A 115,343-nucleotide genomic window follows, 5' to 3' on the forward strand; every position below is an offset into this window, starting at 1 on the left:
AAATAACTTCGAACCAATGTTAAATCATCTGTATTTATTCGCATGGCAAAATATAAAATTTTGTCAACGAATTAGTTAACCTTTACAGAAGTGACACCTTTTAAGTTTAATAATACTTACTTCAAATTCATATTAAGTATTTTCATATGAAAAAGGTTTGGATCTCGACTCCGCTCGATCTGACAAGTTAAACCATCATTAATCAAAAAATCCCGCAGCATAGCTACGGGATTTTTTATATGATTCTTGATGCTAAAAATCTTTATCGATTTTCTAGTATCTATAGTGTTCTGGTTTGAATGGTCCTTCAACAGTTACTCCAATATACTCAGCTTGATCTTGACGTAACTCAGTTAACTCAACTCCAATTTTAGCTAAGTGTAATTTTGCTACTTTCTCATCTAAGTGCTTAGGAAGCATATATACTTCGTTCTTGTAAGCTTCAGAATTGTTCCATAACTCAAGTTGTGCTAACGTTTGATTTGTAAATGAGTTAGACATTACAAAACTTGGGTGTCCAGTTGCACAACCTAAGTTTACTAAACGTCCTTCTGCCAATACAATAATATCATTACCATCGATAGTATACTTGTCTACCTGTGGCTTGATTTCAACCTTCGTATTTCCATGGTTTCCGTTTAACCATGCCATATCGATTTCATTATCAAAGTGTCCGATATTACAAACAATCGTTTTATCTTTCATTGCTTCGAAGTGCTCAGAACGAACGATGTCTTTGTTTCCTGTAGTTGTAATTACGATATCAGCATTTCCAACAACAGTTTCTAATTTCTTTACTTCAAAACCATCCATAGCTGCTTGTAACGCACAAATTGGATCGATTTCAGTAACTGTTACAATACTACCTGCACCTCTAAAAGAAGCAGCGGTTCCTTTACCTACATCTCCGTAACCACAAACAACTACTCTTTTACCAGCTAACATTAAATCTGTAGCTCTTCTGATCGCATCAACAGCCGATTCTTTACATCCGTATTTGTTATCGAATTTAGATTTTGTTACAGAATCGTTTACGTTGATTGCTGGCATTGGTAAGGTACCGTTTTTCATACGCTCGTATAAACGGTGAACACCAGTAGTAGTTTCTTCAGATAAACCTTTAATTCCATCAACTAATTGAGGATATTTATCTAAAACCATATTGGTTAAATCTCCACCATCATCTAAAATCATGTTTAATGGCTTCTTATCTTCTCCAAAAAATAATGTTTGCTCAATACACCAATCAAACTCCTCTTCATTCATTCCTTTCCAAGCATATACCGACGTTCCAGCAGCAGCAATCGCAGCAGCAGCTTGATCTTGAGTAGAAAAGATATTACAAGAACTCCAAGTAACCTCAGCTCCTAGAGCCTGTAAAGTTTCAATTAAAACTGCCGTTTGAATAGTCATGTGTAAACATCCTGCAATTCTAGCACCTTTTAAAGGTTGCTCATCTTTATACTCTTCACGTAAGCTCATTAACCCTGGCATTTCAGCTTCTGCCAATTCTATTTCTTTTCTTCCCCAGTCAGCTAAAGAAATATCCTTAACTTTGTATGGAACGTATGTAGCTGTATTTGTGCTCATATTTTTTTGTATATTTTATATCAAACTTTCGAGCTACAAAGTTACGGAATAACTTTTTAACTTATGCCACTCTACAAAACTGTAAATGTTAATAATAACACTAAAGTGTTAATTTGGAAAATAGAAGAGTCTTTCAATGATTTATCTTCTGAAATTAACTTAACCGATGCTAGTCAAAATAGAGTTAATGGAATGAAATCTGACTTACATCAAAGAGGCTTTTTAAGCATACGGCATTTATTAAAACTTGTTGGGTATACTGATAATGATCTTGTTTATGATGAGTTTGGAAAACCTCATTTAAAAGATGGTAAGTACATTTCTATTACACATTCTTTTACTTTCACTGGAATTATTGTTTCATCGGACACTCCTGTAGGAATTGATATTGAAAAAAGACGCGATAAGATTGTAAAAATCGCACATAAGTTTACTCCAATTGAAGAATATAAATCAATTGCCAATCATGATGCTTTGGTGAGTAAATTAACTATTGTATGGGGAGCTAAGGAAAGCCTGTATAAAATATATGGTAAAAAGAAACTCTTGTTTTTAAACCATATGTATATTGAAGATTTTTCATTCGAAACCAACCAAACCACTGGTAAAATATTGTATGAAGGGCAAACTTCGGAGTATGATATTAAGTTTTTAGAAATTGAAGACTTTACTTGTGTGTATGCGTATTAAACAAAAAGGAATTTAGACTCCATAGAATGTCACCCTGAACTGGTTTCAGGGTCGCATAACTTTATATTAATTCTCTTTTTAAACTTAATTCATTAGTTATAGGTGTTTTCAAAAGCACGCACTAAATAATTTATCATTTCCATAATTTCTGGTACGAGTTTTGTTGACTTCATATTTCATCAAAATTAATTACTATGAAATTCTATTACTTTTTATTGCTAATCGTTTCTATTGCTTTTATAAACTGTAAAAAAGAACCGATTGCACCCTTTGTTCCTAAAAATGAACTTGCTGACTTTATCACTGAAAAACCACAAATTATTGATTTAGACACTTTAGTGTATAAGGAGATTAAAGGGAAGCACGGTACTGAAATTCATTATGATAGAAATGATTTCGAACTGAGTGAAAATGACAAGGTTCAACTTGAATTAATAGAACTTTACGATTTTAAAGAAATATTGTATCGAAATATACAAACATTAACTACCGACAATAAACTCTTAGAAACCTCAGGTGTCTTAAAAATAGTGTTTACCTCTAATGGAAAAGAAATAAAACTTAAAAAAGGAGCTAAAATTATTGTTTACCCACCAAAAGGAAGGTTAAAAGACAATGATATTTTTCTTTCGAAAGAAGATTCACTTGGAAATATTTCCTGGGATATTACCAATCAGAATTTTACGAGAGCAATTGTTCGTTTTAATGGAGGAATTACAAAAGAGATAATAATAAGTAACGATTCAATCTCAAATTACAATGAAAATACTGGTAATGACTTGTTAGGAATATACTCGAACTCTTCGAGTAATTTAAATAACTACGATTTTTTTGTAATAAAAGAAAACTCTTGGAATTGGATTAATATTGATCGTTTCATCAACAACACAAAACCTGTAAGCTTCAAACTAAAAGATGATAGCAATAACTTTTCTGGATTTCAGGTTTACATTAAATACGATAGTATTCGCTCTTTCCTCTCATATCCAAGATTAAGAGATAACTTAGATTTCTCTAACATTCCTATTTTGGGTAAAACAAGTGCTATTATTATTAGCGAATTAAAAAACCAAAAATATTATGATATAATTGAACTTTCAGAAAACATGCAAGCTGAAATTGATTTAAACATGAAAAAAACAACCAAAAAGCAGTTAAAAAGCCTATTCGATAAATAGGCTTATCTTTGTTATTCAATTTTTTATGAATGAACATCTCAGTAGAACTTACTTTATCTCCACTTCAAAATGAATTTGAAGAACCAATAATTGACTTTATTAAAAAACTTAGAACTTCAGGATTAACCATTTTGGAGAATCCATTGAGCACTCAGGTTTATGGAGATTATGACAAAGTAATGCAGTTGTTAAACTCGGAAATAAAAAATGTTTTTGAACTAATAGACAATGGGCTTATATTTATAAAGATTGTTAAATCTGATAGAAGTGATTATGAGCCAAGTTTTTGATTTTCTTTTCGGTCAATATACCACATATAACTCCATAGACATCGCATTAGAAATTACAGCCGTTATTTTCGGTTTTTTATCTGTTTGGTTTTCCAAAAACAACAATATTTGGGTGTTTCCAACTGGAATGATTAGTACGGCTATTTTCGTATACTTACTCTTAAAATGGGAACTATTGGGAGACATGATGATTAATGCTTATTACTTTATTATGAGTGTTTATGGTTGGTATATTTGGACACGTAAAGTGGATGATAGTAGTGTAACTCCAATATCCAGAACCTCATCAATGGAAAAACAAATTAGTGTGATGATTTTTATCGCAACACTTGGATTTGTTTATTTAGTATATACAATTTTTGATAAATGGAATGATTGGACTGCTTTTGCCGATACCATTACGACTGCCATATTTTTTGTAGGGATGTGGTTAATGGCACGACGAAAAATAGAGAATTGGATTTACTGGATTATTGGTAATATTATTTCGGTCCCGCTCTATTTTTATAAGGGATTTACCTTTACAAGTTTCCAGTATTTCGTATTTACATTTATTGCAATCTTAGGATATAAAGCATGGAAAAAAAATATAAACAGCAACCTATTAATCTAGTTAAAGTCGTTTTATTCGGTCCTGAAAGTACGGGAAAAACGACACTTTCTGGTCAATTAGCTAGACATTACAATACCGTTTGGGCTCCTGAATACGCAAGAGAATATTTGCAAGACAAATGGAACAACGAGCGTAAAACTTGCGAAGAAAGCGATTTATTACCTATTGCTGAAGGACAAATGAAATTGGAAAATGAACTAGCAAAAAAGGCTGATAAGGTATTGATCTGTGATACCGATTTGCTAGAAACAAAGGTGTATTCTGAAGAATATTATGGAGGTTTTGTAGATCCAATTCTTGATGAAGCTGCTATTTCTAATTCTTATGATATTTACTTTTTAACCTATATTGACACTCCTTGGGAAGCTGATGATTTAAGAGACCGACCTGAGCAACGATTGGAAATGTTTAACGCTTTTGAAAATGCACTTAAAAAGTACAATCGACCGTATGTTTTATTAAAAGGAGATAAGGAAACCCGATTAAAAAAAGCGGTGGAAGTAATTGATAAACTACTTGCTGGCAAAGAAAATTTGTACTCTTTTTCAAAAACGCTCACTGATTTGGACATGCACTTTATGCATCAAGATAATTCAATGACTCCTGATCTTTTCTAAAATGCAAAAAGACCAGATTTTAAAAGAGCTAAGCTTTAAGGCAATTCGTAGTTCTGGTAGTGGTGGACAGCATGTAAATAAAGTCTCTTCTAAAGTAGAACTTCATTTTTCTATTGCTACTTCTGAAGGACTTTCAGACAATGAAAAAGAAAGGCTTTTAAAAAAGCTATCTGGTAAATTGTCAAAAGATGGGATTATCATATTGACCTCTCAGGAAAGTCGTTCGCAACACAGGAATAAAGAATTGGTGATTGAACGTTTTTTAAATCTGATTCAACAAGCACTAATTGTTCCTAAAGTTAGAAAGAAAACAAAGCCTAGTAAAGCATCAAAAAGGAAACGTTTAGATGCGAAAAAACAGCATTCTGAGAAAAAAGAAAATCGTAAGAAGTTTCGGTTTTAGGGCACTTTTTATACCGCTATTGATATTCATTCTATTCTAAATTGTCTATCAAATTGTTGTAAAATGTTCTTAGCTATGAGTAGTCGAGGATTTCTAATCACAAACCTTTTCGTTTTGCACCTACCTTTATTTTATGTTTATACATTCGTTTTAATACTTAAATCGTTATTAATTACACACAAAGTTGTGTTTTCGCACTTTATTTTCATTCTATTTGTTGCGCTAACAAAAGATATACCTTTTTATAATTTTATGCATGGTTCTTAGCATTCGCTTACCCGTTTAATTTTTCAATTTATTAATTAAATCTTTTACTATTCTAAAATTAGAATCTTCCTTATTAATCCAATTAGAAACAAATTGAAGAACTGTAGATTCGTACTGATCACTATCACCGTAGCATTCAATGCAAAAATTGAATAGTAACTCTTTAGAATTCGATGAAGTCTTCTTAATAAGAGAAAAGTCTTTTTCTGGTTTCATTAGCTTTAGCAACTTCTTTGCAAATTTTTTATCCCAGATAATATCTTCAGGAATAGAAAGTGGTAAATAGAAGACATTTCTTTTATAAAATTCTAGATATTTTTTTGCCAGTTTTAGACTTTCCTTTTCTTTCAATTCTTTAGACTGATCCCCTCCGTTCAAATAAAACTTTACATCGCAACCAGTTTGAGATTTTATTAATTCTTTTAATTTTTTACTAGTATCTTGTTGATTGGGTGGCATTAAGTTCAAATCAACTGGTTTTTGAAGTTTCTTCTGGTCTCCATCAAATACTACATATGTATCATCGGTAATTTCCATAATTGTAGTAAGTCTTTGGTTTATATCATCAGCACCACCAGGAAGATATTTTGTTACAAAAATGTCCTGTGTAGCTTTTCCTAATTTTTCAATGGTTTTGTCAATTAGGATTTGAGCCGTTTTGTCCTCTACTAGAATAATTTTTTTATTGGTGTTTTCTATTTCTAATTCATGGAAAGCTTCTCTATAATTTCTATCATTATCAATTACGAATTTACCAGTAGTATTGAGAGTAGAAAACACTTTAATTGATTCATTAGGCATATTCTCAATTAGAAAAGGTGAATGAGTAGAAATAACTACTTGATGTTTTTTCTTTATACATTCTTTTATTAAAAACGACATCAATCTTTTTTGAGCACCGCTATGTAGAGATGTTTCTGGTTCATCTAATAATATTAAACTTTCGTTTGAGGCACTAAATATTTTATGAACAAGAATAACTATCGCCGTTTCACCACTTCCAGCAAATGCTTCTGAATAATTAATGTTTTTTTGTTTTAATCGAATTGAAGTTCCCCAATCTTTAAACAGATTGTGTTCAATAATTTCAATAGATTCAAACTCTTTTCTCAAGATTTCTGAAACTATCTTAGTTTCAGCTTTTGTCAAAATTACTTTCGGTTTATTTCTGTTTGGCGTATAATAAGATATAATTTTATTAGTATCAAATGCCTCTTTAAGCTTATTGGTATAGAAACGAAGAAAATCTTGTTTAGATTTATGTGTATTAGAATAAAATTTCAAAAAATGAAAGAATTTGTCAAAGGCACTCAGTTCTGTTCTGAAATCTAGATAAACTACATCTTTTTCAATTGGAGAAAACCTTTGAGAGTTTGACATACCGTAACGCTTAATTGGCTTAGCAGTTTCCCAATAATCAGGGTTTTTATCTCGGTGAATTCTTTGTTTTATCACTTCATTAACTGAACCATTATTCTTATGTCCATAAATAAAACAATTTCTATTTTTGTCAAATTCTTTAATTGGATCCAACTCAGTAGTAAACCAATAATCTCCAAGGCTATACCCTTTTGGACAACCATAAAGAGACTGTAATGTTGAACTTTTACCACTTCCATTTTTCCCTACAAGAAATGTAACAGGAAAATCAAATGTAATTTTGGAATCTGGTGCTAAGTTTCTAAAGTAAGGATATCTTATATATTCGATGTATTTTTTATAAACATTATTGTCCTTTAGCTGTTGAAGTATTTTTATATTTTTTATAAATTCATTAATCATATAAATCTAATTTGTAAGTTCAGCTTGAAGTATAGATTTCCATTTTCTGTATATATCTGCCCAAATTCGTGTCTAGAACTACTTGCAGTGTCAAGCTTTGTATTCGTGAAAAGGTAATCTTCAAATTCGTTTCTATTGTAGATATGATAACAAAGTACTTCACCATTTTCTTTAACAATCAGGTATCCACCAGTTGCATCATATTTACCACTCCATACTTTAGAAGGCATCATTCCTAACGCTACATCTGTTAAGAAGCGTTTTACTTTATATTCATAAAACTTATGTTCGTTCTCTGTATCAAAGTTTAATGGGTTTTTGACTGAAACTTTATTAACTAAATCTGTCAAGAGCGAAAATTTACTTGAATAAAAGTCAAAAACTATTTGAGATAGTAATTGTGGTAATAAGCTGTCTATTAAAACAAGATTGTTTGAAAAAATTTGTTTTTCTGTTTTTGAGAATTCCAATGAACCTCCTTTTGCTTTAATTTGAGCAATCCTATCCATTATTTTACTTCTCGAAGTAATTGAATTAATTTGTTCAATTTCACTTTTCGTTAAATTTAAATCAGCAATTTTATAGATAAAATTTGTTGTTTTACCTGCATTTAATAGAGTGGAAGGACTTCCAAGTTGAGATTTTATGCTAAATCCCAATGTTGGTTGTTGATTTGTTCTTTGATCGTGAACAACAATTGTAATATCAGTTTTTGCAGAAGAGCTAGCTTTCAATGAAATACAATTTATGCTATGCATAAACTCTTCAATTTCTGGAACAGAAAAAGTCCTTTTCTTATTTTCTCTAATTGATTTTAAGAGAAAAAGAGCTCTGTCTTTAAATTCTGAAATTGGGATTTTCAAAACTTTTTCACTTCCCGAAACCAAAATAATCTCATCTTGAATAGAATACTCAAAATTACCGTTGTTTTCGGTTCGAAGTATTTTGATAATAGGATAAACTAAACCTTTTAACTTTTCAATGTCTTTGTTTCCAAGAAATAATTGTTTGTCACCTAGTAATTTAAAGAGAACATAAATTTCGCTCCATTCTCCTTTATTTCCAGTAATCATTCGCCGTTAAGTTTTTCTATTATTTTTTCGGCAGTTGCTTGAATAGCAGGAACGGCAACTGAATTTCCGAATTGTTTGTACGCTTGTGCATCTGAAACTATAATTTTAAAATTGTCTGGAAATCCTTGCAACCTTGCCCATTCTCGAGGTGTCATTTTTCTAATCCCTTCTCGGTTTACTTCTCCGGAAATATTAGTTACTGGTTTGAAATTTGTTAATCTATCATCAAATACTAAATTTCTTTCTCTTCCCATTCCTCCACAAACAACAGCGTTCGCAGTTCCATCATTTGGTATTATTTCATAACCAAATCCATTTCCTTTGCTTTCATGTCTTGCTTTATGTTTCCTTAAAGTATCTATGTAAGTAGTTGAAAGATAATACTTAACCGAAACTTCATTTTCCTCTAAAATATCTTCTAAAACTATTTCTTTATTAACTGGTTTTGGATATTTAAAGTCGGTAATTCCAGTATCTTGATGGAAGCCTACAATAAAAATACGCTCACGATTTTGTGGCACACCAAACTCTTTGGCGTTGATAATTTGTGGTTCAGGCACATAGTAGCCCAAATCCTCTCGAAGCACGTTTAAAATTGTTTCTAATGTTTTTCCTTTATCGTGATTTTTCAAACCTTTTACGTTTTCGAGAAAAATTGCTTTTGGTTGTTTATTTTTTATAATTTCAGCAACATCAAAAAACAGTGTTCCCCTTGTATCTTCAAATCCACCACGTCTTCCTGCAATTGAAAACGCTTGGCAAGGAAAACCAGCACAAAGGACATCAAAATTATCTGGAATATATTTTTTTGTTTCAGGTTTAGTTATATCTCCAAATGGAATTTCTCCAAAATTGGCTTTATAAGTTTGTTTTGAATATTTGTCCCATTCGCTTGTAAAAACACATTTTCCTTGCAGGTTTTGAAATGCCAATCGAAATCCTCCGATTCCCGCAAAAAGGTCAATAAATTTGAATTTTGGTTTTTCAGGTGCTGGAAATGGAACAGATTTATTGAGGTCAAAAATTAAATATTGTAAAGCTTCTTCCGCTACTTTATTTGTGACTTTTTCTGTTGGATATTCTTTTTCAAGAGTCTCTTTTACATAAGAAATAGCATCTTTTTTGTAAAACTGAGAAACTCCATTCTTGTGGTTGTGTAAATAATGGGTAAAAGAAGCTGGTTTAGGATTATCTCTATCAATCGCCTTTACTTCAAATAGCTGAAAATCAATTTTCTCTATATCAATCCTTTTATTAATCATTATTCTTTATTTAACCCTACAATTTAATAAAGTTCACTGTTCTGGTAAGTCAGTTTTCATTTTTTTTATTCACAATCTTTTCACTACATTTTCCAAGGCAAAGGTAAGAAAAAGCTCTTTTTGGTTTTCAACATTGACATATGTGTTACTAAAACCAAATTTACTACTTGTACCACTGGATTCATCTTGTAGACAACCAGTATATCCCTACAAACACACCAGTTATCTCTAATATATTTTCGAATAAACGAACCTTTTAGGCTCTTGCTATCCATTCAATTAACTATTAAAAAAGCAGTATTAAAAAAGGAAAAAATTACTTAAGAAAAGAAATATTGAAGTATGTGGTTAAAACATAGATAGTTCTTTAGAATTTGTAGTATTTCGTTAATTTTTTAGTCTTGCTTTTTCTTTACGAGGCCAAGCTATAAAAAACAGTTGAAATTTCCTTGCGGGTTCCCGTAAACACCTTGTTTTTAATTGTAAATGTTGAATTTTGAATTATGAGTACGAGTCATTTCGACTTTAGGAAAAATCTAAACTAACATCGGTACTAAAAATAGTAATAAGATTTCTCAGTCGATGCCTTCTTCGAAATGACACTGCTTTAATTTTGAGTTTTGAATTATTATTTTATTCTTTAACCATGATAAAAAGACAAGACTGAATCTAGCCAGATACTGGGTAAACCTAATTGCCCGAAGTGTCCAACGCCTTTCATAATGGTGAGTTGTGCGTTCGGACAAACCTTCTCCTTTAAATAATAAGCTATTTCAACTTTTGCTACTTCATCTTTGTCTCCCCAACAAATATGTACAGGAATTTCTGTATTTTTTAATGCAGGTAACCAACGTTTTGCTTCGTATTTTCTTCTATCAAAAATGTATTTTATGGTAAGATAGGTCACTCGTTTTCCTTTGTTATAGGTGGTCATATCCCATAATCGCTTAATTTCTTTTTCATCGAGTGGGCTATCACCATGTGCGCTTCTTACTTGATGTCGGAAAATCCATTTAGTAGAGATTTTAGCTAGGTATTTCCCGAGTTTTGTTAACAATAACTTCTGCATTATCCTTAAATCTGCTAACTCAAGAACAACACTTCCATTGGTAAACGTATAGCTCTTAAATCCGTCAGAGAATGTATTTGGAAGGCTTTTTTCAACTTCTCTAGCCACTAGTTCAGTTGCCACACTATTTCCCATATCATGCGCCAATAAATGCCCTCCAACAATACCGAAATGCTTCCAGACCTCCAAGGCTATATCCGCTTGTTCTAATAATGAATACGAATATCCTTTTATGGGCTTATCGCTAAAACCATAGCCTGGGAAATCAAATAAAACAATACGTTCGAAATGCTTTAACAATCCATTTAACACCAAATGATAGGAAAAGGAACTCTCAGGAAAGCCATGCAATAATAATAGTGTCTTGTCAGAAGAGGCTGAAGAAATCCCTACTTCTTTTGCAAATATTTTTAGTCCGTTCCCCTTATTCGAGTTGATATAAACTCCAGATGCTTCCCAATCTTTTAATTCTTTATCCTTAATCATTTGAATCTGTTGTTTGTTTTAAAATCCACTTAATCATTTCTTCTTTATCAATAGCATTCCATGTGGCTTGGGTGTTCTTCTTTTTCGATGGATTGTCGTCAGGTTGCAAAATGATTAATTCGGTATTTTCATTTCCTCGAAGATTAAGTTCCGCCAAAAAGCCGACGATATCCGTTACGTTGTTCTCGTAGAGAGTTCTAAAATACCTTTTTAATCTGTAGTTAATTGCAGGTTCAGCATAAGCTCTAATCGCATAGTCTTTATATAGATCAACATTATTGTTTTCAGGATTGGAATAACTATATGAAGAGAAATCATGATAGTGACGCGAGGCAGTTTCAGGTGTGCCTTTTAAATGAGTTTCTAGCATATAGTTCATAAACTTCGGTTCCCAAAGATTGATTTTGTTAATACGAATATCACGTTCATGCTGATGCCATTTTCTAGTAAAATCTAAAGTAAAATTGCACATTACAATTCCTTTGATGTTGAGTTGAAAATCAGCAGGAGATTCCTTCATATATTTAATATATCTCATGGCTCTATGCCCAACTAAACTTGCACCTAAAAAGAATACGTTCTCATTAGGTAAATTATGTTTAAAAAAAGCCTCTTTAATTAACTCTTCAGCAGAAAGCATGGATGATTTATCAAAATAAAAGTCAAGAGGAATTTCTGTTGACACAGACAATATGGCAAAGCTGTTTTTATCTGCTTGTTGATACATTTGCTTGGCACTCCTGTTCTTTTTATCATACTCTGAATCTTCTAGAAAAATAAGAACTCCTTTCACTGCCTTCGCTTTTGGAAGCATTAGTGTATATCCACTTTTGATAAAAGGCAAGAAGTCTTTATCTCCTTTTCCAATTCTTATGCTATCATTCTTTAAAGGCTTGTACTGCTCAACAATTTTCTGAGAGAAAGCTTCATAACAAGAAATAAATAGGATGATTAAAAAGATTAACTTAAAGTTCGTTTTCATTGTAGCTGTTTTAACACCTGAGGAACTAAAGTTAGGGTTTTATTTTAGATTGATTATAATTCCAAAGAAACATAGAACCCATTTAAGGATCTATGTTCCTTTAGAAAACAAATGCAACTCTCTTATGCTACATGAGTAAATACTTTATTCACAATTTTCCAATGATTATCGATTTTCGCCAATGACAGATAATCATAATAATTATACCCTAACATTGGCACATGTAATTTAGCCATAGCAATGTTACCCATTACTTCAACTCCAATAATTTTCATCATTAACGTTTCATTCAACTCAGATGGGCTCTTTCTATTCTTGACTCCATCGATATAATCGCTGACTTTTTTCAAATAGGCCTCACCTTTTATGTCGCCATGAATTAACGTATTTTCATAAAAACAGTTTTCTAATTTCTTAACTTCTCCATAAAAAATTCCTTCGAAATAGTTTTCTATTAAACTTTCAATTTCTCTAATGTTTTCCTTGTACATAATTACCTGTTTATAGTGAATGCCCAATGGTATGCCCTCCAGCTACGTTAATAGTTTCTCCTGTAATAAAACCAGAATTAGCTAAATAATATGCTGCTTCAGCTACTTCATGTGCTTCTCCTATTCTTTTTAACAAATGCAATCCAGCTAAACTATCGGCATTTTCAACTCCTATTTTTCCTTGCAAAGGACTTCTAATAATTCCTGGAGCTATTGTATTAACTTTAATGTTGTTTTTACCAAATTCAGTAGCCAATTGTCTAGTCAACGAATGAATAGCTCCTTTACTTGTAAGGGGAGCTGAGGCAGGAAACCCTTCAATTGCATGATCGACTAAAACCGTACCTAAATTTATTATTGAGCCATTGTTTTGTTTGATCATTTCAGGAATTACTGCCTGCGAAGCGAAATAGGTTCCTTTTAAATTAATATTCCAATAAAACTCTAAGTCTTTTTCTTCAACTTCCAAAAAGGGTTTGGGAGAAAATACTCCTGCATTATTGATTAATACATCAATGGATTTAAATTTTTTCAAAGCCAAACGTACCAGTTTTTCGCTTGTTACTTTTTTACTAATATCTCCAGCGAGGTAAACTGCATTCGAAGGGGCGCCTAATTCTTCATAACTCTTTCTTAAATTTTCTTCATTTGAAGAGTTCATAACCACGTTACTCCTTCTTTCTATGAAATATTTGGCTATTTCTTTACCAATTCCAGATGATGCTCCCGTTATTATTACTGTTTTATTTTCCATTTCAATTATTTTTTAGTTCCTAAATATTGTTTTCCATTAACCCCCCAATTTTCGACAGGAATCTCTTCAATTACCACATGAGTTGTTTCTGGATTTTTATTAAGAACCTCAACCATTAATGAGGTGGCCCCAGCTATCAATCTACGTTTTTGTTCTGTTGTTACCTGTTCGTCGGTAACTTTAATGTTAATGTATGGCATAACTTTTTATTAAATTAATTGTTATACAAAATTGAGGAGAAGTTAGAACGATAGAAAGGAGGTTTATCACGTATTTAGTGTGATGTATATCACATTAATACCAAATCAACCTTAAAATATGACTTGAATACTTGTTCATACTCCCCTTTCTCTTCATTGAAAAACAATTCCATAGCTATGGCTATGCAACCATTTTACAGCTTTGAAAAATGAAAAAAGCAGCAGTGTATTTTTTGTTTCACTTTAAAGCTTATTTGGTAAAAATTAAACCAGAAAAGAAATATTATGAATTCAATCTACTTAGAGTTTCTCTAGAAACTCCTAAATAGGCGGCTATCATTTTTTTGGGAACACGCTGAAAAAGTTTTGGGTATTGCTCGAGAAGAAGTTCATAGCGTTCTTTGGTTGAATTTCTTAATAAGGATAGCACTCTATTCTGAAGGGCTATTCGCCCTAACTTGCTTTTTTTTGCCCAAAAGCGCTCCATCTTATGCATTTGAGCGGTTAGTTTTTCTCTGTTTTCAAAGGATATATATAATAACTCGCTATCCTCAATACAATCAATATAAATTTTAGAGTTCTTTTGTTTCACGAAAGACTCATAATCTGTAATCCACCAATTTTCCATTCCGAATTGAAGAATATGCTCCTTACCTGAATCATCAACAAAGTAACTTTTTAAGCATCCTTTTATTATCCAAAATTCTTTCGATACAACTTCTCCTTCCTGAACAATATACTGGTGCTTACGTTTTTTAACATAGGCAAAATGGTTTAAAACAAAATCGAACTCTTCATCAGTTAGACTTACAATTTCTTCAATATGTTTTCGTAGTGGGTGCATTTTCAAAGCTCTTAGTTATTTCTGTTTTATTGTAAAGCGAAATCAAAGTTTACCACGCTCTTATCTTCCCTTGATGCCAAAAATAACCGCTTTCGATATTTTGGGCTAACAAATTTCTCACATCAACAGCAACATCTTGAGGTTTTCTGGATGCTTCGTTTCCTCCCATATCAGTTTGCGTCCATCCTGGATCTAAAGAAGAAACCGTTATGTTTTGATTTTCTAATCTCTTCGCTAGAAGTTTGGTATACATATTCAACGCCGTTTTTGACATTTTATAATGTGGTTGAAATTCATCAAAATTCTTTTCACTGAACGAACCCCAGTCAGACGTAACATTAATTATTTGTCCATTCTTTTGAAAAGCGGGAAGCAAAGTCTCTGTTAACTCGATTGTACCAAAAAAATTTACATTAAACGTTTGTTTTAATTGCTCTAGATTGATGGTAGACTCATTCCAGTTTTCTAATAAAATCCCTGCATTATTAACTAGAAAATCGATTTTAAGGTCTTTTATCTTGCTCGTAAAGTTTTGAATAGATTCACTATCTCCAAGATTTAACTGATATCCTTCAAAGTTTGAGCTTTCGATGGAGTGTTTTCCAGAAGTTGAAGTCCCAATAATTTTAATGCCTTCGTCTTTGGTTAAAAGTTCAGTAATAGCAAAACCGATTCCTCTGCTACATCCTGTTATGATTCCTGTTTTCATTTATTCTTAATTCTTTTCCCATTTTTATATTCGGTTATCGTTTCTTTTCCTTTTTTACACACACAATATTCTTTCCCATTCTTCTTTCCATCAATATAGATTGCTCTACGAACAAGTTTTTCTCCTTCTTCATCATATTCCAACTCTATTCCGTGCTTCTTTTTTCCTTTGTATTGACAACTATATGTTAACTTTCCTTTATTAAAAATCTGAACAAAAATTTTCTTTCCATCTTCATCATAAGTTATGGTTCTGAAAAGAGACTTATCCAATCTATAATCATTTTCTTTCGAAACAACATTAGGTTTCCTCGAATTATAAATTGTTTCATTTGAAACTCTTACTTCTTTTCCATTAAAATACTGTTTACTCGATAAGATAACTCCGTTATCATAAGTTTCTTCGTAAACCAAATGACCATTCTTTCTTTTCTTCTGTGCCATTCCAGAGAATAGCATATCATTTACATTTTTATACACCAATTCATCATAAACATATATTTCTTTAAAATCGACTATTTCCTGAGAGAATAAATATTGATTAAAGAAACCTATTGTAAGTATTAATAGCATTTTTTTCATTTTCTGATTTTTAACGCAATATCATATTCAAGATTCTTGACGGGGAGTCGTTTTCTCAATTTCTTACTTAAGCACCTCAAGCAAATGCTCCCAGCCCATAGCTTCTGCATATTCCAAAGCTGTTTTTCCAGCAGTAGATTTTACGGTTTTATCAGCTCCCAGTTCTAATAAGATTTCGATAGTAGTCCGATTTCCTGCGATGGCTTCTTTATGCAAAAGAGACAATCCATTTTCATCAATAATGGTTAGTTCTTCAGGATTTTCTTTTAAAAACTCGCGCATTTTTTCGACCATATTCTTACTCATTGGATGCTCTACAAGATTCTCTGGATTTTCCTTTTGCTTATGAACAAGTAAAACCTCGTTATAATCACCGAAATCCAGTCCCCATGTGTTATCATGATGTTCTCTTTCCTGATCATTCATACCAGAACGCATTACTTGAATGGTAAATCCTCCATAAGTTTTTCCTTGAATTGAAATCATCCAATCACCAATCTCATCGATTTTACGAGTAATAATATCTCCTTTATCAACATTGGTCAATCTGTTAGGTTGATTCACTAATTCTCCAGTAATCACTTCACCATCAAAGGCAATATTATTTACCCACATATGCTCTACAAGCGGTTCTCTTTCTCTTGGAAACTTTTGTTGAAACGGAACTTTAACCATGGCAAAGTCATGTCCAGGAACGATTCTTCTATATTCCCAATACAATTCCCTCCAAAAATACTTGAAGTTCTTTTGAGCATCGAGTGATGCTTGTTTCATTAAATCATCTTGTTGTGCATAAAAGACATTCTTATTTCTCCCTTGAATCTTCTTTTTACCAAATAAATTCGAAAATAACCCCATTCCTCCTTATTTAAAAAAGCAATTTTTGCTTTGTGTTAGTTGATTAATTTTCATCAAAATTGCACAAAAAAGCCCAATAATCATCGTTATTGAGCTTTTTTTATGTTATTTGTTTATGCATTATCGTATGAAATCCTATAAATAACGATTACACCACAGATTTACGATTAGTAGACAACTTATAGTAACCTTGGTTCATTAGCTTTTCTGCAATTTCAATTCTTCCTTTGGCTCCATTCTCCATGATAAAATCTAGTTCCTTCTTAGTCAAAATCGACACATTAACTAGAGATACCTCTTCAATACTTAATTGTATTTTACTGGAAACCTCATTTGTTTTCAATCCTAATAAAACACCAACTTCTCCATTGTCGCCTAAGAATTGATTTGGTAAGTCAATCCCGTTTACTACCGAGGAAATGTAGGTATAGTCATTTAAGGTATACGATATGTTCGGATTTGCTGCCGCCATACCACTTACCTGCCTTAATATTTTAAACTCCCAAGAATCAATAATTTCTTGGATATTTTGATATTTATTATCTGTAATTGTATAAAGTTCAATACCGACACCGTTGTAATCTTTGTTATCAGCATTGGTGTCGTAATCATCATAAGGATCACTCAACCCATCAGAAGCGATAATGGTTCCGTTTTCTAATTGAATTCCGATATGTGCTTGTCTTAACGATGGCCATCTTGGACCTCCCATAAAAGAAGGATTTATCATATTTCCAACAACGTCTGAAAATAACTCTCCAACAGATTTCCAGTAATGCTCTCTCTTTTCACATGAAATTTTAAAATGTTCTTCGTAGTTCATAGTGTTTGTTTTTTCTTATGATTCTTTATATTGTTATTTGATGCTTTAAAATTACTCTTTCTCAATTAAAAATCATTGATTCGTTTTACCTATTCATTCAGTATTTTTCGAATTTCTTTTTGTATTTCTTTTTGAGTAGTTATTAATTCAATAATCATTATTCTTAGCATCATTTTTTCTTTTTTACCCGTTTCGGTCAAATTAGAATACACAAAATCAAGGAGTTTGTTTGTCTTATATTTTAAAAGTTCATTGCCTTTTTCTATATCCGCCAAAATGGAAAGTCTATTGTATTCAAGCAATTCTATTTTGGAATTTGATAATGCCTTCCAATAATTCAGTTTAATATTTGGTCCATTTACTCCATTAGCCTTTTCAACAACTTCCAATAATGAAATAGTCTCATCATTCTTATAAACTTCCAAAGTATCGAGTAATACCTTTTGATAAGGCAATTTCTTTGTTATTTCTTCATCAGTATCACGAAATTCTTTTTTTAGAGATAAGTAGAAGTTATTTATGTATTTTCTATCCTTTCTATTTTCATTCCAGTTGTTTATCCATAAAGCAAGTAATACCCCCAATAAAACAGGAATCATCTCTTTGATAAGTCCTTTTAAATAGTTTTTCATTTGTTTATAGTTTTAGTTTTTCCATTGTATAACTGACAGTTACAGTTTAAATATACGTTAATTTAGGTAGCTTGCTATAAGCTTTGAAGAATTGAATGTAGTTTATTTTTCAGTTTTTGTTCAATTAAACTACGCCTATATCTTAAAACTTTAGCAAAGCTGTAAAATTAGTAGTTCATGTTGAACAGCTTTGGTTTTCTGATATATACAGCAAATATGGTCGCTATTAAAATTAGAATAACAATTTCGGAAGGTTTTTCTTTGTACGTGTGAATGAGCACGATAAAACTCATATATAAAACTAACATTGATGTTCCAATAAGTATTGTTTTGTTAAATAGGAAAAAAGCTATTCCAATTAAGATAAAAAGACCTGCCGTAATCATAACAGCACTGCTCTCCACAATTTTTCCAGTTTGATCGTGATTAATAATTTTATCCAAAGCATTTGGAATGTAAAATAGTATTATTGCCAAGGTAGGCATCCATTTTAATATTCTACTCAGTATGTTATTTAAGGTTTCTTTTTCACTCATAATTTATAGTTTTTTGTTTTCTATTTCAACAACTTGACGCTCCAGCCATTTTAGAGCAATATTTTTCGTTTTATTCCTGTAGAACTCTGTCCATTTTGATTTAAAATTCTCTTCTTCAATTCCATTTGTAAGATATTCCATGTCTACACCAACCTTGATTCCTTTTCGATGGAATTCTATACCATAATTCTTTGTCGAATCAACTAAAGTTTGGTAATTAACTTCAAGTCTTTCCTTGAATTTTTCTGTAGAACTTATGAAATCAGCTATCATTTCAAACCTTTCCTCTTTTGTTAATCTTGGAATAAAAATATGAGTATCGTACCCTTTTTCATTTGCAATAATAGCTTCCTTTATATCCCTCTCTTCCTTCTTTGTCAATCCCGAATTATACTCTGCCTTACATTCCGAAATCAACGAATAATCAAAAATGTGACCCCCTATTACCTTAAGATCTCTTTTTCTTAAATAGAAACTTTGATTCAAAGAAGCAAAAGAATAAGTAAAAGCTGTGATTAAGAATTCTATATCTGTTTTTGTCTCTTTCATTTTTTATTTAATATGGTATTAATAGCTCTTTTTAAGTAGTTGTTTTTTCAATCAATAAGCCCTTCGTCCTTCATTATTTTAAGAGCTTTTTTAGTTTCTCGATCACCTCCTGTCATCGATCCAGGAAGCATGATCAAACGTTTTTTTATTTTTCCTTTTTCATCTTCAAATAACACTTCAAATCTTGATCGACTAAGTCCTTTAAATGCCTTTTTGAATCGTATTTCTTTAATTTTTTGTCGATTGATTATTGGTGTAGCCGAATTGTTAATACTAGTAAAAATACCATAAACTAGATAAGTCCCTAGTAGAACAAATAATATGGGCTCCAACATCTTTCCATTTCGAAATCCTTCAATAGCAACATATAAAAGCCCTATCGTTATAACTCCATAAAGAATTAAAATCCTTGTTATGCTCTTACCAACTGTTACATTTGCAACATTACCAATAATTCCATCTCTTGATAAAACTATCTTATCCGGGAGTACATGACAAAATCCTGTCTTTGTTTTAAATGTATTTTCTTGTTTCATTTTTTCCCAATATTGATATGATGGATTTTTAGATATTTTTATTTCAGCTTCACCCTGTAATTCAACACCCAACTTTCATCTTTCTTAATTAAATCAAATAATTCCACTTGATTTTGGGTTTCTATTTTATAATTCCAATGATTTCTAAATTCGAATTTATCTTTTAACTCTGGAAATAGATTTTCAGTAAACCAAGTTTCCATCTTATCAAGAATCAAGGGATCATAAACTTGAAATCCCCAACACCCACTAACATTAAAAATTCTGTTAGATTTTCCTTCTGCGGAAAAATAAACCATTGCAGTTACATATGAATACTTTCCAATCTTGTAAAGTGAAAGTTTATCCTCAGTAATAAGATAGTCTCTAATTAATGGAAAATAATCTTGGTAATCTGAATTTGGATCAATTCTGTAGGTTAAAGTAGAATCTACCTCTTTCAACTTCTCTCCAATTGAAAAAATTGGTTTTCCGTTAAAATTTAAACTTAACGGTTCATATATTCTATTTGTGTCGAATTTTTCTGCTTGATAAATAGAATCTAAAATATATTTCTCTTTATTGATAGCGTCTCCAACAAGTATTTTATTAGGTCTTTTACCTATAAAAACCCATATAAATAAAAAGAGTAAACTCCCAATTCCTAATAAACTTAATATTACTTTTTTCAAACCCAATGCAACTTATTCTTTACTCACAAATATAACTTTTCCTCAATACATTCTTATACTAATATACTTATACAACAAAAAAACTGCCCTAAATTAATAAGGCAGTTTTTAAATATTATTTATACAACATTCTTACAACGGAATGTTTCCATGCTTTCTTTTCGGTTGCTCTACCTTTTTACCTTCCAACATAGCAAAAGCCTTGATCAACTTTCTTCTTGTTTCTTCAGGTAAAATTACCTCATCCACAAAACCACGTTCTGCTGCACGATAAGGATTCGCAAACTTATCTGCATATTCCGCTTCTTTTTCGGCTAATTTAGCCTCGTGGTCATCGGCTTCCGCGATTTCTTTTTTAAAGATGATTTCACTCGCTCCTTTAGCTCCCATTACGGCAATCTCTGCTGAAGGCCAAGCAAAATTCATGTCTGCACCGATATGTTTCGAGTTCATTACATCATAAGCACCACCATAAGCCTTTCTTGTAATCACACTTATTCTTGGCACCGTTGCCTCACTTAAGGCGTATAACAACTTCGCTCCATTGGTAATAATGGCATTCCACTCTTGATCCGTTCCTGGTAAGAACCCTGGAACATCTACCAATACTAACAACGGAATATTAAAGCAATCGCAAAAACGAGTAAATCTAGCGGCTTTTTTCGAACTATTTACGTCCAAGCAACCTGCTAAACTCATAGGTTGATTTGCTACAATCCCGATACTTCTTCCTCCTAAACGTGCAAAACCAACCACGATATTGTCCGCATAATCCTTATGAATTTCAAAAAATGAATTCGAGTCAGCAATACCATCAATCACCGCCCGCATATCGTAAGGCTTGTTGGCATTATCAGGAACAATATTGTTCAATTCCTCTCTAATTTCCGTTCCTAATTCAAAAGGTAATTTCTGAGTGGTTTCTTGATTGTTTTGTGGCATATAGCTCAACAATGTTTTAATATCTTCTAGACATTGTACATCATTTTCCGAAGTTAAATGAGTTACCCCAGATTTGGTTGAATGCGCACTTGCTCCTCCCAATTCTTCCGAAGTTACCTCTTCATTCGTTACTGTTTTTACCACATTCGGTCCAGTAACAAACATATAACTCGTATTTTCAACCATGATGGTAAAATCCGTCATTGCCGGAGAGTACACCGCTCCACCAGCACAAGGTCCCATAATTGCCGAAATTTGAGGAATTACTCCCGATGCCTGAACGTTTCTGTAGAAAATATCCGCATAACCACCTAGCGAGCGAACTCCTTCTTGAATACGCGCTCCTCCAGAGTCGTTTAATCCAATTAATGGCGCTCCAACCTTCACTGCCAAGTCCATAATTTTACAGATTTTTTCCGCGTGAGTTTCTGACAACGAACCTCCAAACACAGTAAAATCTTGCGCAAATACGTAAACTAGTCTTCCATTTACAGTTCCATATCCAGTTACCACACCATCACCATAAAATTTCTGATTTTCCATCCCGAAATCTGTAGTTCGGTGGGTTACCAAAATTCCTACTTCCTCAAACGATCCTTCATCTAATAAATAATCAATTCGTTCACGCGCGGTTAGCTTTCCTTTGCTATGATGTCGGTCAATTCTTTTTTGACCACCTCCTACTTTTGCTTCCGCTATTTTATCTTGTAATTGTTCTATTTTAGTATTCATGTTTTTTCTTGTTTTGGGCGTTCCCCAAGGGTCGGGCTTTTCGCTATATCTTTTGCTGGTTTTCGCAAACTCAAACCAATAAAAGGATGCCGCTGCAATCCCTAACGCAACTACACCTATTTTATCGTTTTAGCAGGTTCTTAAAACTTGTTGTTCTTTTAAATATGCTTGTAAAGCAAGTTTCGCTGCAATCTCTGCTTCGCGTTTATATTCCAACTCTAATTGCTCAGGTGTATAATACTTTTTCACAAAGTGCGTGTCAAAATCTCCTGAAGTAAAGGCTTCATGCTCACAAACAAACTTTCCAAACGATAAGGTGGTTTCAATTCCTTTAATATGATAGTCGTTAATTGCTTGTTTCATAAGTTCAATTGCCTCCTCACGACTCTTCCCGTGGGTTATTAATTTGGCAATCATCGGATCGTAATAAATCGGAACTTCCATACCTTCTTCAAAACCATCATCCACTCTTACATGAGCTCCTTGCGGAGTTTTATAAGTTTCCAGCACTCCAATACTTGGCGCAAAATTGTTTAACGGATCTTCGGCATATACTCTTAATTCCAAAGCATGACCATTGATATTTAAATCTTCTTGAGCAAATGCTAACTTTTCCCCACGAGCAATTTTAATTTGTTGCTCTACCAAATCAATTCCCGTAATCATTTCTGTTACCGGATGCTCTACCTGTAAACGCGTATTCATCTCAAGGAAATAAAAGTTCTTATTTTCATCCAATAAAAACTCTACAGTACCCGCTCCTAAGTAATCGCAAGCTTGTGCTACCTTTACGGCTGCTTCTCCCATTTGTTGACGAATTTCAGGAGTCAATACACTTGAAGGTGCTTCTTCAACCACCTTTTGATGCCTTCTTTGTACAGAACATTCTCTTTCAAATAAATGAACTACATTTCCATGTCCATCAGCCAAAACTTGGATTTCAATATGTCGTGGTGATCCTACATATTTCTCTATAAAAACTGATCCATCTCCAAAGGCAGACTCTGCTTCTGAAATGGCTCTGTTCATCTGTTCTTCAATATCCTCTGCCTTATGAACAACACGCATTCCTTTTCCTCCACCTCCAGCAGACGCTTTTATTAAAATTGGATATCCAATTTCGTCGGCAACTTTGGCGGCATAGTTTACGTCGGTTACGGCCTCATCAATTCCTGGAACCATTGGAATATCATAAGCTTTTACAGCATCCTTTGCTGCCAACTTACTTCCCATGACTTCAATTGCTTTTGCTTTCGGACCAATAAATGTAATTCCGTTTTTGGCTACAGCTTCACTAAATGCAGCATTTTCACTCAAAAATCCGTATCCTGGGTGAATTCCATCAACATTAAGTTGCTTCGCTACTTCAATAATCTTATCTCCTAATAAATACGATTGATTCGAAGGTGCTGGTCCAATACAAACTGCTTCATCGGCAAAAGCCACATGCGGTGAATTTCTATCGGCTTCAGAATATACTGCCACCGTTTTAATACCCATATTTTTTGCCGTACGCATCACACGCAAAGCTATTTCTCCTCTATTTGCTACTAAAATTTTCTTCATTCTTACTCCATTTCAATTAACACTGCATTCTTTTCAACCTTGGCACTTGCTTCTACTAAAACAGATTTCACTACACCATCTCTTGGAGCTAGCAATGTATTTTCCATTTTCATGGCTTCTAATACCAAAATACCTTCACCTTCTTTCACCTCTTGGCCAACTTCAACATCAACCGAAACAATTAATCCTGGCATTGGGGCTTTGATGTCGTTTTCCTTTTTAACCGAACTCGCCTCCAATCCTAATTCGCTAATTAAAATATCTAACGAATCCGATAATTTCACGTCATATCTATTTCCATTGATCTCAACGGTATAGGTTTTATCGTTAAAATTTTGCGCTACTATTTTTGCTTGAAAAGAGGTTTCATTATCTAAAACATGAAAGCTTCCATCGGATTTAAATACCGAATCTAGTTTTTCAATTTGCTGGGCGGTAAAATCAAAATTATAGTTATTATTGACTTTTGCCTTGAATGGTTTGCTCATATATTCACTATTTGTCCGCACTAAAATATTAAAATTTTACGAAATATTTTAACAGAAAAATAAACGAAAACGTTGTTTTAATATAAATACTGCAAAAAAACCACACATTTCAGCCATTTCTTTACATATTTTAAACTTATCTTAAGTTACACCTTGTTATTTAAACTTTCTGCTTTAATTTTGCCATGTTCTCAAAAGGGGTGCCTTTTATTATTTTGAATTTTAAGTTGTTAATTGCTTTAAATACTTTTAAAGTACGAGAAAAACCAAAAATTTTAAATCTGCAAAAGGCTGAGATCATACCCATTGAACCTAGAACAGGTAATGCTGTTTAGGGAAACATTAGAAAGTTAGACACTTTCGTTTTAAGACAACACTGATTAATTATTGAATAATCACCTCTTTTTATTCGTTTTATTTATATAAAATGACATTTCACTCATTAGTTAAAAAAGTGAACCTAGTAGCTTTTTTAGCAATTATGCTTACTACGTTAAATGCTAATGCACAAAGCATAATTTTAACTGGTAAAGTTATCAATCAAAATCAACAACCACTAGAAGGTGCTTCTGTTATTATTCCTTCATTACAAAAAGGAACTATTACGGATACGGAAGGAGAGTTTAAACTTAAGCTTTCTAAAGGTATTTATGAAGTAGAAGTATCTTTCGTTGGTTTCAAAACTCTAAAAAAACAGATTGATACAAACAACTCTCAAGAACTCATTTTCCAATTAAAAACAGATACTATTCTCGATGAAGTATTAGTATCGGCTGTTCGCGTAAAAGCAGATGCGCCTGTAACTCACTCTAACTTATCGAAAAAGGAGATTGCCAAACGTAATTTAGGGCAAGACATCCCTGTATTATTAAACTACCTACCTTCTGTTACTTCTTCATCAGATGCAGGGGCGGGAATTGGATATACGTATATCCGTGTTCGTGGTTCGGATGCTTCTCGTGTAAATGTTACCATTAACGGAATTCCTTATAACGATGCTGAAAGCCAAGGAACTTTTTGGGTAAATATGGGAGATTTTGCTTCATCAACTGAAAACTTACAGTTACAACGCGGTGTTGGAACCTCAACCAATGGTTCTGGTGCTTTTGGAGCTAGTTTAAATATCTTAACGGATGCTGTTTCTGAGGAAGCTGGAGGAGAAATTTCAAACTCGTTTGGTTCTTTTGGTACGAGAAAACATACCGTGAAGTTTACTACTGGAAAAATTAATGAAAATTTCGAATTAGCAGGACGTCTTTCGAATATCTATTCTGATGGTTATGTAGATCGTGCTTTTACTGATTTAAAATCATATTTTCTTCAAGGAAGTTATACAGATGAAAACACTTTGATTAAAGCGCTTGCTTTTGGTGGACAAGAAAAAACTTACCAAGCATGGTTCGGTTTAACCAAAGAACAACTCGAAGAAAACCGTCGTCAAAATCCATATACTTATGACAACGAAACTGATAATTACTGGCAAGATCATTATCAATTACATTGGAATGAGAGATTATCTGATGAATGGTCAACCAACATTGGTTTGAACTACACCAGAGGTAAAGGATATTTCGAGCAATTTAAAGATGGTGAAGATGCTGTTGATTACAACAACTTAATCGTTGATGGCAGTGATGTAATTGTAAGAAGATGGTTAGACAATCATTTTTATGTGGCTAATGGAACTGCTACCTATAACAATGAAGGTATTGAAGTAATTTCAGGTGTTTCTTATAGTACATATAACAACGAACATTATGGTGAAATAATCTGGGGAAGTGATTTAGCTGCAAACACTAATTGGGGAGACCGATACTACTTCAGTGATTCTAAGAAAACGGATTGGAGTGTTTTTTCTAAAGTTAGTTTTAACATCACAAACTCGTTAAAAGCGTTTGTTGATCTTCAAGGGCGTTTTGTAAACTATACAACAAAAGGATTGACCTCAGATAGGGATCCAATTGATGTTGATAAACAATTTAATTTCTTCAATCCAAAATTAGGGTTAACACATAGATTTGATGAAAACCATAGTATTTATGCCTCTTATGCAAGAGCAAATAGAGAGCCTAATCGAAATGACTTTGAAGGTGGAAACTCACAACATGAAAGTCTGGATGACTATGAGTTAGGATGGAGATTCTCTAATAAAAAAGTAAAGTTAAATACAAACATATACTATATGGATTATCAAAACCAGTTGATTTTAACGGGTGCTATTGATCCAAATTCAGGGGAACCTCTGAGATCTTCAAGTGGTAATAGCTATCGATTAGGTATTGAAATTGATGCCGATATTCAACTGGATAAAACTTTATGGATTCGTCCGAACATAGCATTCAGTGAAAATGTAAACCAAGATTATTATGCTGAAATTGATGGTGTATTAACCAATTTAGGAGATACGCCTATTACTTTTTCTCCTGATATTATTTTTGGTAACGCATTAGTTTATCAGCCAATATCAAACCTTCAATTGGCATTTTTATCGAAATATGTAGGGAAACAATTTATGAGTAATTTGAATAGTACTGTATCCGATTTAGACGTTTTAAAAGGATTCTTTACAAGTGATTTCAACTTTACATACGAACTTAAAACCAAGAAGATATTCAAGTCAATTGTATTCACGGGAATTGTAAACAACATCTTCAATAAAGAATATGTCGACAGAGGTTATTATTATACTTTCGATGATACTTGGTCAAATCCTGGTACTACAACAACTGTTGATGGTGCTGGTTTTTATCCACAAGCTACGCGTAACTTCTTGTTAGGAGCAACTTTAAAGTTTTAATAATAGCCTAACAATAAATCTTTAGATATTTTTAATTCAACCTACTTCGAATAAAGTATTTAAAACTAAATTTAGATTTCGTTTATAAAAAAGACCGAGCTAATGCTCGGTCTTTTTGTTTATTCAGGTTTTCCCAACCTCATCATTGTTTCAATGATTTCTTTCAGTTCTTCTGGAGGATTTCCATGATCGAACACAGAAGATTTATATTCTTGTCCATTAACTTTAACAATTAACTCAGCTTGCATCGCCCTATCTGAAGCTCTATCATTTGATACTGCTTTAAAATGACTCATATCCGAAAGCTTGGTATTATTAATAAACTTAATCAGTTTCTTTTTATCTACTTTAGAAACTTTGAGTTCTTTCTCATGATTTCTATCTTTATAGAAAAGCTTATCTGATGTTATCTTCAAAACCAAAGAACTACCTCTAGTTCTTGCTTCATAAATTATTTCATCGAAATCCTTAATTCCTTCTTGACAAAAAGATAAACTCCCCGCCCAGAAAAAGAATAATATGATTAGTTTTAAATACTTCATTATAAATAGGGTTTAATGCTTTTGGTTTAAAATTACATCTTTTTTATTGTAACTAGTGCTTACTATTATCATCTTGATAAGTATTAATGTCCTTTAACCTTTTATACCCAACAAAGTAAGCCTATTGAAGAAGCACTGAAGAAACGCAATATTTACTTTACACACACCTTGTTCAATAACAAGTAAAAACACTAAAAATCAAACAAAAAGTACATAACACACTATAAAAAGTCTAATCCATGAAGTGCTTTGTTAAAATTTAACAAAAAACAGTATTTTTGTTGAGTGATTAACAAACTGAATTTTAAAAAGTAACGTTTTATTTAATTATTTTCACGAGCGAAATTAATAACCATTAAAAATTAGCCAATAAACAATTTAAAGTTAACCATTCGTTAACGCTTTTAACACAATCAACCTATAGTTTTACCCAATCTCAAACCTTCCTCCAAACGAGATAAAATTATAAACTACAAAAAACTTTACAAATGAAAAAAAGTACTCTTCTACTTAATATAGCAGTGATGCTTATTATTTTATGTGGATATTCTGGCTTTGCCCAAGTTCCACCTTATTATGACGGTGTCAATGTGAATCAGACCGGGGAATCCTTAAAGGACGATCTTTCCGTTTTGATCACAAATACGCATACTACTTTTCTGAGCTATACGCCGGGAGTTTGGGATGCTCTAAGACAAACCGATTTAGATCCAACCAGTCCAAACAATGTATTACTTATTTACGGATATGATGATTCTGATAACAACCATGTTACGGATCGTACACGTTCCAAGGATAGTAATGGAGGAAACACTGGTGATTGGAACAGGGAGCATACATTCCCTCGCTCATTAGGAAGCCCGAACTTGGGGAGTTCAGGTCCTGGAGCCGATGCACATCATTTAAGGTCAAGTGATGTTAATATGAACTCTAACAGAGGAAACTCTCGCTTTGCGGATGGAAGCGGAAATGCAGGAAATGTTTCTGGGGGATGGTATCCAGGTGACGAATGGAAAGGTGACGTTGCCAGAATGATGATGTACATGTACTTACGTTATGGATCGCAGTGTTTACCAAGTGCTGTGGGAACAGGAACACAGAATTACAATGCTGATATGATGGATATTTTCCTAGAGTGGAATGCGGAAGATCCTGTTTCTGCCTATGAAATTAACAGAAATGTTCTTTTAGAAAGTATCCAAGGAAATAGAAACCCGTTTATTGATAATCCAGCTTTTGCTACTTCAATTTGGGGAGGACCTCAAGCGGAGGATCGTTTTAATTCTGGAGGAGGAGATACAGAAGCTCCTACGGCTCCATCTAGCTTAAGCGCTCAAAACACTACACAAACAACTACTGATTTATCATGGACTGCTTCAACGGATAATGTTGGCGTAATTGCTTATCAAATATTCAATGGAAGTACACAAATCACAGCGACATCAAATACAAATTTTACGGTTACTAACCTAACTCCAAATACATCTTATACATTCTCTGTAAGAGCTATTGACGCTGCTGGAAATGTTTCGCCTAATAGTAATATAGTAAATGTAACAACTCTTGAAGACACAACTCCACCGACAGGGTCGGCAATTGTTTTTCAAGGATTTGAAGGAACATCAAATGATACTTGGAACTATACCAACTCTCCTGTAAATTGTACAAACGGATCGGACGTTTGGGATATCGTAACAAGCGTTGGCTCTATTAGTTCAGCAAATACAGACAGTAACTTTTTCGGAGTTCAAGATCTAGATGGTAACTGTGGTTCTGCTGATGGAGGTACCATAGCTTTCGAAAGTGTAGATATTTCAAATTATACGGACGTAACCTTATCGTTTGCCATTAATGTTGTTGGTTATGATGTTGCCAATGGTGATGTAATTAGCTATGAAGTTTTTCAAGATGGAACCTCTCAAGGTGTTGTTACTATAACAGATGCAAGTCCATACAGCACAAACGGTTGGGTAAACATTGAAGAAACCATTCCTGATACTGTAAATTCAGTTAGTTTTACAATAAGTGTTAAACAAAACGGAGGTAGTGATTATGCTGGTTTCGATGATGTTCAATTACAGGGAAATGAAACAGCAACTACTCCTGATATTATCATTAATGAAGTAGATGCCGATACTCCTGGTACCGATACTCAAGAATTTGTTGAGTTATACGATGGTGGTGCTGGAAATACTAGTTTAGATGGTTTTGTATTAGTTTTTTATAACGGTTCAAACAATCAAAGCTATGCTGCTTACGATTTAGACGGACAAACTACAAATGCCGAAGGATACTTTGTTATTGGAAATCCTGATGTACCAAACGTTTCTTCAATTACATTCAATAGTAATGGATTACAAAATGGTGCCGATGCAGTTGCTTTATATTTAGGTGATGCTACTGATTTCCCAAATAATTCAACAATCAGCACAGATAATTTAGTAGATGCTTTTGTGTATGACACCAATGACGGCGATGATGCTGACTTGTTAGTATTATTAAATGCTGGTCAAGAACAAATTAATGAAGGTGGTGCTGGTAATAAAGATGAGCATTCTTCTCAAAGAACCCCTAACGGTTCTGGTGGAGCAAGAAATACAAGTTCATACGCACAACTTGCGCCTACTCCAGGAGCAAAAAATGAAGAAGCTACAACTCCTGTAAATATCGTTATTAACGAAGTTGATGCAGATACTCCGGGTACTGATACGCAAGAATTCGTAGAGTTGTATGATGGAGGTGTTGGAAATAGTAGTTTAGACGGTTACGTATTAGTTTTTTATAACGGTTCAAACAACCAAAGCTATGCTGCTTATGATTTAGATGGGCAATCGACGAATGCGAACGGATATTTCGTGATTGGAAACCCTGATGTCCCTAACGTTTCTTCAATTACATTCAACAGTAATGGATTACAAAATGGTGCGGATGCAGTGGCTTTATACCAAGGTGATGCTACCGATTTTCCAAATAATGCAGCGATTACAACAGACAATTTAGTAGACGCTTTTGTATATGATACAAACGATGGTGATGATGCTGAATTACTAGCATTATTAAATGCTGGTCAAGAACAAATTAACGAAGGTGGTGCTGGTAACAAAGATGAGCATTCTTCTCAAAGAATCCCTAATGGTTCTGGTGGAGCAAGAAATACAAATACTTATGCTCAATTGATTCCTACTCCAGGTGAAGAAAACATGGCGCCTGTAGCTCCTTCAAATATTGTTATTAACGAAGTTGATGCGGATACACCAGGTACTGACACTCAAGAATTCGTAGAATTATATGATGGCGGTGCTGGTAACACTAGCTTAGATGGTTATGTATTAGTTTTCTACAACGGTTCAAACAATCAAAGCTATGCCGCTTATGATTTAGATGGACAAACTACAAGTGCAGATGGTTATTTCGTAATCGGAAATCCTGACGTGCCAAATGTTTCTTCTATTACTTTTAACAGCAATGGATTACAAAATGGTGCGGATGCAGTGGCTTTATACCAAGGAAACGCCACTGACTTCCCAAATAACTCAGCAATTTCAACAGATAACTTAGTTGATGCTTTTGTATATGACACTAACGATGGTGATGACACAGAATTATTAGTACTACTAAATAGCGGTCAAGCTCAAATTAATGAAGGTGGTGCTGGCGATAAAGACAATCACTCTTCTCAGCGTTTTGCAAATGGTACTGGTGGAGCGAGAAATACAGATACTTACGTACAAGCTTTACCAACTCCAGGGGCGGTAAATAGTAATGCTACTGAAGAAATCAATTTAATTATTAACGAAATTGATGCGGATACAGCTGGTTCAGATACCTTAGAGTTTATCGAATTATATGATGGAGGAACTGGTAATACTAGCTTAGACGGTTTTACCATTGTATTATATAACGGTTCCATTGATCAAAGTTATGCTGCTTATGATTTAGATGGACAAACAACAAATGCAGAAGGGTACTTCGTTTTAGGAAATACTGATGTTGCGAATGTAAACATGATTTTACCAAATAATGGTTTACAAAACGGAGCAGATGCAGTAGCTTTATACCAAGGTAATGCAACTGATTTTCCAAACAATTCTGCTATTACGACCAATAATCTGATTGATGCATTGGTTTACGATACGAACGATAGCGATGATGCAGAGCTTTTAGTTTTATTAAATACTGGTCAAGCTCAAATCAACGAGGGTGAATTAGGAAATAAAGACGGTCACTCTATACAACGTATTCCAAACGGGCAAGGTGGAGCGAGAAATACAAGTACCTATACTCAGGCAGATCCTACACCTGGTACAGAAAACGGAGCTGAACCTCCTACACCCGATGTAATTGTGATTAGCGAAGCTAGAGCAAAAGCAGACGGAGAAACAGTTACTGTTTCAGGTGTATTGACGGTATCAGATCAATTCTCTGGATCAGCATATATTCAAGATAATACAGGTGGAATTGCCATTTTTGATGAGTTAGTTCATGGTGATGGTGTTTTCATGATTGGAGATTCAATTACAGTAACAGGAACTAGAAGTAGTTTTAACGATCAAATCCAAATTAGTCCAGTAACTGAGGTAACCAATAACGGAACTCCTTCGAATCCAATTACTCCGCAAACAATTACATTAAGTCAATTATCGGAGTATCCTGGTCAATTAGTTCGTATTGCTAATCCAGCATTCCCAGCTCCAGGAGATATTTTGTTTGGAAATTCAAACTATACACTTACGGATACAAGTGGAATGGGAGAAATTAGAATCGATATTGATGTTGAAAGTATCGTTGGCTTAGGGCAGCCTGAATCTTGTAACGAAGTTGTAGGGGTTATCGGAAGATTCCGAGACACGTATCAAATCTTACCAAGAATTAGAGAAGATCTTGCTTGCGCAAGTGCGTACGAAGTACCAGACATTTTCGTAGAAGTTGATAAATCGAAAGCATTAGATATTGTTACTTGGAATATCGAGTGGTTTGGAGATGAGGAAAATTCACCTTCAGCAGGAGATCCAAATTCAGATGCAATTCAAAAAGAAAGAGTAAAAAGCACCATTCAGGCATTGAATGCTGATATTATTGCTGTACAGGAAGTTGTTGATGTTCCTTTATTTACAGAAATGGTTAATGAATTACCTAACTATGAATTCATTCTTTCTGATGCGACATCATATCCTAACGATACAGCAGGAGCTAAACAACGAATAGGTTTTATTTACAATAGTGCAACAGTGAATATTACAAGTTCAAAAGTATTATTAGAATCTATTCACCCATATTACAACGGAGGAGACGATTCAGCACTTTCAAATTATCCTGTTGCTGATAAAACAAGATTCTATGCTAGTGGTAGATTACCGTTTATGATTACTGCAAACGTTACTGTAAATGGAAATACTCAAGAATTCAATGTAGTTAATCTTCATGCAAGAGCTAATAGCGGTAATGGTGCTCAAGATCGTTACAACATGAGAAAGTTCGACGTTGAAGTATTAAAAGACACTTTAGACACATCTTACTCAGACAAAAACATCATTCTTCTTGGAGATTATAATGATGATGTTGATGAAACTGTTGCTGATGTTACAACAACTACCTCTACGTATGATGCATTTGTTCAAGATACAGATAATTATAGTATTGTTTCTTCTTCTTTAAGTGATTTAGGATTTAGATCTTTCGTATTTAGAGAAAATATGATCGATCATATTACACTTTCTAATGAATTAACAGAAGAACATATTGCAACATCTGAGCGTGTACATTATGAGTTTTATAACGCTACTTATACAAGTACTGCTTCGGATCACTTCCCTGTATCAACTCAGTTATTACTAAAAACACTTACTGTTGATAGTTTAACTACAACAAATGCTACCTGTAATGGAAATCAAGATGGTACGGTAACTGTAAATGTTTCTGGAGGATGTGCTCCTTATGTTTACACTTGGAGTAGTGGAGCATCAACTGAGGAAAATACTATTTCTGATCTTGCTGCAGGGACTTATACAGTAACTATTACAGATGCTTTGGGAATTACAGTAACGGAAACTTTTATCATTACAGAAAACGAGCCTTTAACAGCTGTTTTATCTGGAGAACAAACTATTTATTTCGGATATGAAGATAATTCTTGTGCTACTATTAATGTTGTAGAAGTTCAAGGAGGTACTGCTCCTTATACATATCAATGGAGCAACGGAGTTACTACAGCGAATAATACTGTTTGCCCTACAGAAACCACTACTTATTCAGTTGAAATTACGGACGCCAACGGATGTTCTGTAACTGCTGAAACGACAGTAAATGTAATCGATGTAAGATGTGGTAAAAAATTGAATCGTGTTGAAATGTGTTTCGGAGGAAGAACTATTTGTGTTCCTAAATACTTCGTAAACTTCTACTTATGCTACGGAGCAACATTAGGTAGTTGCGATCCAAATACAAATGAGTTTTACTTTACTCAATTCAGAGTATTCCCAAATCCTTTTGCTAGAAACAGTTATGTTAAGATGAGAGGTACTGCTGATCAAACAGTAAAACTAATCGTTTACAATTTCAGAGGTACAAAAGTATTTGAAAAAGATGTTGACCTAGTAAATGGTAGGGCTAGAGCAACTCTTAAATTATCTCATTTAAAAAGAGGACTTTATTATTTACAGGCAGTTGTAGATGGCGAAGTTAAAAAGAGAAAAACATTATTTAAATATAGATAGAAGAGCAACCTCTTTATATTAAAATTACCAATATGCATTCCGGTACTCCCTCAAAAGGTACTGGAATGTTCTTTTTTACACCAAATATGAGACTTTAAAAGCCAATCAAAGCGTAATTGAACAAGATAAAGCTAGCAAGCAATAAAAAGTTTCTCTATATCTCCTCTAACACCAGTTAAACAATAAACTTTTTATACCAAAAAGCTCAAAGCAAGTTTAATAACAATCAATTCAGACTCTTTTTAAAACTCTGAATCAAATAAATTTCTCCGGGACAAGCCTATGAAGTATTCTATTAGAATATGTTCTTACCCCAAAAAGGGTTGACTAGCCTAGGGAGTATTAACATATAAAGAATAAAAAAGGAGCCTAGTTAGGCTCCTTTTATAAATCTAATCAAGATACATTCTGAAATATTCATTCATATTTTAAGGATCAAGAATGATTCAGGTTTTTTGATATTTTGTTTAATTCAACATTGATGCTCTAGCACCACCTGGTTGAAAAATTGCTCTCATTCTGTTACGTTGACCATCTGTAAACATATACATACAAGCATCATCCACATAATCCATATAATTCATAGTCATATCAGGAGACTTACAGTTTACTGTTGGATAAGAAGGACATCCATAATTAGGTCCATCAGAAGAAGGAGTATCCGCCACGAAATCATCTTGACGACATCTTCCGTCACCCCAAATATGACGTAAATTTAAATAGTGCCCTACTTCATGAGTCATTGTACGACCTTTATTAAATGGAGCCGATACATAACCCGTGGTTCCAAAATATTGAGGAGAACATACTACTCCATCAGTAGATAAATTTCCTCCTGGGAACTGCGCATACCCTAAAATTCCTCCCCCAATATTACACACCCAAATATTTAAGTGAGTTTCAGGAGTTACAGGAGGATAAGCTGATTTTACAGCATTATTAGTTCCCCAAGAAGTTCTTGAATCGGCATGTCTGAAAGTTCCAGCCAATGTAAATGAAAACTCTGCATCCGTAACATCATTTTCAAAAGTAGTTCCTGAAGGAAGGTTTAAATCATTATTAGCTGCTCTAAAATCATCATTCAAAACTCTCATTTGTGAAGTAATCTGAGCATCGCTAATATTTTCATTAGAATTACTATAAACTACATGAACATAAACTGGAATATTGATAATTCCTAATCCATCAGCAATTGGAGCCACATCAACATCGCCGCTTCCGCCGCCGTTGTTTCCTCCACCACCATTTCCTCCACCTGGTTTTCCTTTACCAGCCAAAAACTTACGGGTAGCAAATTCTATGTCATACATTTTTTGATATAACTTAGGATTCTTTTCAAGCTGTGCATTTAAAACTCTCATAGAATGACACTTGTGATCTCTACCTCTATCGTGACTTTCTTCAGTTTTCACATAAAAATCACTCATGTCAATGGTTTGCTGATCATCTAAAGGTAAGTTGTTTTTAGATTCATCTTGACATCCTACGAACATAGCAGATACCACTGCTACCGTGAACAATAATTTTTTCATCTTGTAATAATTTAATTTAATGTTTTTTAAAAAACCTTCATTGATTTCCCCAAATCAAAACAAGAAGTTAATTTTTTACTTTTTTCGTAAAAAACAGAAGGGTTTTTTAATGGATCTCAATATATAACTTTCTTTCATTATCAAAAATTCTTTTTTTTATTAAATAAAAAACTTCATATCCCTTTATTTATCGCTTGTGAGGGAAAATTCACAAAATACTGAAAATCAAAAAACAACAAATAAAAACTCAAAAAAACGTCAGATTAACAAAACAAAACCACAAAAATTAAACAAAAACCAACCTTTTTGTTTATTAATTAACAAAAACAAAATATTGAATTCTAACCATTACTCCCAAAATCAATTTTTATAGATATATTTACCAAAAAATATAATTTATTATGGAAAATTTACACAACACTAAAGTCTTAGTGGCTCAAGTATCTCAAACCGAAAGAATTGCTTTTTACAAGAAAACATATGCTCATGTAGCTGGGGGAGTTCTTCTTTTTTTAGTTTTTGAATTTTTATTCTTACAAAGTGCAACGCTTGTAGAATTTGCACTTTCTATGTTAGACGGATATAAGTGGTTAATTTTATTAGGAGGTTTTATGCTAATTACAAATTATGCTGAAAGTACCGCAATGAGAACCTCGGACAAAAATGTTCAGTATTTGGCCTATGCCGTCTACATTTTTGCTGAAGCCTTTATTTTTATTCCACTTATCTACATTGCTATTAGTGCTGTCAATAGCTTCGAAATTTTAAATCAAGCAGCCATTGTAACTCTTGGTTTATTCGCAGGAATTTCTTCAATTGTTTTTATTACGAAAAAAGATTTTTCTTTTATTAGGGCTGGTTTAGCGGTAGGATTTTTTATCGCTATCGGATTAATTATTGCTGGAGCGCTTTTTGGTTTCAACCTAGGATTATGGTTCTCAGTAGGGATGTGTGTATTAGCAGGAGGTTCTATTTTATACCAAACTTCAAATATGGTTCATAAGTATTCTACAGATGATTATATTCCTGCAGCCTTAGGATTATTTGCTTCTTTAATGTTATTATTCTGGTATGTAATCCAAATTTTCTTATCTAGAGACTAATAAATAAAACTTATAAAAAACACAAAAGCATCTCAAAATCTCGAAGGGTTTTAAGATGCTTTTTTTCTTATTAAGGGGAAATTAATAATTTTCGATACAACTACTTAGTCGTAACTAAAACTTCACCTTACAAAAAAATATTATTTTTTTACACCAACATCATTTGAGCCTTTTTTACAGCCCCTACAAGTTGATCTATTTCTTCCTTTGTATTATAAAAAGCAAAAGACGCTCTAATAGTTCCTGGAATACAAAAGAAATCCATGATTGGTTGTGCACAGTGATGACCAGTTCTTACGGCAATTCCTAATTTATCTAAAATAGTTCCTACGTCATAAGGATGAACACCTTCAATATTGAAAGATATTACCGATGTTTTATGACTTGTTCCATAAATCTTCAACCCCTCAATTTTCTCAAGCTCTTGCGTTCCATATTCCAATAACTCATTTTCTTGCTTTGCAATCGCGTCAAAACCAATTGAGTTCATATAATCTATAGCTACTCCAAAAGCAATACCTCCACAAATATTTGGAGTTCCTGCTTCAAATTTATGAGGTAACCCTGCATAAGTTGTTTTTTCAAAAGTTACGGTTTCAATCATTTCTCCACCACCTTGGTAAGGAGGCAATTCATTTAGTAACTCTTCTTTCCCATATAACAATCCTACCCCCGTTGGTCCACACATTTTATGAGCAGAAGCTACATAATAATCGACATCCAACTCCTGAACATCAGGTTTAATATGAGGACAAGCCTGAGCTCCATCAATCAAAACTTTAGCCCCTACCTTATGAGCTGCATCAATAATTTCTTTGATAGGGTTAATTGTTCCTAACGCGTTAGAAACATGATTACAAAATACAAGCTTAGTGTTTGAATTTAAAAGCTCATGAAAAGCATCCATTTTTAACGCACCATCATTATCCATCGGAATTACCTTTAATACAGCTCCTACTTTTTCACATAACATTTGCCAAGGTACTATATTCGAATGATGTTCCAACGCCGACACCAAAACCTCATCTCCTTCCTTTAAAATTGATGCATAACCAGATGCTACAATATTTATGCTATGAGTGGTACCTGCTGTTAAAATTATTTCGTAAGAATTCTTTGCATTAAAATGCTTTTGAACCTTTATTCTTGCTTCTTCATATTTATCAGTGGCCTCTTGGCTTAAGGTATGAACTCCTCTATGAATGTTGGCATTATAGTTCGAGTAATAATCCACAATAGCATCAATCACCACTTGAGGTGTTTGAGAAGTAGCTCCATTATCAAAATAAACCAATGGTTTGCCGTGCACTTCTCTCTTTAAAATAGGAAAATCTTCTCTAATTTTTTCTATGTTGAACATCTGCTAACTTATTTAAAACAAAGGTACGGCTTGCAATTTAAAAATGATAATGTTCAAATAAATTATTCTAATAGAGCTATAAAAACCCTATATATTAAAAGGATTCCAAATTGATATTCTAGTAAAGAATATTAGAACAAACCATGTTAGATAAAGCTTATGATTTTATTTACTTTCTATTTAAAAAAATCATGTATTTTTGAGAAAAACATTGATAATGAAATTATTAAAAAAGTTCCTTTTACTTCTACTTGCTATTGTTGCTATTGCTTTCTATTTTAACTATCCTCGATTAAATATTCTAGCTGGTTATTCTGCTAAAAATACAGCTTCATCCGTTTTTGTTGCGAATAGAACACTTGCTTTTACGGATAGTACTGACAATAATTTTTCACCTATTCATTTAACCACTGACAAAATTAATTCTACGGAAAAATCAGCATCAGGTTCAGCTTTTGGCTTACTCACTCGAAAAGCAGTGTATCGTGAAGGTCTGGGTTGTGTGCTCGTTAGTGATGATTTTGACACTTCTAAATCATTTCCAATACCAAACAGATCACAGGGTGATTTAATAACTCCTTATCCTTACGGAAATGGACCTCAAAAAGACACCATTTTTGCTAATATCGATTATGACATATTGAATACATCTGTGGAATCAATGTTCAATAATGTTAATAAAACAAGAGCGGTTGTTGTTATTTACAAAGACCAAATTATTGCAGAGAAATATGATACTGGTTTTAATAAGGACTCTAAGATTTTAGGTTGGTCTATGACTAAAAGTATTACTGGAACCTTGTTTGGTATTTTACAATGCCAAGGAAAACTAAATGTATTTGATAAAGCTCCTATTTCAGAATGGCAAAATGATGATCGAAAAAACATTACAATTCATAATTTGTTACAAATGAATTCTGGACTGGAATGGGATGAAGATTACAATACTATTTCTGACGTAACGAAAATGCTTTTCTTAGAAAAAGACATGACCAAAACTCAAATTGACAAACCTTTTGTTGGAAAACCCAATGAAACTTGGAATTATTCTTCGGGAACCACCAACTTACTATCAGGTATTTTGAGACAACAATTCGATTCTCATCAAGAGTATTTAGATTTCTGGTATAAGGCCTTAATTGACAGAATAGGCATGAATTCTATGATTGTAGAAGCTGACATGAGTGGAAATTATGTTGGATCATCGTATGCTTGGGCAACACCAAGAGATTGGGCTAAATTTGGGCTTTTATATTTGCACAACGGAAACTGGAATGGAGATCATTTATTTGATAAAGATTGGGTTGATTATGCAACCACTCCTACACCGACTTCTGATGGCTGGTATGGTGCTCAAATATGGCTAAATGCTGGAAGTAGATATCCTGACGCTCCAAAAAACATGTTATCATTCAATGGTTATCAAGGGCAAAATGTTTTTATTTTACCTGATCAAGATATGGTGATTGTTCGTATGGGATTAACAAAAAATGCAGATATTAATGTATTTTTGAAAACTGTAATCTCATCCATAAAACATTAAAGAATGAATCCCTATTACTACGTGTTATCAATTAATGGTTTACTATTTGTTTTTAGCATTATTTTTTATCTATTCCCTCCAAAAAAGATCAATTCTATTTATGGGTATAGAACTCCAAAAACAATGAAAAACGAGACCATTTGGAATTTTGCGAACGCTTTTTTCGTGAAACAGTTTGTTATTTATTCGGCAATCTCGCTTGCAATGGCACTCTTATTCGTTTTTTTAGCAAAAGAAGTAAGTTGGCAACCAATGGCTATAATGTTACTTTCTTTAGCTGTTTCTGTCATTAAAACAGAACAAGAAATTAGTAAGAATTTTGACGATGATGGGAAGAAAAAGTAACTCGCTCAGAAGAGGGCTATGAAACAATATTTATAATAACCTTGTAATAGGTGGTTACCTACAAGGAATACTATTTTTTATACATAATTACAAGCATCTTCGAAACCACTATGCTTATTGCAAAATATTCTCCATAAAAAGAGCGTAGATAGTCCTGTACAATCTATTTTCAAAAGCTCAAAATTGAAAATCGTCAACAAAAACTAAGGGTAATCCCTAGTTTTAATTTCAGGGAAACTAGGTATTGTTTTCCTAATAAGTTGTTTATATTTTTAGGAGTAACAAAAAATTGCCCCCCTGCTTATATTTTAATTTAAAACAATTCTTGTACGAAGAGAAAAAATTATTCCTATGAAAACAACAAGTTTATTTAAAATTGCTGCATTGCTATGTACCCTAACATTTTTATTGTTTAATTGCCAAAACGATGATAATGGAATTTTATCTGAGAATATCCAGCGTAAAAACAAATTTGAAAAGTTGTTTAATACTAAACTAGTGAGTAAACAACTCAACTTAGGAGAAGATAATATTTATGTTAATTGGAATCAACCAAATATTTTAGAATTAAGTAAAGATGAAAAAAGTGGTACGTATCAGTATTCAATCGAATTAAAAGAGTCAATCATTAATAGTTCGGATTTATTTGTGGAAAAACTCATCTTTAAACTTATTGTTTCAGAAAAAGAGGATCAGGTTGATTTTACCATACTAAGATATGAGCCTTTTAAAAATTCATTAAACATTAATCCGAGTGAAATTAATTTAAACAGGTTTAGCGGAATGAAGTTTATCTTTAACAAGTTAGGAGTAATTCAAGATATTTACACTTACCAAAATGGAGATAAAATAGCTTCGTTTAATGAAAATAAAGATAAAAGAAAAGGAAAATATACCGATATATTATTTTCACGAACAGCATCTAGCGAAGATTTTGATGATTGCACCGATTTAAACGGAAACCCTATAGAAAACTGTACTGGCTCAAATGACGGAAGCGGATCAGGCTCCGGTGCTGGAGGAGGCGGTGGTTATGTTTTAGAAACTACCAGAAATTATACCGATTGGTACAATATGTGCAATACCTGTAATAGTAGTGATGGAACCATTTATTATCATACTGATGGAAACAAATACATTTATATAAAAACAGTTTACGATGGTTCAAACTCACGATGGGTTTGGGTATCAGGTGGAGGTAATAGGTATATAGATTTCTTTGACTCAAGAACTGGAGGAGGTTCTAGAGGGCCTAATTTTAATGCTAACGACCAAAGAAATTACTCTGGCAGCAGTAATAATGAAACAGGAGATCAACTACCCTGTCCAATTGGATATCAAAAAATTGGGCATGATTGTGTAAAAATTGTTGATGAGGAAGAGCAACTTAATAATGAACTTACGAATGATTGTGCAAAAAACATCTTTAATTTATTAAAAAATGAAACCCCTCTTGGCCCTAGCAATACACCACAAATTACAACTTCATTTACATTATCAGGTGAAATTTTAAGTTTATTTGATAATGCTAATCATATTAATTACACCGTAAGAAATGATAATATTGGAGGTATAGCCGCTGTCACTAACCGAAATTATCCAAATGTTATCACAACTTTTTCAAACAATTATTTAAATAATGCAACAACATTGTCTATTGCTCGAACAATGATTCATGAAAGCGTACATGCTTATATATTACACCAAACGACACCTCCAAATATTGACGGCGATTTTATTTCTGCCATTACAGAATACGCAAAGAAATATGGTTTTGATAACCCAAATAGATTTCACCATGAATTTATGGCGCAATATATTAATGCTATGGCATATTCTTTGTACACATGGGATAGAAATAATGGAGGTGGAAATTTAGGCTGGGAATATTATAAAGCAATGGCATATGGAGGGTTATTTTATGAAGATGAGAATGGAAATCAAAGAGAAACAGATTCTTTTATCATTTTAGAACCATTGCAAATAACAAGAGATAATATCAAAAGAATAATTGAAAACGAACAAAATGGAAATCAACATGCCAAAGGTAAAAAATGCAATTAATATTTTCATTGTCTTTATTACATTCAATGTCTTTTCCCAAATTAATCTGGAGGGGACTTTTTGCAAAAAATCTAAGCATAAAGACTTTGCTACTTGTTATAAGTTTAGTGAAAATAACTTCAAATATGAACATATTGGAGATATTGGTATTATCGAATATGGCGAAGGAAATTTTCTAATAAAAAATGATTCTTTGATATTAATTTATAACAAGACAGAATTAAATAATAAATCAAACTATAAAATAGTTAACACTAGCACCTCAAAAAGTGATTCTATCAAATTAAGATTCATTATTAAGAATAGTTATCATATGTTAGATTATCCATTAAATGGAGCTATAAAAATTAATGATGGTCCCTATATTAATCTAAATAAAGATGGCGAAATAGCTGTTAAAAAAACCTACGATTCGATAAAATTAAAAACAGGAGTTCTACATCAAGACAATTTAGAATTTAAAATAAAAGCGGATAAAAATTATCTATTGGAAGTGTTTTTAAGCGAATCTAGTGGAAAACCAATTGTAAATAGGATAGAAAAATTTAAAATTAATAAAATTTTAAAAGACTCTATTCTTTTATATGAAAATGGGAAAAAGACGAAGCTGTTATTAAAAAATACTCCAAATTAATAAAACCATAACATTGTAAGATAAATAGCAGTTTAAGCGCAAATCTAAAAGTTTGAAAACAATAATAAACCTTATTATAACATATGGCTAAATACTGGAGGTAGATATCCTGATGCTCCAAAAAACATATTATCATTCAATGGTTACCAAGTTTAAAATGTTTTTATCTTACCTAATCAAGTAATCAAGATATGGTGATTGTTCGTATGGGATTAACAAAAATGCCGGTATTAAGGTATTTTGGAATTTTGCGAATGCTTTTTTCGTGAAACAGTTTGTTATTTATTCGGCAATCTCACTTGTAATTGTTGTGTTATTAAATAAAAAATATAAATCAAGAGCAATATTGCATGAACTATAATCTTAACTCCAATAATTGTACTGACTTCGCTATTCAAGTCGCAACCTTATGCGGTATAAATTTACCTGACCCACAAGGTTCATGGTCAGGAGGTTCTGGAAGTACCCCTGGAGCTTTCGGTGAAGCAATAAGACAAATGAACCTTTCAAGTGGAATGGTCCGAAATACGAATGGAGGACAAGCAATATCTAATAATAGAAACTGTAATTAAAATGAATAAAACAATTAATCTTCTCACCATCATAACATCACTTTTTCTTATTTCCTGTGAATCTAATAATATCATAAAAACTCGAGCAGATCTCACATTCAAATCTATATCTTTTATGAGTGCTTATGGAGCATCAGAGGAAGAATATGAAAAGTTAAATAGACAAATCGATTCTTTAGTGTTGAATAAAAATTCACTAACTGAAGAACAAAAGCTTTTTATCTATTTTAAAAAACTCCGAAATTTGAAATTATTGAATAAACCTTATATTTTTATAAGACTTGACCAAGATTCAATTTTACCAGTTTATTTATCATATACAGAATATGATAAAGTAAAAAGTTTTAGGCATGTAGAACTGTTCGATGAAAACAAAAAAGTTGAGTTAGAGCTGGATTTAATTAAAAAAAGCGATAATATTTATTATTCAGAAAATATTACCTCCATAAAAAAAGTAGACGGTACATCTCATTCTAATGGAAACTAAAAAAGGAGCTTTTTAAGCTCCTTTTTCTTTTTACTTATTCGCTATATTCCTGTTTTAGCGTTGAAATATCATCAATGATTTTTTGCATTTCTTCTTTTTTTGTTCCATCATAAATACCTCTTATTCGACGCTCCTTATCAATTAGAACAAAATTTTCAGTATGAATAAAATCATTTTCATCTCCAGTACCTTCATCCAAAACGGCAAAATAACTTTTACGAGCTAAATCGTATATATGTTTTTTATCTCCGGTAACCACGTTCCATTTACCATCAATTACGCCTTTTCTATCAGCATAAGCTCGCAGTATAGGTATACTATCCATTGTTGGCGTTACGGAGTGCGATAAAAAGGCTACCTCATCGTCATCTTTGTAATGCTCTTGTAAATCAGTCATATTACTTGCCATGATTATACAAATGGTTTGACAACGTGTAAAAAAGAAATCCGTTACGTAAATTTTCCCTTCGTAATCTTTCTGAGTAATAATATCACCATTCTGGTTAATTAATTTAAAATCTGCCACCCTATGATTCTTTGATTTACTTCTCAATGAACTATCAACAAGTTTCGGATTGATCTCATTTGGGTTGTAAATAGGCAATTTTTTATCAACTTTTACCAAATGATAATACACAGGTAAACCAACCGCCATAAAAACTAAAAAAAATATAAGAGTACTTTTTGATTTTTTAAAGAACTGTAAATCCATTAGTAGGTAATTATTTACCACAAAAATACGACTTAAAATATCGTTTTTTTCCTGTGAATTTAAAAAGTTTGTTAAAAGAAAAGGTTGATTAGATAACAAACTTTTAGAACTCTTTTTAAAAACGTACATTTGTCAGATTTTAAAATCTAGAAATAACACCTTTTATGGAAATTTTAATAAAAGCATCTCAATTTATTTTAAGCTTATCATTACTGATTGTTCTTCATGAATTGGGGCATTTTATCCCTGCTAAGCTATTCAAAACCAAGGTTGAAAAATTTTACCTATTCTTTGATTATAAGTTTTCTTTATTTAAAAAGAAGATTGGTGAAACTGTATACGGTATCGGTTGGATTCCATTAGGAGGTTATGTTAAAATTGCCGGTATGATCGATGAAAGTATGGATAAGGAACAAATGAAGCAAGAACCAAAACCATGGGAATTTAGATCGAAACCAGCTTGGCAACGATTAATAATCATGTTAGGAGGTGTTACCGTAAACTTTATTCTGGGAATTCTAATCTATATATGTTTATTATGGGGGTATGGTGAAAATTTCTTACCTAATTCTAATGTAAAAGACGGAATTTGGGCGCAAGATTCATTAGCTCTAGATTTAGGATTAAAAACTGGAGATAAAATTTTAAGTATTGATGGTCAGAAAATAGAGAAGTTTGGACAACTGCCTATTGAGTTTATCAACGGAAATAACTTTACCATCGAAAGAAAGGGTGAAACGATTAAAAAGGAAATTCCAACGGATTTTATTTCTAAATTAATCGATAGAGGTAAAAGCGCCGGAGCTTTTATTATGCCTAGATATCCTTTTACCATAGCCAAAGTTCAGAAGGATTCTCTTAATGCAAATTCAGAATTACAACCTAAAGATATTGTTACGGCCATTAACGGAACAAGCATTACCTATTATGATGAAGCAAAACCTTTACTTCAAAATTTAAAAGGTCAAGAAATAACATTAACTGTAAAAAGAGATAATGCCAGTAAGGATGTAGCCGTAAAAGTTTCTGAAAGAGGAAACTTAGGAGTTGTTTGGACAGCTCTAAGTTTTAGTGATTTAGAAAAGTTAGGATATTATTCTCTAGCAAATAAATCATATTCTTTCACTGAAGCAATTCCTGCAGGAACTACAAAAGCATGGACTACATTAACCAATTACATAAAACAACTAAAGAAAATTGTAAATCCTAGTACGGGAGCGTATAAAGGGCTTGGAGGTTTTATTTCAATTGGAAGTATTTTCCCTTCTGAGTGGAGCTGGTATGCTTTCTGGAATATTACTGCTTTCTTATCTATTATGTTAGGGTTTATGAATCTATTGCCTATTCCTGCTTTAGATGGAGGTCATGTGGTATTTACTCTTTGGGAAATGATAACTGGTAAAAAACCAAGTGATAAATTCTTAGAATATGCCCAAGTTGCTGGATTTATTCTATTATTGGCATTACTACTATTTGCCAATGGAAATGATATATTTAGAGCTTTTAAATAGAAAAGCTCTTTGTTAAAATAAAAAACTCCCGAAAAATTATCTCGGGAGTTTTTTATTTTTACTAAATGGAACTCCAGCCACCTTTTAAAAAAATAATTCATGTTGACATGGATGCTTTCTATGCTTCCGTTGAACAACTAGATAATCCCGAACTAATTGGGAAACCCGTAGCCGTTGGAGGTAGTGAGGTTAGAGGTGTAGTTTCAGCGGCAAGTTATGAAGCCAGAAAATTTGGAGTTCGATCTGCTATGAGCGGAGTTTTAGCAAGACAAAAATGCCCTCATTTAATTTTTGTAAAACCTCGCTTTGCTCGCTATAAAGAAATTTCTTCTAAAATTAGAGCTATATTTTATGAGTACACGGATTTAGTTGAACCTTTATCTTTAGACGAAGCGTATTTAGATGTTACAGAAAATAAAAAAGGAAACCCTTCAGCAAGTTTAATAGCCCAGGAAATACGTGAAAAGATATGGACTGAACTACAATTAAGAGCTTCCGCAGGAATTTCTATTAATAAATTCCTAGCTAAAGTAGCATCAGATATCAACAAGCCTAATGGGCAAAAGACCATTAACCCCGATGAAGTTCTTAATTTCCTCGAAGAGTTACCCATTAACAAATTTTATGGCATTGGTAAAGTTACTACGGTCAAAATGCGTAATCTTGGAATTTTTTATGGCTCCGATTTAAAACAAAAATCTCTTGAAGAATTAACAAGATTGTTTGGAAAATCTGGCAATCATTACTACCATATTGTTAGAGGTATTCAAAATAGTGAGGTAAAACCAGATAGAACCCGAAAATCAATTGCTGCTGAAAGAACATTTACAGATAATATTTCTTCTGAAATATATATGTTAGAACGATTGAGTAGTATAGGAGATGAACTGGAGAAGAGAATGACAAATTCTAAGACAAAGGGAAAAACAATCACATTGAAGATCAAATACAGCGATTTTACGCAACAAACGCGTAGTAAAACACTCAACAGCTTTATTTCTGATAAAAAAGACTTCTTTCCTATCATTAAAGAGCTTCTTTATCAAGAAACATTAAGAGAGTCAGTAAGACTTTTAGGAATTTCAATTAGTAATTTAAACACTGAGAAAAAATCCCCGGTTTGGGTCCAGTTATCCTTTGATTTTTAACGTAAAGGGATTTTTAACGTAACTCTTGTACCTTTGGGTTCACCTTTCTTATTCACGAGGTCGGTATACACTAATGAATAGTTGTTTTGAAAACCATCTGCAAAGTTCCTCAATCGTTGCTTTGTAAGCTCAATCCCAATAGACTTTCTCTTTAGGGATTTACTAGTTTTTATTTTTAATGCCTGGTCCCTACCAACTCCATTATCCTCAATATCAATTTGATAATAATCTTCAGAGTGTTTCTTTACCTTTAAAGTTACCAGCTTTTCTCCTTTTTTTGAAGATAATCCATGCCATATAGCGTTTTCCAAAAAAGGCTGAAGAATTAATGGAGGTATTTTCACTTTCTCTGTATTCATTCCCTCATCAACACTTTCTTCATAATCTATTTCATTAGAAAAACGAATATTTTCAATACTCATGTACAATGTCATAGTTTTTAACTCTTCACTTAAACTTACCTCCTTTGTTTTTGAAGACTCAAGAATACTCCTAATAAGTTTCGAAAATTTATTCAGATAATAAACAGCATTTTTCTGCTCGTTTTTAATGATGTATAGTTTAATTGAATTCAAAGCATTAAAAACAAAATGCGGATTCATTTGACTCTGTAAAGCCTCTTGTTCTAACATCAGTATTTTCTTTTCATCATTCAGCAATCGCTGCCCATAAATAGCATATAATAATACTCCAAACAACGCAATAGAAACCAAAGCAATAATTAATACATTTCTATTACGAGTTAATTTTAGCTTGGTAATTTCATTTTCCTTTGCCAAGCCTTTAATTTTGTTATTCTTAACTTCGTTATCGTACTTATTTATTAGGTTGTTTACATACAGTACATTTCTATCATTGAAAGTCTTTCGTTCACCTTCAATAGCTTTCTTATAAAAAATATAAGCATGTTTATAATCTTCCTCAAGTTTATAAATCTCCGACAAATACTCATATGATTTGTTAACGTGTGCAGGAATTCCATATTTTAAACCAGTAAATAATGCTTTTTTTATGTTAACCTGCGCTTCTTTTAATCGTAAAAGTTTTACTTGACAATATCCTAATGTATTATACACTGCTGAAACATAGTAATTGTTTCCTAAAACGTCAACTAACGGTTTTACCTGATTAATAGTCTCATAAGCTTTTAAATACTCACCTTTTATGAGTAACACGTTACTTATACTATTGTGGCAAATGACACGGCCCAAATTAGAATCTGTTTCTTCATTATATTTCAAAGACAGATTGTAATTTTCCAAAGCATTATCAAGATCTCCTAAATTTTGAAAGGCCGTTCCCATATTTTGATAGTTAATAGCCAATCCTCTTTTATCATTTAATTCTTTTTGTGTTACAATAGCAACCTCAAATTTTTCAAGAGCAAGTTTATATTGTTTCAGAGTTAAGTATATATTCCCGATACTATTTTCAGAAATACTCTTACTACGCATTATATCCTCTGGATTTCCTTCATATTTATTTGATAATTCGAGTGCATACTGATGGTAATTTAAAGCACTTCTAATTTTATCTTGCCTTCTATAAACAACCCCAATTAAGTTTAGAGAGATAATTTCAGCAGGAACTTCCTTTATGGCTCGCGAGATTTCAAGAGCTCTAATATGATTCTCAATAGACTCTTTATATAGAGTTTTATTTCTACTCTCTCTACCAATAGAATTATAGGCATATATCTTCCCATAATTATTTTTGTTCTTTATACTTTGCTCCAGCAAATAATGGCGATCTTCACTTGTTAGTTTCTTTTTCCTAAAGAATTTTTGGACTTCAAAAAAAGAATTAAAATCTTTTTCTAAGAAACTATTTATAAGGCTATCATTTCTAACCAGTTCTTTCTGACTAAAAGTAGCTACGGTATTAAAAAATAAATAAAAAAATATAAATCCCAGTTTATACATTGGTCTTAAAATTTATCAAGAAAATCAGATTTCTTTTGTCTTGACACAGGTATTTTATGACCTCCTTCTAAAATAACATATCCATCTGCTTTTAAAAACTCTTTAATTTTATTTAAGTTAATAATATAGGAATTGTGTATTCTAAAAAAATGATCCTCTGGTAATAGTAAGTTGACTTCTTTTAGCTTTTTTGTTACAACAATTTTTTTATTGAGCGTGGTATAAATAGAGCTGTAATTTCCATCAGATTCCACATAAACAATTTCGGATTCATCTAAAAAGATAAGTTTTCCATCAGTACTGATAGTTATCTTTCTTCTATTAAATCGTTCATTGAAACTCGTTAATATTTTTTCAAATTTATTAGAACTATCTGTTTTTGTATGATAGCTCTTTATTCGATTTAGGGTTTCCTCTAAATCATCAGAATCAATTGGTTTCATTAAGTAATCAATTGCCTGATTTTTTAATGCTTTAATAGCATATTCATTATATGCAGTTGTAATTACAACCGCAAAATCTCTCCTTTTTAGTTTTTCCAATAGTTGGAAACCATCCATAGTTGGCATTTCTATATCTAGAAAAAGACAGTCTAAACTATTGGTATTTATGTATTCAATGGCTTTCTTTTCGTCTGAAAATGTTTTAACAACCTCAATATCATCACTAAAATTAGATAGCTCCCAAGTAAGCCCTTGAATGGCCTTTGGTTCATCATCAACAATAACAGCTTTTAACATATGGTACTTTTCTACCAAATGTACCTCATAAAAAGTTAAAAATAAAATGAATAATACATTAAATATTCAAAAAAAAGACAAAACTTAAACCTACTATAACATTAATATTACCATTTATACACAGGCTTTCACAAATTATACATTATGGTTTCACTAAATTATATTTTCGTCAGATATTTGCAGTGTAATATACAAGGGGAATCATTTTGATAATTGGGGGATTAATCAATAATGATAATTAAATTGGGGAGCATTGCATTAGCAATGCTTTTCTTTTTGCACTTAATTTTCTTATTCATTCACATTTATCACTAAACAAAAGCACAAAAAAAAGCCATCCAAATGGACAGCTTTCTAAGTCATATAATCGTACTGATTCTTAAGCTTCAAAAGGAACTATAGAAACATATGATTTATTATCTCTTTTCTTTTGGAATTTAACAACACCATCAACTCTAGCGTGTAATGTATGGTCTTTACCCATATATACATTTTCACCTGGATTGTGTTGAGTTCCTCTTTGACGAACAATAATGTTACCAGCGATTGCTGCTTGTCCTCCAAAGATTTTTACACCTAAACGTTTCGATTCCGATTCACGACCGTTCTTCGAACTACCGACACCTTTCTTATGAGCCATCTTTGTAAGTTTTTAACGTTAATTATTTACTTAATACTTCAATTAATTCAGCTTTCTTTAAAGAAGTGTACCCGCTGATACCTCTTTCTTTAGCTAAAGCCTTTAATTCAGAAACAGTTTTAGAGCTTAAATCGTTAGACTCAGCCTTTTCTTCTGTTTTAGGAGCTTCAGTTTTAGGAGCTGCTTTCTTAGCTGCTGCTTTTTTAACTCCAGACGCTGCAATACCTTCTATTTGAATCTCAGTTAAGTATTGTCTGTGTCCGTTTTTCTTTTTGTAACCTTTTCTTCTTTTCTTCTTAAAAACGATTACTTTATCACCTTTTAAGTGACCTAATACTTTGGCAGTAACACCTGCTCCTTCTATAGCTGGGGCGCCAATAGTTACATTTCCATTATCTTCAATAAGCATTACTTTATCAAAAGTTACTTCTGATCCTTCAGCTTCTTGTAAACGGTGAACGTATACTTTTTGGTCTTTTGCTACTTTAAATTGCTGCCCTGCTATCTCTACGATTGCGTACATACTTTTTATTTTGCGTTTATACATTAATACACAACTCCTTACGGAAATTGCGGCTGCAAATATACATGTTATTTATTTAAGAAACAATCTATCAACCACAAAATTAATACTTTAACCAGCTTTTCAAATTTAATTATAAAATAATTATGAAATGCTGTAACGCATCAAGCCAAAATACGTCCTATTTTTGACAAAAAATAAAGAACAAACTAAAAAGTAATCGATGAAAAAAAATGTTTTCACTCTTGCAGCCATTGTTGCATTTGTCTTCTCGGCAAGTGCTCAAAAGGTTGAATTTGAGGAGTACGACTTAGACAATGGAATGCATGTAATTCTACATCAAGACAATACAGCACCAGTTGTTACGACATCTGTGATGTACCATGTTGGGGCAAAAGATGAGCAACCAAACCGTACAGGGATGGCTCACTTTTTTGAACATTTGCTATTTGAAGGAACGAAAAACATAAAAAAAGGTGAATGGTTTAAAATTGTTTCATCTAATGGAGGAACCAATAACGCCAACACCACCGACGACCGAACTTATTATTACGAAGTTTTTCCTTCGAATAATCTTGAGTTAGGCTTATGGATGGAATCTGAAAGATTACTACACCCTATCATTAAACAAGAAGGAGTAGACACTCAAAACGAAGTTGTAAAGGAAGAAAAAAGAATGAGAGTAGACAATCAACCTTATTCTCGTTTCTTAGAAAATGTGAAAAAACACATGTTTAAGAAACACCCTTATAAAGGAACTACCATTGGAAAAATGGAACATCTAGATGCTGCCACATTGGAAGAATTTTTAGCTTTTAACAAGAAATTTTATGTACCAAATAACGCAACCTTAGTTGTAGCTGGTGACATTAATATTGCTGAAACAAAAAAATTAGTAAAATCTTACTTCGGATCAATTCCAAAGGGTAAGGATATTGTTAGAAACTTCCCAAAAGAAGATCCTATTACCAAAGAATTTACAGCAAAAGCTTATGATCCTAACATACAAATTCCTGCTATTGTTGCTGCTTATAGAACACCTTCTATGAAAACAAGAGATGCTCGAGTTTTAGACATGATTTCTTCCTATTTAAGTAGTGGAAAAAGCTCTGTACTTTACAAAAAACTTGTTGATACGAAAAAAATGGCTTTACAAGCGGGAGCCTTTAACTTAAGTCAAGAAGATTACGGTACTTATATTTTATATGCACTTCCTTTAGGTAAAAATTCATTGAGTGATTTAGTAAAAGAAATTGATGTTGAAATTGCTAAAATTCAGAGTGAATTAATTTCAGAAAAGGATTTTCAAAAACTTCAAAACAAATTTGAAAACGACTTTGTAAACTCAAATTCTAGTGTTGAAGGAATTGCAAACTCATTAGCTCGTTTTAATGTATTATATGGCGACACTAACCTTATTAATACTGAAATAGATATCTATAGATCTATTACAAGAGAAGAAATTAGAGAAGTGGCTAAAAAGTATTTAAATAAGAATCAACGTTTGGTAATGGAATACTTACCAGAATCAAAAAAATAATTCAGTAACAAGACATATTATGAAAAAAACAATATTATCAGCATTAGCAGTGGTAACCATGTCTTTTGCTGTTTCAGCTCAACAAATAGACAGAAGTGTACAACCAAAACCGGGTCCTTCTCCTAAAGTTAAATTAGGAAAAGCTGAAAAGTTCAATTTATCAAATGGATTGAAAGTAATTATGGTTGAAAACCATAAACTTCCTCGTGTTTCTGCATCACTAACCATTGACAACCCTCCAGTAGCAGAAGGAACTAAAGCTGGTTTATCTGACCTAATGGGAGGTCTTCTAGGGAACGGTACTTCAAAAATTTCTAAGGACAATTTTAACGAACGTATCGATTATTTAGGTGCATCAGTTTTCTTTAATAGTAATGGTGCTAATGCACGTTCTTTAACTAAATACTTCCCTGAGGTATTAGAGTTAATGGCCGATGGAATTAAAGATCCAAAGTTCACTCAAGAGGAATTTGATAAATCTGTCGAAAGAACATTAGAGGGAATTAAATCTAATGAGAAAAATGTTAAAGCGATTGCAGGTAGAGTTGAAGATGCTTTAGTATATGGTAAAAATCATCCATATGGTGAATTCATCACAAAAGAAAGTATAAAGAGCATTACATTAGATGATGTAAAAAACAACTATACCACTTATTACAAACCAAATAACGCCTATTTAGTAATTGTTGGAGATATCAATCCGAAAAGCACTAAAAAATTAGTAAAGCAATTATTCGGTTCTTGGAAAAGTGGAACAATTCCTCCTTCAAACATTCCGACACCTCAAAATGTTAGCACCACAGAAATTAACTTTATTGACGTACCAAATGCGGTGCAATCAGAAGTTGCTGTAATTAACTCAGTTGATTTAACATTAGGAGATAAAGATTACTATGCTGCTTTATTAGCCAACAATATTCTTGGTGGTGGTGGAACTGCTCGTTTATTTATGAATCTTCGTGAAGATAAAGGATACACTTACGGTTCATATTCAAACATTTCTCAAAATAAATTAGAAGGAGCAGGTACTTTTAAAGCAAGTGCGGCTGTTAGAAACATTGTAACTGATAGTGCTGTCGTTGAAATTCAAAAGGAAATCAATAAAATTAGATATCAAAAAGTATCTGAAGAAGAGTTGAAAAATTCAAAAGCTGAGTATATCGGTAGTTTTGTAAGAAATGTTCAAAAGCCTGCCACAGCTGCTCGTTTTGCATTAAACATAGCTCGTTATAATTTACCTGAAGATTTTTACGAAAATTACTTAGAAAACATTAATGCTGTTACTTTAGAACAAGTTCAAAATGCTGCATTAAAATATTTCCGCGGAGATAAAGCTAGAATTATCATTACAGGTAAAGGTATTGATGTATTAACAAATCTTGAAAAAACAGCAGATTATAAAATTAACTATTTTGACAAATACGCCAATCCTTCTTCTAAGCCAGCAATGAAAAAAGAAATCCCAGCTGGAGTTACTAAAGAAACGGTTTTAAACAAATATTTTGACGCTATTGGCGGTGCAGATAAGATTAAAGGTTTAAAATCTACACTAGTCGTTTATGAAGGAGAAATGGCTGGCAACAAAATAGAAAGTACTGAAAAAAGAACTTCAGCAAACTACGGAAATGCTATGGCTATGAACGGAAACGTTATGATGAATATGGTTATGAATAAAGAGGCTGTTAAAGTTAACGGACAACCATTACCTCCAAATATTGCTACAGAGATGAACTTCTCTTTAGGTACTTTTCCTGAACTTGGTTACTTAAATGATCAAGAATCAAAATTAACAGGTATTGAGTCTCTTGACGGAAAAGAAGTTTATGTTATTACCCGCAAAGGGAAAATGATCTCAATACAGCTTTACTTTGATGTAAAAACTGGTTTAAAAATAAAAGAAGCACAAACTACGAATATGGGAGGTAGAACACAGAACCAAGAATCTACGTTTAGTGATTATAAAGAGTTCAATGGAGTTTTATTCCCTAGTAAAAAAACCGGAAGTTTTGGACCACAAAAAATTAGCTTTACTCTTAAAGACGCTAAAGTGAACGAAGGTGTTTCTGACGAAGACTTTAAATAGAAAATTTTCCTTATATTGGAAGAAATTAATTTAAATTATATAAAAAATGTTAGAAAATTTAACAGGAGTAAAAAAATTGAGTAAAGAAGAATTAAAAGCTACAAACGGAGGGATTCTTGATACGCCAGAATCTTTTTGTAATGTTTGGGCTAGCGCAGGTGCTCATGCCGATGGTGTATCTGGAGGATACCTAGATGATGATGTCACTATGGAAACTGTTTTTCAACAACATTACTCAGACTGCATGGGCAGTTTATAGTATAAATCATTTAATTGTAAGAAGAGCCAAGGAAAACCTTGGCTCTTTATTTTTTTTTATTTACCAAATACACACCAAGCAAGATTATAATTCCTGCCAGTAACTGTAAAAGACTCAACTTTTCTCCATCAATAACACCCCACATTACGGCTACAATTGGTATTAAATAGGTTACTGAAGTTGAAAAAATTGGTGACGATATTTGAATTAATTTATTGAATATAATCTTAGCTAACCCCGTTCCTACTATGGCCAAAATAAAGATATAACCTAAAGCAGGTTTTGTTTCCGATGTTAATTCAAAAGATGTAAAGAATCCAGTATACGCTAATACAACCAATGCCGGTATAATAATTAAAACAAAATTACCTGCAGTGATTGCTAAAGCATCAATATCTTGTAAATATTTCTTTATAATATTCACATTAAAGGCATATCCAAAAGAAGAAATTATTGGCAACAAGGCATACCAATAATTTTGGTCAGGATTCATATTTGCTCCTTGGAGTATTAGTGTTACCGTTCCTATGAGACCAATAAATATTCCAAGTAACTGACTTCTTTTAAAACTAAAACTGAAAAAAGTTGCTCCAATCCATAAAGCATTAAATGGAGTAATCGAGTTCAAAATTGATGCTATCGAACTATCTATTCCTTTTACTGCATAAGCATACAAAAAAGCTGGGAAAAAAGTACCTAATAACGCACTTAACAAAACCCACTTCCAATGATGCTTTTGTATTTTTTTTATTGATGAATAACCAATTATCAATAAAAAAACACCAGTAATAATTACTCTCAATGCTCCAAGTTGAATTGGTGTTAAACCAATTAAAGCCTTTTTCATTAAAATAAAAGAACTTCCCCAAATAAGAGAAAGAACTATTAGATAAATCCATTTTTGTTGTGCCCCATTCATTATCCGTTCATTTTGAGCACAAAAATCGACTATTTATATACGATAATGCCATTTTATTAATAAATTTGTATAATAATCCTATAATTTAAAGTGATGAAAATTGAAAAATTATTAATAGCATTTGCCTTAGTGTGTTTTTTTACAGTAAGCTGTAAAAAAGAAGGAAACAAAGAAGTAGAATCTCAGAAAGAAGAAGTTGCTGCCAAAATAGAAGAAGCAAGCTTTGCTATTTCTGGAATGACTTGTGAAATAGGCTGTGCAAAAACAATAGCTTCAAAACTTTCTAAAAAAGAAGGTATTATTGATGCGGACGTTGTATTTGCAGACAACATGGCGAATGTAAAATATGATGCCAATAAAACAAACAAGAAAGATATTATAGCTTTTATTGATGGAATTGCAGATGGGACTACCTATAAAGCAACAGAATCTTCAAAGAAAGCATCTTGCAAAGAAGGTGACAAAAAAAGCTGTTGTAAAAAAGAAGAAGGAAAAGATACTGCTGCAACTAAAGAATGTTGTGATAGAAAAGATAAGAAAATGGCTTGCACTGATGACTGTAAAAACGAATGTCACGCTAAAGCGTAATTCATCATATTTAAAATAAAAAAAGTCTCCAAATTGGAGACTTTTTTTATTTCTATTATTGAGTTTTTAAGCTACTCTACACCTACATTGGCTGATTCACTAGCTCTTCTTTCCAATTCTGCTTGAAACTCTTCCATAACAGGCTTAACCGTACTATCCGGTATATCTGAAACTTTAATATACATTAACCCATCAACAGCGTTGTTAAACTTCGGGTCTACATTAAATGCTACCAATCTCGCATTCTGCTTAACATATTTCTTAATTAAAACTGGTATTCTTAATGCCCCTGGCTCAATTTCATCTATTATTTTATCAAACTTTTGTAAATCTGCTTCCGTTTCATCGAAAACAAAATCTTTATCAGTATCCTTTAGCTTAACTTTAAATTCTTTCTTTGGACGAATATATTGAGCAATATATGGATCATAATAATGAGACTTCATAAACTCAATCATAAGCGACTTAGAAAACTCCGAAAACTGATTACTAATACTAACGCCACCAATTAAATATTTATGATCAGGGTAACGCAAAGTTACATGAACAATACCCTTCCAAAGCAAAAACAATGGCATAGGTTTTTGTTGGTATTGTTTTATAATAAAAGCCCTTCCCATTTCAATTGATCCTTCCATCATTGAATATAACTCTGGCTCTATTCTAAACAATGTTTGAATATAAAAACCGTTAATGCCATATCGTTTGTAAATTTCTTTACCAAGGCCCATTCTGTATGCTCCAGCCAAGCAGTTTTTATCACTATCCCAAAGGAACATGTGATAATAATACCTATCATATTTATCTAAATCTAAAGACTTATTTGTTCCTTCCCCTACCTCTCTAAAAGTTATCTCTCGAAGTCTACCAATTTCATGAAGTAAATTAGGAATTTGTTTTGCGCTTGCAAAAAACACCTCATAATTTTTACTCTTAAGTAAACGCGCATCAGAAGCTCTTAACTTTTCAACTTCTTTTAAAAATAATTCTGGGTTTTTCTGTGAAGAAATATTCTTTGCTTTCTTTGGAATTTTTAAATGCTGCGACGATAAAATCTTTTGAGGAGACTTTTCATATGGATTCGCTAACATGTACGTTTTCCTTCTTAAGAATTGGTAAAAATCTGGAATCTCAGGGTAAGCTTCCTGATCCTTCACTGAAATAGGCTTTCCAATTCTAACTTTTATTGTTCGATGCTTCTGTGACAAAAGCTCAGAAGGCAATTTTGCTGTACGGAGCGTATCACTTATTTTTGACAAAAAGTAGAACAGTCGACTGTTCTTAGCATGGAAATAAATAGGAATTACTGGAACCTTCGCCTTTTTAATCAAACGAACAGCCCCCTGTTCCCACTCCTTATCCACCATAAGCTTTCCATCACGATAAGTAGACACTTCACCTGCTGGAAAGATACCTAGAGGTTTTCCTTCTCTTAAATGTAATAACGCATTTTTTATACCAGCAACACTCGACTTGGCATCCTTATGTCCTTCAAAAGGATTCACAGGCATTACATAAGGTTTCAAAGGATCAACTCTATGTAATAAAAAGTTTGCTATAATTTTATAATCAGCTCTATGCTCAACTAAAAGTTTTAATAGTAAGATACCATCTATACCACCTAATGGATGGTTAGATATGGTAATAAAAGGACCGTCTTTAGGTATTCTCTTCAAATCCTCTTCTGGAATTTCAAACTCAATTTGAAACTCTTCCAACAAACCATTTAAAAAAGGTAAATCTTTCTTATGCTTGTGTTTATTGTATACCTCATTGGCTTTTGAGATACGCAAAATTTTCATCAACAGCCAGCCTGAAAACGTTCCAAAGACTCCAAACTTGTCTACTCCAATTGCTTTTGCGACCTCCTTCGGTGTTACTAATCCCATGTTTAGATATAGTTAGACATAACCGCAAATATAGCGTAAATTTATGAGCTTTACATGTTTTCTTGGATGACTAATTGAGCTGTTTCTGTATTTATTTGTCTAATTAATGATTTACCTCGCTTTCTGATTGTACTAATTGCATCATCGTTAAAATGCCTAATGGTATACAAGGTTACTTCCTTGTAAGACTTGATCTTATAAGTTTCTTGAAGTTCTTCATAAAACTTTTCGAAGTTTTTAAACTTATCATCAACACATACTGAAAAGCTTAGAGCTGAATTCTGAATTAAGTTTACTTTTAATCTATATTCATGTAATTTTCTAAACACATGGCTGATATTGTTTTCTACCATAAAAGAGAAATCCTTCGCTGATATAGATATCAAAATTTGATTCTTCTTCACAATAAAACATGATACTAAAGGCTTTAATAAAACTCCTTTACTCACTTTTGTTCCCTGCTTATCTAAGTCATCAAAGGAACGAACGTATAGAGGAATATCCCTTTTTTCAAGAGGTTGTATTGTTTTTGGATGAATTACCGAAGCTCCATAAAACGCCATTTCTATTGCCTCAGTATATGAAATTTCTTGTAACAATTCTGTTTCAGAAAAAACCCTTGGGTCAGCATTCAGCACTCCTTCCACATCTTTCCAAATAGTTACACTATCGGCATTTAAACAATAGGCAAAAATACCTGCAGTATAATCGGAACCTTCTCTTCCCAATGTGGTAGTAACATCATTATTACTTCCAATAAATCCTTGAGTAATATTTAATTTTTGGGTATTTACCTTTTCTTTAATAGTTTTCTCTGTAAGCTCCCAATCAATTTTTGCATCTCTATGGTTTGTATCTGTTTTTATATACTCTCTTACATCCAACCAAGTATTTTCTATCCCTACTTTCCTTAAATATTCACTTACAATAGTTGTAGACAATAACTCTCCATATCCTACAATTTGATCATATACATAATTATAGTTTCTTGATTCATTACTTATTAGAAAACCGCTTAGCTTACCAAATAAATCGTTTACCTTATTCTCAACTTTATGATTTTCATCAACGAACAGGCCTTGAATCATATTATTGTGAAAGTCTTGAATAAACGTTAAGGCTTCATTCAAGTTATTTTGTTTATTGTAATAGGCCTCAATTAATACCTCAAAGGCATTTGTCATTTTACCCATAGCTGATATTACCACTAATGTATTTTCAGCTCCTTCATGTTGTAATACCCTTACAACATTCTTTACTGCCTCGGCATCTTTTACCGATGCACCTCCAAACTTAAATATTCTCATTATTTAGTTTCTCTCTACAAATTCTTTTAAACTTTTTTCATTCATCTGTACAACTTGCCAACCATCTAAAATGGCTGCTCCAGTACTTTCGTAAAAATCGATAGCGCTCTTATTCCAATCTAACACTTCCCAAGAAACTCTTTTACATCCTTGTACATGAGCATATTTTAATACTGCAGTATACAAAGCTTTTCCTGCTCCAACTCCTCTTTTTGATTGCGTTACCATTAAATCTTCTAAATGAATTATTCTTCCTTTCCAAGTTGAATATCTTTCATAAAAAAGAGCCATTCCAATGATTGTTCCATTAGGTTCTTCTGCTACAAATGTTTTAAACTTAGGATTTGAAGAAAAACCATCACGTATTAAATCATCTTCCGTTACCTCAACTTCATTTGGTAATTTCTCAAATTCAGCCAATTCTTTAATCAATCCAAGAATCGCTTTTACATCATGTACCTCACCGTTTCTAATAATAAAACCCATTGTCGATTTTTTGTGTAAAGATACTTTGAAAACCTATTGATGAAAATAATCCAATAATTTAAAACACATCATTTTAATTTGTTGAAAAATTTTAAAGTACGAAAACGTTGTAAAAAGATAAAAAGTTGGCATCTTTGTGCTTACAACCAGAGAATTTTTTAACATGAATAATAAGCATATGACGCTCGGTGAGTTTATCATCAGTAATCAAAAATCTTTCAAATATTCATCAGGAGAGCTTTCACGCTTAATTAACTCTATTCGTTTGGCTGCTAAAGTAGTTAACCACGAAATCAGAAAAGCCGGGTTAGTTGATATTACTGGTGCTGCTGGAGACATTAACGTTCAAGGTGAAGCACAACAGAAACTTGATGTTTTAGCGAATGATTTGTTTAAGCAAACCTTAATTAATAGGGAGATTGTTTGTGGTATTGCCAGCGAAGAGGAGGATGATTACGTTGTTGTTGAAGGAAACAACAAAACCAACGAAAACAAATACGTACTATTAATGGATCCATTAGATGGTTCTTCGAATATCGATGTAAATGTTTCTGTTGGAACTATTTTTTCTATTTACCGAAGAGTTTCTCCAGTGGGAACGCCCGCCACTCAAGAAGACTTTTTACAGAGAGGTAATGAGCAAGTAGCTGCTGGGTATGTTGCTTATGGAACTTCAACCATGTTAGTATTTACAACAGGAAATGGTGTCAATGGATTTACCTTGAATCCAGCGATTGGTACTTTCTATTTATCACATCCAAATATGAAGTTTCCAGAGTTAGGAAAAATTTACTCGGTAAGTGAAGGATATTTCACGCATTTTCAGGAAGGAATGAAACGCTTTTTAATTCACTGTAAAGAACTAAACAAAGAGGATAACAGACCTTATACAGCAAGATATATTGGTTCTTTAGTTTCTGACTTTCACAGAAACCTTATTAAAGGAGGAGTTTATATTTATCCTGCAACAGCTATAAACCCGAAGGGAAAATTACGTCTGTTATACGAATGTAATCCTATGGCTTTTATATGTGAGCAAGCAGGAGGAACTGCTTCCGATGGTTTCACAAGAATACTCGATATTAAACCAACAGAACTGCATCAAAGAGTTCCATTTTATTGCGGAAGTAAACAACTTGTTGCTAAAGCAGAAAGTTTTATGAATGAGTTTTCATTAGATGAAAAACCAGTTTACGAATAGTATAAATAAATTTTATAGCTATATAATATATCCATAAGGCAAACGGTTGTTTGCCTTATTTTTTTATCCTAAATTTACGTTCGAAAAATTAAAAAAATTAAACTTTTAAAAATTAAGAAATTATGGCTTTTGAATTACCAGAATTAGGATATGCTCACGACGCTTTAGAACCTCATATAGATGCTAAAACTATGGAGATTCACCATGGAAAACACCACGCTGGATACACTAGTAAATTAAATGCAGCTATTGAAGGGTCAGATTTAGCCGATAAATCTATCGAAGACATTCTTGCTAATTTAGACATGAACAATGGAGCTGTTCGTAACAATGGTGGAGGTTTTTATAATCACTCTTTATTTTGGACTGTAATGAACCCAGAAGATAGAGGTTATTTATCTGGTGAATTAAAAGATGCTATTGAAGCTGAATTTGGATCGAAAGAAGCTTTTATCGATGCTTTTTCTAAGGCAGCAGCTACTCAATTTGGTTCAGGATGGGCTTGGTTATGTGTTCACAAAGGGGGAAAAGTTGAAGTTTGTTCAACTCCAAACCAAGACAACCCATTAATGCCAGGTGTATCATGTGGAGGAACTCCTATCTTAGGATTAGATGTTTGGGAACATGCATACTACTTAAACTACCAAAACCGTCGTCCAGATTATATTGATGCTTTCTTCAAAGTAATTAACTGGAATGAAGTTGAAAGAAGATATGCTGCAGCTAAATAATTGTAGCAAAAACAACAAATAAAAAAGGACTTGAAAATTTCAAGTCCTTTTTTTATATCTAATTTCAATCGTTATTAAACTGAAACATTATTTCTTTTGTTGGTTCTAATAACAGCTTGCTCATTTTTCCAATCAATCCATTTCTGACCTTTTATTCTTCTCATGATATTATCTACGGTTCTCATGATAAAAACATTGTAAACAGCTTTTCCTAAGTTTTTTGGATTTCTGGCAATTGCTCTTAAACTCATTGAAAAACCTGGTGTAACATATCTCATATAGTGCCACCAACCTTCAGGCATGTATAAAACATTTCCATGCTCAAGCTCTGCTACATATCCTTTTGCATTTTTAAGTGCAGGCCATTTTTCAAAATCCGGATCGTTAAAGTCAATATCCTCTCTGGTAATTAACGAGTTTGGAATTTTATATAAGTATTTGTTTTGCTTCTGATCGAACAAAATACATTTCTTCTTCCCCTCAAAGTGAAAATGAAAAATATTGGCCAAATCAATATCGTAATGCATAAAAGTATATGAATCACGACCTCCAAAGAAAAGCATAGGCAAACCTTTCATTAATCGCAATCCAAAATCCGGAAATTTAAAATCTTTTTGAAGCTGTGGAACTTCCTTTAAAATATTCCACAAAAAGATTCTAAACTTAGTTGGTTCTTTTTTTAATAAGTCCACATACTCTCTCATTTTCATGGTAGCATGAGGTTCATTAAATCCATCTTTATAATCTACAGGTCTATCATCATATAAAGGAACAGTCTTATCTCCTGCAACCTCTTTCATATAATCTAAAGACCATTTTGAATATGCCGGCCAATCTTCAATAAAACGCTCAATTACCACAGGTTTTTGAGGTTTAAAATAATTCTTAATAAAGTCTTCTTTGGTAATCGTTTCGACTCTATCTACGTTTTGTAATTGTAGTCCCATTGCTTCCAATTTTTCCAAATGTAAAGTTAAGAAATTGTTATGAAGTTTTTTGCATAGCTCTTTGTTAAAAAAGCATTCATTAATATAAGAATTAATGAATGCTTTTCTTTATGGCGGTATTTACCTTATTTTTCTTTTAAAACTGCATTATCTTTCTTCAAAACCAGATCCTCTTCTTTCAAAGAGAGAGCTTCTTTCTTCAAAGCATGAACTTCTTTCTTAAAAGCGATGGCTTCTTTCTTCTTTTGCTCATTTCTTTCAATCTTATGCCCTGGTCTTGTCCACTTTGGTTTTTCACCTAAAGCCTTGTATTCAGATTTTTCGGCCTCAATAGACTCTCTTTGTTCGTGTTTGTAGAATGCTTTCTGAGGATTTAACCCTAATTCTTCAAACATTATCATGTCTTCCTTTATATCTGGATTTGGAGTGGTTAACAACTTATCTCCAGCAAATATCGAATTGGCTCCAGCAAAGAAACACATTGCTTGTCCTTCTCTACTCATTTGTGTTCTACCCGCTGATAAACGAACTTGAGATTCAGGAAGCACAATACGTGCAGTCGCCACCATTCTCACCATTTCAAAAATATTAACTGGCGGTTGATCTTCCATAGGAGTTCCTTCTACCGCTACTAAGGCATTAATTGGTACCGACTCTGGGTGAGGAGAGAATCTTGTTAATGTTTCAAGCATTCCTGCTCTATCTTCTAAACTTTCTCCCATACCAATAATACCTCCAGAGCAAACCGTTACATTGGTTTTTCTTACATTTTCAATAGTGTCAATTCTATCTTTAAATGCTCTTGTAGAAATTACATCATCATAATAGTCTTCTGAAGTATCAATATTGTGGTTATAGGCATACAATCCAGCTTCAGCCAAACGCTTTGCTTGATTTTCGGTAACCATTCCAAGTGTACAACATACCTCCATATCAAGCTTGTTAATAGTCCTCACCATTTCCAAAACTTGATCAAATTCAGGACCATCCTTAACATTTCTCCAAGAAGCTCCCATACAAACTCTTGATGAACCACCAGACTTTGCTCTTAATGCTTGAGCTTTCACCTGGTTAACGGTCATTAAATCATTTCCTTCAACATTGGTATGATAACGAGCCGCCTGTGGGCAATATCCACAATCTTCAGAGCAGCCTCCTGTTTTTATTGATATTAGGGTACTAACTTGTACTGTATTTGGATCGTGATATTTTCTATGTAATGAAGCGGCTTCATATAAAAGCTCCATTAACGGCTTATTATAAATAGCTAATATCTCTTCTTTTGTCCAATCATTTCTTACGTCGCTCATAAACTTAAGTTTACTTGTTAGTTGTTTGAAGACTCAAAAGTACTAATAATTAATTTATGCTTTTGACTTTTTTACCGATTAAGTAAGTTTTAAACACTCCTATATTTCGATTCTATTTTTCGTCGCTTTTTTTTAACTATCTGATCTCACTTAATTAAGCTTTATTCTTAATTAACACAGACACCGCATTACCTCCAAAACCAACGGCATTTATCAATACTTTATTTATCTTATTTGGTTCTTCCTGTTTCTCAACAAATGGAACATGAATTACTTTTTGGTTTTGCATCATTAAAATTGCCAGTTCTAAACTTAACAAACCAGATGTAGCGAAAGTATGTCCTAACTTCCACTTATTAGTTGTCAAAAAAGGACAATTACTTCCAAATACTTTTTTGATTGCATTGAGCTCCGACTTATCTCCTTTAATGGTTCCCGGTGCGTGCATTACAATGACATCTACATCGCTTAACTCAGTATTCTGTAGCGCCATTTTCATCGATTTTTGGAAACAGTCAGCGTTTGTTGATATTGAAATATTGTGCTTTAGTACTTCCGTAGCATATCCAACTCCTTCGATAATTGCTAAGGCATTATCTTGTTCACCATCCTCCAAACATACCACTGAGGCTCCTTCTCCCAACACCATGGTGTTTTTCTTCTTATTTAAATCTAAAGCCTTACATGGAAACTCATCACTGTTGCTAGCATATACTTTTAATGCTTTCATTTGAGCAATGGTAAAACCTGTTAGCGAAGCCTCGCTTCCTCCAACTAAAAATTTATTTGTCATCCCCGATAAAATCCAGGCTACTCCATTCAATAGTGAATGTAATCCAGTAGAACAAGTAATTGAATGTGATATTTCTGGTCCATTTGTTTGAAGATCATGTGCAATCCATGAAGAGATATTCCCTAAGGTCGTAGTTGGAGAACTAATAGTTGACGACTTCCCTGTTTCCAAATACTCTTGATGGTATTTCTCAAATAATGAAGTTGCTCCCCTTGAAGAACCAATGTTAATCCCGAAATTATCCTCAGGCTTCCAGTTTGCCATTTCAACTGCCCTTCGAGCAACAAATAATGAAAACAAAACAGAATCATCTAAATCTTTATACTTTATATCAGAACTTCGTAGCTCTTCAATAAACCTTTGATCTGAAGTTTTCAGCTCGGCAACCCAAGCATTAAAATTTTCATATTCCCTTTCATTAAGAAAATGTTTATCCTCAGTATAGTTGTCCCAAATTTCCTCAAAAGTACTCCCTAATGCGGATAACGATGCAAGTGAGGTAATGGATATTCTTCTATTCAAACCCAAAAAAATTTTGACAAAAATAAAACTTATTATCCCCACTACCTTCTAATTTCCTAGAGATTTTAAGCTTTTACAAGTGCAATAGCCTCTTTTTTACAAGAAATGACTAATTTCAGAATTAGCTTCTTATTAATTTTTATGGAAATATAACATGATTAATGTACTATTATTCCTGTAACATTTCAACTAAATTTAAGTCGTATTATAAGAACTCAATCAAATTTAATCCTAATTAAAAAATTATTATGTCAGATCAAAATCAAAAAAGTTGGTTTAGTAGAAATTGGTTATGGTTTATTCCCGTAAGTGGGTGCTTAGGTATTATTTTACTCTTTATTTTTGGTATTGGAGCTGCTATTTTTGGGGTTTCAAATATGATTAATAATGCTACTCCTGTTGAATATGCCCTCGAACAAGCCAATAATAATGATAAAGTCCTTTCAATTTTAGGAAGTCCGATTGAAAAAGATGGGTTTCCAAATGGAAATATTTCTCTTCACAACAACGATGGAAAAGTAGACTTTTCAATTCCGATAAAAGGAAGTAAAGGTGAAGGTTTTTTAATTGTAAGAGGAATTAAAACCGATGGAGAATGGGCTTTTGAAGATTTATATGTTGAAATAAAAGAAACTCAAGAACAGATAAACCTACTTGAAAAAGCATTAGAAAGTATCTAATGCTTTTTCAATAGTTGTATAAATTTTGTTCAATTGTTCATCAGTAATGACAAATGGAGCCAGTATATAAATAGTACTTCCTAACGGACGTAGACAAACGCCATTTTTCATAAAAAAGTCAAATAATTGATAACGAAGGTTACCATAACGTTCCATTTCTATGTTTAAGTCCAAAGCGAAAATTACACCTAACTGACGCGTTTCTTTAACTTTAGGATGGTTCTTTATTTTTTCTTCAAATGCTTTATGAGAATCTATAATATTCTTAATTCTTGACTGTATTTTTTCACTTTGCAACAATTCGATTCCTGCTAAAGCTGCTGCACAAGCTGTAGGATTTGCCGAATAGGTATGTCCATGAAAAAAACCTTTACCGAGTTCATCACTTAAAAAGGCATCGTAAATTTGCTGAGAACAACTTGTAATTGCCATAGGTACTAAACCAGCTGTCAAGGACTTTGACAAACACATAATGTCCGGTAAGTTTTGTAAATGTTCGGAAGCAAAGTTTTTACCCGTTTTTCCGAATCCCGTCATCACCTCATCCGCAATGGTAACAACACCATGCTCTTTCGCAATGGCTAAAAGTTCATCAATTAATGAAGCATCATGCATTTTCATAGCTGCAGCACCTTGCACTAATGGTTCATAGATAAAGGCTGCTACTTTATGATCTGTTAATAACCTTTCAAACTGCGTTTTTACCTCTGAGAAATTCTCCTTGGTTGGAACAGAAATTCTTTCCACATCAATAAAAAAGTCTTCGAAAGGACCGTTATATACTGATAACCCTGAAACGGACATTGCTCCAAAAGTATCTCCATGAAAACCTCCTTCAAGTGCTATTACTTTGTTTCTTTTATCTCCTTGATTAAAGTGATATTGTAAAGCCATTTTTATGGCTACGTCAACTGAAGTAGAACCATTATCGGAAAAGAATATCTTCTGTTGATTATCTGGTAAAATCTTAATGAGTTCTTCCGACAACTTTATAGCAGGTTCGTGAGTAAATCCCGCAAAAACTACATGATCTAACTCTTTCATTTGCTTGGAAACCTTATCCGTAATGTAGTCGTTACAATGCCCATACATACAAGTATACCAAGAAGCTATTCCATCAATATATTCTTTACCAGTATCATCAAAGAGCAGTGCTCCCTTGGCTTTTGTTATTGCCAAATGATCAGGATGTAATTTATGTTGTGTTAACGGGTGCCACAAATGCTTTTTATCACGTTCTCTTAGCGTCATTTATGTAGTTTTTTTGTTAAAAGTATATACTTGTTCCTAGAGATTATTTCTAAAAAGATCCGCATATTCTTTAATTACATTCTTATCAAAATAAGGTTCTTCATCAATTCGTCCGATTACTCGAACATTAGTCATTTTTTCGATGATACTCTCGGTTGTTTTGTGTTCTTCTCCAGAATAAATAATAGAAACATCAAATCCTTTTTCCTTCAACAAGTTTATTGTTAACAAAGAATGATTGATACTTCCTAAATAATGACGAGAAACTACAATGACTTTGTAGTCAGGTTTAATTAAATCTAAAATTGTATCTGTATCATTTAAAGGAACAAGTAATCCTCCAGCACCTTCGACCACTAAATTATTTTCAGTTTCTGGCTCTTCGATAGATTTCAATTCAATGGAAACTCCATCAATTTCAGCAGCGGCATGTGGACTCATTGGAGTTTCTAATGCATAAGCATTGCTGTGAAAAATAGACTTTCGATTAGATATCAAATTACGCACTTTATGAGTATCAGAATTCTCCAATTCTCCAGCTTGTACAGGCTTCCAATAATCTGCCTCCAAAGCTTCCGTTACAATAGCCGAAACCACCGTTTTACCAACTTCCGTTGAAATTCCAGTTATGAAATACTTTTTTTGCATTTAAAAAATAGTTTTACAATCAATACGAAACAAAGGTAGCAAGCTTCTGGAGAACTTCGGTAATTTGATTGGAAGTATTGTAACTGTGTAAACAAAACCTTAATCTTTCCTTTCCTTTTGCCACAGTAGGAGATAAAATAGGTTTAACGTCAAAACCGCTTTCAGACAGGTTCTTGGCTATATTCTTTGTCTTTTCATTTCCAGAAATAATGCAGCAGTGTATTGCCGAAGAGCTTTTGATGAAATTCAATCCTAACTCCTTTGCTATTTCTCTAAAATGTTGAATATTGGCTTCAAGAAGTTGTTGCCTTTCTTCACCTTTGCTCCCAAGCAAAAATTCATAAGACGTTTTAATTGTTGCAATTGAATGAGGAGCCAAACCTGTAGTATATATAAAGCTACGAGAATAATTTACTAAAAACTGTTTCAACTCTTTACTCCCTAAAACAACAGCACCATGACAACCTAACCCCTTACCAAAGGTAAAAACTCTTGCAAAAATGTCACTTTCTATTCCTAGTTTTTGAGTAAGTCCCTTTCCATTTTGACCAAAGACCCCCAAAGCATGTGCTTCATCAACTATAAAATAAGCTCCATGTTTCTTACATACCTGAATCATTGCTTCTAAATGAGGAGAATCTCCATCCATAGAAAAAACAGATTCAGTCACTACATAAATTTCTTGGTCTGTACCATTATTTTTTACGGAGAACATTTCAAGTTTGCCCTCTAAATCTTCATTACTATTATGTTTGAATTTATAAGATTTCGCATTAGAAAGTTGTATCCCGTCTCTTATCGAGGCATGGATAAACTCATCATATAAAATAATGTCTCCTCTTTGTGGTATGCTTGAAAATATGCCTAAGTTGGCATTGTACCCCGAATTAAAAATCAAAGCCGATTCTGAATTGTGAATTGAACACAATTCATCTTCTACTAAATTATAAAGCTTATGATTTCCTGAAAGTAAACGAGAACCTGTTGCTCCATTTTGGTTTACCTCCAATCTCTTTAAACATTCAGTTATCTCAAAATGAAGCTCTTTCGATTTCGACAAACCGAGATAATCGTTGGAAGAAAAATCAATTAGGTTATTACCCTCTCCAAGAAACCGAAGTGAGTTTTGATTTTTTCTAAGCTCTATTTTTCTCTTTAATTTTTCAGGAAAATTCATAGCGCAAAATTACAAGAGTTTTAAAAAAGTTTACAAAATATTTTTTTAGTTAGGAAACCTAACTATATTTGCAACTGTAATTTTAAAATTTAAAAATCATGTCAAAATCAATTTTTTATCATGCAGGATGTCCAGTTTGTATAACCGCTGAAGAAGAAATAATTACACTTATAGGTGAAAATAACGTTGAAATTGTTCATTTAGGAGAGCAATCAAATCGGGTTTCCGAAGCAGAAAATAAGCAAGTTAAATCAGTCCCCGCACTAATCACTCCAACAGGAAACGTTCTCCATATTAATTTCGGAGCTTCGTTAGAGGATTTAAAAAATTAGTCTATTTTTTTGCTTCACATAGTTAGGATTACTAATTTTGTGAAGCAAAAACTTTTCTTATGTCTTCTTTTAATCCTATTATCCAAGATAAAAAAATAGACAGCAAAATTGTTGTTTCCTTAGAACGTATCTCTGAGGCCTTTAGAGTTCTATTATGGGACGAGAGTAAAAAAAACTCATTGAGTCCAATTCAGATTCAAATTCTAATTTTTCTATTATTTCATTCCAAAGATCATTGTAAAGTCAGTTACTTGGCCAAAGAGTTTAACATGACCAAAGCCACTATTAGTGATAGTATTAAAGCTTTGCACAGGAAAGAATTAATCAAAAAAGAAAGTGATACCAAAGATACCAGAAGTTATACAATATCTCTCACTAACAAGGGAATGGTTATCGCAAGACAAAGTTCTATTTTTACCAAACCTCTCGAAAAGACACTTGAGAGTATGGATTCTACTAAAAAAGAAGTTATTCTAGATGGCTTGCTTAACCTTATTGCTAGTTTAAATAAGGCTGAAGTAATTACCATACAACGTATGTGTACCACTTGCAACAACTATTTATTTAGTAACAATTCTCATTATTGCAAACTTCTTGAATTGGAACTAAAGACGAATGAATTAAGAATTGATTGCCCTGAACACGCTATTAAAGAATTATAAAAACTATGAGCTACGATATTATTACCAATCCCAATGCTATTAAACTAGATTTAAATAGTATTCATTTAAGCAAAGCAAATCAAGACAAACTAGAACAAGTAATTGATGAATACACTTATCTGACTTTATTAAAACAATATGATTTATCTGTAACTAATAAAATACTATTTCATGGTGCTAGTGGTTGTGGTAAAACAGCAACTGCAAAAGCCATTGCTAAAAAACTAGATAAAAAGATCATAACACTTGATTTAAGTGAATTCATTTCAAGCAAACTTGGGGAAACTTCCCGAAATATTAGCTTGAGTTTTAAAAAAGCAACTAGAGAAAATGCCGTTCTCTTTATTGACGAATTTGATTCCCTTGGAAAGTTAAGAGATTATGACACTAAGGATTCAGGTGAAATGAAGCGCGTTGTGAACACATTATTACAACTTATTGATCATATTCCCAGCAATATACTCTTAATATGTGCAACCAATTTCGTAGAAGTGATTGACCATGCACTTCTTCGACGCTTTGAAATAAAACTTTCATTTGAACTTCCCAGCACTTATGAATTAGATATTTATTATGACGAAATATTATCCAGGTTTCCGGAACAATTTCAAAACACTAAGAGAACTTATAATATTTCCTATGCGGAAGCCAAGGATTTAACAGAAAATCAAGTTAAAAAAGAAATTATTCTTCAAGAAAAAGTAAAAGAAAAAACTCATGCCAACGAACTCATCCATAGTTGATAATCTGAGAGAGATACACGCAAGAATTGAAAGTGCCTGTGTTAACTCTAAAAGAGAAGTGTCTGAAGTACAACTTCTTTTAGCTACGAAAACTGTGAAACCTGAAAATATTAAAGTAGCTCTATCCAATAATGAAAGGTTAATAGGGGAAAACAAGGTTCAGGAAGTAAAGGAAAAATATGAAGCCTTATTATCAGTTCCACATGAGAAACATTTCATTGGTCACTTACAAAGTAACAAAATAAAAGAAGTACTTCGGTACGGTGTTACCTGTATTCAATCTTTAGATCGTTTAAGTCTTGCTGAAAAACTACAAAAGAGACTCACTTTTGAAAACAAACACATGAATGTTTTTATTCAGGTTAATACCTCAGCAGAAAAGAGCAAATTTGGAGTTTCTCCAGATAATGCTATTTCTTTAATTAAGCAAATCGCGCATTTTGATAGAATCCATATAAAAGGACTTATGACGATAGGTTTATTTAGTGCTGATAAAGAAAAAGTCAGAGAGTGCTTTCAACTTTTAAAACAACTTCAACAGGCCATCATTTCAGAAAACATTTCTAATGTTAGTATGAAAGAACTTTCCATGGGGATGAGTGGCGACCTTGAAATAGCAATTGAAGAAGGGGCTACCATTATCCGTGTAGGAACTGCCGTTTTTGGAGAAAGAGCATATCCTGACAGCTATTATTGGAATGAAAACACCAATAACATAGTTCAATAAAAAAACTTATAAACACATTTGTATTTTAAGAACTGAAAGAACTAATCCTTCTTAACGATCTGTCTAATTTTAATTCTAAAAGCAGCAAATAATAAGGTCATAAACGGGCTTAACCAGTTAAACATAGCGTAAAAAGCATAATCTACAACGGGCACACCCAAGACTCCTGAATGATAAGCTCCACATGTATTCCATGGAATTAACACTGATGTTACCGTTCCTGAATCTTCCAAAGTTCTACTCAAGTTTTCTGGTGCTAACCCCTTATCTTGATAAGCCTTTGCATACATTTTCCCTGGAACAACAATCGCCAAATATTGATCGGAAGCTGTTAAGTTAAGTCCAATACAAGTGAAGACTGTACTTGTAAAAAGACCAAAAACAGAATCAAATAAGTCCAACATAAACCTACTTATTCTTGCTAAAGCTCCAATAGCATCCATAATTCCACCAAAAACCATGGCTAAAAGTATCAACCAAACTGTATTTAACATTTTCACCATCCCTCCTGCTGAAAACAAGTCTTTTAACACCTCATTATCTGTTACTACTGAGGTTTTAACAGTAATAGCTTTCATTACTCCTTTATATGCTGATTTAAAATTTAAAGATTCTACTTCGGCTACTTGAGCAACCACATTAGGTTGAAATATTAATGCAAAAACTCCTCCCAATATCGTACCTGCTAAAAGAGCAATTAATGGTGGTGTCTTCTTTACGATCAGCACAATAACCAAAAGTGGAACCAAAAATAAAAAAGGGGTTACATCAAACGCTTTTTTTATATCAATCAACATTGTTTCTATATCTGCATTTCCAGTTGTCTCTTGCGTAAACCCTAAAATCAAAAAGAAAACAACTGTTACAATAAAAGTAGGAACTGTCGTATAAGTCATATACTTAATATGCGTAAACAAATCAGTTCCCGCCATTGCTGGTGCCAAATTTGTCGTATCTGACATTGGGGACATTTTATCCCCGAAATAAGCACCAGACAATACAGCTCCTGCTGTCATTCCAAGTGAAATACCAAGCGCCTCTCCAATTCCTATTAACGCAATACCTACTGTTGCTGCTGTTGTCCAAGAACTACCTGTCGCAATAGAAATTACTGCACATATAATTAAACAAGCAACTAAAAATATTGTAGGATTCAATATTTGCAGACCATAATAAATCATTGCGGGTATTATACCACTAATCAACCAAGTACCCGCCAATGCTCCAACCATTAGAAGAATAAGAATTGCACTAGATGTCGATTTAATATTTTCAGCAACCTCCTCCATCATGCGTTTATAAGAAACTTTATTCTTAAAACCAACAAAAGCCGCTACTGCACCTCCAAGCAATAAAACAAATTGATTGCTTCCAGCTAAAGCATCATCTCCAAAAACATAAACGTTATAAGCCAACATTGCAATTAGAGCAAAAACCGGAATTAAAGCCTCCCAAATACTCAACTCTTTGTTTTCTATAATCTTTTGATCCTCAATTTTTATTTCGGTTAAATTTTTACCCTCTTGCATTGTTTAGTTTTTTAGAAGTGTAATGTTACCATTTTTAAAAGAATTACACAAATTGAAACAGTTTAGTACATTTGTTTACTATGGATTCATTAACTCAAATTGTTTTAGGTGCGGCTTGCGGTGAAGTTGCTCTTGGTAAGAAAATTGGAAACAAAGCAATGCTATTTGGCGCCATTGGTGGTACCATACCTGATTTAGACGTCATTTTCGGGAGATTGATTTATCATAATGAAATTGACGCTATGGCTTTTCATAGAGGGTTTATGCATTCCATTTTATTTTCATTTATTGGGGCTTACTTATTTGGTAAATTGACATTTTACCTATATAATAAAGGACGGAGAAAAGATACAACCACCACTAAAGATTGGATATGGTTATTTTTCTTATCTCTTTTTACGCATCCTATATTAGATTCTTTTACACCATACGGAACACAGCTGTTTTTACCTTTCTCAAATTACAGGGTAGCCTTTAACAATATCTCTGTTGTTGACCCTTTATATACACTACCTTTTCTTTTCCTTCTTATTGCCGCTATGTTTTTCAATAGAAAAAGTAGTAAAAGAAGAAAACTGGTAAAACTAAGTTTGTATATCAGTTCCTTTTATATGCTGCTAACTCTTATGAATAAACTTTATATCGATTCAGTTTTTAAAGAATCTTTTAATAAAGCTAATATTTCTTATAAAAGATACTCTATTCAACCGACTATTTTAAACAACTTTCTTTGGTATGGTATTGCTGAAACAGACAAGGATTTTAAAGTTGGCTTCTATTCTATATTCGACTCCAAAAAGGGCATTGATACGATACTGACTATTAAAAAGAAACACGATTTACTCAATATAAATCATCCAGATATTAAAACATTGGCTTGGTTTAGTAATAATTATTTTAATTTAGAAAAAGATTCAATTCAATATAGATATTACGATTTGCGTTATCCTTTATTAAATCCAAACGATACTAAAACCTCTGTTTTTAAATTTGATTTAAAAAAGATAAATAATAGATGGGATATTGTTCCTTTTAACGGAACACCACCTTCTAAGGAAGATTTTACCATTTTCTTAGAAAGAATAAAAGGCAAATAAAAACCCTGCTAAAAAGCAGGGTTCGCACATTATTCACAATAATATACTTAGTTAATTGGTACTCTAAAGAACACCAACTTCTAACATACATTCTCTAATCATTTCATATGTTCTTTCAATATCATCATCTAATCCAATTGAAAATCGAATAAGTCCATCGGTGAGTCCCATTTCTTTTTGTTCATCTAAAGGAATCTCAGACGAAGTAGATGTTCCAGGGGCAGAGAACAATGTTTTATAAAAACCTAAACTTACCGCCAAGTATCCAATATTTCTTCCTTGCATTAACTCCATTAACTGATTCGCTTTTTCCAAAGACCCCGCATCAACAGTTAACATTCCACCAAACCCATATTCCATATTCATCATTTCTTTGAAAATCTTATAAGACGGATGAGACTCTAATCCAGGATACACTGTTTTCAATCCATCCTTTTCAAACCTTTCAGCCAAATACAATGCATTTTTACTGTGCTGTTTGATACGAATATGCAAGGTTCTCATATTTTTCAATATAGAAGCCGAACGCATGGAATCCATAGAAGCTCCTAATAGCATGCTAGCTCCGTCAATTACGCTTTTCTGAGTATTTACAAAATCAGATGTCCCGCAAACAACTCCACCCATAGTATCTGAACTACCATTAATAAACTTTGTTAAGCTATGAATAACAACATCGGCCCCTAATTGAGCAGGTGATATTGATAGTGGGGAGAAAGTATTATCAACTACCAGTTTTAAATTGTGCTTTTTTGCAAGTTCAGCCAAACCTTTTATATCGGCAACCTCTAACAACGGATTACTCACACTTTCGCAATAAATCATTTTTGTATTTGAGTTGATGGCTCTTTCTACAACATCGAGCTTTGTGATATCAACAAATGATGTTTGAATATTCATTCTTGGTGTAAAATTTTTCAGAAAGGCATAAGTTCCACCATAAATAGTTCTGCTAGACACTATATGATCACCAGCTCCACAAATTTGCAAAATGGTAGGTGTAATAGCCCCCATACCTGAAGCAGTAACATTCGCCGTTTCTGTTCCTTCCATTGCTGCGAGTGCTTCACCAAGATATAAATTAGACGGAGATGAATGGCGAGAATATAAATAACAACCATCTGTATTACCTTCAAAAGTATCGAACATTGTTTTGGCACTTAAAAAAGTATAGGTTGATGAATCGGATACCGAAGGGTTTACTCCTCCAAACTCTCCAAAGTATTGTAAATCTTGAATATTGTTAGCTGGTTTAAATTCCATTAAAAGTAAATTTTACTGTTTATTTAATTACTAAATTCACTTTTAATTGATAAAAAATCAACAACAATCATAAAATATAGATATTTTTTCTATTTTTAATCTTCAAAATTAAGAAAGAGATGAAAAAATCCTTTGTTTTTCATGATTCTTTAGATAATTTTTCAGATGAAGCTAGATCAAACAGATAAAAAGTTATTGAACCTTTTACAAAAGGACAGCAAACAAACTACTAAAAGTTTAGCATTGCAGTTAAATTTATCAGTTACCGCTGTTTATGAGAGAGTAAAAAAACTCGAAAAAGAACAGGTTATAGAAAAATACACCGCACTTATTGATAAAAAGAAAATTGATAAGTCTCTCGTAGTATTTTGTCATATTCGTTTGGAAAAACATACAAAGGAGTACATTGCCGTATTTGAAAATGAAATCAATAAGCTACCAGAAATTACTGAATGTTTCCATGTAAGTGGAGAATATGATTATGTTTTAAAAATTTATGTAAAAGATATGGAAGCCTACAGAGAATTTATGGTTAATAAAGTAACAGGCTTAAAACATATTGGTAGTACTCATAGTGTATTTACAATAAGCGAAGTAAAAAACACAACGGCTATCGACTTATAACAAGCTAAAAAGGCAATTTAATGACCTTTTTCTTTTTTGGTTTTTTAAGATAAAGATACTTCTTACTATAATCAATAAAAGCTTTTCCCGATTGCAAAACATCTGCTCCTATAATACCTTGTACCTCCTTAGCATTTTGTTGTGTTAAAGCAGCATTCACATGTGATAAATCAAAAAGTACTAAATCGCAATTCATGGTTTTCCACTTTCCTATTTTCAACGAATTGTTTTGAGATTTATGAGTTTCCATATCAGTAGCTCCAGCACCAGCCGCTTTTATCTCACTTTCTTCTGAAATAAGATTAAAATGATCCTTTAAATCTAGTCCAACACAAGAATTGGATGCTCCAGTATCTAAAATAAATCTACCTTTTATCCCATTTATTTCTGCCTTTACCTCCAAATGGTTTGTAATTATTTTTTTTAGTTTAATTTTTAGATACTTCTTTTTCTTTAATACTTTTTTCAAACTTGCCATTTCTCGTACTTTTGTGCGGCAAAGATACAACTCAATTATTACATAAAATCAATGTAATAGTTAAACCAATTCATAAATTAAATGATTACTGATACGCATACGCATTTATATTCGGAGCAATTTGACGAAGACAGACAAACTATGATAGAAAGAGCTAAGGATGCGGGAGTTTCTCGTTTTTTTATTCCTGCAATTGATAGCACATACATGGATAGAATGTTAGATTTAGAGAAAAACTATTCTGAGGATGTTTATTTAATGATGGGACTTCATCCAACTTCTGTTAAAGAAAACTATAAAGAAGAATTAGCTTTTGTAAAGAAATGGATTGATCAGAGAAATTTTTATGCTATTGGTGAAATAGGGATTGACTTATATTGGGATAAATCATTTTTGACTCAACAACAAGAAGCTTTTAGAACTCAAATTCAATGGGCCAAAGAAAAGAAATTACCTATTGTTATTCACTGTAGAGAAGCTTTTGACGAGATTTTTGAAATACTAGAAGAAGAAAAGTCCGAAGACTTATTTGGGATATTCCATTGCTTTACAGGAACTTTTGAGCAAGCAAAACAAGCTATTTCATATAATATGAAATTAGGAATTGGAGGAGTTGCTACCTTTAAAAATGGGAAAATCGACAAATTTCTAAAAGAAATCGATTTAAAACATATCGTGTTAGAAACTGATTCTCCTTACCTAGCCCCAACTCCATTTAGAGGAAAACGTAACGAAAGTAGTTATATAACTAATGTAGTGGACAAATTAGTAGACATATACGGTTTGAGTTTCCAAGAAATTTCCGAAATTACCACTCAAAACTCAAAAGATATATTTGGTGTCTGACTTAAAAACAGCATATTGTAAAACTCCATTAGGTATTGCCGAAATTATTGGTAATGACGATGGAGTACAATCTGTCTCTGTTTTAAATGAAGACGAAGTTTTTGAAAAAAAACAAAACGATAATCTACCGCTTCCATTAAAAAACTGTGTTCAGCAACTTAATGAATACTTTGAAGGAACAAGAAAAGATTTTTCAGTAAAACTAAACCCTCAAGGAACAAAGTTTCAACAAAAGGTATGGAATGCCTTACTCGATATTCCCTTTGGTAGAACTAAAAGTTATTTAGATCAATCTAAAAAACTAGGAGATGTAAAAGCAATTCGAGCTGTTGCCTCCGCTAATGGTAAAAATCCGATTTGGATTCTAATTCCTTGCCATAGAGTTATTGGATCGGATGGTTCTTTAACTGGTTATGCAGGTGGTACTTGGAGAAAAAAATGGCTACTTGAGCATGAAAGTGGAAGTAAACAACAGTCTCTTTTTTAAAATTAGGATTTACCAAAAAACATAAAAACCTTAAAAACAGAACTTTAAAAAAACAAATACGACATTTTATGTCTCATTTTCTACATGTAGGATTTTTTTAAGAAATAAAATGGTAAACATCCATACTTCACTACACTTAACCACCTGACTTTCAGTATACCTTTGCTTCAGAAAAATCAATTAAAAACTTTAAATAATTATTCAATGAAAGTAAAGGCAACAGAAGTATTTAAACATAACTATTTCGTTAACAGTGAGTTTTTCTTAAAAGAAAAGTTGTTTTTTTATTTTTTTTTCGTACCTTGTTGGAAATTTTCCGATAATTTAAATCATCCCCTTAAAATGAAAAAAACAAAAACTACAAAAATTCTACCTGCTGCTATCAGGATCCACAATTAAAATTAGAAATTGAACTTTTAACCTAAGTTTCGCTAATACTATTCTTATTACGTATGAATCCGTAGTAAGTTTTACACAAAAAACATGAATTGTTTTATTGTGCTGAATAATTAACATACTTATTAGTACTACAAATCTTAAAAGAATATCCCCTAAAATGAAAAAAGACAAAAACATTATCCGGACTAAACTCTCTTAGTCAATTAAACATCAACATATAATTTTTTAGAACCTTACTCTATATAGGGCTTGTTGTGTCGAAACGACAAATAAGCTTTAGTAGAAAACGTGTCCTTAACTCATACTTGATACTGCGTAGTCATATATGAGCATAGAAATCTAGTACCCATAAATAAACATAAACTTTAAAAATCCCCTTACAATGAAACAAATAGTAATAGCAATAATATTTTTATCGCTAAACCATTTAGTAGCCCAAGAAACCAATTATGAAATCAGAAATTTAGAAATCAACACCCGACATTCTGAAATTGGTCCAACGTTTTATGAAAACAATACTTTAGTTTTTGCAAGACCAGCGGCGAGTAACGCAAGTAAGAAAGCAAAGTTCTTCAATTTATATCAAACAAATGAATCCCCTCAATTTTACTCAAAGAAAAAAAGAGTAACTCCCTTTTCAAAAGAAATCAATACAATATATCACGAATCTAATGCTGTTTTCACAAAAGATTATAAAACAATCTATTTTACGAAGACCAATGCAAAAAAGAGAAAACCTGGTAAAAGAGATTCACGAGGTTCAATCGTTTTAAAAATTTATAAAGCAACAAATGTTAATGGCAAATGGAAAGATATTGTTGAGTTGCCATTCAACTCAGACAACTATTCTGTTGGTCATCCAGCTTTAAGTAATGACGATCAGAAGTTATATTTTACCTCAAACATGCCAGGGACACATGGTGAATCGGATATATTCGTAGTTGACATACTAGGCGACAACAAATACAGTACCCCAAGAAATTTAGGATCGAAAGTAAATACAAAAGGAAAAGAAATGTTCCCTTTTGTTGATGAGAATAACAACCTATACTTTTCATCAGATAGCCACAAGAACAACAAAGGTGGTTTAGATATTTACTGTTCGAAGTTCGAAAATAATAAATATAGTGCTCCACAAAGTCTTGGAGTACCAATTAATAGTGATGCAGATGATTTTGGTTTTATCAAAAGAAATGGTCAAAATTCTGGATACTTTGCATCAAATAGATACGGAGGAAAAGGAGGTGATGATATTTATTCATTCACTCAAAATACCTCTGTTATAACTTTAACAATAGATTTGGATTAATTTAAATTACGTTTTTCTATAAAGAATTTTTTAAGAAGAAAACTACATTCTTCTTCTAACACCCCTGATATCACTGTAGTTTTTGGATGAATCCTAGTGTCCAAAACAGTAAATCCCAATTTGGGCTCAGATGCGCCATAAACAATTTTGCCTATCTGAGCCCAATAACTTGCTCCAGCACACATCTGACAAGGTTCTAATGTAACGTATAATGTACAGCCTTTTAAATATTTTCCACCTAAATAATCGGCAGCGGCAGTAAATGCTTGCATTTCGGCATGTGCTGTTACATCATTTAACGTTTCCGTTAAATTATGAGCCCTTCCAATTATTTGATTCTTGAAAACAATCACCGCTCCAACTGGTACTTCACCTTTATCATAGGCTGCCTGAGCTTCTTGCAAGGCTTTCTTCATAAAATATTCATCATCGAACGGATTCATTTCAGCTAGCTTTTAAGTGATTTACAACAAAAGTAACCAAAAAATATGTGGGCTAACTGAGATCAAATTAGTTATTTTTGCTTAAAAGTTTAGAATTTGGTTTCAATTAATATCCCTGATAATAAAAAAGTTTACTTTGCTTCTGATCAACATTTAGGAGCTCCTACAGCTGAAAAAAGCTTTCCACGTGAACAAAAGTTTGTCAAATGGCTGAACATTGTCAAGGAAGACGCCGAGGCAATATTCTTACTAGGAGATCTATTCGATTTTTGGTTTGAGTACAAAACAGTTGTTCCGAAAGGATTTGTAAGAGTTTTAGGAAAATTAGCAGAAATAAGAGATAGTGGGATTCCTATTTACTTTTTTGTTGGAAATCATGACCTTTGGATGAAAGATTATTTCCAAAAAGAGCTCAATATTCCTGTTTACCATAAACCACAAGAATTTAAACTAAACGGAAAAACTTTTTTAATTGGTCATGGGGATGGATTAGGACCTCATGACAAAGGATACAAACGAATGAAAAAAGTATTTACTTTTCCTTTATTCCAATGGATGTTTAAATGGCTACACCCTGATTTAGGTGTTCGCCTCGGGCAATACATGTCTGTAAAAAACAAACTTATCTCTGGTGATGATGATGCTAAGTTTTTAGGAGAAGAAAACGAATGGTTGGTTCAATATTGTAAAAGAAAATTAGAAACCAAAGACTACGATTTTTTCATTTTTGGTCATCGCCACCTTCCTTTAAACATCGATCTTCCTAAAAACAGTAAATACATTAATTTAGGTGACTGGATAAAATACTTTACCTATGGTGTTTTTGAAGACCAAACCATGGAATTAAAAGAGTTCTAAAAAAAACTTTCTCCCAAAAAATGAGAGAAAGTAAAATAACATAACAGTTTTTGAATTGTAGTTTAAGGGGAAAAATACTAATCAATCGATTTTCCTTTTCTGGATAATCATAGCGTTAAAGCAAAATTCCCAGTTTCATTAGAAATGTTTTTTATAGCAACCCTTCTTTTCTGCTATAATACGATTGAAAGTACCCCCAAAACAATAAGAATAAAACCTGCTGGAATTTGATATTTCAACAGCTTTAAGCGTAAAGCTTGCCCTTTTTCCTTAGCAGCCTCATTTTTCTCTAAAAGATATTTAGAGATTAAGCCATACCCCAAAATAAACCCTACAATGAATTCCACAATGTTAACTCCAAGATAAATAAGCCATCCAACACTGAAAGAAGTTAAACTTAACACAGATTGAATGATTCCCCAAGCACCCCAAAATGCAAGTAAAACACCAATCCAACCCTGATATGGTGTTAACTTATCTATAATTTCTTTTGCATTCGGTTTTTTAGCAATGATAGCTGGTGATGCAGCTAAAACCCCTCCTATAATTGCAATAATTGCTCCTAACATAATTTGTTTTTAATAGTTACAGGAGCTAATATAGCTTAGCAAAAAACAATTACTAGTTCTAATTATTATTCGCAATACACCAACTATTATTTGAAAAAACTCACTGAAAAACAGCAACCAAACACTTAAGCATGGCTCATAAAAAATCCAGAAGAGATTCATACTCTTCCGGATTAAACAATTAATTAAGTTAAACAGTACTTAACTTATATTTTAAAACTTAAATGTTAAACCTGCTCTAAAAGAGGTTCCATTAAAACCAAATTGGTTTACCTCCCATGGATATCTAAAACGACCTCCAAGATTAGTTACTGGATCTCCTTTAGGATCAATCTCATCTGGGAATACGTCAAATAAATTATTTACTTGAGCTCTAAAGGATACAGCCTTTGAAAAGTCGTATGAAACCGAAAAATCAGTTACAACCTTCCCTGCAAATGTTTGATCCTTTGAAGGGTCTGAGGCATGTTGCCAAGTTACTTCACCGAAGTAAGTATTATTTAAATTAGCCGTGAAATTTCCAATTTTATAATCTCCACCAAATAGGAACTTCATGTTTGGTCTAGCACTAATAATCCTAGATTGCTCCTTTCTATTGAAAATTTTATTCTTGTAACCACTTAACTTACTAGGAGTTTCAACCTCACCTTCCAAATTCGTTCTATTTACATTAAATGCTAAATTAACCCCTAGCTTACCCGAAGCAAAGTCAATATTCTTGTAACGCATTGTATAATCAAAACCTTGTGTAATCGTGTTTACCGCATTAATGAAAAACTTAATACTGGTTACATTGTTATCATCCAATATTTGTTGTACTGCAGCATTTGGAACACCATTATCATCGACACCGGTAATTTCACCAGTAAAAAGCACTCTATCATCAACACGAACGTTGTAATAATCCAATGAAATCGTAAAATCACGAGAAGCCTTTACTGTTAATCCTGCCGAAATATTCTTCGAAGTTTCAGCAAATAATGGCGCTACTCCCAAATCTCTAATTACAGGACTTACATTATTAAAAGTACCTTGATTTGAAATGGTGTTTCCAGAAACCAGCGTTTGTACATTACTTAAATACACCTGATGTAATGATGGTGCTCTAAACCCTGTACTATACGAAGCTCTTAATACACCAGCCTCACCTAACTTATATCTAGAATTTATTTTCCATGAAGTATTTCCTCCAAAATCTGAATAGTTTTCATAGCGAATAGCTCCACCTATTAAAAAGCGATCTGAAACATCCCAATCCAATGTTCCATAAACACCAACATTGGTTCTTGTTTCATTTAGTGCATTACTTGGCTGCAATCCTGGAAATGATTGAGCTCCTCCGCCTACATACGACTCTTCTTGACCTTCAGTTACTTCGAAACGCTCTTGACGAGCTTCAATACCAAGTCCCATACTTACCTCTCCAAAACTTCTATTTACATCAAAGTTTCCAATAATATTACTAAAAGCATAAGCTCCTGCATCAAAACTAGTAGGACTACTTGCTCCTAAACTAGGGTTAATCGTATTTCCAATAGTATAATCAACTTGGTTTCCACCATAGGTTGCACTTAAATCAGCATTAAAACCTCCTAATAAAAACTTACCTCCTGCAGTAAATAAAATATCTTTAATATCTGTTTCAAAAGTAGGCTGAAAACCATCATAGGTTTCACCAGGTGGTGTTAACAACCCAAAATCATCCGTAATCCAATAAGGCGGTCTGTACAATGCAAAACTTTTCCCTTTTCTTAAATTAAATCCACCAAAAGCATATAACTTAGTAGTATCATTCAAAGGAAACTCTGAGTTAATATAGATATCACCTTTTTTCATTTCAGGCTGCCCAACAATCATTCCTAAAGTTGGATTGTCCTGTGTCCATTGGTTATCTACTCCAAATAAATCATCTCTACCAGGTGAACCTGCTCTATTGGTATAGTCTTGATAACTAAAACCAAGTGTAGCATTTAAAAAACCTCCATTTGCAAAAGTCATTGTATGGTTTACGTCTGCATCAGCATTGAAACCATCACCTCTTGAGGTAACCCCTGAATTTAGATTAACTTGAGTAAAATCAATGTCTTTTTTTAATATAATATTTACCACCCCAGCTACGGCATCAGAACCATACTGAGCTGAAGCCCCATCTCTAAGAATTTCAACTCTTTCAATGGCTGCCGTAGGAATACTCTTCATATCTGTTCCTACCTCACCTTTTCCTGGGGTATCATTTACATACACCAATGCACTTTGGTTTTTTCTTTTACCATTTATTAAAACTAAAGTTCTACTTGGTCCTAACCCTCTTAAATCAGCTGGATCAAAATGTGCAGTTGCATCCGAGATTGTTTGGTTTGTAGAGTTATAAGAAGGCACTGCAAAGGTTAACATTTGATCAATATTTGTTTGACCTGTAGCTTGTAGTTCACGAACTCCAACATTATCAATTGGTACGGCAGAATCTAAAATTGTTCTTGGTTTTGACCTGTTTCCTGTTAACACCACTTCATCCAAAACACCGCTATCTTCCTGCATGGTAATTTGAATTGTTGAAGCCGAATTAACATTTTTCTCTACTGTTTTAAACCCAAGAGAAGAAAAGACCAAAACTCCAGATGTTTTTTTCAAAGTGATTGAAAATTCTCCATTTAAATCAGTTTCTACTCCATTTAAAGTTCCTTTTAAAATGACATTGACATAAGGTATTGGCTTATTATTTTCATCCAACACTTTCCCTTTAACTTCCTGGCCAAATGTCAATGAACTGTACATTAAAAGTAAAATAATTTTTAACCTAATAATTTGATTCATAAATTTAATTTTTAGTTACTAAATAATTATCAATAATTACTCTATCTTAAGTACAAGATATAAAAAAACCACAAATACTCTAAAAATTTCTTAATTAATTAAATATTCATCAAAAAACAGGAGATTTTTAGGTTTAACCATACTTTAACAACTCAGAAAGTCTTATTATTGTAGTTTTGTTAAACAAAAAAGCTAACATAATTCGAAATTATATGGATGTAGATGTAAGAGCAATCAATGAGAAAATAGAGCAAGAGAGCGCCTTTGTCGATTTATTAACTACCGAAATGAATAAGGTAATTGTAGGTCAGAAATATATGATTGAGCGATTACTAATTGGTTTGTTAGGTAATGGGCATATTTTACTAGAAGGTGTTCCAGGACTTGCAAAAACTTTAGCTATTAACACACTTTCAAAAGCGGTTCAAGGTAGTTTTAGCCGTGTTCAATTTACTCCTGACTTACTTCCAGCCGATGTTGTTGGAACCATGATATATAATGTTAAAGAGAATGACTTTTCCATTAAAAAAGGACCAATTTTTGCAAATTTCGTTTTAGCAGATGAGATTAACAGAGCACCAGCAAAAGTACAATCTGCTTTACTGGAAGCTATGCAAGAAAGACAAATTACTATTGGTGATGAAACCTTTAAATTGGATGAGCCTTTCTTAGTTATGGCAACACAAAACCCTGTTGAGCAAGAAGGAACCTATCCTTTACCTGAAGCTCAAGTAGACCGTTTTATGTTGAAAACAGTTATTGATTATCCTAAAATTCAAGATGAGCAATTAATTCTTCGCCAAAACTTAAATGGTAGCTTCGGAAAAGTTAATCCAGTAGTTTCAATAGAACAAATTGTTCGAGCAAGAAACGCAGTGAATGAGGTTTATATGGATGAAAAAATTGAAAAATACATCCTTGATATCATTTTCGCTACACGTTATCCGGAAAAGTATAATTTAGAAAAACTACAACCATTAATCAACTTTGGATCATCGCCTCGTGGTAGTATTGCCTTAGCTAAAGCAGCTAAATGTTATGCTTTCATTAAACGAAGAGGTTATGTAATTCCAGAAGATGTAAGAGCAGTTGTATATGATGTATTAAGACATAGAATTGGAATTACTTATGAAGCTGAAGCTGAAAATATATCTTCAATAGATATTATCAACTCGATAATAAACGAAGTACAAGTACCTTAAAATATAACCAAAGAAAATCTAACCATACTCTACAAACAGAAAAATTAAACCCCCTATAAATTAATCTAGTTAGAGATGACTTACAAATTAACAACGTACAAAACATTAACAGGAACAAAGAGAATTTTAGAGCTTCGAAAAAGAAAAAGAACGGAAGCTATTATTTATCAAAATGAAGAACCTTCATATTACGTAGATTGTTTTGATTTACAAACGGAATCAAACGTTATCATGAATAGCTTAGTACTTGGACAAAAAAGAAGTATCAGCAATGTGATAAAGGAAATAGCTCAAAAGAACAATGTTAACATATCAGTGAAAGAGGCGCCATTACTTTCAATTGAAAAATCATTTGAATTAAAAGAAGTTGAACTTCCGCCTTTACCTGAAAATTGGTTGAACTAGTGCATGGACACAAAAGAATTACTAAAGAAAGTTCGCAAAATTGAAATTAAGACACGAAGGTTGTCTAACCACATATTCGGAGGAGAATACCACTCGACCTTTAAAGGTCGTGGTATGACCTTCTCTGAAGTACGTCAATATCAATATGGTGATGATATACGAGCAATCGACTGGAATGTTACTGCTCGATATAACGAACCTTTTGTGAAAGTTTTTGAAGAAGAACGAGAACTTACCATGATGCTTGTGGTAGATATTTCTGGTTCGGAATTCTTTGGTACGAATCAACAATTTAAAAAAGACACTATTACTGAAATTGCAGCTACACTTGCTTTTTCAGCCATTCAAAATAATGATAAAGTAGGTTTGATTCTGTTCTCAGATCAAATTGAACTTTTTATTCCTCCCAAAAAGGGGCGAAGCCACGTATTACGTATTATCCGAGAACTCATCGAGTTTGAAGCAAAAAGTAAAAAAACAGATATTGATCAAGCATTGAGATTTCTTTCAAATGTTTTAAAGAAAAAAGCAATTGTTTTTGTTCTTTCTGACTTTATGGATGATAATTACGAGCGTACTTTAAAAATTGCTGGAAATAAACACGACTTAACCGGTATTAGGGTATTTGACAAGCATGACCAAGAAATTCCTAATATTGGAATGGTACCTATGTTAGATTCTGAAACTGGAGAAGTTCATCTTGTAAATACCAGTTCTTCATCCGTAAGGAAACAATACAAATCCAATGCCTTATATCTTGAAGATTACTTTATAAACACCTTTAGAAAAAGTGGTGCGGGAGTTATTAACACCCGTGTGGATGAAAGCTATGTAAAAAAACTATTAGGATACTTTAAACAAAAAGGATAATTGTTAAGCTATTACGTTTATTGAATTATGAAGCAAAACCTACTATACATATTATTCTTATTTGCAGTAACCATTGGATATTCTCAAAGCCAATTGGTAAAAGCGGAGATTGACACTACAAATATTCGAATTGGAGAGCAGTTTCAATACAAGCTCACCATTAACGAAACTAAAAATGTAATCATTCCAAAACTTGATAATCTTAAAGGATTAGAAGTTGTTGATTCGTTAAAATTGGACACTATTAACAACAAGTTAATTCAAAAGTATGTTTTAACTGGTTTTGACAGCGGTGCTTTTTATATTCCTCAACAACAAGTTTTCATAAGAAATCAAGCCCACCTAACAGACAGTTTATTAGTAAATGTAGCAACTGTTGCTATTGACACTACAAAAGTGAAAAAGTTTCCAATTAAAGGAATTAAGGGAGAACCCTATCAGTTTGATGACTACAAAGAATATCTTTTCTGGGCTATAGCTATTTTACTTGTTGTTATTACTACTTTATACTTTGCACTGAAGAGAAGTGAAAGAGGTAAATCTGAGACTTTCGTTCCTAAGTTAGCTCCTTATCAAGAAGCACTACAAAACTTAAAGTTATTAGACGAAAAACTTCTTTGGCAAAACAACAAAATCAAAGCTTATTATAGTGAGCTTACTGAAATCATACGAAATTATATTGAGCGAGAGTTGAATATCCCAGCTCTTGAACAAACCACGAATGAATTAGTTGATACCTTAACAGACTTCAGCAATATAAATACCATTACAACAGATAAAGAAACTATTCAAAAGTTAGAGAAACTATTGAGTCAATCAGATCTTGTAAAGTTTGCGAAGTCAAAACCAATGGCTCATGACATTGAGTTTGACAGAAAAAATGCCGAGGTTATCATTAACAATATTAAACCTGCAGTTACTGAAGAAAATACAGAAACCAGTTATAGTAAGCCTGTAGTTATTGTAGAAAAACCAGAAATTAAACAACCTAATTTGATTTCAAAAATCTTAATTATAGTGGCAATTATTGCTATTGGGATTTTAATTTCTTACGGAATTTCGAAAGCTAAATCAATGTATAACGCCACAAAACAATCAGTAGAAAATGTTCAATAATTTTGAATTCCATAACCCCGAATTTCTTTGGCTACTATTGTTTATTCCATTATTAGCCATATGGTATTTCTTAACAAACAAGAAAAATAGCGCCCAATTAACTATTGGTAGTACCAAGGCTTTCATGGTGAAAAGATCCATTTTTTCAAGACTAAAGCCTCTATTGTATGTACTTAGACTGTTAGCTCTTGCTTTTATCATTGTTGGATTAGCTCGCCCTCGTAATGTTTCTATTAGTAAAAAAACAAAATCGAATCGAGGTATTGATATTGTAATGGCTATTGATGTTTCTGCAAGTATGTTGGCAAAAGATTTAAAGCCAAATCGTTTAGAAGCCTTAAAAAGAGTTGCAACAGAGTTTGTAAACAAGCGTCCTAATGATAGAATAGGTATTGTGGTATATGCAGGTGAAAGCTTTACTCAAACACCAATTACGAGTGACAAATCAATTGTAAAGCGAACCATTTCAGAAATTAGATGGGGACAATTAGAAGGTGGAACAGCTATTGGAATGGGCTTAGGTTCAGCTGTAAATCGCTTAAAAGAAAGTAAAGCAAAAAGTAAAGTAATTATTCTTTTGACAGATGGTGTAAACAATGCAGGATTTGTTGATCCTAAAACGGCTACCGAGCTTGCTAAAGGAAACAACATAAAAGTTTACACAATTGGTATCGGTACAAACGGGATGGCTCCTTTTCCTTGGGCAAAAGACCCTAGGACTGGAAAAATATCATTTAGAAACCAGCAGGTAGAAATTGACGAGAAGCTTTTACAGCACATAGCCGCCGAAACCGAAGGTAAATACTTTAGAGCAACCAACAACACAAAGTTAAAAGCTATTTATGACGAAATAGATAAGCTTGAAAAAACAAAAATCGAAGAGTTTAAATACTATAACTATACAGAGCAATACAGATTATTTGTATTTGTTGCAGGTATATTCTTGCTTTTAGAATTTATACTTAAAAATACAGTGTTTAAAAGTTTTATTTAATAAAACCTTATTATGTACAAGATAGAGGAACCAATATATTTTTACTTTTTCGCAATTATTCCAGTAATAATTGTAATCTACCTATTGGTTTTTTGGTGGAAAAAGAGAGCTCAGAAAAAATTTGCTTCACCTGAACTATTGGAAAAGTTAGCTCCTAATGCATCCAACTTCAAATCGATACTTAAACTAATTTTTTTATTGTTAGGAATATCTTTTTTGATTTTAGCATTGATTAACCCTAAGATGGGAACTAAGCTAAAAACAGTAAAAAGAGAAGGTGTTGATGTTGTTTTTGCACTAGATGTTTCAAAGAGTATGCTTGCAGAAGATATTGCACCAAATAGATTGGAAAAATCAAAGCAAATAATCTCTAAAATTATTGACAAACTTGGAAGTGATAGAGTAGGAATTATCATTTATGCAGGTAACGCATATCCGTTACTTCCAATTACTACAGATCATGCTGCAGGAAATATGTTTTTGCAAAATGCAAATCCTGATATGGTTACCAGTCAAGGAACTGCCATTAATGAAGCGCTAAACTTGGCTAGAACCTATTATAATAATGATGAACAAACCAACAGGTTCTTAATCATTATTTCTGATGGTGAAGATCACCAAGAAGATACAAAACAAATCGCTCAAAACATCTCAAACGAAGGTGTAAAAGTATACACAATAGGTGTTGGTACAGAGTCTGGAGGACCAATTCCTTTGAAAATAAACGGATCTTTAATTGGTTATAAGAAAGACCGAAAAGGTGAAACAGTTGTAACCCGAAGAAAATCTCCAATACTTCAAGATGTTGCAGACATTGGAAATGGGAGCTATGTTGATGGCAATAAAACAGAGGTTGCAGTTGATGCAATCGCAGATGTAATTGCCAACGCTCAAAAAAGTGAATTCGAAACAAAACAATTTTCAGATTACCAAGATCAATTTCAATGGCCACTTGGTATCGCTTTATTGTTTTTAATTTTGGATGTTTTACTTTTTGATAGAAAGACGAAATGGTTGAAGAAAATTGACTTGTTTAATGAAGAGACTAAAAAATAAAAAGGTGAACAGATTAAATGCTTTAATTATCGGGCTAGTAACCTTGTTTTCTTTTCAGGTGAACGCTCAAATAGACACGCTTCAACTAAAAAAAGAAGCACGCTCACTTTTACGTGAGGGAAATGAGTTATACAACAAACAGAAATTTGACGAAGCCTCAATTGCTTACAGAAAAGCTTTAGGAAAAGACAGCAAATATGATAAAGCTGCTTATAACTATGGAAACTCTTTGTATCAAAACAAAAATTACAAGGAAGCAGTTTCTCAATATGAATTAACTACTAAAACTTCTAAAGATAAAGTTGCCAAAGCTGAAGCCTATCATAATATCGGAAATGCTATGATGGAGCAAAAGCAATATCAACAGGCAGTTGATGCCTATAAAAACTCCTTACGTAATAATCCTAATGACGATGAAACTCGTTATAACTTGGCTGTTGCTCAAAAAGAATTAAAAAAGGAACAACAAAAACAAAAAGACGACAAGAACAAGGATAAAAACGATCAAAATAAAGATCAAAACAAAGATAAAAAGGACGATAAGAAAGATCAGAAGGATAAAAACGACGAAAACAAAAAAGACGATCAGAATAAGGATAAGAAAGACGGAGATAACAAGGATAAAAAAGATCAGGATAAAGATCCAAAAGATAATCAAAACAAAGACCAGCAGAATAATCAGAATAAGAAAGATCAGAAGCAGCAAAAACCTCAACCTGGTAAGATGACTCCTGAGCAAATGAAACAACTTTTGGAGAGCTTGAACAATGAAGAGAAAAAGACGCAAAAGAAAATGAATGTCAAAAAATCAAAAGGAAGAAAAGTTAAGCAAGAAAAAGACTGGTAAAATTTTAACAAAACCCTAAGATTAAGGCTTTTACGAATAAGTTTTCATTTTAGATATTTGAATGTTAAAATATGAGTTTATAGCATATTAAAAATGAGTAGGAATTTAACATTTTATATTATACTATTTTTTACAACTATTTCTCTTTCCTTGCAAGCGCAAGATGAGAAATTAGTTGCGAGTGTAAGCAAAAACAAATTAGGAGTTAATCAACGCTTGAAAGTTGAGTACACTATAAATAAACAAGGAGCTGATAACTTCACTCCTCCTGATTTTAAAAATTTCAGAGTTGTAGGTGGACCAAGTCAATCAATTAGTCAATCATACATCAATGGTGTTGTTAAATTCTCTCAATCCTACACGTATATTTTACAACCCAAAAGAAAAGGAGAATTCAACCTACCTCCTGCTTCTATTGAAATTGAAGGAAAAACAATACAATCAAATATTATTAAGATTATAGTTCTGAATGCTGTTGAGTTACCAAAGGATCCCAACGACCCGAACTATATTGCCTCTCAAAACATCCATCTTGTAGCTGAAATTTCTAAATCGAGACCTTATGTTGGAGAAGGTGTTTACTTGGAATACCGACTTTATTTTAGCGAAAATGTTGGTATTTATGACAATGCAATAACTGAATCTCCTCAATATAATGGTTTTTGGAATCAGGAAATTAAAAATAACGGAACTCCTGTAAAGCAAGGAACTTATAATGGTGAAAAGTACAGATATGCTGTTTTACATAAAGCCTTATTAGTTCCTACAAAATCTGGCAAACTTACTATTGATCCGATGAAAATGGACATTGTAGTTGCGGTACCAACAGGTAGAGTTGATTTTTTTGGGAATCTTATCACAAAACAAGTTAGAAGAGAATTTTCTTCAGCCAAGAAAACTGTTTCCGTGAAAGAGCTTCCTTTAAAGAATAAGCCAGAAAACTTTAATGGCGCAGTAGGCCAATTCTCTTTTGATGTAGCCTTAAGTAAACAAATTCTAAAAGCAAACGAATCTTCTCTGATTTCGGTAGCTATCGAGGGAAAAGGGAATTTAAAACTTTTTGAATTGCCAAAAGTTGAAACCCCAAAAGAACTTGAAGTTTACCAACCTGAAAGAAAGGAAAAAGTATCAATCACTTCTACAGGTCTTAAAGGAACTATTACGGACAACTATACCGTAGTACCTGAATATAAAGGAAAATATAAAATACCTTCAGTAAGTTTTTCTTATTTCGATCCAAAAAAAGAAGTATATCAGACCATCAATTCTGAAGACATGTACGTTCAAGTTTTAGAAGGAAAAGAACTTACTTCTACCTCTACTAACAATTCGGTTGCAAAACAAGATATTAAAGTTACTGGGAGTGATTTCAGATACATTCAAACTAAATCAGAGTTTAACTCTATAGATAAATCAGATTTTTTCAAATCTACTTTGTTCTACTTACTATTAATTGTTCCTGTTGTAGCAATTCCTGTTGTAATTCTTTTAAACAGAAAAAAAGAAGAAAGAGATAGAGATGTGGAAGGTAATAAAAGACGATTAGCGGATAAACTAGCTAAGAAATATCTTTCTGAAGCGCAAAAACAATTAGGACAAAAAGAAGCGTTTTATGAGTCTTTGGAAAGAGCCTTACATAATTATTTGAAAGCTAAATTAAAAGTAGAAACATCAGATATTAGCAAAGATAAAATTACCGAGCTCCTCGAAAAACGCAATGTTGATAGCGATACAATTAACGGCTTTATTACCGTATTAAACGATTGTGATTTTGCTCGCTATACACCTGTTGACAGTGTACAAATGAACCAAGAGTTCGATAAAGCAAAGCAAATAATAACCCAATTAGACAAACAGTTATAATGAGAAATATAATATTACTTCTAGTATTGGTATCGAACATTGTATCTGCTCAAACAGCTGATGCTCTATTCGCAGATGCTAATAATTTGTATCGTCAAGATAAATATGAAGAAGCATTAACCATTTATAAACAAATCGAAGACACTAAAGAACTTTCTTCAGAATTATATTATAATATTGCTAATTGCTATTATAAACTAAACAAGGTAGCTCCTAGCATTTATAACTATGAAATGGCTCTATCACTTGACCCGCTAAATGAAGATGCCATAAATAACCTTACAATAGCTCATAAGCTAACTTTAGACAGAATAGAACCACTTCCCAAAACGCTATTTCAAAAAATTAGCAATAACTTTTTCGAAAAACTTCATTATAACACTTGGGCATATATTTCAGTTACTTTGTCTATTATTGGCAGCATCCTTTTTATCTTGTTTTACTTATCATATGATTCAAGAAAAAAAAGAGTTTACTTTACGGTTAGTATTTTAAGTTTCTTACTCCTTATAGCTTCACTAATGATTTCTTATCAACAATTCAATACTTATCAAAATAAGAAAGAGGCTATTATTTTTGCTGAAGAAATAGAAATAAAAAACGCACCTACTTCAAGTTCTGATGACATTTTTATCCTTCATGAAGGAACTAAAGTATCCGTTATTGACTCAGTAGATGATTGGAAAAAAATTAAGTTAATTGATGGTAAAATCGGATGGATGCAATCAAACAATTTAAAAATCATCAATAATTTTTAATTTTTGTTAACAAGAAGTTAAAAGTTAAAATTGTATATTGGGAGCTCGTATTAATATGAGTAAGAATATTTTCACATATCTCCTAATATTGCTAGTGGTCTCAACTGTGGTAATTCCCACCTATGTGAGTCTATCCGAAGAAATATGTGAAACCTCCGTCATTATCGACACTGAAAAAGATGGTGATGAAGCCCACAAAGAACTGGAAATTAAATTTCTTCACTATCATCCAGAATCTTTTACGTATAACAACGTTAAATCTCAGATAAAACTACCTTATCAAAATAAGGAATATAATCCTGTGTATAAAACACAAGAATGTCCTCCTCCAGAGGCCATTATTTAACCTCTTTTTCCGATTTGTATCAACGTACTCTATTTTTTAGGGCTGGGATAGCTTAATGCTTTTTTTAGTTGCTACATGTCATTAATTCAAACTTAACCATTAATTCAAACTATTAGTTAACTCTAATAAAAAACCACGTTTTTATGTTCAAAACAATCAAAAATGATTTACCCGCTAGTATAGTGGTGTTTTTCGTTGCACTCCCACTCTGTTTGGGTATTGCCCTAGCAAGTGGGGCTCCATTATTTTCAGGTTTAATCGCCGGTATTGTCGGAGGTATTGTCGTAGGATCTTTGAGTGGATCCAAAATTGGTGTAAGTGGACCTGCTGCAGGTCTTGCCGCGATCGTACTAACGGCTATTGGTGAATTGGGAGGTTTCAATAATTTCTTGCTTGCTGTTGTTCTTGGAGGAGCAATTCAGCTAGTCTTTGGGTTCTTAAGAGCTGGAATTATTGGATATTACTTCCCATCTTCAGTTATTAAAGGAATGCTAACTGGAATTGGTGTGATTATCATCTTAAAACAAATTCCACATTTCTTTGGGTACGATGCCGATCCTGAAGGAGATTTTGCATTTTTTCAAGTAGACGGTGAAAACACCTTTTCAGAAATATTAAATACCGTAAACCATATTGGATTGGGATCAACTGTAATCGGAATTATAGGTTTGGCTATTCTACTTTTATGGGATAAAGTACTTGTAAAAAAAGCCAAAATATTTCAATTAATTCAAGGACCGGTTGTTGCAGTTGTCGTAGGTATTATTTTCTATCTGCTTACACAAGGAAGCGAAACTTTAGGTATTAGTTCAAAACATTTAGTTATGGTTCCTGTGCCTGAAGATGTTGATTCTTTCTTTGGTCAATTCCAACTACCTAATTTTTCTTTAATAACTGATCCAAGCATCTGGATAACAGCCTTTACAATTGCCTTAGTAGCTAGTTTGGAAACACTTCTGTGCGTTGAGGCAACCGATAAGATTGATCCTGATAAAAACGTTACTCCGACTAATAGAGAATTATTAGCCCAAGGAACAGGAAATATTCTTTCAGGATTAATAGGTGGATTACCAGTAACACAAGTTATTGTAAGAAGTTCAGCCAATATCCAATCTGGAGGTAAAAGTAAGGCTTCAACCGTAATTCATGGTTTCTTATTACTTATATCAATTATACTAATTCCTAGATTATTAAATCAAATTCCACTATCTGTTTTAGCAGCAGTTCTATTTATTGTTGGATTCAAACTTGCAAAGCCTTCTTTGTTTAAAAAGATGTACCAATTAGGATGGAAACAATTCCTTCCGTTTATAGTAACTGTTTTAGGAATTGTATTCATTGACCTGTTAAAAGGAATTGGTTTAGGATTAGCTGTAGGAATTATTGTAATTTTAATTAAAAGTTACCAGAATTCACATTTCTTACATATTGAAGATATTAGTAATGGTCTTCATAAGATTAAAATGACTTTAGCAGAAGAAGTAACCTTCTTTAATAAAGGAGCTATTTTAAAAGAATTAGACAGTTTACCTAAGAATACACATTTAGAACTAGATGTAAGAAAAACACGTTATTTGGATAATGACATTATCGAGATTCTAGAAGATTTTGCTTATAAAGCTCAAGAACGCGATATACATATTAAACTTTATTCTGAACGAGGTATTGTAGAGAATCCAACTAGTTTTATCGAATTTTTCAAATTACGTCCGAAAACCACCTAATTATGAAAACCAATAAAATAGGTTATCGCATTTCTGTGTTAACGGATTTAAAAGAAAGTACTGAAACAGTTATTCAGACCGCTTTGAGCATTGCAAAAATTACAAAAGGAAGCTTAGCCATTTACCATGTGGTTAAACCTTCAAATATCGTGCGTTCTGAAAATCAACTCTCTGCTTCAAGAAATATTAATAACGAATACACCAAAACAGAACGAAAAATAGAAAAACTTGTAGCAGAGTATTCAGAAAAACATGATACTCCTATTAGTTATTCATTTTCTATTGGTAATATTAAAAATAATATTGAAGTTTATTTAAAAGAAACTAAACCTGATATTGTTGTTATAGGAAAAAAAAGTTCAGCTCCTCTAAGTTTCTTAGGAAATGGGGTTACTGATTTGATTTTAAAAAAGCATCAAGGAGAGGTGATCATTGCTGCCGAAGAAAACAAACTGGTACCTAATGAACTTATTAACCTAGGTTTTTTAAATAAGTTACGACCTTTTAAAAACCCTCATTTTTTCACTCAAATTGCTATAAATGCAATTGAACCTATAAAAACGTTTCAATTTACTGATGATATCAACCACGATCAAACGGTAATAGAATCTTTTAAAAACAAAAGAATAGTAGAATATGTTTTTGAAAAAAGCAACAATGTTGTTAATAACCTAACAACATATTTGAAAAAAAACAATGTCAATTTGCTTTGTTTACCACGAAAAAAGAACAATCGAACAACAAAAGAATTGGATATTAATGATGTATTAAATAAATTAAATGTCTCATTATTAGTAACTGCAAATTAAGATTAACAAACAAACCACAAAATTAAATGAAAGCGCACACCAAAGAAACCCAAGCTGCAATGACACCAGAAAAATCGCTTCAAGCCTTAAAAGAAGGTAACTTGCGATTTCAACAAAGTTTAAAGGCAGATAGAAATCTATTAGAACAAGTAAATGACACTAAAAGTGGTCAATTTCCTTTTGCTACAATTTTGAGTTGTATTGACTCAAGAGTATCTTCTGAGCTTATTTTTGATCAAGGAATTGGGGATATTTTTAGTGTTAGAATTGCCGGTAACTTCGTTAACGAAGATATTTTAGGAAGTATGGAGTTTGCATGTAAGCTTGCAGGCACCCGATTGATCGTAGTTTTAGGTCATACTAGTTGTGGAGCTGTAAAAGGAGCCTGTGATGATGCCAAACTAGGAAACCTAACAGGAATGTTAGGAAAAATTAAGCCAGCTGTTGAAGCTGTTGCTGAACCTAAAGACACTTCCATTAGGAACTCTTCAAACCTGAGTTTTGTAAACAATGTAGCTAAAAAAAATGTAGAGTTAACCATTGACAATATTGTAAAGCAGAGTGAGGTTTTAGCAGACATGCACAATAACGGAGAAATTCAAATTATTGGAGGGATGTACGATATCAAAGATGGATCGGTAACTTTTTATGAATAAAATGCAAAACAATCAACTAAAATAGAGCCTGTTGTATAACAATGGCTCTATTTTTTTTGTAAAGAATTCGTATCTTGTACTCAAAGAAGCTAAGATTTTTTTAACTAAAAAAAGTCATAAAGTTTTATGACATAGCCCTTTGTAATGTTATCATTTTACGTAAAGCGCAAATACCCCTCATAAAATTTCATAATAATATTTACATAAACTAAGTTTGTCGCTTAAAACTAATAAGTAAAATAAACTGATTTAACATACAATATTTATAAATGAAAAAGTTATTTTCAAATATAAGAGGCGATTTTTTTGGTGGAATTACCGCTGGTATCGTTGCACTACCTCTGGCAATTGCTTTTGGTGTTTCATCTGGGTTAGGACCAAGTGCTGGTTTATATGGAGCCATTTTCATTTCGTTCTTTGCTGCTTTATTCGGAGGAACTAGTACACAAATTTCTGGGCCAACCGCTCCTATGACTGCGGTAAGTATGGTGGTAATTGCTAATATTATTGCTGTGAACGATGGAGATGTATCAAAAGCATTACCATCTATCTTAACTGTTTTTTTACTTGCTGGTTTAATCCAAATTCTTCTTGGGGTTATTTCTCTTGGAAAATACATCAAATACATTCCTTATCCCGTAGTTTCGGGATTCATGTCAGCTATTGGTGTTATTATTCTGGTTACTCAAATACTACCTTCAATTGGTTATAATGCCAAAGAAGATGTTGAGTTTGTTAATCAATTTAAACCTCAGGCTCAAGAAATTATTTTAGAAAACATTCTGAAGGATGAAGCTAGAGAGGGAATTTTAGTTTTAGAAGATTTTAAAAAGACCATAGAACGTGCAGAGAAAATACAACCAGAAGATATTTTAAAAGAAAGTAAAACTCTTGCCGCTAAAAATGCTTCTGGGGTTGTTGGAACATTAAAAGTGCTTCCAAGAGCCATAATTAATATCAATTGGTTAGAACTTATTCTTGCTTTGGGAACCATTTTTATCATTTATGGATTCAAACGAATTACCACATCTATTCCAAGTACTTTAGTTGCTTTAGTTGTAATGACAGGTATTTCAGTTGGTTTCGGACTTAACTATAAGCCCATTGAAGAAATTCCAAGTGGGTTTCCTACCATCAACTTTTCCATATTTTCTCAGTTTAATATCGCAAATATTACCCCTTATGTTTTTACAGCTTTGACTTTAGCTCTTTTAGGAGCAATTGATTCGCTTTTAACCTCAGTGGTTGCTGATAATATGACCAAAACAAAACACAACCCAAACAAAGAATTAATAGGTCAAGGAATAGGGAATAGTATCGGAGCTTTATTTGGAGGAATTCCAGGTGCTGGAGCAACCATTAGAACCGTTGTAAATATAAATTCTGGAGGGAAAACCAAACTATCAGGAATGATTGCTGGTATTATGCTATTAATTATTTTATTAGCACTTGGGCCAGTTGCCTCAAAAATACCAGCGGCAGTATTGGCTGGTATTTTAGTTACTGTTGGTATTGGAGTAATGGACTACAAAGGATTAAAAGCTATACCTAACCTACCAAAAGATATTAAAGTTGGACCTGTAAAAATGAGTTCTGAAGTAATAATTATGTTAGTAGTATTACTTCTATCTACTTTTTGGAATTTAGTATATGCCGTTGGAATTGGATTGGTTATAGCCTCTTTAATGTTCATGAAGAAAATAGGTGATTTAACGGCAAAAAAATCCGATGTACTTCCTTTAAGTGAGAAAAACTGGGCAGATGAGAAAGACTTTCCAAAATATTTATTGGAAGAAGTATTTATAAAACATATTAATGGTCCCTTATTCTTCGGATCTACCAACGAATTACAGCAATTAGCAAAACAGATTCCTGTAACCGCTTCAACGGTTATATTTAGAATGGATAAAATGCAATATTTGGATCAATCAGGATTATATGTCCTTGAAGACATCTTGGTAGACCTCAAGAAAGATCGTAAAAATGTACTTTTTGTTCATTTGCAAGAGCAACCGAGATACATGATGGAACGTATTGATATTATTCCAGATTTAATTCCAGAATCAACAATTTTCGATTCGTTTGATGATTGTCTCCAATGGGTTCTTGTAAATGTTAAAGATGAATATTAAATTAAAGGCTGCTTAGGCAGTCTTTTTTATTAATAACCTTTTTTAGACAGTAACATCTAAATACTTAATCCACAAATTATCGTGTAACTATTCTTCTAGCCGTTTTAAGAATTTAAATTCTACTACTTCACCTACCAATAATTTTCTTAACGTATAAACAATACGAACTGTAACACCTCTACTTAGCTCCGAGTCTTTAACTTAGTTAAATAAAACTAATATCTTTAGGAAAACAACTAACTAACAAATAACAACTATGCTAAAGGCTTCTAAAATTACCGTTGCAATATTATCTTCACTTATTGGGTTGTACCCTATTATATATTTTTTAATAGATCGAAAATTTGGCCTTCTATCTTCTAAATCAACTGAACTTCTAAGTGATGTTTTATGGAATATTATGTTTTATGGACATATAACTTTAGGAGGTATTGCTTTATTAATTGGTTGGCTACAATTTAGTAGAAGGCTAAGAAAACGTCGTATGAAAACTCATAAGCTCATTGGAAAAATCTACACTGTAAGTGTCATAATAAGCGGGATATGCGGGCTTTATATAGCAATAAAGGCTACTGGGGGTATTGCCAGTATCTCAGGTTTCTTTACTCTTGGAACCATATGGCTCTATACCACTATTATTGGTTATAAAACTGCTATAAAAGGAAATATAGAACTACATGAAAAAATGATGATTTATAGCTATGCAGCTTGTTTCGCCGCTGTAACTTTAAGAATTTGGCTTCCAATTCTTACATCTATTTTAGGTGAATTTATGAGTGCCTATAGAATTGTTGCTTGGTTGTGTTGGGTTCCTAACATAGTCGTAGCCTATTTTATAGTAAGTACGAAGAAACCTAGAAATAAGGAACTAACTATAATTCACAACTCAATTAAAGAAACCAACTCCTAATTTTTCTAAGAAAACCCATTGAAGAATTGAGCCTTACAATTATTTAAATTAACAGAATTTTATGATTTTATTTATCAATTAACACTTGCATCCCTTACGGATTTAGGGTAATTTCGAAAGGTCTGAATTATTGTGTTTATAAGTTATTCAAAACTCCTTTTAAACTCAATAATCTCATATCAAAACAAATACTAATTGTTTTGTGAAGGTAGTTGTGAATTGATGGCAAATTGTATTTTATAGCCCTTGAACAACTATTACAGCAGAAAGTTCTTTGTATCTTATTACAAACACTACTACGTCAAAACTGAAAACTATTGTGAATTGATATCAAACTGTATTTACCCAATTTATAGATTCAGTCTTAAAAGTGTATGGATGTTTACAAAAGAATCCAAAAAAAGCTACATAAAAAACTTATGTAGCTAATTTCTGCTCAACTAATCAAATATTACATAAATAGTAAACTCATATAAATATAAACTCCTTCATTAACCATAAAGTAAACTAACTATTAACCCTATATCAATTATAAACTACAAACTAAACAAACCTTAAAACCACCATACCAATGAAAACAAAACTTTTAGGACTTTCCTTTCTACTAGCCGTTCTTTCATGTAAAGAAAACGGTACCACTAAAAAAAATACCGCTCGAGAGATTAAACAATATACCATTGGACAATTCATGGACAATGAAGCTGTTAGAGGTGGAAGCTTCTCAGAAGACAACAGCAAATTATTAATATCTAGCAACCGATCGGGAATTTTCAATGTATATACTGTTCCTGCAAAAGGTGGTGACCTTACGGCCATTACTAAATCTGATAGTACATCAATTAACGCTGTTTCATATTTTCCAAAAGATGATAGAATGTTATTAAGTGCTGATGGAAATGGAGATGAAATTAATCACTTGTTCGTAAGAGAACTTAACGGTGATGTAAAAGATATCACACCGTATAAAGGAGCTAGATCTGGTTTTTACGGATGGTCAGAAAATGAGGAAAATTTATATTTCGGTTCTAACAAAAGGAACCCAAAATACTTTGATGTTTATAAAATGTCTTTAAAGGACTACTCCTCTGAAATGATTTATCAAGATGATAGCGGACTTAGCCTATCTGCTATTTCTGATGATGAAAAATATTATGCTTTATCGAAATCATTAAACACAAATGATCGTGATTTGTTTCTTTTTAATAATGAAACAAAAGAAAAAATTAAAGTAAATGACACACAAAGTGCTAACTCAGCACAGGCTTTTTCCAAAGACAACTCAACATTTTATTATACAACGGATGATAATTCTGAATTCGCCTATTTAATGTCTTACAATATTAAAACAGGAGAAAAGAAAATGGTGTATAAAAAATCATGGGATATTTCCGGAATGGGTATTACCTCAAAAGGGAAATATATAGTTATATATATCAATGACGACGGGAAAAATGTTATTGATGTTTTAGATGCGAAAACTATGAAACCAATTGAGCTACCAGATTTCGGGAATAAAAGTATTACAAGTGTAAGGTTTAGCAACGATGAATCATGGATGAGAATGTACGTTGGAGGATCAAATTCACCATCGGATTTATATAGTTACAATTTAAATACAAAAGAAAAACACCGTTTAACAAATGTTTTAAATGATGAAATTAACCCTGCCGATTTGGTTACTGCGAAAGTAGTTCGTTATGAATCATTTGACGGAACTGTTATACCTGCAATTTATTACCTTCCACATCAAGCTTCAGCAGACAATAAAGTTCCTGCCATGGTATGGGTCCATGGAGGTCCTGGAGGGCAAACAAGGCAAGGGTTTAGTTCTCTAATTCAATACATGGTTAATCATGGATATGCTGTCTTAGCTGTAAACAACAGAGGAAGTAGTGGTTACGGAAAAACCTTCTTCAAAATGGACGATTTAAACCATGGTGAAAAAGATTTACAAGATTGTGTCGAAGGTAAAAATTGGCTTGCAAAACAACCAGAAATTGATGGTGAGCATATTGGAATTATAGGTGGGTCATATGGAGGATATATGACTATGGCTGCATTGACATACGCTCCAGAAGAGTTTGACTTAGGTGTTAACTTATTTGGAGTAACCAACTGGATACGTACTTTAAAAAGTATTCCTCCATATTGGGAGTCTTTCAGAAAATCATTGTATCTAGAGCTAGGAGATCCTTTCTCTAAAGACTCGGTAAGATTAAAACGTATTTCTCCACTGTTCCATACAGATAAAGTAACAAAGCCTTTAATTGTTTTACAAGGTTCACAGGACCCAAGAGTACTACAAGTAGAATCTGATGAGATTGTTGAAGGGGTTAGAAAAAATGGTGTTCCTGTTGAATATGTATTATTCGAAGATGAAGGACATGGTTTTGTTAAAAAAGAAAATCAAATAGAGGCTTACAGCAGTATCCTTAAATTTTTAGACACCCATCTAAAAAAAGAGGTTAAAACAACAGAAGAAAAAACTGAAAAGCTAAAAAGCTAAGAATTCTAAAATGGAATTATTGTTTATAATGAATTTTACCCCTCCTTTTTAGGAGGGGTTGTTTTTTAATTGTGCCTCTGTTTTAAAGGATTTGTACTCCACCACTTAATTGGTAGTAACATCTTTCTTTTCTGAGACTATCTGAATCATCTTTTTACCTTACAATGAGAATGATCAGGAAGAAAAGGAGTTCCGTTTCTTCCGTTTAAATGCCAAAATATATGACTACACTCATTTTTGCCCATGCGCCCTTTCTTATATTCTTCAATTACAATTTTTTTAATTTTAGGAAAGAAAATTTCTTCTGAATGAACAAATATCATGTGTGGAGAACTTGTCAAGTCTTTATCATTTGTATTCAACAAATCAGCTAATCTTTGATGGCTTGGAAAACCATATTTTTTTGTGATACTTATTAGATTCAAGGTATTAATGCTGTCGATATAATTAGTAGTTATCTGATTATTCTTAATTACCTTCTCATAATGCGATCTTTTGTCAAGGTTTTTAATCGGCTTATCTTGTATAATACTTAAATCACTCATGACTTCAGTTATTTTGTTTTCATCATTATTCCAACTCAAACTGTCAAGTGAATAACTCAATTTATTTACACCAAAATAGTATTTAATATAGCCATTATTATGCCTTACATTCTGATCAGATAATTTCATCTTTTTTAACATTTTCGACACTTTAACAATATCTCTTTTTAAGAGTTTTTCTTTTGAAACACAAGAGATCATAGTAAGCATGAAGCAAATAGCATAAATTATTTTATCCATTTTTTATATAGTTTAATATCGGGAAATCAAAATTATACTCTATTGAAGTGTACCATTCATAGCAAACGAAGCTTTAGTTTAAATTTGAAAGTTGACTACATCAATCTGATTATTTATAAAAACGAAGTATTTTTAACCATTATTAGGTATCAATTCTTCCATTTCATAATATTCAATAGCTTTCTTTTTCAGTGGATTGGTACTCCACTCTTCCCATTTGTTAGTATACGGATTATATCCACATTTGAGTGGTTTAGAATATATATCATCTGGTTTTTCAATATACGCTCTACAGTCAGTACAGATGTACCGAAATTCACAGTCCTTACAAACATCTATTTGGTCCTTAGTAATTCCCCATTTTTCGGTTAACTCTTTACTTTTGATTACCTCTTTTAGCTTTACGGTCATTATATTTCCAAAGCTTTTTTCCATACTGGGGCAATTTTTAATTTTACCATCTATATCAATACTTATTTTTCTGTTTAGGCATGAGTTGTAAAGTTTGCTTTCCATGAAGGTGTTCATATTTACAGGAAAAAGTGTTTTTGAAATGGTTCCACAGCATGAATTATTTTTCAGTGTTTTTTTTGTGTAAATTAATTTTCCAAAATAATTTTCTTCTATTTTATAAGGAATGATTTCGTTTGCAGGAGAACCAAAAACCCTAACAGATGATACCCTTTTATTTTGGGTGATATCTTTGTTTATTTTACTAGTTGTTAAACCTTCATAAAAAGGAAAAATATAATCAATAGAGGCAATGGTTGAATTTGATTTGTCCAAAAACGTCAAAAATGAATTAATATCTTCAATGTCTATTTTATCATAAAATCGAATTTCAAAATGACAACAATTCAATTCTTCAAGTTCTTTTACAACTTTCATCAAATTATAATTAGTTTTCTTATTTACCTCTAAAATAGCATTTGTAATAGTCGATTCAGATTCCCATTTAATCTCTAACTTAGGGAACCACTCGGTATTATTCGTAAAGAAAATAAAATCATTTTCAAGTAAAAAAATAAAATATTCTTCAATTATATCGTCATACTCATTATTGTATATTTTCATAATCGCATCAATACTCTTTCCTTCTTGATTTTCCAAAATCTTAAATAAATCATTTGGTATTAGTTTTAAAATATTACGTTGTAAATCACAAATAACGCTTCGATTTGCCCCCTTAACAGGTATACAATTAGAAAATAACTTAAACGGTTCGTGTAGCTTAAGATTCATCAATTAAGTCAATTTTTGATATCGGTTTGTAAAAACTAAAAAAAAATGAATGACTCTTTTTTTTAGTTGATGATTGATTCTTGTTTAATTTAAAAACATCGCATTTTTGAAGCGTTAGTGGTAATTGTTTATTGTTTTTAGGCATTTTTTAATATTAAGCTTGTTGCGATTTCTTTTTCAATGTAATAATTACAGTTTTTTGAGAGCCAATCCAATTGCCCCATTGGGTTAATTTCTAAAAAAATAAATTCTTCTTCTGAGGAGAAAATTAAATCAATAGACCCTGTATTTATATTTGACTCATTACTAAACTTCAATATTTTATCTTTTATTAAATCTGGCAACTTAAACGGAATACATCTATTCGGTTTTTCGTCATTATAGTTTCTATAGTCAATAATCGTTTTTTCGTCCTCTTGCGAAAAAATAGCCATAGAAAACAAAGTGCTGTCATAAAAAAACACTCTTATTTCAAATAGCTTTTCAATATACTCTTGCACAAAAATCGGCATGAATTTATCATCTAACAATTCAATATCCGAATCATCAATTAATAAAGTTCCTTTGGAAGAAAGGTATGTGTCTTTTGTAATTTGCACATTGACTGGATATCTTAGGTCTTTTGTAATTATTTTATTATTTTCTAGTTTAAAGTGGAGCAACTCTTTTTTAGATGTTGTAACTAGAGTTTTAGGTATTCTGAATCCACATTTTTTTGCTAGACTTAAATGATCTAATTTAAAATTTTCAACTTCCTTAATATAAGAACCTATATAAGCTTTAGAAGTAGATCGTTGAAAATTTTCCAAAGACTTGATAACCGAATCTTCTTCTCTTTTAAGATATAAAAACAAATTGCTGTTATTTAATGAGCTACTATCTAGGAACTTTAATCTCCCCCTCCTGTGCCATACTACATTTATAGTAGAAAAATCAACATTATTTATGGTGAGTTTTTCAGAAGTATTGTCAATAGAAAAAGAATTTAAGCTACTTAGGTCTTCCGTTTTAATGAAAAGAAAATCAGCATTGTATTTCTTTAACCATTGGATAACGATATGTGTAGTAATGTCTTTTTCACTACTTATTATTAGTATCATTTTTTTTTCTTAAGTCTTTGACAATTACTCCTCTTTCTCTTAAACCTAACGGGGTTCCGTTTCTACCATTTAAATGCCACATAATCATTGAGCCTTCAATGGCAGGTAGACGTCCTACATTTATTTCTTTAATCAAAAGATTTTTTACCTCTTCCTTGTATTTTTCGGGTGTATGTTGGAAAATAACCCAAGCGGCTATCGGCTTTTCTAAAAAATCTGTATTTGGAAATCCATGTTTATTGGTGATTTCAATCAGATCTTTGGTGTTTTGCTCGTCAATAACTAATTGAAGTTTCCAGATTGAATCCTTTTTTCTTTTAAAGACTTCTTTATCCAAATTACTCTTCTTTAATTTATTCAAAAACAACCTATTAGCTTGGTCAGAATTATACATTTTTTCTATTTTTTCGACCAATTCGTTTTTATTAAAGCCATCTTTCTGCATTTTACAAGCATTAATTATTGTAAAAAAGGAAATTAGTATAAGGTATAATAGTTTCTTCATCTCATTGTTTTAAAAAAGGGGCAAGCACTATTGCCCTATATAATTAACGTCACTAGACACAAACTTCAAAGCAAATGGTATCTCCGTTTGATATTTTACCATCTTCATCATTGTCGTACCATGTGTCACCACAGCCTCCAGGTAAACCAGCTTCTGTTTTATAAACCTTTGTATTTCCTCCAAAAATTTTTGAAGAATCAGCTCCAATACTATTTTTGTTAAAATTTTTTATACTTTTCATAATATTAAAGTTTAAATTATTCACATTTCACTAAGGTTACACATTCCCCTGGGTCAATTTCACCATTATCATTCGTATCCTCATGAGTATCACAGGTTTCTGTACCATCAGAAAGAGTCCAAGAAGTTGATCTCGGAGCTCTTCCTCCAAAAACAAGATGCATTGCTTCTTTGTTAAGACTATCGTCTTTAAATATTGATATTCTTTTCATATTTTGAAAATTTAAAGTAGTTTTAAGCTACTGGTTTTATACCTACTCTGTTAAAAGGTTTTTCAGTTTCCACCTATCTATCTGTAGCGCCACAAATATTTTTCATTTATATATTGTACTGTTAAGAAAAGACTCAAACTGCAAAATTATTATCAAATAGAACGGGATAACTAGCAATTATTTGGGGAGATACTCATCTTCATAGGGTATCAAAACTAATTGATTCCTAGAAACAAAACAATACCTAGTACCCCTAGAAATACACTAAGGGATTTCCCTAAATTTAGTCTAGAGCTGAAAATCCAAATTCCAAAAAATAAAAAATTCAACTTCATAATTCAGCACTAAACTCTTAACATTCAATATTAATATAACAGGTAACTGCGTTTTTAAAGTTAAAATGTTATATCTTAGTCAACACAGTGGTGCATCTTAACCGATTAACGCACCAAAGGTTGACCTTGTCAGGGAAAACAACCACCATTTAGTATTATGTCTTCAATGAACTACCCCGAAAAAAGCATACAGGGTATCCTTTGGGTTTATAATTTATATTTCGAGGCAAGAACCAGGAAATTAAACCCTTGGATATCGTCCTGCGATTAAAAACCTCATCATCTTTCAAAGACTGTGAGATTTTTTTATGAAATTAACGTAATCTCGACATAATGCTTAAAAGATTAACCCAAAAGTCCAAAGTCAAAAGCTAAGAGCAAAAATTCGAAAGACAACAAACAAACAAACAAACAAACAAACAAACAAACAAACAATTCAAAACTCAACATTCAAAATTCAAAATGACAGTAAATATCCTTTATCTGTGTCACTTAGAGTGAAATTATTTGCAATACAATGGGAAATAATTTTGTATCGAGAAGTCCCTCCATTCAACAAAAATAGTTCTCGATACAATTTTTATTTCGTTTACACTCTATAAAAATTACTCGAACTGACAGGTAGCGAACAATCAAGAGAGGAAAAACTCAACACTCAAAATTTAACATTCAAAATTCAATCTTCAACATTTAATTACTTAAAAAACTGTCTAAACCAAGAAATAGAGAACGAAGAAATGGAATTGCGATGCGTAGCATAACGCATGAAATTTCGAAAGAGAACGATGCGAAGCAATTTCCTAGGTTAGACTTGATTTTTTGCTTCATTTTGTATCAAGGCAAAAGAAGATAAGTATCAAAGAAAATCCAATATCAGAAATATAACCTCTAGTTATTTCGACCCATAGGGAGAAATCTCTAGCTTAACTAAGTTTATATTTTGAATAAACAATAGATTTCTCAGTCATTACCACTCCTTCGAAAGGACGATGAAATACGCATTGTCTGTGTCACTTCAAATCAACTACCTTGGATCAAGCCCACAAGGCATTCAACGGAAACTATTTTAAAAATTTCGGCACAAGTGTCGGAGCATTTTAATCTCACTTAGTGAGTAAAATTATTTGCAATACAATGGAAAATAATTTTGTACTTCGGCTGCGCTCAGCAGAGCTATCGAGAAGTCCCTGCATTCACCAAAAATAGTTCTCGATACAATTTTTATTTCGTTTACACTTTATAAAAATTACTCCAACTGACAGGTAGCGAGCAATCAAGAGAGGCAAAACTCAACACTCACCACTCAATACTCAATACTCAATACTCAATACTCAAAAATCTATATTTTCTAACTATATTCTCCTATTTGAACTATTTTTCCAATATGGTTCATTCGTACCTTAACTACATTTTTAAGCCCAAGTAAACCAACCCTTTTCCATGTAATTCCTTTAGTTTTTGGATTATCATCGACTGTTGCCTCCAAATGGTGCCTAAAAAAGTAATCTTTTGTTGTTATCTTTTGAACTCTATAAAGATGTTTCCCTATGATTTTAGCGTTTTTTTCATCAAGCAGGTCTATTTCTTCTGGATTAAAATTTTCTGACGGAAAAACGAACATTTCGTTTTGCTTTAGGGAAAACACAAACCTCCAACCAAGATTATTATTAAACTTCTTATCTACTATTGGCTTTCTTTTGTTAGCTCTGTCCACCGCTTCATAGAAAGAAATTACTTTTTCTTCTAAATTCCCTTCTCTATCTCTATAAATAGCAATATGATGGTTGTTTCCTGTGCTTATAAAATCAACGGGTATTTGATTTCCTTCTTCACATAAAATTTCATTTCCTAAATGATCCTTTTTACGATGTAACGGCTCTGCATTTATGACTCCCGTTACCGAAACTCTCTTAATACTAATCCCCTTTTCTTCATCTAACCAAATTGGATTTTCCTGAAGATTTGAAAAAGCCTCTTTTGCATTGTTCTTATAAGACTCCAACCTATCGGATAATAGCTCACGTATTTTTGAATCTATTACTTTGTTTATGCATTTTTGATTTCCAAAGTTTTCTGGATTTACCTCTTTTCTGATAGTATACAGGTGCTCATAACAATATACTTCTTTTAAAGGTTTCTTCTTATAAATAATTGGAGTTGCCCTGAGTGTTTTAGCAGCAAATGCCACAAGAGGATCGTTTCCGTATTTAGCCAAGTGACAATTAACCAGTTCTTTTTGGGCTTCATTAATAATCAATTCTATTTGAGCAATTTTAAAATTCCTTGAAATTTTAGTCGGGCTTTGTTTTGCTTTTTTTACATAGGCGTATATAGTTTCTTTGTGTAATTGTCCTCTGGGGGTAAGTTGTTGCTGTTTTAATACCCCCTTTCCAGTTTTTACTTCATTTACATTCTTTGTAACTACCTTATTTTTATTTTTGAAAGACACCAATATATCTTGGACAAAATTTTTTGCCGTATCTCTAAAATTTGCCATTGGCGGTATAAATCGTCCTTTTTCTTTTAGCTCTTCTTCAATTGCTCTCAGAACAGTTGCTTCTTCCCCTACTGCCCCCAACAAAGGTTTTAAATTATTTATATAATGAATATGGTTTTCGGTTGTAAATGCAACAGTAAGTGCATCTAGAGCAAGATAACGATGGTCATTTAATCGATTCCATTTTTCAATAACTTCCACGCGCATTAATTCTTCCTTTCCTTTATTTAATCTTTCTTCAAAATCTGTTAAACCTAAGCTTCGATATTTAGAAATATTAAGATCTTTTATTACATTCACTAATCCCCAATCCCTCTTTAGTTTATCGGTTATCCTACTTGCTGTTGGTCTTACATCTTTGATTGCTGTTTCAAGAATTTCTTGAGCTCGTTTTGTTATGTATTGGCTAGTTCGTAAATCTCTTTCAATAAAATCTTTTGATAAACTATTTCTACTCAATAATAGTTTGTTTCGCTTTGCTTTCGATATTCCTGATATTCCTTTAGGGTCGTATAAACTCTCAATTCTCTTTTCATACACATCTAACTTATCTTCAAAATCTTGTGAAATAAAATCAAAAGCAGTTTTATGCGCTTTTTTAAGATTTACCTCTTGGTAAGTAATCGTTTTATTTGAGAAAGAATCGTCAAACAGTAACGATTTAGGTATGATATGCTCTACATTAACTTTTGAGGTAAACAAGTCTTCATAGTTAATTTTTCTATTAGTAAACACATCTCTGTAACCATTAGGTTCTAATTCTTTATATAGTTTAAAACGTATAACATCTCCTCGTGTTGGATCCGGTATTCCGAAGTCTTTTCTTATAATCTCCTTTATTTGTTGATTTCTCTTGGTACCTTCAGTAATATTTTTAGTTAATAGTGCTCGTTCTTTTGCATTTTTCTTTAACTCCCTTGAAAGTTCGATACGAACCTCATCGGGCTTACCATATTCAATGATTATCTGATTTACCAGATTTATCATTTGATTCAATATTTTATTAACTACTGGATTTCGTAATTCATTTTTAGTCAGTAATTCAAGTTTATCGGCAAGTACAGTCTTCTTTTCTTTTTCAGGTAATGAAGCTTCAAGATTGTCATATCCAGCCAAAACACAAGCTTTAGAATAAGAATGTCCCTCTTGTAAGTATGGAGTGATTTTTCTAATGGCTTTACTTGATAAATGACCATATTCAGAAGGGAATGTTACATTTGACAACATTTTTGCCTGTTCAATTGTAAATCCGAATTTTTCAACTAGATTCTTTTTCAGTCCAACAGAAGTATTTCCGTAAATTTCAATATCTTCTGGACTCGTACTTGAATCTTCCTCAGTTGCATATAACAAATGCCAAAGGTGATAAGCTGACTGTTTATCAAACTCACTCCCTTCATAATTCGAATTGAAATCAAGAATATCTGTAATAATACCTAGAGCTCTGAAAACCGTAGTTGTTTCCTCTTTAATTTCAAAAACACTTTTCTTCTCCCATTCGCACAAATATCCTTCATTTTCGAGAATACTTCGATACACTTTAAAGAGCGCTTGATTTGTAATATTACCTTCAATAAGATCATAATTACATTTCCAATTAGCTAACTTTCCTAAATGAAAATAGCGGCTCATTATTTTTAATAAAGCATATGGTTTTAGATCTCCTCTTACATTTAAAGTTTGGAAAAGATGATTTCTAACTTCTTTATCTAGCTCACTACAAACTAGCCTTTCATTGGTTTCTATATTTTCAAATTCAAGACCATTTAGGTTTTGCCATATTTTAAATTCTTGAAAAAGTGGCGATGACTTTGCTATTACTTTCCTTCCAATAGTTCTCTCTTTTACTTTACCCGTAGTTTTATCGGTATAACGTTGTTTACGACTTTCAAATGGACAGAAACTTAATAATCCTTTCTGTGACTTTAGCTTTCTTTGATAAAAGATAATCACATCTCTTAGCTCCTCCTTTAGGTCGTTCGTTAACTTGGGATAAAAAACAGCTTGGGTTTTCCAAATTTGTTCGAATTCATCCAAATAATCACTTCTGAAAAACACTTGATTCTTTAAAGAGGTATGTCTATTATTTTGTATTTGTCGATATAGATATTCACCTACAGTTTGATTATTAAAATAAAGCTCCTTGCTTCTATCAGAAATAGCTCCAAGATACCCACTGGATTTCAATATATCGCCATTTATTTCTTGAAAAACTACTACAAGTTGTTCCAGATTGAGCTTTTTTGATAAGGCCCGAACTCGAAGCTTGTATAACTTTTTTTTGAGTTCAACTCCCCGAGCTTTTAATTTCAACCCTTTAATTGAAAAAGGTTCACGACAAATAATCCAGGTTTGATTTTTGCTTTTGTTCTGTAGCTCCGTATACAATTCACTTTTTAATATCTCAGGGTAAAATTGTTTTTGAAATTCCCAAATAGTATCAAATTCTCGAAGTAAATCAGAACGATAAAAATCTGGAACCACCTTTTTCTCTTTACTCAATAATCTCGAGGCATATTGACCAGGGGTAATTTTCAGTTTTTGAAGCTCTTTAGCAATACCAATATTATCAATTGCACTTCCTTCTTCCTCTGTTTTTATTTTCCTGCTACTTTTATATCCTCTTTTTTTATTAATATTTAATAACACTCTTGCCAGCTCCTCCAACGAAATTCGTTGCTTTGCTGCCTTTGCTCTTAATTCCAAAGTTTGATGTGTAGTTCTTTTACCGTTTTCTGTAAGAACCGTTTCCTTTGAAATAATCTTGTTCTCCAACAAAATATCTATGAGTGCTTTTCTTCTTAATGCAAAACGTTGCAGGTTCCTTCTAGAGCTCCGTTTTTGAATTCTATCCGCATTGTTTTTTTGAGGTTTCCCCTTTTCAAAGTTGATTTTCTCATCGACAGTAAGAGGATTAACACGGATGCCTAGTTTAGTAATTTCCGAAGGATTTCTTTCGCATTCTTTCACCAGAGCCCAGCCTATGGAATTAGTTCCTAGGCTTATACCCAACACCTTTTTGCTCATGTTTTTTTAGTTTTTCATCAGTTTCTCATACTCCCATTGAGAGGATGAAAGCAAATCTCTACTAATCATTGAACAATTACTCAGGCTACTCTTACAAAGAGTTTTTAATAATTTACATTTTACTAACCTTAACTAAAGACAAAATTACTTAATGTAGGAATAGATAAGTAAAAGTCCTTTTGCAGAGGGATAAAAGTACTAAAATAGCCATAACAACTTTATCCTAAAAATGTTAAGCTTTTCAAAAAAAACAAGTATCTTGGCAGTAATACAATTTGATAATCAATTCACAATAAGGATTATTCCGTTGTGAAAACACTCAAGGCGGCAGCAATGTCGCCTTTTTTTATCTATATAATAGTTTTCATGCTCTTTTAAAACTAACGCTCCAGCAATTATATCATTATTATAGATTACCATTTCAAGTTCTTCTTTGGTAACATTTCCCAATTTACTCGATAGGCTTTTTTGGGCAAAAGAAGCAAGACTAACAAATCCCAAAAAAACAATAATATATTTTTTTCATCAGCTATTTTTTTAATTAAAAAACCCTTGCAATTATATTGCAAGGGTTCAAAAACAAAAAACTAACTGTTATTGTAAATCTTTAGAACTTATATGAAACTCTTCATAAGTTTCAAGTAAACTTACAAGACCTGATACTAAATCTTGTGTTTCTAATAAAATACTAAAGTATAATGTTGTATTTTTTGGACTTGTTTCATCCGTTCTAATTCTATCTACTTGCTTTTCTATTGAACGAGAAACCTCTTTCAATAATGCACGCTTTTCTTCAATAATGGCTGCAAGTTTATCAAAATTACGTTGCTCAAAAACATCTTTAATGTTTCCAAGTAACGATGATAAAGTGCCATCAATTTCTTTTAAATCTTTTAACTGACCTTTTTTAAGGTTCTTGTGATTGTTATTAACGTGTTTGTATGTTGCTCTGGAGATATAACTAATAGACTGCGCTACATCTTGTAAATAACCAAGAATTAAAATGTAGAATCTACTCGCTTGAACTGAACTATCATCTAATGATTTGATAAAATAGAATACACCGTCTTTTAAGCTATCAATTTCATCATTTAACTTTGTAACGTGCTTATCCGTTTTACGTAACTTAATCAAATCATGATTAGCTAAATCATTTACTACACTCGAGAATAATTTATTGATTCTTGCAGCAACTCCAGCAATATGATCCGAACTTTCTTCAATTACACCATTGATAGATATTAACTCAGCTCTTTCAACATAAATCTGTTTCTTTTCTTCTTTTGACTTTCTTGAGTACATGATACTTGTTCTTGTAACTAACCCAATGATTAATAACAATAACACTGGTATCATTGCAATATGCCAGCTAATTAAATAAGCTACAATACCCGCTGCCGTGAATGCAACGATTGCTGTTAAAAACCAACCACCAATTACATTGAATACACCAGCAACTCTATATACAGCACTTTCACGCCCCCAAGCTCTATCAGCTAACGAAGTACCCATTGCTACCATAAATGTTACATAAGTAGTTGATAAAGGTAATTTCATTGAGGTTGCTATAGAAATTAAAATACTGGCCATAATTAAATTTACAGCAGCTCTTACCAAGTCAAAAGCTGGTAACTCATACACTTTATCTTTCGGTAGTTTAATTGTCGGTTTCTCAAATTTTGAATTAATATAATTTTGAGTTTTAGATGGTATTACTAGGTTAATTCCTTGGTTAGTAAACATAGCCAACCTCACCACTATTCTTGATAAGTTATTAGGCTGGAACTTTTCTTGCCCTTCACCTTGTCTTGATAAGTTAATTCCTGTTTCAATTACGGCCTTTGCTTTTTTAGAAGTCCATAATGTAATTACCATTACAGCTCCTGCTAATAATAGTAACCAAACGTTAGAAGGTACTTTTTTTGCTAAAACACCCATTGAAAACTGATCAGCAGCAACACCTGATGCTTGCCAAGCCTCATAAGAATTTAAGGCAGCAATAGGCACACCGATAAAGTTTACCAAGTCATTTCCTGCAAATGCCATTGCCAAAGAAAATGTTCCGACAGCAATAATAACTACCAGTATATTTACTTTAAAAAACTTAACTATTGCATGTGATATTAACGCCCAAAGAGCAAAACTTCCCGCAACAATTGCTACAGAGTTCCCTTCAATTAGACCTTTTACATTTCCATAGAATGGCGTTCCTTTTAATCCTTTAATAATAATGAAGTAAGTAATTGCAGTAATAGCAAATCCTCCAAATAAAGCATTGATATACGCAGGTCTTTTTTCAAAATCAAAAGAATAAATCAATCTTGAAAAATACTGAACGATTGCCCCGACTGTGAATGCGACAATTACCGAAATAACAATTCCAGAAATGATTTCCATCGCTTTCTTATCATTAATATAAGACCAAATATCAGCAATTGTTTGAGTGTCACTTGCTGAAATTTTTATCAAGGCCATTGCCACAGCTGCCCCTAGTAATTCAAATACAATAGATACGGTTGTTGATGTAGGCATTCCAAATGAGTTAAAGATATCGAGTAGTAGAATATCTGTAATCATTACTGCCATAAATATG

General features: G+C 32.5%; 104 protein-coding genes (1 of these 104 running past the window's edge). 50 read left to right on the forward strand and 54 right to left on the reverse strand.

Annotation, left to right across the window (positions count from 1 at the left end; all coding sequences use genetic code 11):
• Nucleotides 1–273 precede the first annotated feature (273 nt).
• Nucleotides 274–1,590, reverse strand: coding sequence for an adenosylhomocysteinase (gene ahcY, locus ACKTTV_RS03270; RefSeq protein WP_408029381.1), 1,317 nt, complete (start codon nt 1,588–1,590; stop codon nt 274–276).
• 63 nt (nt 1,591–1,653) lie between these two features.
• On the opposite strand from ahcY, the gene ACKTTV_RS03275 reads away from it, so the two are divergent.
• The 6 genes from ACKTTV_RS03275 (at nt 1,654) to arfB (ending at nt 5,381) form a co-directional block, all read left to right on the forward strand.
• Nucleotides 1,654–2,280: a 4'-phosphopantetheinyl transferase family protein gene (locus ACKTTV_RS03275; protein WP_408029382.1), complete on the forward strand. Its 627-nt coding sequence runs from the start codon at nt 1,654–1,656 to the stop codon at nt 2,278–2,280.
• Between the two features lie 194 nt (nt 2,281–2,474).
• Nucleotides 2,475–3,458 (forward strand): hypothetical protein, encoded by a 984-nt coding sequence (locus ACKTTV_RS03280; RefSeq protein ID WP_408029383.1) that lies wholly within the window; start codon nt 2,475–2,477, stop codon nt 3,456–3,458.
• A 29-nt stretch (nt 3,459–3,487) separates the two neighbouring features.
• Nucleotides 3,488–3,748 (forward strand): hypothetical protein, encoded by a 261-nt coding sequence (locus tag ACKTTV_RS03285; protein WP_408029384.1) that lies wholly within the window; start codon nt 3,488–3,490, stop codon nt 3,746–3,748.
• A complete protein-coding gene (gene pnuC / locus ACKTTV_RS03290) occupies nt 3,732–4,361 on the forward strand; it encodes a nicotinamide riboside transporter PnuC (RefSeq protein ID WP_408029385.1) in 630 nt (209 codons plus the stop codon). Before ACKTTV_RS03285 ends, pnuC begins: the two co-directional genes overlap by 17 nt.
• Nucleotides 4,325–4,978, forward strand: coding sequence for an AAA family ATPase (locus ACKTTV_RS03295; RefSeq protein WP_408029386.1), 654 nt, complete (start codon nt 4,325–4,327; stop codon nt 4,976–4,978). Before pnuC ends, ACKTTV_RS03295 begins: the two co-directional genes overlap by 37 nt.
• A 1-nt stretch (nt 4,979) precedes the next feature.
• On the forward strand, nt 4,980–5,381 hold the full coding sequence (arfB, locus tag ACKTTV_RS03300; RefSeq protein WP_408029387.1) for an alternative ribosome rescue aminoacyl-tRNA hydrolase ArfB: 402 nt from the start codon (nt 4,980–4,982) through the stop codon (nt 5,379–5,381).
• 282 nt (nt 5,382–5,663) lie between these two features.
• Here the strand turns inward: arfB and ACKTTV_RS03305 are convergent, their stop codons facing one another.
• The 21 genes from ACKTTV_RS03305 to ACKTTV_RS03405 all read right to left on the reverse strand — a co-directional run bounded on the left by ACKTTV_RS03305 (nt 5,664) and on the right by ACKTTV_RS03405 (nt 24,214).
• Nucleotides 5,664–7,430 carry an ATP-dependent nuclease gene (locus ACKTTV_RS03305; protein WP_408029388.1) on the reverse strand — a complete coding sequence of 589 codons (1,767 nt, stop codon included), beginning with the start codon at nt 7,428–7,430 and terminating at the stop codon, nt 5,664–5,666.
• Complete coding sequence (locus ACKTTV_RS03310; protein ID WP_408029389.1) at nt 7,427–8,503, reverse strand: HpaII family restriction endonuclease; 1,077 nt, start codon at nt 8,501–8,503, stop codon at nt 7,427–7,429. Before ACKTTV_RS03310 ends, ACKTTV_RS03305 begins: the two co-directional genes overlap by 4 nt.
• Nucleotides 8,500–9,765, reverse strand: a complete 1,266-nt coding sequence (locus tag ACKTTV_RS03315; RefSeq protein WP_408029390.1) for a DNA cytosine methyltransferase — start codon at nt 9,763–9,765, stop codon at nt 8,500–8,502. The genes ACKTTV_RS03310 and ACKTTV_RS03315 overlap by 4 nt, the downstream gene beginning before the upstream one ends.
• A gap of 640 nt (nt 9,766–10,405) precedes the next feature.
• Nucleotides 10,406–11,320 carry an alpha/beta fold hydrolase gene (locus ACKTTV_RS03320; RefSeq protein WP_408029391.1) on the reverse strand — a complete coding sequence of 305 codons (915 nt, stop codon included), beginning with the start codon at nt 11,318–11,320 and terminating at the stop codon, nt 10,406–10,408.
• Nucleotides 11,313–12,302, reverse strand: coding sequence for a hypothetical protein (locus ACKTTV_RS03325; protein ID WP_408029392.1), 990 nt, complete (start codon nt 12,300–12,302; stop codon nt 11,313–11,315). The genes ACKTTV_RS03320 and ACKTTV_RS03325 overlap by 8 nt, the downstream gene beginning before the upstream one ends.
• A 122-nt stretch (nt 12,303–12,424) precedes the next feature.
• Nucleotides 12,425–12,793 (reverse strand): nuclear transport factor 2 family protein, encoded by a 369-nt coding sequence (locus ACKTTV_RS03330; protein ID WP_408029393.1) that lies wholly within the window; start codon nt 12,791–12,793, stop codon nt 12,425–12,427.
• 10 nt (nt 12,794–12,803) lie between these two features.
• Nucleotides 12,804–13,547: an SDR family NAD(P)-dependent oxidoreductase gene (locus ACKTTV_RS03335; protein ID WP_408029394.1), complete on the reverse strand. Its 744-nt coding sequence runs from the start codon at nt 13,545–13,547 to the stop codon at nt 12,804–12,806.
• A gap of 5 nt (nt 13,548–13,552) precedes the next feature.
• Nucleotides 13,553–13,747 (reverse strand): tautomerase family protein, encoded by a 195-nt coding sequence (locus ACKTTV_RS03340; RefSeq protein WP_408029395.1) that lies wholly within the window; start codon nt 13,745–13,747, stop codon nt 13,553–13,555.
• A 283-nt stretch (nt 13,748–14,030) separates the two neighbouring features.
• Nucleotides 14,031–14,591 (reverse strand): Crp/Fnr family transcriptional regulator, encoded by a 561-nt coding sequence (locus ACKTTV_RS03345; protein ID WP_408029396.1) that lies wholly within the window; start codon nt 14,589–14,591, stop codon nt 14,031–14,033.
• A 49-nt stretch (nt 14,592–14,640) separates the two neighbouring features.
• Nucleotides 14,641–15,300: an SDR family NAD(P)-dependent oxidoreductase gene (locus tag ACKTTV_RS03350; RefSeq protein ID WP_408029397.1), complete on the reverse strand. Its 660-nt coding sequence runs from the start codon at nt 15,298–15,300 to the stop codon at nt 14,641–14,643.
• A complete protein-coding gene (locus ACKTTV_RS03355; RefSeq protein WP_408029398.1) occupies nt 15,297–15,881 on the reverse strand; it encodes a hypothetical protein in 585 nt (194 codons plus the stop codon). The genes ACKTTV_RS03350 and ACKTTV_RS03355 overlap by 4 nt, the downstream gene beginning before the upstream one ends.
• A 63-nt stretch (nt 15,882–15,944) precedes the next feature.
• Nucleotides 15,945–16,739, reverse strand: coding sequence for a DUF2314 domain-containing protein (locus tag ACKTTV_RS03360; RefSeq protein WP_408029399.1), 795 nt, complete (start codon nt 16,737–16,739; stop codon nt 15,945–15,947).
• Between the two features lie 148 nt (nt 16,740–16,887).
• A complete protein-coding gene (locus ACKTTV_RS03365) occupies nt 16,888–17,562 on the reverse strand; it encodes a hypothetical protein (protein ID WP_408029400.1) in 675 nt (224 codons plus the stop codon).
• An 89-nt stretch (nt 17,563–17,651) separates the two neighbouring features.
• Nucleotides 17,652–18,194, reverse strand: a complete 543-nt coding sequence (locus tag ACKTTV_RS03370) for a hypothetical protein (protein ID WP_408029401.1) — start codon at nt 18,192–18,194, stop codon at nt 17,652–17,654.
• A gap of 167 nt (nt 18,195–18,361) precedes the next feature.
• Nucleotides 18,362–18,730, reverse strand: coding sequence for a hypothetical protein (locus ACKTTV_RS03375; protein ID WP_408029402.1), 369 nt, complete (start codon nt 18,728–18,730; stop codon nt 18,362–18,364).
• A 3-nt stretch (nt 18,731–18,733) separates the two neighbouring features.
• Nucleotides 18,734–19,279: a hypothetical protein gene (locus tag ACKTTV_RS03380; RefSeq protein WP_408029403.1), complete on the reverse strand. Its 546-nt coding sequence runs from the start codon at nt 19,277–19,279 to the stop codon at nt 18,734–18,736.
• Nucleotides 19,280–19,326: 47 nt separating this feature from the next.
• Entirely contained in the window at nt 19,327–19,815 is a 489-nt protein-coding gene (locus tag ACKTTV_RS03385; protein WP_408029404.1) for a phosphoribosylaminoimidazolesuccinocarboxamide synthase, read from the reverse strand.
• Nucleotides 19,816–19,853: 38 nt separating this feature from the next.
• On the reverse strand, nt 19,854–20,486 hold the full coding sequence (locus ACKTTV_RS03390) for a hypothetical protein (RefSeq protein WP_408029405.1): 633 nt from the start codon (nt 20,484–20,486) through the stop codon (nt 19,854–19,856).
• A 132-nt stretch (nt 20,487–20,618) separates the two neighbouring features.
• The gene (locus ACKTTV_RS03395; RefSeq protein ID WP_408029406.1) at nt 20,619–22,160 is read right to left on the reverse strand and encodes an acyl-CoA carboxylase subunit beta; all 1,542 of its coding nucleotides are present in this window, start codon (nt 22,158–22,160) and stop codon (nt 20,619–20,621) included.
• Between the two features lie 129 nt (nt 22,161–22,289).
• Nucleotides 22,290–23,726 (reverse strand): acetyl-CoA carboxylase biotin carboxylase subunit, encoded by a 1,437-nt coding sequence (gene accC, locus ACKTTV_RS03400; RefSeq protein ID WP_408029407.1) that lies wholly within the window; start codon nt 23,724–23,726, stop codon nt 22,290–22,292.
• Nucleotides 23,727–23,728: 2 nt separating this feature from the next.
• Nucleotides 23,729–24,214: an acetyl-CoA carboxylase biotin carboxyl carrier protein subunit gene (locus ACKTTV_RS03405; protein WP_408029408.1), complete on the reverse strand. Its 486-nt coding sequence runs from the start codon at nt 24,212–24,214 to the stop codon at nt 23,729–23,731.
• 427 nt (nt 24,215–24,641) lie between these two features.
• Between ACKTTV_RS03405 and ACKTTV_RS03410 the strand changes: the two genes are divergently transcribed.
• Nucleotides 24,642–27,011 carry a TonB-dependent receptor gene (locus ACKTTV_RS03410; protein ID WP_408029409.1) on the forward strand — a complete coding sequence of 790 codons (2,370 nt, stop codon included), beginning with the start codon at nt 24,642–24,644 and terminating at the stop codon, nt 27,009–27,011.
• A 119-nt stretch (nt 27,012–27,130) separates the two neighbouring features.
• Here ACKTTV_RS03410 and ACKTTV_RS03415 read toward each other — a convergent pair whose 3' ends face one another.
• Nucleotides 27,131–27,553 carry a hypothetical protein gene (locus tag ACKTTV_RS03415; protein WP_408029410.1) on the reverse strand — a complete coding sequence of 141 codons (423 nt, stop codon included), beginning with the start codon at nt 27,551–27,553 and terminating at the stop codon, nt 27,131–27,133.
• A gap of 488 nt (nt 27,554–28,041) precedes the next feature.
• Between ACKTTV_RS03415 and ACKTTV_RS03420 the strand changes: the two genes are divergently transcribed.
• Nucleotides 28,042–34,266 carry an endonuclease gene (locus ACKTTV_RS03420; protein WP_408029411.1) on the forward strand — a complete coding sequence of 2,075 codons (6,225 nt, stop codon included), beginning with the start codon at nt 28,042–28,044 and terminating at the stop codon, nt 34,264–34,266.
• Between the two features lie 467 nt (nt 34,267–34,733).
• On the opposite strand, the gene ACKTTV_RS03425 is transcribed toward ACKTTV_RS03420, so the two are convergent.
• Nucleotides 34,734–35,798 (reverse strand): zinc metalloprotease, encoded by a 1,065-nt coding sequence (locus tag ACKTTV_RS03425; RefSeq protein ID WP_408029412.1) that lies wholly within the window; start codon nt 35,796–35,798, stop codon nt 34,734–34,736.
• A gap of 401 nt (nt 35,799–36,199) precedes the next feature.
• Between ACKTTV_RS03425 and ACKTTV_RS03430 the strand changes: the two genes are divergently transcribed.
• Complete coding sequence (locus ACKTTV_RS03430; RefSeq protein ID WP_408029413.1) at nt 36,200–36,901, forward strand: Bax inhibitor-1/YccA family protein; 702 nt, start codon at nt 36,200–36,202, stop codon at nt 36,899–36,901.
• A 148-nt stretch (nt 36,902–37,049) separates the two neighbouring features.
• On the opposite strand, the gene ACKTTV_RS03435 is transcribed toward ACKTTV_RS03430, so the two are convergent.
• Nucleotides 37,050–38,261, reverse strand: a complete 1,212-nt coding sequence (locus ACKTTV_RS03435) for an aminotransferase class V-fold PLP-dependent enzyme (protein WP_408029414.1) — start codon at nt 38,259–38,261, stop codon at nt 37,050–37,052.
• A 217-nt stretch (nt 38,262–38,478) separates the two neighbouring features.
• Between ACKTTV_RS03435 and ACKTTV_RS03440 the strand changes: the two genes are divergently transcribed.
• The 6 genes from ACKTTV_RS03440 (at nt 38,479) to ACKTTV_RS03465 (ending at nt 43,906) form a co-directional block, all read left to right on the forward strand.
• Nucleotides 38,479–39,804, forward strand: coding sequence for a serine hydrolase domain-containing protein (locus ACKTTV_RS03440; RefSeq protein WP_408029415.1), 1,326 nt, complete (start codon nt 38,479–38,481; stop codon nt 39,802–39,804).
• A gap of 3 nt (nt 39,805–39,807) precedes the next feature.
• The gene (locus ACKTTV_RS03445; RefSeq protein ID WP_408029416.1) at nt 39,808–40,149 is read left to right on the forward strand and encodes an SdpI family protein; all 342 of its coding nucleotides are present in this window, start codon (nt 39,808–39,810) and stop codon (nt 40,147–40,149) included.
• 351 nt (nt 40,150–40,500) lie between these two features.
• A complete protein-coding gene (locus ACKTTV_RS03450) occupies nt 40,501–42,213 on the forward strand; it encodes a hypothetical protein (RefSeq protein WP_408029417.1) in 1,713 nt (570 codons plus the stop codon).
• Nucleotides 42,188–42,847 (forward strand): hypothetical protein, encoded by a 660-nt coding sequence (locus tag ACKTTV_RS03455; protein ID WP_408029418.1) that lies wholly within the window; start codon nt 42,188–42,190, stop codon nt 42,845–42,847. The genes ACKTTV_RS03450 and ACKTTV_RS03455 overlap by 26 nt, the downstream gene beginning before the upstream one ends.
• Nucleotides 42,848–43,197: 350 nt before the next feature.
• Entirely contained in the window at nt 43,198–43,419 is a 222-nt protein-coding gene (locus ACKTTV_RS03460; protein ID WP_408029419.1) for a hypothetical protein, read from the forward strand.
• Between the two features lies 1 nt (nt 43,420).
• A complete protein-coding gene (locus ACKTTV_RS03465; RefSeq protein ID WP_408029420.1) occupies nt 43,421–43,906 on the forward strand; it encodes a hypothetical protein in 486 nt (161 codons plus the stop codon).
• A 34-nt stretch (nt 43,907–43,940) separates the two neighbouring features.
• On the opposite strand, the gene ACKTTV_RS03470 is transcribed toward ACKTTV_RS03465, so the two are convergent.
• Nucleotides 43,941–44,618 carry an SCO family protein gene (locus tag ACKTTV_RS03470; RefSeq protein ID WP_408029758.1) on the reverse strand — a complete coding sequence of 226 codons (678 nt, stop codon included), beginning with the start codon at nt 44,616–44,618 and terminating at the stop codon, nt 43,941–43,943.
• 164 nt (nt 44,619–44,782) lie between these two features.
• Between ACKTTV_RS03470 and rseP the strand changes: the two genes are divergently transcribed.
• Both rseP and dinB read left to right on the forward strand, forming a co-directional pair.
• Complete coding sequence (rseP, locus tag ACKTTV_RS03475; protein WP_408029421.1) at nt 44,783–46,129, forward strand: RIP metalloprotease RseP; 1,347 nt, start codon at nt 44,783–44,785, stop codon at nt 46,127–46,129.
• Between the two features lie 65 nt (nt 46,130–46,194).
• Nucleotides 46,195–47,277 carry a DNA polymerase IV gene (gene dinB, locus ACKTTV_RS03480; protein ID WP_408029422.1) on the forward strand — a complete coding sequence of 361 codons (1,083 nt, stop codon included), beginning with the start codon at nt 46,195–46,197 and terminating at the stop codon, nt 47,275–47,277.
• Here dinB and ACKTTV_RS03485 read toward each other — a convergent pair.
• The 4 genes from ACKTTV_RS03485 to rplU all read right to left on the reverse strand — a co-directional run bounded on the left by ACKTTV_RS03485 (nt 47,274) and on the right by rplU (nt 51,102).
• Nucleotides 47,274–49,199, reverse strand: coding sequence for a tetratricopeptide repeat-containing sensor histidine kinase (locus tag ACKTTV_RS03485; RefSeq protein ID WP_408029423.1), 1,926 nt, complete (start codon nt 49,197–49,199; stop codon nt 47,274–47,276). The genes dinB and ACKTTV_RS03485 overlap by 4 nt on opposite strands.
• Before the next feature lie 5 nt (nt 49,200–49,204).
• A complete protein-coding gene (locus ACKTTV_RS03490; RefSeq protein ID WP_408029424.1) occupies nt 49,205–49,939 on the reverse strand; it encodes a LytR/AlgR family response regulator transcription factor in 735 nt (244 codons plus the stop codon).
• A gap of 379 nt (nt 49,940–50,318) precedes the next feature.
• A complete protein-coding gene (gene rpmA / locus ACKTTV_RS03495) occupies nt 50,319–50,579 on the reverse strand; it encodes a 50S ribosomal protein L27 (RefSeq protein WP_408029425.1) in 261 nt (86 codons plus the stop codon).
• Nucleotides 50,580–50,601: 22 nt separating this feature from the next.
• Nucleotides 50,602–51,102, reverse strand: coding sequence for a 50S ribosomal protein L21 (gene rplU, locus ACKTTV_RS03500; RefSeq protein ID WP_408029426.1), 501 nt, complete (start codon nt 51,100–51,102; stop codon nt 50,602–50,604).
• Between the two features lie 223 nt (nt 51,103–51,325).
• Here rplU and ACKTTV_RS03505 point away from each other — a divergent pair, with 223 nt between their 5' ends.
• From ACKTTV_RS03505 to ACKTTV_RS03515, 3 genes are read left to right on the forward strand one after another with little or no spacing between them, the layout of a single operon-like run.
• A complete protein-coding gene (locus ACKTTV_RS03505) occupies nt 51,326–52,642 on the forward strand; it encodes a M16 family metallopeptidase (RefSeq protein WP_408029427.1) in 1,317 nt (438 codons plus the stop codon).
• A gap of 19 nt (nt 52,643–52,661) precedes the next feature.
• Nucleotides 52,662–54,725: an insulinase family protein gene (locus tag ACKTTV_RS03510; RefSeq protein ID WP_408029428.1), complete on the forward strand. Its 2,064-nt coding sequence runs from the start codon at nt 52,662–52,664 to the stop codon at nt 54,723–54,725.
• Between the two features lie 46 nt (nt 54,726–54,771).
• The gene (locus ACKTTV_RS03515) at nt 54,772–54,984 is read left to right on the forward strand and encodes a hypothetical protein (protein WP_408029429.1); all 213 of its coding nucleotides are present in this window, start codon (nt 54,772–54,774) and stop codon (nt 54,982–54,984) included.
• A 46-nt stretch (nt 54,985–55,030) separates the two neighbouring features.
• On the opposite strand, the gene ACKTTV_RS03520 is transcribed toward ACKTTV_RS03515, so the two are convergent.
• Nucleotides 55,031–55,903 carry a DMT family transporter gene (locus ACKTTV_RS03520; RefSeq protein ID WP_408029430.1) on the reverse strand — a complete coding sequence of 291 codons (873 nt, stop codon included), beginning with the start codon at nt 55,901–55,903 and terminating at the stop codon, nt 55,031–55,033.
• Nucleotides 55,904–55,996: 93 nt separating this feature from the next.
• On the opposite strand from ACKTTV_RS03520, the gene ACKTTV_RS03525 reads away from it, so the two are divergent.
• A complete protein-coding gene (locus ACKTTV_RS03525; protein WP_408029431.1) occupies nt 55,997–56,491 on the forward strand; it encodes a cation transporter in 495 nt (164 codons plus the stop codon).
• Between the two features lie 71 nt (nt 56,492–56,562).
• Here the strand turns inward: ACKTTV_RS03525 and ACKTTV_RS03530 are convergent, their stop codons facing one another.
• From ACKTTV_RS03530 to ACKTTV_RS03540, 3 genes are read right to left on the reverse strand one after another with little or no spacing between them, the layout of a single operon-like run.
• A complete protein-coding gene (locus ACKTTV_RS03530; RefSeq protein ID WP_408029432.1) occupies nt 56,563–58,380 on the reverse strand; it encodes a GNAT family N-acyltransferase in 1,818 nt (605 codons plus the stop codon).
• A 50-nt stretch (nt 58,381–58,430) separates the two neighbouring features.
• Nucleotides 58,431–59,687 carry an aspartate kinase gene (locus ACKTTV_RS03535; protein WP_408029433.1) on the reverse strand — a complete coding sequence of 419 codons (1,257 nt, stop codon included), beginning with the start codon at nt 59,685–59,687 and terminating at the stop codon, nt 58,431–58,433.
• Nucleotides 59,688–59,690: 3 nt separating this feature from the next.
• Nucleotides 59,691–60,173: a GNAT family N-acetyltransferase gene (locus ACKTTV_RS03540; RefSeq protein ID WP_408029434.1), complete on the reverse strand. Its 483-nt coding sequence runs from the start codon at nt 60,171–60,173 to the stop codon at nt 59,691–59,693.
• 163 nt (nt 60,174–60,336) lie between these two features.
• On the opposite strand from ACKTTV_RS03540, the gene fbp reads away from it, so the two are divergent.
• Nucleotides 60,337–61,374, forward strand: coding sequence for a class 1 fructose-bisphosphatase (fbp, locus tag ACKTTV_RS03545; RefSeq protein WP_408029435.1), 1,038 nt, complete (start codon nt 60,337–60,339; stop codon nt 61,372–61,374).
• Between the two features lie 122 nt (nt 61,375–61,496).
• Complete coding sequence (locus ACKTTV_RS03550) at nt 61,497–62,105, forward strand: superoxide dismutase (RefSeq protein ID WP_408029436.1); 609 nt, start codon at nt 61,497–61,499, stop codon at nt 62,103–62,105.
• A gap of 74 nt (nt 62,106–62,179) precedes the next feature.
• On the opposite strand, the gene ACKTTV_RS03555 is transcribed toward ACKTTV_RS03550, so the two are convergent.
• The 3 genes from ACKTTV_RS03555 to ACKTTV_RS03565 form a co-directional block, all read right to left on the reverse strand.
• Nucleotides 62,180–63,052, reverse strand: a complete 873-nt coding sequence (locus tag ACKTTV_RS03555; RefSeq protein ID WP_408029437.1) for a cupin-like domain-containing protein — start codon at nt 63,050–63,052, stop codon at nt 62,180–62,182.
• Nucleotides 63,053–63,177: 125 nt separating this feature from the next.
• Complete coding sequence (bioB, locus tag ACKTTV_RS03560; RefSeq protein WP_408029438.1) at nt 63,178–64,362, reverse strand: biotin synthase BioB; 1,185 nt, start codon at nt 64,360–64,362, stop codon at nt 63,178–63,180.
• A gap of 154 nt (nt 64,363–64,516) precedes the next feature.
• On the reverse strand, nt 64,517–65,677 hold the full coding sequence (locus ACKTTV_RS03565) for a beta-ketoacyl synthase N-terminal-like domain-containing protein (protein ID WP_408029439.1): 1,161 nt from the start codon (nt 65,675–65,677) through the stop codon (nt 64,517–64,519).
• A gap of 248 nt (nt 65,678–65,925) precedes the next feature.
• Here ACKTTV_RS03565 and ACKTTV_RS03570 point away from each other — a divergent pair, with 248 nt between their 5' ends.
• Nucleotides 65,926–66,357 carry a cytochrome c oxidase assembly factor Coa1 family protein gene (locus ACKTTV_RS03570; RefSeq protein ID WP_408029440.1) on the forward strand — a complete coding sequence of 144 codons (432 nt, stop codon included), beginning with the start codon at nt 65,926–65,928 and terminating at the stop codon, nt 66,355–66,357.
• Here ACKTTV_RS03570 and bioA read toward each other — a convergent pair.
• From bioA to ACKTTV_RS03585, 3 genes are read right to left on the reverse strand one after another with little or no spacing between them, the layout of a single operon-like run.
• Nucleotides 66,343–67,608, reverse strand: coding sequence for an adenosylmethionine--8-amino-7-oxononanoate transaminase (gene bioA, locus ACKTTV_RS03575; RefSeq protein ID WP_408029441.1), 1,266 nt, complete (start codon nt 67,606–67,608; stop codon nt 66,343–66,345). The two genes, ACKTTV_RS03570 and bioA, sit on opposite strands and share 15 nt — an antisense overlap.
• 36 nt (nt 67,609–67,644) lie before the next feature.
• Nucleotides 67,645–68,256: a dethiobiotin synthase gene (gene bioD / locus ACKTTV_RS03580; protein ID WP_408029442.1), complete on the reverse strand. Its 612-nt coding sequence runs from the start codon at nt 68,254–68,256 to the stop codon at nt 67,645–67,647.
• Between the two features lie 19 nt (nt 68,257–68,275).
• A complete protein-coding gene (locus ACKTTV_RS03585) occupies nt 68,276–69,433 on the reverse strand; it encodes an aminotransferase class I/II-fold pyridoxal phosphate-dependent enzyme (RefSeq protein WP_408029443.1) in 1,158 nt (385 codons plus the stop codon).
• Nucleotides 69,434–69,531: 98 nt separating this feature from the next.
• On the opposite strand from ACKTTV_RS03585, the gene ACKTTV_RS03590 reads away from it, so the two are divergent.
• From ACKTTV_RS03590 to ACKTTV_RS03605, 4 genes are read left to right on the forward strand one after another with little or no spacing between them, the layout of a single operon-like run.
• Entirely contained in the window at nt 69,532–69,765 is a 234-nt protein-coding gene (locus ACKTTV_RS03590; RefSeq protein WP_408029444.1) for a thioredoxin family protein, read from the forward strand.
• A gap of 59 nt (nt 69,766–69,824) precedes the next feature.
• Entirely contained in the window at nt 69,825–70,427 is a 603-nt protein-coding gene (locus ACKTTV_RS03595) for a MarR family winged helix-turn-helix transcriptional regulator (RefSeq protein WP_408029445.1), read from the forward strand.
• 5 nt (nt 70,428–70,432) lie between these two features.
• Nucleotides 70,433–71,170 (forward strand): AAA family ATPase, encoded by a 738-nt coding sequence (locus tag ACKTTV_RS03600; RefSeq protein ID WP_408029446.1) that lies wholly within the window; start codon nt 70,433–70,435, stop codon nt 71,168–71,170.
• On the forward strand, nt 71,145–71,897 hold the full coding sequence (locus ACKTTV_RS03605; protein WP_408029447.1) for a YggS family pyridoxal phosphate-dependent enzyme: 753 nt from the start codon (nt 71,145–71,147) through the stop codon (nt 71,895–71,897). The genes ACKTTV_RS03600 and ACKTTV_RS03605 overlap by 26 nt, the downstream gene beginning before the upstream one ends.
• A gap of 41 nt (nt 71,898–71,938) precedes the next feature.
• Here the strand turns inward: ACKTTV_RS03605 and nhaC are convergent, their stop codons facing one another.
• Nucleotides 71,939–73,426, reverse strand: coding sequence for a Na+/H+ antiporter NhaC (gene nhaC / locus ACKTTV_RS03610; RefSeq protein WP_408029448.1), 1,488 nt, complete (start codon nt 73,424–73,426; stop codon nt 71,939–71,941).
• 80 nt (nt 73,427–73,506) lie between these two features.
• On the opposite strand from nhaC, the gene ACKTTV_RS03615 reads away from it, so the two are divergent.
• Entirely contained in the window at nt 73,507–74,523 is a 1,017-nt protein-coding gene (locus ACKTTV_RS03615) for a metal-dependent hydrolase (protein ID WP_408029449.1), read from the forward strand.
• 63 nt (nt 74,524–74,586) lie between these two features.
• On the opposite strand, the gene ACKTTV_RS03620 is transcribed toward ACKTTV_RS03615, so the two are convergent.
• Nucleotides 74,587–75,786, reverse strand: coding sequence for an aminotransferase class I/II-fold pyridoxal phosphate-dependent enzyme (locus tag ACKTTV_RS03620; RefSeq protein WP_408029450.1), 1,200 nt, complete (start codon nt 75,784–75,786; stop codon nt 74,587–74,589).
• Between the two features lie 165 nt (nt 75,787–75,951).
• Here ACKTTV_RS03620 and ACKTTV_RS03625 point away from each other — a divergent pair, with 165 nt between their 5' ends.
• Nucleotides 75,952–76,410 carry an Lrp/AsnC family transcriptional regulator gene (locus tag ACKTTV_RS03625; protein WP_408029451.1) on the forward strand — a complete coding sequence of 153 codons (459 nt, stop codon included), beginning with the start codon at nt 75,952–75,954 and terminating at the stop codon, nt 76,408–76,410.
• Nucleotides 76,411–76,414: 4 nt separating this feature from the next.
• Here ACKTTV_RS03625 and ACKTTV_RS03630 read toward each other — a convergent pair whose 3' ends face one another.
• Nucleotides 76,415–76,888: a retropepsin-like aspartic protease gene (locus ACKTTV_RS03630; RefSeq protein WP_408029452.1), complete on the reverse strand. Its 474-nt coding sequence runs from the start codon at nt 76,886–76,888 to the stop codon at nt 76,415–76,417.
• 81 nt (nt 76,889–76,969) lie between these two features.
• On the opposite strand from ACKTTV_RS03630, the gene ACKTTV_RS03635 reads away from it, so the two are divergent.
• The 3 genes from ACKTTV_RS03635 (at nt 76,970) to ACKTTV_RS03645 (ending at nt 79,929) form a co-directional block, all read left to right on the forward strand.
• Nucleotides 76,970–77,734 (forward strand): TatD family hydrolase, encoded by a 765-nt coding sequence (locus ACKTTV_RS03635; protein ID WP_408029453.1) that lies wholly within the window; start codon nt 76,970–76,972, stop codon nt 77,732–77,734.
• A complete protein-coding gene (locus tag ACKTTV_RS03640; protein ID WP_408029454.1) occupies nt 77,727–78,221 on the forward strand; it encodes a methylated-DNA--[protein]-cysteine S-methyltransferase in 495 nt (164 codons plus the stop codon). The genes ACKTTV_RS03635 and ACKTTV_RS03640 overlap by 8 nt, the downstream gene beginning before the upstream one ends.
• Nucleotides 78,222–79,002: 781 nt before the next feature.
• Nucleotides 79,003–79,929, forward strand: a complete 927-nt coding sequence (locus tag ACKTTV_RS03645; RefSeq protein WP_408029455.1) for a TolB family protein — start codon at nt 79,003–79,005, stop codon at nt 79,927–79,929.
• Here the strand turns inward: ACKTTV_RS03645 and ACKTTV_RS03650 are convergent.
• Entirely contained in the window at nt 79,926–80,372 is a 447-nt protein-coding gene (locus tag ACKTTV_RS03650) for a nucleoside deaminase (RefSeq protein ID WP_408029456.1), read from the reverse strand. The two genes, ACKTTV_RS03645 and ACKTTV_RS03650, sit on opposite strands and share 4 nt — an antisense overlap.
• A 105-nt stretch (nt 80,373–80,477) precedes the next feature.
• Between ACKTTV_RS03650 and ACKTTV_RS03655 the strand changes: the two genes are divergently transcribed.
• Nucleotides 80,478–81,230, forward strand: a complete 753-nt coding sequence (locus ACKTTV_RS03655; RefSeq protein ID WP_408029759.1) for a UDP-2,3-diacylglucosamine diphosphatase — start codon at nt 80,478–80,480, stop codon at nt 81,228–81,230.
• A gap of 173 nt (nt 81,231–81,403) precedes the next feature.
• Here the strand turns inward: ACKTTV_RS03655 and ACKTTV_RS03660 are convergent, their stop codons facing one another.
• A complete protein-coding gene (locus tag ACKTTV_RS03660; protein ID WP_408029457.1) occupies nt 81,404–81,799 on the reverse strand; it encodes a hypothetical protein in 396 nt (131 codons plus the stop codon).
• Between the two features lie 213 nt (nt 81,800–82,012).
• Nucleotides 82,013–84,613 carry a TonB-dependent receptor gene (locus tag ACKTTV_RS03665; protein ID WP_408029458.1) on the reverse strand — a complete coding sequence of 867 codons (2,601 nt, stop codon included), beginning with the start codon at nt 84,611–84,613 and terminating at the stop codon, nt 82,013–82,015.
• A 212-nt stretch (nt 84,614–84,825) separates the two neighbouring features.
• On the opposite strand from ACKTTV_RS03665, the gene ACKTTV_RS03670 reads away from it, so the two are divergent.
• The 16 genes from ACKTTV_RS03670 (at nt 84,826) to ACKTTV_RS03745 (ending at nt 102,807) form a co-directional block, all read left to right on the forward strand.
• A complete protein-coding gene (locus ACKTTV_RS03670; RefSeq protein WP_408029459.1) occupies nt 84,826–85,815 on the forward strand; it encodes an AAA family ATPase in 990 nt (329 codons plus the stop codon).
• A 75-nt stretch (nt 85,816–85,890) separates the two neighbouring features.
• Nucleotides 85,891–86,220 carry a hypothetical protein gene (locus ACKTTV_RS03675; RefSeq protein WP_408029460.1) on the forward strand — a complete coding sequence of 110 codons (330 nt, stop codon included), beginning with the start codon at nt 85,891–85,893 and terminating at the stop codon, nt 86,218–86,220.
• Nucleotides 86,221–86,223: 3 nt separating this feature from the next.
• Nucleotides 86,224–87,090, forward strand: a complete 867-nt coding sequence (locus ACKTTV_RS03680) for a DUF58 domain-containing protein (RefSeq protein ID WP_408029461.1) — start codon at nt 86,224–86,226, stop codon at nt 87,088–87,090.
• 27 nt (nt 87,091–87,117) lie between these two features.
• Nucleotides 87,118–88,206, forward strand: a complete 1,089-nt coding sequence (locus ACKTTV_RS03685) for a hypothetical protein (RefSeq protein ID WP_408029462.1) — start codon at nt 87,118–87,120, stop codon at nt 88,204–88,206.
• Nucleotides 88,196–89,200 carry a vWA domain-containing protein gene (locus tag ACKTTV_RS03690; protein WP_408029463.1) on the forward strand — a complete coding sequence of 335 codons (1,005 nt, stop codon included), beginning with the start codon at nt 88,196–88,198 and terminating at the stop codon, nt 89,198–89,200. Before ACKTTV_RS03685 ends, ACKTTV_RS03690 begins: the two co-directional genes overlap by 11 nt.
• A 12-nt stretch (nt 89,201–89,212) precedes the next feature.
• Complete coding sequence (locus ACKTTV_RS03695) at nt 89,213–90,256, forward strand: vWA domain-containing protein (RefSeq protein ID WP_408029464.1); 1,044 nt, start codon at nt 89,213–89,215, stop codon at nt 90,254–90,256.
• Nucleotides 90,237–91,103, forward strand: a complete 867-nt coding sequence (locus tag ACKTTV_RS03700) for a tetratricopeptide repeat protein (protein WP_408029465.1) — start codon at nt 90,237–90,239, stop codon at nt 91,101–91,103. The genes ACKTTV_RS03695 and ACKTTV_RS03700 overlap by 20 nt, the downstream gene beginning before the upstream one ends.
• A gap of 93 nt (nt 91,104–91,196) precedes the next feature.
• The gene (locus ACKTTV_RS03705) at nt 91,197–92,966 is read left to right on the forward strand and encodes a BatD family protein (RefSeq protein ID WP_408029466.1); all 1,770 of its coding nucleotides are present in this window, start codon (nt 91,197–91,199) and stop codon (nt 92,964–92,966) included.
• The gene (locus ACKTTV_RS03710; protein ID WP_408029467.1) at nt 92,966–93,724 is read left to right on the forward strand and encodes an SH3 domain-containing protein; all 759 of its coding nucleotides are present in this window, start codon (nt 92,966–92,968) and stop codon (nt 93,722–93,724) included. Before ACKTTV_RS03705 ends, ACKTTV_RS03710 begins: the two co-directional genes overlap by 1 nt.
• A 37-nt stretch (nt 93,725–93,761) precedes the next feature.
• Nucleotides 93,762–94,070: a hypothetical protein gene (locus ACKTTV_RS03715; RefSeq protein ID WP_408029468.1), complete on the forward strand. Its 309-nt coding sequence runs from the start codon at nt 93,762–93,764 to the stop codon at nt 94,068–94,070.
• A gap of 143 nt (nt 94,071–94,213) precedes the next feature.
• Complete coding sequence (locus ACKTTV_RS03720; protein ID WP_408029469.1) at nt 94,214–95,794, forward strand: SulP family inorganic anion transporter; 1,581 nt, start codon at nt 94,214–94,216, stop codon at nt 95,792–95,794.
• Between the two features lie 2 nt (nt 95,795–95,796).
• On the forward strand, nt 95,797–96,603 hold the full coding sequence (locus tag ACKTTV_RS03725; protein ID WP_408029470.1) for a universal stress protein: 807 nt from the start codon (nt 95,797–95,799) through the stop codon (nt 96,601–96,603).
• Nucleotides 96,604–96,629: 26 nt separating this feature from the next.
• The gene (locus ACKTTV_RS03730) at nt 96,630–97,259 is read left to right on the forward strand and encodes a carbonic anhydrase family protein (protein ID WP_408029471.1); all 630 of its coding nucleotides are present in this window, start codon (nt 96,630–96,632) and stop codon (nt 97,257–97,259) included.
• 269 nt (nt 97,260–97,528) lie between these two features.
• Nucleotides 97,529–99,391, forward strand: coding sequence for a SulP family inorganic anion transporter (locus ACKTTV_RS03735; protein WP_408029472.1), 1,863 nt, complete (start codon nt 97,529–97,531; stop codon nt 99,389–99,391).
• A 256-nt stretch (nt 99,392–99,647) separates the two neighbouring features.
• On the forward strand, nt 99,648–100,301 hold the full coding sequence (locus ACKTTV_RS03740) for a DUF2306 domain-containing protein (protein ID WP_408029473.1): 654 nt from the start codon (nt 99,648–99,650) through the stop codon (nt 100,299–100,301).
• 571 nt (nt 100,302–100,872) lie between these two features.
• Entirely contained in the window at nt 100,873–102,807 is a 1,935-nt protein-coding gene (locus ACKTTV_RS03745) for a S9 family peptidase (RefSeq protein WP_408029474.1), read from the forward strand.
• 146 nt (nt 102,808–102,953) lie between these two features.
• Here ACKTTV_RS03745 and ACKTTV_RS03750 read toward each other — a convergent pair whose 3' ends face one another.
• From ACKTTV_RS03750 to ACKTTV_RS03785, 8 genes are all read right to left on the reverse strand, one after another.
• Complete coding sequence (locus ACKTTV_RS03750; protein WP_408029475.1) at nt 102,954–103,592, reverse strand: hypothetical protein; 639 nt, start codon at nt 103,590–103,592, stop codon at nt 102,954–102,956.
• Between the two features lie 132 nt (nt 103,593–103,724).
• On the reverse strand, nt 103,725–104,834 hold the full coding sequence (gene gwsS, locus ACKTTV_RS03755) for a grasp-with-spasm system SPASM domain peptide maturase (protein WP_408029476.1): 1,110 nt from the start codon (nt 104,832–104,834) through the stop codon (nt 103,725–103,727).
• 137 nt (nt 104,835–104,971) lie between these two features.
• A complete protein-coding gene (gene gwsG, locus ACKTTV_RS03760) occupies nt 104,972–105,934 on the reverse strand; it encodes a grasp-with-spasm system ATP-grasp peptide maturase (protein WP_408029477.1) in 963 nt (320 codons plus the stop codon).
• Nucleotides 105,915–106,439 (reverse strand): hypothetical protein, encoded by a 525-nt coding sequence (locus ACKTTV_RS03765; RefSeq protein WP_408029478.1) that lies wholly within the window; start codon nt 106,437–106,439, stop codon nt 105,915–105,917. The genes gwsG and ACKTTV_RS03765 overlap by 20 nt, the downstream gene beginning before the upstream one ends.
• Nucleotides 106,440–106,491: 52 nt before the next feature.
• On the reverse strand, nt 106,492–106,680 hold the full coding sequence (locus ACKTTV_RS03770) for a hypothetical protein (RefSeq protein WP_408029479.1): 189 nt from the start codon (nt 106,678–106,680) through the stop codon (nt 106,492–106,494).
• 16 nt (nt 106,681–106,696) lie between these two features.
• The gene (locus ACKTTV_RS03775) at nt 106,697–106,891 is read right to left on the reverse strand and encodes a hypothetical protein (protein ID WP_408029480.1); all 195 of its coding nucleotides are present in this window, start codon (nt 106,889–106,891) and stop codon (nt 106,697–106,699) included.
• Nucleotides 106,892–108,574: 1,683 nt separating this feature from the next.
• Nucleotides 108,575–112,750, reverse strand: coding sequence for a type II CRISPR RNA-guided endonuclease Cas9 (gene cas9, locus ACKTTV_RS03780; RefSeq protein ID WP_408029481.1), 4,176 nt, complete (start codon nt 112,748–112,750; stop codon nt 108,575–108,577).
• Between the two features lie 594 nt (nt 112,751–113,344).
• A protein-coding gene (locus ACKTTV_RS03785; RefSeq protein ID WP_408029482.1) for an inorganic phosphate transporter crosses the window boundary here: on the reverse strand, nt 113,345–115,343 show its 3' portion. The gene runs 254 nt beyond the window's last position; only the last 1,999 of its 2,253 coding nucleotides appear in the window; its start codon lies beyond the right edge, outside the window — the gene reads right to left on this strand; the stop codon is at nt 113,345–113,347.

It is taken from the genome of Tenacibaculum xiamenense, from assembly GCF_964513065.1.
GTDB lineage: Bacteria > Bacteroidota > Bacteroidia > Flavobacteriales > Flavobacteriaceae > Polaribacter > Polaribacter xiamenense.

Excerpts from the sequence above, each read along its gene's own strand:
- ahcY (WP_408029381.1), bottom strand. The coding sequence starts at position 1,590 with ATGAGCACAAATACAGCTACATACGTTCCATACAAAGTTAAGGATATT.
- ACKTTV_RS03275 (WP_408029382.1), top strand. The coding sequence starts at position 1,654 with ATGCCACTCTACAAAACTGTAAATGTTAATAATAACACTAAAGTGTTA.
- ACKTTV_RS03280 (WP_408029383.1), top strand. The coding sequence starts at position 2,475 with ATGAAATTCTATTACTTTTTATTGCTAATCGTTTCTATTGCTTTTATA.
- ACKTTV_RS03285 (WP_408029384.1), top strand. The coding sequence starts at position 3,488 with ATGAACATCTCAGTAGAACTTACTTTATCTCCACTTCAAAATGAATTT.
- pnuC (WP_408029385.1), top strand. The coding sequence starts at position 3,732 with ATGAGCCAAGTTTTTGATTTTCTTTTCGGTCAATATACCACATATAAC.
- ACKTTV_RS03295 (WP_408029386.1), top strand. The coding sequence starts at position 4,325 with ATGGAAAAAAAATATAAACAGCAACCTATTAATCTAGTTAAAGTCGTT.
- arfB (WP_408029387.1), top strand. The coding sequence starts at position 4,980 with ATGCAAAAAGACCAGATTTTAAAAGAGCTAAGCTTTAAGGCAATTCGT.
- ACKTTV_RS03305 (WP_408029388.1), bottom strand. The coding sequence starts at position 7,430 with ATGATTAATGAATTTATAAAAAATATAAAAATACTTCAACAGCTAAAG.
- ACKTTV_RS03310 (WP_408029389.1), bottom strand. The coding sequence starts at position 8,503 with ATGATTACTGGAAATAAAGGAGAATGGAGCGAAATTTATGTTCTCTTT.
- ACKTTV_RS03315 (WP_408029390.1), bottom strand. The coding sequence starts at position 9,765 with ATGATTAATAAAAGGATTGATATAGAGAAAATTGATTTTCAGCTATTT.
- ACKTTV_RS03320 (WP_408029391.1), bottom strand. The coding sequence starts at position 11,320 with ATGATTAAGGATAAAGAATTAAAAGATTGGGAAGCATCTGGAGTTTAT.
- ACKTTV_RS03325 (WP_408029392.1), bottom strand. The coding sequence starts at position 12,302 with ATGAAAACGAACTTTAAGTTAATCTTTTTAATCATCCTATTTATTTCT.
- ACKTTV_RS03330 (WP_408029393.1), bottom strand. The coding sequence starts at position 12,793 with ATGTACAAGGAAAACATTAGAGAAATTGAAAGTTTAATAGAAAACTAT.
- ACKTTV_RS03335 (WP_408029394.1), bottom strand. The coding sequence starts at position 13,547 with ATGGAAAATAAAACAGTAATAATAACGGGAGCATCATCTGGAATTGGT.
- ACKTTV_RS03340 (WP_408029395.1), bottom strand. The coding sequence starts at position 13,747 with ATGCCATACATTAACATTAAAGTTACCGACGAACAGGTAACAACAGAA.
- ACKTTV_RS03345 (WP_408029396.1), bottom strand. The coding sequence starts at position 14,591 with ATGCACCCACTACGAAAACATATTGAAGAAATTGTAAGTCTAACTGAT.
- ACKTTV_RS03350 (WP_408029397.1), bottom strand. The coding sequence starts at position 15,300 with ATGAAAACAGGAATCATAACAGGATGTAGCAGAGGAATCGGTTTTGCT.
- ACKTTV_RS03355 (WP_408029398.1), bottom strand. The coding sequence starts at position 15,881 with ATGAAAAAAATGCTATTAATACTTACAATAGGTTTCTTTAATCAATAT.
- ACKTTV_RS03360 (WP_408029399.1), bottom strand. The coding sequence starts at position 16,739 with ATGGGGTTATTTTCGAATTTATTTGGTAAAAAGAAGATTCAAGGGAGA.
- ACKTTV_RS03365 (WP_408029400.1), bottom strand. The coding sequence starts at position 17,562 with ATGAACTACGAAGAACATTTTAAAATTTCATGTGAAAAGAGAGAGCAT.
- ACKTTV_RS03370 (WP_408029401.1), bottom strand. The coding sequence starts at position 18,194 with ATGAAAAACTATTTAAAAGGACTTATCAAAGAGATGATTCCTGTTTTA.
- ACKTTV_RS03375 (WP_408029402.1), bottom strand. The coding sequence starts at position 18,730 with ATGAGTGAAAAAGAAACCTTAAATAACATACTGAGTAGAATATTAAAA.
- ACKTTV_RS03380 (WP_408029403.1), bottom strand. The coding sequence starts at position 19,279 with ATGAAAGAGACAAAAACAGATATAGAATTCTTAATCACAGCTTTTACT.
- ACKTTV_RS03385 (WP_408029404.1), bottom strand. The coding sequence starts at position 19,815 with ATGAAACAAGAAAATACATTTAAAACAAAGACAGGATTTTGTCATGTA.
- ACKTTV_RS03395 (WP_408029406.1), bottom strand. The coding sequence starts at position 22,160 with ATGAATACTAAAATAGAACAATTACAAGATAAAATAGCGGAAGCAAAA.
- accC (WP_408029407.1), bottom strand. The coding sequence starts at position 23,726 with ATGAAGAAAATTTTAGTAGCAAATAGAGGAGAAATAGCTTTGCGTGTG.
- ACKTTV_RS03405 (WP_408029408.1), bottom strand. The coding sequence starts at position 24,214 with ATGAGCAAACCATTCAAGGCAAAAGTCAATAATAACTATAATTTTGAT.
- ACKTTV_RS03410 (WP_408029409.1), top strand. The coding sequence starts at position 24,642 with ATGACATTTCACTCATTAGTTAAAAAAGTGAACCTAGTAGCTTTTTTA.
- ACKTTV_RS03415 (WP_408029410.1), bottom strand. The coding sequence starts at position 27,553 with ATGAAGTATTTAAAACTAATCATATTATTCTTTTTCTGGGCGGGGAGT.
- ACKTTV_RS03420 (WP_408029411.1), top strand. The coding sequence starts at position 28,042 with ATGAAAAAAAGTACTCTTCTACTTAATATAGCAGTGATGCTTATTATT.
- ACKTTV_RS03425 (WP_408029412.1), bottom strand. The coding sequence starts at position 35,798 with ATGAAAAAATTATTGTTCACGGTAGCAGTGGTATCTGCTATGTTCGTA.
- ACKTTV_RS03430 (WP_408029413.1), top strand. The coding sequence starts at position 36,200 with ATGGAAAATTTACACAACACTAAAGTCTTAGTGGCTCAAGTATCTCAA.
- ACKTTV_RS03435 (WP_408029414.1), bottom strand. The coding sequence starts at position 38,261 with ATGTTCAACATAGAAAAAATTAGAGAAGATTTTCCTATTTTAAAGAGA.
- ACKTTV_RS03440 (WP_408029415.1), top strand. The coding sequence starts at position 38,479 with ATGAAATTATTAAAAAAGTTCCTTTTACTTCTACTTGCTATTGTTGCT.
- ACKTTV_RS03445 (WP_408029416.1), top strand. The coding sequence starts at position 39,808 with ATGAATCCCTATTACTACGTGTTATCAATTAATGGTTTACTATTTGTT.
- ACKTTV_RS03450 (WP_408029417.1), top strand. The coding sequence starts at position 40,501 with ATGAAAACAACAAGTTTATTTAAAATTGCTGCATTGCTATGTACCCTA.
- ACKTTV_RS03455 (WP_408029418.1), top strand. The coding sequence starts at position 42,188 with ATGCCAAAGGTAAAAAATGCAATTAATATTTTCATTGTCTTTATTACA.
- ACKTTV_RS03460 (WP_408029419.1), top strand. The coding sequence starts at position 43,198 with ATGAACTATAATCTTAACTCCAATAATTGTACTGACTTCGCTATTCAA.
- ACKTTV_RS03465 (WP_408029420.1), top strand. The coding sequence starts at position 43,421 with ATGAATAAAACAATTAATCTTCTCACCATCATAACATCACTTTTTCTT.
- ACKTTV_RS03470 (WP_408029758.1), bottom strand. The coding sequence starts at position 44,618 with ATGGATTTACAGTTCTTTAAAAAATCAAAAAGTACTCTTATATTTTTT.
- rseP (WP_408029421.1), top strand. The coding sequence starts at position 44,783 with ATGGAAATTTTAATAAAAGCATCTCAATTTATTTTAAGCTTATCATTA.
- dinB (WP_408029422.1), top strand. The coding sequence starts at position 46,195 with ATGGAACTCCAGCCACCTTTTAAAAAAATAATTCATGTTGACATGGAT.
- ACKTTV_RS03485 (WP_408029423.1), bottom strand. The coding sequence starts at position 49,199 with ATGTATAAACTGGGATTTATATTTTTTTATTTATTTTTTAATACCGTA.
- ACKTTV_RS03490 (WP_408029424.1), bottom strand. The coding sequence starts at position 49,939 with ATGTTAAAAGCTGTTATTGTTGATGATGAACCAAAGGCCATTCAAGGG.
- rpmA (WP_408029425.1), bottom strand. The coding sequence starts at position 50,579 with ATGGCTCATAAGAAAGGTGTCGGTAGTTCGAAGAACGGTCGTGAATCG.
- rplU (WP_408029426.1), bottom strand. The coding sequence starts at position 51,102 with ATGTACGCAATCGTAGAGATAGCAGGGCAGCAATTTAAAGTAGCAAAA.
- ACKTTV_RS03505 (WP_408029427.1), top strand. The coding sequence starts at position 51,326 with ATGAAAAAAAATGTTTTCACTCTTGCAGCCATTGTTGCATTTGTCTTC.
- ACKTTV_RS03510 (WP_408029428.1), top strand. The coding sequence starts at position 52,662 with ATGAAAAAAACAATATTATCAGCATTAGCAGTGGTAACCATGTCTTTT.
- ACKTTV_RS03515 (WP_408029429.1), top strand. The coding sequence starts at position 54,772 with ATGTTAGAAAATTTAACAGGAGTAAAAAAATTGAGTAAAGAAGAATTA.
- ACKTTV_RS03520 (WP_408029430.1), bottom strand. The coding sequence starts at position 55,903 with ATGAATGGGGCACAACAAAAATGGATTTATCTAATAGTTCTTTCTCTT.
- ACKTTV_RS03525 (WP_408029431.1), top strand. The coding sequence starts at position 55,997 with ATGAAAATTGAAAAATTATTAATAGCATTTGCCTTAGTGTGTTTTTTT.
- ACKTTV_RS03530 (WP_408029432.1), bottom strand. The coding sequence starts at position 58,380 with ATGGGATTAGTAACACCGAAGGAGGTCGCAAAAGCAATTGGAGTAGAC.
- ACKTTV_RS03535 (WP_408029433.1), bottom strand. The coding sequence starts at position 59,687 with ATGAGAATATTTAAGTTTGGAGGTGCATCGGTAAAAGATGCCGAGGCA.
- ACKTTV_RS03540 (WP_408029434.1), bottom strand. The coding sequence starts at position 60,173 with ATGGGTTTTATTATTAGAAACGGTGAGGTACATGATGTAAAAGCGATT.
- fbp (WP_408029435.1), top strand. The coding sequence starts at position 60,337 with ATGAATAATAAGCATATGACGCTCGGTGAGTTTATCATCAGTAATCAA.
- ACKTTV_RS03550 (WP_408029436.1), top strand. The coding sequence starts at position 61,497 with ATGGCTTTTGAATTACCAGAATTAGGATATGCTCACGACGCTTTAGAA.
- ACKTTV_RS03555 (WP_408029437.1), bottom strand. The coding sequence starts at position 63,052 with ATGGGACTACAATTACAAAACGTAGATAGAGTCGAAACGATTACCAAA.
- bioB (WP_408029438.1), bottom strand. The coding sequence starts at position 64,362 with ATGAGCGACGTAAGAAATGATTGGACAAAAGAAGAGATATTAGCTATT.
- ACKTTV_RS03570 (WP_408029440.1), top strand. The coding sequence starts at position 65,926 with ATGTCAGATCAAAATCAAAAAAGTTGGTTTAGTAGAAATTGGTTATGG.
- bioA (WP_408029441.1), bottom strand. The coding sequence starts at position 67,608 with ATGACGCTAAGAGAACGTGATAAAAAGCATTTGTGGCACCCGTTAACA.
- bioD (WP_408029442.1), bottom strand. The coding sequence starts at position 68,256 with ATGCAAAAAAAGTATTTCATAACTGGAATTTCAACGGAAGTTGGTAAA.
- ACKTTV_RS03585 (WP_408029443.1), bottom strand. The coding sequence starts at position 69,433 with ATGAATTTTCCTGAAAAATTAAAGAGAAAAATAGAGCTTAGAAAAAAT.
- ACKTTV_RS03590 (WP_408029444.1), top strand. The coding sequence starts at position 69,532 with ATGTCAAAATCAATTTTTTATCATGCAGGATGTCCAGTTTGTATAACC.
- ACKTTV_RS03595 (WP_408029445.1), top strand. The coding sequence starts at position 69,825 with ATGTCTTCTTTTAATCCTATTATCCAAGATAAAAAAATAGACAGCAAA.
- ACKTTV_RS03600 (WP_408029446.1), top strand. The coding sequence starts at position 70,433 with ATGAGCTACGATATTATTACCAATCCCAATGCTATTAAACTAGATTTA.
- ACKTTV_RS03605 (WP_408029447.1), top strand. The coding sequence starts at position 71,145 with ATGCCAACGAACTCATCCATAGTTGATAATCTGAGAGAGATACACGCA.
- nhaC (WP_408029448.1), bottom strand. The coding sequence starts at position 73,426 with ATGCAAGAGGGTAAAAATTTAACCGAAATAAAAATTGAGGATCAAAAG.
- ACKTTV_RS03615 (WP_408029449.1), top strand. The coding sequence starts at position 73,507 with ATGGATTCATTAACTCAAATTGTTTTAGGTGCGGCTTGCGGTGAAGTT.
- ACKTTV_RS03620 (WP_408029450.1), bottom strand. The coding sequence starts at position 75,786 with ATGGAATTTAAACCAGCTAACAATATTCAAGATTTACAATACTTTGGA.
- ACKTTV_RS03625 (WP_408029451.1), top strand. The coding sequence starts at position 75,952 with ATGAAGCTAGATCAAACAGATAAAAAGTTATTGAACCTTTTACAAAAG.
- ACKTTV_RS03630 (WP_408029452.1), bottom strand. The coding sequence starts at position 76,888 with ATGGCAAGTTTGAAAAAAGTATTAAAGAAAAAGAAGTATCTAAAAATT.
- ACKTTV_RS03635 (WP_408029453.1), top strand. The coding sequence starts at position 76,970 with ATGATTACTGATACGCATACGCATTTATATTCGGAGCAATTTGACGAA.
- ACKTTV_RS03645 (WP_408029455.1), top strand. The coding sequence starts at position 79,003 with ATGAAACAAATAGTAATAGCAATAATATTTTTATCGCTAAACCATTTA.
- ACKTTV_RS03650 (WP_408029456.1), bottom strand. The coding sequence starts at position 80,372 with ATGAATCCGTTCGATGATGAATATTTTATGAAGAAAGCCTTGCAAGAA.
- ACKTTV_RS03660 (WP_408029457.1), bottom strand. The coding sequence starts at position 81,799 with ATGTTAGGAGCAATTATTGCAATTATAGGAGGGGTTTTAGCTGCATCA.
- ACKTTV_RS03665 (WP_408029458.1), bottom strand. The coding sequence starts at position 84,613 with ATGAATCAAATTATTAGGTTAAAAATTATTTTACTTTTAATGTACAGT.
- ACKTTV_RS03670 (WP_408029459.1), top strand. The coding sequence starts at position 84,826 with ATGGATGTAGATGTAAGAGCAATCAATGAGAAAATAGAGCAAGAGAGC.
- ACKTTV_RS03675 (WP_408029460.1), top strand. The coding sequence starts at position 85,891 with ATGACTTACAAATTAACAACGTACAAAACATTAACAGGAACAAAGAGA.
- ACKTTV_RS03680 (WP_408029461.1), top strand. The coding sequence starts at position 86,224 with ATGGACACAAAAGAATTACTAAAGAAAGTTCGCAAAATTGAAATTAAG.
- ACKTTV_RS03685 (WP_408029462.1), top strand. The coding sequence starts at position 87,118 with ATGAAGCAAAACCTACTATACATATTATTCTTATTTGCAGTAACCATT.
- ACKTTV_RS03690 (WP_408029463.1), top strand. The coding sequence starts at position 88,196 with ATGTTCAATAATTTTGAATTCCATAACCCCGAATTTCTTTGGCTACTA.
- ACKTTV_RS03695 (WP_408029464.1), top strand. The coding sequence starts at position 89,213 with ATGTACAAGATAGAGGAACCAATATATTTTTACTTTTTCGCAATTATT.
- ACKTTV_RS03700 (WP_408029465.1), top strand. The coding sequence starts at position 90,237 with ATGAAGAGACTAAAAAATAAAAAGGTGAACAGATTAAATGCTTTAATT.
- ACKTTV_RS03705 (WP_408029466.1), top strand. The coding sequence starts at position 91,197 with ATGAGTAGGAATTTAACATTTTATATTATACTATTTTTTACAACTATT.
- ACKTTV_RS03710 (WP_408029467.1), top strand. The coding sequence starts at position 92,966 with ATGAGAAATATAATATTACTTCTAGTATTGGTATCGAACATTGTATCT.
- ACKTTV_RS03720 (WP_408029469.1), top strand. The coding sequence starts at position 94,214 with ATGTTCAAAACAATCAAAAATGATTTACCCGCTAGTATAGTGGTGTTT.
- ACKTTV_RS03725 (WP_408029470.1), top strand. The coding sequence starts at position 95,797 with ATGAAAACCAATAAAATAGGTTATCGCATTTCTGTGTTAACGGATTTA.
- ACKTTV_RS03730 (WP_408029471.1), top strand. The coding sequence starts at position 96,630 with ATGAAAGCGCACACCAAAGAAACCCAAGCTGCAATGACACCAGAAAAA.
- ACKTTV_RS03735 (WP_408029472.1), top strand. The coding sequence starts at position 97,529 with ATGAAAAAGTTATTTTCAAATATAAGAGGCGATTTTTTTGGTGGAATT.
- ACKTTV_RS03740 (WP_408029473.1), top strand. The coding sequence starts at position 99,648 with ATGCTAAAGGCTTCTAAAATTACCGTTGCAATATTATCTTCACTTATT.
- ACKTTV_RS03745 (WP_408029474.1), top strand. The coding sequence starts at position 100,873 with ATGAAAACAAAACTTTTAGGACTTTCCTTTCTACTAGCCGTTCTTTCA.
- ACKTTV_RS03750 (WP_408029475.1), bottom strand. The coding sequence starts at position 103,592 with ATGGATAAAATAATTTATGCTATTTGCTTCATGCTTACTATGATCTCT.
- gwsS (WP_408029476.1), bottom strand. The coding sequence starts at position 104,834 with ATGAATCTTAAGCTACACGAACCGTTTAAGTTATTTTCTAATTGTATA.
- gwsG (WP_408029477.1), bottom strand. The coding sequence starts at position 105,934 with ATGATACTAATAATAAGTAGTGAAAAAGACATTACTACACATATCGTT.
- ACKTTV_RS03765 (WP_408029478.1), bottom strand. The coding sequence starts at position 106,439 with ATGAAGAAACTATTATACCTTATACTAATTTCCTTTTTTACAATAATT.
- ACKTTV_RS03770 (WP_408029479.1), bottom strand. The coding sequence starts at position 106,680 with ATGAAAAGTATAAAAAATTTTAACAAAAATAGTATTGGAGCTGATTCT.
- ACKTTV_RS03775 (WP_408029480.1), bottom strand. The coding sequence starts at position 106,891 with ATGAAAAGAATATCAATATTTAAAGACGATAGTCTTAACAAAGAAGCA.
- cas9 (WP_408029481.1), bottom strand. The coding sequence starts at position 112,750 with ATGAGCAAAAAGGTGTTGGGTATAAGCCTAGGAACTAATTCCATAGGC.